Here is a 111,797-nt window from a genome sequence, read left to right as displayed (position 1 = left end):
TGCGAGCGAAGCGTTGCAGCGGCGCGAGGTCGCTCTCGCGAGCATGTCGCAGCCAGGTTCGCCAGCGTCGCCAACCCTCTCGTACGCTGGGGGCGTACCAAACATCCTTCAGCGCATCCTTGAGCACATAGACCGTAGCCAACGGCTGGTTGGCAGCAAGCAGCTCCTGTAACTGCACGGCCTGTCCGTCCTTCAGGTTGTCGCGGTTGCGCAGCAGCAGCCAACGACTCTGCTTGACCGCCTTTCGTGCCGGCTTGTCTTCGCGCAGAAGGTTGGCCTGGTCGACCCGGATTCGGTCGATCACATCCCGACCGTAGCGCGCGACGACGTGAAACAGGTCGTACACCACTTCGGCCTGCGGGCAATGCTTCTTCACCTCCAGGTCGAAAGCCGTGTTCATGTCCATGGCCACCGCCTCAATCTGCTGGCAGTGCTCGCCGAGCAATTCAAAGAACGGGCGGATCGCCTCACGGCTGTTGCCGTGGCCGACCCACAGCACCCGTGTTCGCTCGGCGTCCATGATGACCGTGGCATAGCGATGCCCCTTGTGCAGGGCGAACTCGTCCATCACCAGGCGGCGGACACCGCTTGAATAGAAGGTACCTACCTCGGCTTGCAGGCGGCGCTTGTCGAGCGTCTTGAGGGTGTGCCAGTGCAGGCCGGTGAGCTGGCTGACGTGGCTGATCGGCAGCAGCCGCAGCAAGCTTTCGAGCCAGACCTGTAACCGCCGGGTCAGGCGAGATGCAGGCTCCAGCCAGTCGATCCGCTCGGTCACCCGACCACAGTTCAGGCAATCGACTCGGCGCACGGGTAGTTGAAGCAAGACGCGCTGATCGAACAGATCACGATCGCGCACCAGACGAATTCGGCGCTCGTGAATCAACGGACTGAGCTGACCACAACGCCCGCACTTGGGCACTGAACCGGCTTGAGGCTCGAGCTCAATCAGAAGGGAGTTGTTGGCGGATGAACGGCAGGCAACGGCGTCATAGCCTGGCCAGAACGAGGCAAGATCAATAGGATGCACGGCGACAGCAGGGACAGGTGAAGGGTGTGTTTGGCGACTGCCAATTTACCTGCTTCCCTGACTGTCAACTCGCTCTTCCCCCAGAGTCCGCGAAGAACCCATTTTTGCCGCGTGGATCAGGGGCTAGCCTGTGCGGCTTTTTGGTCGAGAAACGCGCGTCGGAGATAGGCTAGAAGCCGCGATACAGCGGGCTGTGCGCCTTGGCATCTACTACCAAATGAGGAGTCCTCCGCTGCCATGGGTGCATACCGGAGCCTGGAGTGGGCTGCCTAAGATCGGTCCATGCCCTGCGCACTTCCCGGCGCAGGCTCTGACAAGCAGAAGAAGAGAGGCCCATCATGATCTACGCCCAGCCCGGTACCCCAGGCGCCGTCGTTTCCTTCAAGCCCCGTTACGGCAACTACATCGGTGGTGAGTTCGTCCCGCCGGTCAAAGGCGAGTACTTCGTCAACACCTCGCCCGTCAATGGTGAAGTGATCGCCGAATTCCCGCGTTCGGGCGCTGAAGACATCGAGAGGGCGCTGGATGCCGCGCATGCAGCCGCCGACGCCTGGGGTCGTACCTCGGTGCAGGACCGCGCCAACATCCTGCTGAAGATCGCCGATCGCATCGAAGCCAACCTGGAAAAACTCGCCGTCGCCGAAACCTGGGACAACGGCAAGGCCGTTCGTGAAACCCTGAACGCCGACGTACCGCTGGCCGCCGACCACTTCCGCTACTTCGCCGGTTGCATCCGTGCCCAGGAAGGCAGCGCCGCAGAGATCAACGAGCACACTGCGGCCTATCACTTCCATGAGCCGCTGGGCGTGGTCGGGCAGATCATCCCGTGGAACTTCCCGCTGCTGATGGCGGCCTGGAAACTGGCTCCGGCCCTGGCTGCCGGTAACTGCATCGTGCTCAAGCCGGCCGAACAGACTCCGCTGTCGATCATGGTTCTGATCGAGATCATCGGTGACCTGCTGCCAGCGGGCGTGCTGAACATCGTTCAGGGCTTCGGCCGCGAAGCTGGTCAGGCGTTGGCGACCAGCACCCGCATTGCCAAGATCGCCTTTACCGGCTCGACCCCGGTTGGCTCGCACATCATGCGTTGCGCGGCCGAGAACATCATCCCCAGCACCGTGGAACTGGGTGGCAAGAGCCCTAACATCTTCTTCGAAGACATCATGAATGCGGAGCCTGCGTTCATCGAGAAAGCCGCTGAAGGTCTGGTACTGGCCTTCTTCAACCAGGGCGAGGTCTGCACCTGCCCGTCGCGTGCGCTGATTCAGGAATCGATCTTCGAGCCCTTCATGGAAGTGGTGATGAAGAAGGTCAAGGCGATCAAGCGCGGCAACCCGCTGGATACCGACACCATGGTCGGCGCCCAGGCGTCCGAGCAGCAGTTCGACAAGATCCTTTCCTACATGGAAATCGCCCAGCAGGAAGGCGCGCAGATCCTCACCGGCGGTGCAGCCGAGAAGCTCGAAGGCGGCCTGGCCTCCGGTTACTACGTGCAGCCGACCCTGATCAAGGGTCACAACAAGATGCGTGTGTTCCAGGAAGAAATCTTCGGCCCGGTGGTCGGCGTCGCTACCTTCAAGGACGAAGCCGAAGCCCTGGCCATTGCCAACGACACCGAGTTCGGCCTGGGCGCTGGCGTCTGGACCCGCGACATCAACCGCGCCTACCGCATGGGTCGCGGCATCAAGGCCGGCCGTGTCTGGACCAACTGCTACCACCTGTATCCGGCACATGCCGCGTTCGGCGGCTACAAGAAGTCCGGTGTCGGTCGCGAAACGCACAAGATGATGCTCGACCACTATCAGCAGACCAAGAACCTGCTGGTCAGCTACGACATCAATCCGCTCGGCTTCTTCTGATGAGGGCCCCGGCGCGTGTGCTCCAGCGCGCCGGTTTATTTTGCTACGCACGTCAAGTGCAGGAACCTGCGCCGCTTCTGAAGTACCCCCTCGAACCGAGCGTATGGTTCCTATCGCAACGCGGCCCCGGCCGCGTTTTTTTTGCTCCGGACTCGACCAGCCATCGCGGCCATCGAACTCCCGCGAGCCGAAGCGCCTCACATCTGCATAGGCCAACATCGAAAGCAGAGGAGGTCACCCATGCCGCAATTGCTCGAGCCCTGCTCGCTGAAGCACCTGCGCTTGCGCAATAGAGCCGTCGTCGCACCCATGACGCGGGTCAGCGCCGAGCCCGAGGGCGCTGCCAACGAACTGATGCGCGACTACTACGCATCCTTTGCCAAAGGCGGCTTCGGGATGATCGTAAGCGAGGGTGTCTATACCGATACCGCTTATAGCCAGGGCTACTTCAACCAGCCCGGGCTCGCCACCGACGCGCACCGGGACAGCTGGAAGCCCATCGTGCAGGCGGTTCACGAAGCCGGTGCGGCGTTCATCGCCCAGCTCATGCATGGCGGTGCCCAGACCCAAGGCAACATCCATCACGCCCGCCATGTGGCTCCATCGGCAGTACAACCGAGCGGATCTCAGCTGAAGTTCTATGGCGGAGAGGGTCCTTACGCGACGCCGGCTGAAATGAGCGAAGAGGATATCCAGGAGGCCATCGCCGGTTTCGCGCTGGCGGCCCGGCACGCGCGGGAGGCCGGCTTCGATGGAGTCGAGCTGCATGGCGCCAACGGCTACCTGCTGCACGAATTCATGAGCGCCGAGTTCAACCAGCGCAGCGATCAATGGGGTGGGACGTTTCTCGAACGCCTGCGCATGCCACTGGCGGTGATCGCTGCCGTGCGGGCGGCGGTGGGCGAGGAATTCGTGGTGGGGATGCGACTGTCGCAGAGCATGGTCTGCGACGGCCGACTCAAATGGGAGGGCGGCGAGGAACAGGCCCGGCAGCGCTTCCGTGTACTGGCTGATGCAGGGCTCGACTATCTGCACATCACTGAGCCCGATGCCCGTGCACCGGCCTTCGGAGAAGGCCCGAGCCTTGCCGCCATCGCCAAGGGCAGCGTAGCGATCCCGGTGATCGGCAACGGTGCCATCGTCACCGGCGAGCAGGCCGAGGCCTTGCTTGGTCGAGGCGAGATGGATCTGGTGGCGGTTGGCAAGGCGGCGCTGGCCAACAACGATTGGCCGCAACGCATTCAGCAAGGCATCGAGCTGAGCGATTTCGACGGTTCGATGTTTGTTCCCATGGCGACCATCACCAACGAACTGGCGTGGCGCAATGCCAATGATCGGCCAGCGCTGCGTTCGAGTTGACATGCCCGGCAACGAGGCGTTAGCTGAATCGCGAAACCTGGTAACAGATGGCTGCCGTTCGTCGGGCACTACCAAGGCACGGCGCTGTCTCCTTCCAAAGTACCATTCTGCTTGAAGCAGAACAGGGGGCTTAATTGGGCTGTCGGAATCTTCCGGCACCATAAAAAGAGGACCGACCTATGTGGACTACACCCGCCTTCACCGACCTGCGTATTGGTTTCGAAGTCACCATGTACTTCGCAAACCGTTGATCGATCAGCCCCGGCTCCGGCCGGGGCTTTGCTTTTGGGGGCTGTCCATGTTCATCCAAATTCTCGGTTCCGCCGCGGGTGGGGGTTTTCCGCAGTGGAACTGCAACTGCGCCAACTGTGCGGGCCTGCGCGCCGGCACGCTCAACGCCAAGGCGCGTACCCAGTCGTCCATCGCCATCAGCGACAACGGTGTCGACTGGATCCTGTGCAATGCGTCGCCGGACATCCGCGCCCAGCTCGAGTCCTTTCCGACGCTGCAGCCGGCCCGTGCGCCCCGCGACACCGCCATCGGTGCGATCGTCCTGCTGGACAGTCAGATCGATCACACCACCGGCCTGCTGACGCTGCGCGAAGGCTGCCCGCATGAAGTCTGGTGCACCGAGATGGTTCATCAGGACCTCACCACCGGCTTCCCGCTGTTCAACATGCTGGAGCACTGGAACGGCGGCCTGAAATGGAACCCGATCACCCTGCGCGGCAACTTCAGCATTCCCTGCTGCCCGAACCTGCATATCACGCCGATCCCGCTGCGCAGCTCGGCGCCACCCTATTCGCCGCACCGCAACGACCCGCACCCCGGCGACAACATTGGTCTGCTCATCGAAGACCGCAACACCGGCGGCACACTGTTCTACGCGCCGGGGCTGGGCCAGGTCAGCGAAGAGCTGCTGGCCACCATGCGCCGGGCCGACTGCCTGCTGGTCGACGGCACGCTGTGGCGCGATGACGAGATGCTCGTGCGCGAGGTCGGCACCAAGCTCGGCAGCGAAATGGGCCATCTGCAGCAGAGCGGCCCGGGCGGCATGATCGAGGTGCTCGACGGCATGCCGGCGGTGCGCAAGATCCTCATTCATATCAACAACACCAACCCGATCCTCGACGAGGATTCCGTCGAGCGCGAGATCCTTGGCGAGCACGGGATCGAGGTCGCCTACGACGGCATGAACATCGAGCTCTGAAGCCAAGACATTGCCGCAGCCGGCCACAGGCCGAACGAGCGCAGAACGACAAGAAAGGAACTGAAACCGTTATGAACCTGCCAGCCATGAGTCCCGCCGAATTCGAACAGGCGCTGCGCGCCAAGGGCGAGTACTACCATATCCATCACCCGTTCCACCGGGCCATGTATGCCGGGCAGGCGACGCGCGAACAGATTCAGGGTTGGGTCGCCAACCGCTTCTACTATCAGGTCTGCATCCCGGTGAAGGATGCCGCGATCATGGCCAACTGTCCGGACCGCGACACCCGCCGCGAGTGGATTCAGCGCATCATCGACCACGATGGCGCGCCGGGTGAGGAGGGTGGCATCGAAGCCTGGCTGCGGCTGGCCGAGGCCGTGGGTCTGGACCGTGAGCAGGTGCTGTCGCAGGAGCTGGTGCTTCCCGGCGTGCGCTTCGCAGTGGATGCCTACGTGAACTTTGCCCGTCGGGCCTGCTGGCAGGAAGCAGCCAGCAGCTCGCTGACCGAACTGTTCGCACCGACCATCCACCAGTCGCGGCTGGATAGCTGGCCGCAGCACTATCCCTGGATCGACGCGTCGGGCTATGACTACTTCCGCAAGCGCCTGAAGGAAGCCCGCCGCGATGTCGAGCACGGCCTGCGCATCACCCTGGACCACTATCGCACCCGCGAGGCGCAGGAGCGCATGCTGGAGATCCTTCAGTTCAAGCTCGACGTGTTGTGGAGCATGCTGGACGCGATGAGCATGGCTTATGAGCTGGACCGACCGCCGTACCATACCGTCACCCGCGACCGGGTCTGGCACAAGGGCATCAGCTTCTGACGGGCGCACGTCGTGCAGGGGTGGGCTTCGGCCCGCCACTGCCACGGCTGATCGACGCCCGCCCGGCCATTGACGAGAAAAGAGATGAGCGAAATTCAACTGACTCAGGTTCCATCCTTTCGCCGCGGCTTCCGCTTCCAGTGGGAGCCGGCGCAGAACTGCCACGTGCTGCTCTATCCGGAAGGCATGATCAAACTCAACGAGAGCGCCGCAGCAGTGCTGACCGAGGTGGACGGGACAAGGACCGTGGGCGCCATCGTCGCCGACCTGCAGGCTCGCTACCCGGAGGCCGAAGGCATTCAAGAGGATATCGTCGCGTTCCTGGAGGTCGCCGTTGAACGGTTCTGGATCGAGCTTCGCTAAACCCGGCTACGAGCCGGGTCCGCCGCTCTGGTTGCTGGCGGAGCTGACCTATCGTTGTCCGCTGCAGTGCCCGTACTGCTCCAATCCGCTGGACTTCGCCCGTAGCCACGATGAGCTGAGTACGGCTGAGTGGATCGAGGTATTTCGCCAGGCGCGGGAGATGGGAGCGGCCCAGCTGGGCTTTTCCGGAGGCGAGCCGCTGGTCCGTCAGGACCTTGCCGAGCTGATCGCCGCCGCGCGCGGGCTCGGCTACTACACCAACCTGATCACCTCAGGCATCGGCCTTACCGAAGAGAAGATCGCCAGCTTCGCCGATGCCGGCCTCGACCATATCCAGATCAGCTTCCAGGCCGCGGACGAGGAGGTGAACAACCTGCTCGCCGGGTCGCAGAAGGCTTTCGCCCACAAGCTGGAAATGGCCCGTGCGGTGAAAAAACACGGCTATCCGATGGTGCTCAACTTCGTCACCCATCGGCACAACATCGACAACATCGACCAGATCATTCGTCTGTGCATCGAGCTCGAGGCCGATTTTGTCGAGCTCGCCACCTGCCAGTTCTACGGCTGGGCCGAACTTAACCGCGCCGGGCTGCTACCGAGCAAGGAGCAGCTGGTACGTGCCGAGCGGATCACCAACGAGTGGCGCGACAAGCTCGCCGCCGAGAACCATCCGTGCAAACTGATCTTCGTCACGCCCGATTATTACGAGGAACGGCCGAAGGCCTGCATGAACGGCTGGGGCAACCTGTTCCTGGACATCACCCCGGACGGCACGGCCTTGCCCTGTCATAGCGCGCGACAGTTACCGGTGACTTTCCCGAACGTGCGCGAGCACAGCATCGAATACATCTGGCGAGACTCGTTCGGCTTCAACAGGTTTCGCGGTTACGACTGGATGCCTGAACCCTGTCGCAGCTGCGACGAGAAGGAGCGCGACTTCGGCGGCTGCCGCTGCCAGGCCTTTATGCTCACCGGCGATGCCGCCAATGCCGACCCCGTGTGCAGCAAGTCGGCACACCACGGCAAGATCCTTGCGGCTCGCGATCAGGCCGACCACGGCGCGCTGGGCCTCGATCAGCTGCAGCATCGTAACGAGAAGGCTTCCAAGCTCATCCTCAAGGTATGAAATCGCCCCGCAACGATTCGTCCATGCTTCATCCATCCGCCGAGGTGCTGCCCTATGGCTTCTGGCCCAGCGACTGGAGTGCCGAAGCCGCTGCGGCCGCCAGCCGGGACTTCGCCGAGTTGCGGGCCGGGCAGGGTGGGTTGTTCTGGATCGAGTACGACCCCGCCGAGGGTCGCTGCAGCCTGTGGTTCTGGCAGGCCGGCCACGCGCGCTGCCTGACGCCAGCCGGCTACTCGGTACGCAGTCGCGTCTATGAATACGGCGGCGGCGCGTTCTGCCTTACCGGGCAGGGGCTCGCCTTCGTCAACGAGGCGGACCAGCAGATCTACCTGCAAACGCTGGCTGACCCGGAAGCCACATCCTTGCCTGCAGCGCTGACCGAGCGTCCCGGCTGCCGTTACGGTGATCTGCAGTACGACCCCAAGGGCGCGGCCGTCATCGCCCTGGAAGAGTCCAGCGAAGACAACGGTATCGTGCACCGGCTGGTGGCCTTCACGCTGTCCGACGGCGCTCGCCGTATCCTCGTCGAAGGGGCCGACTTCTACTCGTCGCCCATGTTGGCTCCGGATGGTCGACGGTTGGCCTGGATCGAGTGGGATCGCCCGGAGCAGCCCTGGACCTCGACCCGTCTGTGCGTCGCCGAGCGTCAGGCAGACGGGGGCTGGGGCGCGGTGAAGTGCGTGGCTGGCGGCGCGGGCGGGGAGTCGCTGCAGCAACCGCGCTTCACCGAACATGGTCAGCTGATCTGTCTCAGTGACCGGTTGGGCTACTGGCAGCCCTGGGCCGAGGTCGACGGTGCGTGGGCATTGCACCCACTGATCGCAGCGGAGTCGGAGGCGACACGTAATTTCGACTGCGCGCCTGCGCCCTGGCAGCTGGGGACCAGCAGCTATGTGCCGCTGGCGGACGGCGGCCTGCTGTTGACCCATATGGTCGACGGCTACGGTTGGCTGTTCGAACACGGCGCCGGAGGCGGGCAGCAGTTGGCCAGTGCGTTCAGCCGCTGCCGCCAGCTCACTGCGGACGCCACCCACCTGTTCTGCATCGCGGGTGCAACGCAGCGCGCGCCGGCGGTGCTGGCCATTGACCGGACCAACGGCTCGGTGCGGGTTCTGGCCGGCGGAGCGACTCCGCTTGCCGCGCCACAGGTTTCGTGCCCGCAGCCCATGCGATTCCCGACCGGCAATGGTGAAACCGCCCATGCGTTCTTCTATGCGCCGCGCAATACGAACTGCCGCGGCGAGCACAGTACATTGCCACCGCTGGTGGTGTTCATCCATGGCGGACCGACGTCGGCGTGCTACCCGGTGTTCGACCCGCGCATCCAGTTCTGGACGCAGCGCGGCTTCGCCGTGGTGGACGTCAACTACCGCGGCAGCAGCGGGTTCGGCCGGGCCTACCGACAACGCCTGCGCGAGCAATGGGGTGTGGTGGATGTGGAAGACGCCTGCCAGGCGGCCCGCGCACTGGCGCAGCAGGGCGCTATCGATCCGCAGCGGGTGTTCATCCGTGGCTCCAGCGCCGGCGGCTACACCGCCCTCAGCGCACTGGTGGCGACCGATCGGTTTCGCGGTGGCGCCAGTCTGTATGGCGTCAGCGACCCCCTGGCGCTGCGCCGGGTCACCCACAAGTTCGAAGGCGACTATCTGGATTGGCTGATCGGAGATCCGCAGCGGGTGCCGGAGCGCTTTCGCGAGCGCGCGCCGCTGCATAACGCCGAGCGCATCGCCGCACCGGTGCTCTTCCTGCAGGGCGGGCAGGACGCCGTGGTGCTACCCGAGCAGACCGAATCGATGGTGGCAGCACTGCAGAGGCGCGGCGTCGAGGTGCAGTACCGTCTCTACCCGGACGAACGCCACGGCTTTCGTCAGGCTGCCAACCTGGCGGATGCGCTCGAGCGCGAGCTGCGCTTCTACCAAGGGCTGCTGTAACTCTTTCCGCCGGACGGATGGCGCCGCCAGCCGTTAGGCGCATTGCTTTAACTGAGCAATGCAGTAGGCTTGCGCCCGTTGTTACAAAAAATAAAAAAGGCCGCAGTCATGAGCCCGAATATCAGCCTCCAGCGCAAGTTCGTCTCCCCTGAAATCATCTTTGGTGCCGGCTGCCGCCATAGCGTGGGCACCTGCGCGGGCAATTTCGGCGCGCGCAAGGTGCTGGTGGTTTCCGATCCGGGCGTGGTCAAGGCCGGCTGGGTGGCCGATGTGCAGGCCAGCCTCGCTCGACAGGGCATCGAGCACTGCTTGTTCACTGACGTTTCGCCCAATCCGCGCTGCGAAGAGGTGATGCTCGGTGCCGAGCTGTATCGCAGCGAGGGCTGCAACGTGATCGTTGCAGTCGGCGGCGGCAGCCCGATGGATTGCGCCAAGGGCATCGGCATCGTGGCCGCGCATGGGCGGCATATCTATGAATTCGAGGGCGTCGACACCCTGCGCGTGCCCAGCCCGCCGTTGATCCTGATTCCCACCACTGCCGGCACCTCGGCGGATGTGTCGCAGTTCGTGATCATTTCCAATCAGGAAGAGCGGATGAAGTTCTCGATCGTCAGCAAGGCCGCCGTGCCGGATGTTTCGCTGATCGATCCGGAAACCACGCTCAGCATGGACCCGTTTCTTTCCGCCTGCACCGGTATCGATGCGCTGGTGCATGCTATCGAGGCCTTCGTTTCCACCGGCCACGGCCCGCTGACCGACCCCCACGCGCTGGAAGCCATGCGGCTAATCAATGGCAATCTGGTGCAGATGATCGCCAATCCTGCCGACATCGCGCTGCGCGAGCAGATCATGCTCGGCAGCATGCAGGCCGGGCTGGCCTTCTCCAATGCCATCCTCGGCGCCGTGCATGCCATGTCCCACAGCCTCGGCGGCTATCTGGACCTGCCCCACGGCGTATGCAATGCCGTGCTGGTCGAGCATGTGGTGGCCTTCAACTACGACGCTGCACCTGATCGCTACCGGATAGTCGCCGAGACCCTTGGCATCGATTCACGCGGGCTGAGCCACCGACAGGTGCGCGAGCGCCTGGTGCAGCATCTGATCGATCTCAAGCAGCGCATCGGCTTCCGCGAAACCCTGAGCCTGCACGGCGTGAACCTCTCCGATATCCCATTCCTCTCGCAACACGCCATGCAGGACCCCTGCATCCTGACCAATCCACGCTCGTCGACGCAGCGGGACGTCGAGGTGGTCTATGCCGAAGCCCTCTGATGATCAGCATCAGGCACTGACGCAACTGCTCGGCTTCGGCAGTCATTCGGCGCGCAAGAGCCACTACCCCGAGCTGCTGGCACGCCTGGAAGAGCTGGAAGCCGAACGCAATCGCTACAAATGGCTGTTCGAGCATGCGGTGCATGGCATCTTCCAGGCCAGCCTGCAGGAAGGCATCCGCGCAGCCAATCCGGCGCTGGCGCGAATGCTTGGCTATGAAGGTCCGGAAGAGGCGCTCTGGGCGCTGACCGATCTGTCACACCATCTGTTCATCGGCGGCGAGGACGAGCTGCGGCAGATCCGCCACACCCTGAGCCAGCAGCACGGGCTGTTCGGTTACGAGACACGCCTGCGCCGCAAGGATGGCAGCGCCATCTACGTGGTGATGAACCTGCTGCTCAAACCGGACGAGGACGGCCTGGTGGAAGGCTTCGTCGCCGACGTCACCGAGCGCAAGCTCGCCCAGCTGCGCCTGTTGCAGCTCAATGAGGAACTGGAGCGTCGCGTCGCCGAGCGCACCTGCGAATTGCGCGAGGCACGAGATGCGGCGGAGGCCGCCAACCTCAGCAAGGACAAGTATCTCGCTGCTGCCAGCCACGACCTGCTGCAGCCGCTCAACGCTGCGCGGTTGCTCATCTCGACGCTGCGCGAGCGTGCCCTGCCGCAGGGTGAACGCCATCTGGTCGAGCGTGCGCACCAGGCGCTGGAGGGCGCCGAGGATCTGCTGACCGACCTGCTCGATATCTCCAAGCTCGACCAGGCGGCCATCAAACCGGACATCGACATCTACACGCTGGACGATGTCCTGTTGCCGCTGGTTTCCGGATTCCAACCGGTGGCGGCTGCCGCCGGGCTTCGCTTGAAGCACCACGTTTCGCGCTTCGCCGTCAGAACGGACTTCCGCCTGCTGACACGGATTCTGCGCAATTTCCTCAGCAACGCCTGCCGCTATACCGACAGCGGCGGCGTGCTGATCGGCGCGCGCAAACATGCCGGCGCGCTGCGCATCGAGGTCTGGGACACCGGAAGGGGAATCCCCCCCGAAGAGTTGCAGGCGATCTTCCTCGAGTTCAATCAGCTGGGCATCGGCAGATCGACCAAACGCAGCGGGGTGGGGCTGGGGCTGGCGATCGTCGATCGTATTGCCAACATGCTCGACTACCCCGTGCTGGTGCGTTCACGACCGGGCCGTGGCTCGGTGTTCAGCATCGACGTCCCGCTGGCCGACGCCTCGCCGCGCGAGCGCATCGCCACGCCAGTGAGCCTGCCGCAGTTGGGCGATCCGCTGCCAGGGCGACGGCTGCTGGTGATCGACAACGAGGAGAGCATTCTATTGAGCATGACCGCGCTGCTGGAGCAGTGGGGCTGCGAAGTGCTCACGGCTACCGACACGCAGAGCGCCCTGCTTGCGCTGGACGGACGGGCACCGGATGCGGTCCTCGCCGATTACCACCTGGACGGCGGCCTTACCGGCTGGGATGTGGTGTTGACGGTGCGCGAACGGTTCGGCCAGGCGCTGCCGGTGGTGATGATCACCGCTGATCGCAGCGACGAGTGCCGTCAGCAGTTGCAGGGCTGCGGTGTGCCGGTGCTGAACAAGCCGGTCAAGCCCGGCAAGATGCGCTCGGTGCTCAGCCATCTGCTCGCAGGCAATTCATCCGCGGTGGGGCTGGAAGCGAGCTGAACCCGATCTTGGTCAAGTTTTTCCCTCTGGGCTGCCGGCTAGACTGCGGTCCATGAAAGCCTACCTGCATCTGTTGCTCGTCCTGCTGCTCAGCCTCGCGCTTCCCCTGAACGGGATGGCGGCGTCGCAGCTGAGCGCAACGCCGTGTCAGATGCAGAAAGATGCCCAGGCGGCCGAGCACCCCGGCCATATGGCGGTCGCGCCGGATGAAGACGGCCACGCGCACCAGAGCAATCCGCTGTGCGACGGCGGGCATCAGTGCAAGACCGGCAGCCCGCTTGTGACGATGCTCGCCAGGCCGGCGTTGAACGTTGCGCCTCCGCTGCTCGGCGCCGCCTATCTCGAGTTCCTTCCCGCCCGTTCCGGCGCCGACGTCTGGCGTCCGCCGCGTCACTGATTCCTTCGCCACCCTGACTCGCTCTGCGCCCGCGCGCTGAGCGCCGGATGCATGCCTCCTGCGGCGTGCAGGACACCGAGGAATCTCGCCATGATGATCCGATTCTTTCGCATGGGCCGAGCGCTGCCGGCCGTGCTTCCCTTGTTCGTCTTCTGGCTGCCCGGCACGGCTGCCGGGCTGACCTTCGACGAGGCGCTACGTCTGGCCGGCCAGCACGCGCCGTCGCTGAGTGCCGAGGCGGCCCGCGTGCAGGCCGTGCGCAGCGAAGCCATTGCCGCCGGCGAACTGCCCGACCCGAAACTGCTGCTTGGCGTACAGAGCCTGCCCATCGAGGGCTCCGAGCGCTGGAGCCTCAACGACGATGGCATGACCATGCGCATGGTCGGCCTGATGCAGGAGATGCCCAACCGCGAAAAGCGTCGGGCACGCGCCGACGTCGCCCATGCCGCCATCGGCCGCGCCGAGGCCGCACGTGAGATCGAGGCGCTGAAGGTGCGCCTGGTCACGGCGCAGGCGTGGATCGCCAGCCACGCGGTGGAACGCAAGCTGCACCTGTTTGGCGAGCTGCGGGCTGAGAATCGCCTGCTCGCCGAGGCGGTTCGCGCGCGCCTCGCCGGAGGACGTGGTCAGCTGACCGACCAGGTCGCGGCGCGTCAGGAGGCGGCCCAGCTCGCCGAACGCGAGGACGAGCTGGAGCAGCAGCGCCGCCTGGCCCGCGCCGCACTGCTGCGCTGGGTTGGCGCCGAGGGCAATCAACCGCTGAGCGGCGAATTGCCAAGCTGGCCCATCGACCGCCAGACGCTGCTCCGTCAGTTGGAGCGGCATCCGCAACTCAGCGCCTTTGCCCCGATGGCCCGCGAAGCCCAGGCGCGCATCCGCGAGGCCACCGCTGAGAAGAGGGGTGACTGGAGCTGGGAGGTCGCCTACCTCAAGCGTGGTCGCGAATTCGGCGACATGCTCAACCTGGAATTCAGCTTCGACCTGCCGGTATCTCAGCGCACCCGGCAGAACCCGCGGATCGCCGCACGCCACGCCGAGCTCAACCGGTTGGAGGCCGAGCGCGAGGCCGTGGCGCGCGAGATCGCCGAGCAACTGGAGGCCGAGCTCGCCGAGCTGGCGCGGCTGCAGCGCGCGTTGGCGCGCAGTGGCCAGCTGCAACTGCCGCTGGCCCGCGAGAAGGTCGAGTTGGCGATGAGCAGCTACCGCGCCGGCCGCGGCGAGCTGGATGCGCTACTCGCCGCACGCAACGAGCTGATCGAAGCCCGTCTGAAGCACATCGACCTGCAAGGGCTGGAGGCCATCGCCCGGACCCGTCTGCACCTCGCCTACGGAGAAGCCAAATGAGCCGTACTGTTCTTGCAAGCATCACGCTGCTCGGCGTGGCGATCGCGGTCGGGGCGGGAGGGGGTTACTGGTTCGCCCGCCAATACGGCGACATGGCAGCGCACGGGTCGACATCCGAAGCCGGCAGCCATGCCCAGGTGCTCTATTGGTACGACCCGATGGTTCCTCAGCATCGCTTCGACAGGCCCGGCAAATCCCCCTTCATGGACATGGATCTGGTGGCGCGCTACGCCAACCAGGACGGCGACGCGGCGGCCATCAGCATCGACGCCGGCGTCACCCAGAATCTCGGCGTGCGCCTGGCCACGGTCAGGCGTGGTCCGCTCGCAAGCCGCATCGATGCAGTGGGCGTGCTCGAATACAACGCTCGCGATGTGGCACAGGTACAGACGCGCGCCGGCGGCTTCGTCGAGCGCGTCTACCGCCATGCACCGGGCGACCTGATCGAAAAGGGTGCGCCACTGGCGGATCTGTTGATCCCCGAGTGGGCCGCCGCGCAGGAGGAATACCTGGCGCTGCGCCGTGCCGGCGACGCTGCGCTGCTGGACGCCGCCCGCCAGCGCTTGCGCCTGGCCGGGATGCCGGCCTCGACGATCAGCCGGCTCGAGCGTAGCGGCAAGATCGACGCGACCATCAGCGTGATCGCACCGCTGGCCGGGGTGCTGCAGGAGCTCGAGGTGCGCGAGGGCATGACACTGGCAGCCGGAGCGCCCCTGGCGCGAATCAACGGGCTGGACAGCGTCTGGCTCGAGGTCGCGGTGCCGGAGGCGCAGAGTGCAGGCATCCACGTTGGACAGCAGGCCGCAGCACGCCTGCCGGCGCTGCCGGGCCAGGTCATCGAAGGCGAGGTGAGCGCGGTGCTGCCGGAGGCCAGCGCGGCCAGCCGCACCCTGCGCGTGCGGGTGCAATTGCACAATCCGGAGGGGCGCCTGCGCCCCGGGCTGACCGCACAGGTGGCGCTGGCCGGCAGCGAGACTGCCGCGGTGCTGCTGGTGCCCAGCGAGGCGGTGATCCGCACCGGCCGCCGCGCGCTGGTGATGCTCGCCGAAGCCGGCGGACGCTACCGCCCGGTGGAGGTCGAGACGGGCCGCGAGAGCGGCAGCCACACGGCGATCCTGCGCGGCCTGGAGGAAGGCCAGCAGGTGGTCGCCTCAGGGCAGTTCCTGCTCGATTCCGAAGCCAGCCTGCGCGGTATCGTTGCGGCGCCGGTCGTCGATGCTGCCGCGCACGGCCACGTGCACGGTGCTGTCCAGCCGGCGCCCGCGCTGCATGAGGCCGAGGGAAGAGTGCTGAGTTTGGACGGCGAGCAGCTGAGGATCGCCCACGGGCCGTTCAACACCCTGGGCATGCCCGGCATGACCATGCGCTTCTCGGTGGCCGACGTTGCGCTGCTGCGGGGGGTACAGCCGCAGGCCCGCATCCGTTTCGCGGTGCGCGAGACCGACCTGGGGCTGCTGATCGAGCACCTGCAGCTATTGGAGCAGCAGCCATGATCGCCGCGCTGATTCGCTGGTCCGTGCTCAATCGCTTCCTGGTGTTGCTGACCACGCTGTTGATGAGCGCGGTGGGCATCTGGGCGGTGCGTACCACGCCGATCGACGCCCTGCCGGACCTTTCCGACGTGCAGGTGATCATCCGCACGGCGTATCCGGGGCAGGCGCCGCAGATTGTCGAGAACCAGGTGACCTATCCGCTGACCACCACCATGCTCTCGGTACCGGGAGCGAAGACCGTGCGCGGCTATTCGTTCTTCGGTGACAGCTTCGTCTATGTGCTGTTCGAGGACGGTACCGATCTCTACTGGGCGCGCTCGCGGGTACTGGAATATCTCAGCCAGGTGCAGAGTCGTCTGCCGGCCGCGGCCAAGCCATCGCTGGGCCCGGACGCCACTGGCGTCGGCTGGATCTACCAGTACGCGCTGATCGACCGCAGTGGCGCACATGACCTGGCGCAACTGCGCAGCCTGCAGGACTGGTTCCTCAAGTACGAGCTGATCACCCTGCCCAACGTTGCCGAGGTGGCCACCATCGGTGGCATGGTCAAGCAGTACCAGGTGGTGCTCGACCCGCTGAAGATGGCCAGCCTGGGTGTGACCCAGGCGCAGGTGATCCAGGCGATCGAGATGGCCAATCAGGAGACAGGCGGCGCCGTGCTTGAGCTGGCCGAGACCGAGTACATGGTGCGTGCCTCGGGCTATCTGCAAACGCTCGAGGATTTTCGCAGCATCCCGCTGCAGCTCAGCGCTGCCGGCGTGCCGACGAGCCTGGGCGATGTCGCGCACGTCCAGCTCGGCCCGGAGATGCGCCGAGGCATCGCTGAGCTGGACGGGGAGGGCGAGACCGTCGGCGGCGTGGTGATCCTGCGCAGCGGCAAGAACGCGCGGGAAACGCTGGCCGCCGTGCACGCCAGGCTGGACGAGCTGAAGGGGAGCCTGCCTGCGGGCGTCGAAATCATCACCACCTACGACCGCAGCCAGCTGATCGACCGCGCCGTGAAGAACCTCAGCTTCAAGCTGCTGGAGGAGTTCATCGTCGTCGCGCTGGTCTGCGGGCTGTTCCTCTGGCACCTGCGCTCGTCGCTGGTGGCCATCGTCTCGCTGCCGATCGGCGTGCTGATCGCCTTTGCGGTCATGCGCTATCAGGGCATCAACGCGAACATCATGTCGCTGGGCGGCATCGCCATCGCCATCGGCGCAATGGTCGATGCCGCGGTGGTGATGATCGAGAACGCCCACAAGAAGGCCGAGGCCTGGCGGCATGCCAATCCCGGCCAGGTGCTGGAGGGCGACGAGCACTGGCAGGTGATGACCCGGGCCGCGCAGGAGGTCGGGCCGGCACTGTTCTTCTGCCTGCTGATTATCACCCTGTCGTTCATCCCGGTGTTTACCCTCGAAGCCCAGGAAGGCCGGTTGTTCGGCCCGCTGGCCTTCACCAAGACCTACGCGATGGCCGCCGCCGCGGGGCTATCGGTGACCCTGGTGCCCGTGCTGATGGGCTACTGGATCCGCGGCCGGCTGCCGGACGAGACGCGCAATCCGCTCAACCGCGGGCTGATCCAGCTGTATCGTCCGGCGCTGGAAGCGGTTCTGGCGCACCCGAAGTCGACCATCGTGGTGGCGCTGCTGGTGCTGGCCACCACGCTGTGGCCTGTCTCCCGGTTGGGCGGCGAGTTCCTGCCACCGATGGACGAGGGCGACCTGCTCTACATGCCTTCTGCGCTGCCGGGGCTGTCCGCGCAGAAGGCCGTGCAGCTGCTACAGCAGACCGACCGGATGATCCGCACGGTGCCGGAGGTCGAGACGGTGTTCGGCAAGGCCGGGCGCGCCGAGTCGGCCACCGATCCGGCGCCGCTGGAGATGTTCGAGACCACCATCCGTTTCAAACCGCGCGAGCAGTGGCGTGCCGGGATGACCCCGGAGAAACTGGTCGAGGAGCTGGACCGCGCCGTGCAAGTGCCGGGGCTGACCAACATCTGGATTCCGCCAATCCGCAACCGCATCGACATGCTCGCCACCGGCATCAAGAGTCCCATCGGGGTGAAGATCGCCGGTGCCAACCTGGAGGAGATCGACCGTGTCAGCCAGCAGGTGGAAGCCGTGGCCAAGCAGGTGCCGGGGGTAAGCTCGGCGCTGGCCGAACGGCTTGTCGGCGGGCGCTACATCGATATCGGCATTGACCGACGCGACGCGGCGCGCTACGGACTGAACATTGCCGACGTGCAGTCCATCGTGGCCAGCGCCATCGGCGGCGAGACCGTCGGCGAAGCCGTGGAAGGGCTGGCGCGCTACCCGATCAGCGTGCGCTACCCGCGTGAATGGCGCGATACCCCGCAGGCGCTCGAGCAACTGCCGATCCTCACCCCGTTGGGCAGCCAGGTTACCCTCGGCAGTGTGGCACGAGTGCGCGTCAGCGACGGCCCGCCGATGCTGCGCAGCGAGAACGCGCGGCTGGCCGGCTGGGTGTACGTCGATGTGCGTGGCCGCGACATCGCCTCGGTGGTTGCCGACCTGCGCCGGGCCGTCGCCGCCGAGGTCAGCCTGCTGCCGGGCATGAGCCTGAGTTACTCGGGGCAATTCGAATTCCTCGAACGCGCCAACGAGCGGCTCAAGCTGGTGGTGCCGGCCACGCTGCTCATCATCTTCGTGCTGCTCTACCTGACGTTCGGCCGTCTGGACGAGGCGCTGCTGATCATGCTCACGCTGCCGTTCGCGCTGACCGGAGGTGTCTGGTTTCTCTACCTGATGGGCTACAACCTGTCGGTGGCCACGGGCGTTGGCTTCATCGCGCTGGCTGGCGTCGCCGCGGAGTTCGGCGTGATCATGCTGCTCTATCTGAAGAACGCCTGGACCGAGCAGCAGCAAAAGGGGCTTCTCGACGAGGCGGCGCTGTGCGAGGCCATCCGTGAGGGCGCGGTGCAGCGTGTGCGGCCCAAGGCAATGACCGTGGCGGTGATCGTCGCCGGGCTGCTGCCGATCCTGCTCGGCGCCGGTACCGGCAGCGAGGTGATGAGCCGTATCGCCGCGCCGATGGTCGGCGGCATGCTCAGCGCGCCGTTGCTGTCGCTGTTCGTGATTCCGGCCATCTATCGGCTGATGCGCAGGCCCGGGAGGAGCCGCGCAGCCGGGCTACAGCAGCAATAGCAGCCCCGAATAGCCCAGCGACCCGAGGAGGAACGCACCGAAACGGCTGTTGCGCTCGGAAGGCAGTTCTTCCTTGAGCACATTGAGGATGATCGCCCCTGCAATAAAGGCGGTCACGGCCGATACGCCCAACTCGGACAGTTCTGTGGTTGCGCCGACCGCCCAGCCGACCAGCGTGGCGGCCGCCAGGATCCAGCGGCCGCTGCGGGCGAACAGCTGCTGATGGTCGTGCTGCAGGGCGACATCGTTGACCATGAAATGCAACGCCATGGCGACGCTGTACCAGATCAGCTCCAGTGTCTGCGCCGGATCGCGGTTGGCGAGGATGTAGCCAATCAGTGCGTTGTATCCGCCGAAGGCGGCGATATGCAGCCAGAACACGCCGGCATGAGTTGGCTCGTCGTCGGAACGCTCGCTACGGTGAGATTTGATCAGCCGCTCCAGCCCGTAGAAGCCGGCCAGGCCGATCAATGCCAGCAGGTAGGCATGATGTTCGAGGTAGCGCAGCGGGTGAAAACCGCTATCCTCCATGACCTGCTGGCCCTGTGCCAGCTCAGGTAACAGGTGAACGAATACGTAGGCCACTGCCACGCCACCGGCCATCGATAACCAGCGGCTGCGGGGCAGGCTGTGCAGCTTGCTCAGCCTGCCTGCCGCCAAGTGGGTCAGCGTCAGCACCAGAGCGGCGATGAATGTGAGCATGGGAATCCTGAGCGAAAGCCTCAGGGGTTGAGACTTTGACCGTCCATCGGCGTTCAGCATGCAGTTCGTCGGCTGCTGCGGCCGACTACTGATCTCGATCAGTTAGCGGCGTCTTGATCGGTCCGGTCGATGATTTTTTTGGTAGAGTTCGCTCCTGAAAAAGCGAGCAGCCAAGCCAGCTTTCAATACGGTCAATGAGGTGTCTGCTTGATTAGGGTGCTGGTGGTCGATGACCACGATCTGGTTCGTACGGGCATCAGTCGCATGCTGGCGGACATCTCCGGCCTTCAGGTGATAGGTCAGGCGGATTCCGGTGAAGACGCGATCCGCAAGGCTCGGGAACTCAAGCCTGATGTGGTGCTGATGGACGTCAAGATGCCGGGCATCGGTGGCCTGGAGGCGACCCGAAAGCTGCTGCGCAGCTACCCTGACCTCAAGGTCATTGCCGTCACCATCTGCGAAGAAGATCCGTTCCCTACGCGGCTGCTGCAGGCCGGGGCGGCGGGTTATCTGACCAAGGGCGCGGCCCTGGAAGAGATGGTGCAGGCCATTCGCATGGTGTTCGGCGGCCAACGCTACATCAGCCCGCAGATCGCCCAGCAGCTGGCGCTCAAGTCGTTCCAGCCCCAGCTCAGCGAATCGCCGTTCGATCTGCTTTCCGAACGGGAAATCCAGATCGCGCTGATGATCGCCAATTGTCAGAAGGTGCAGAGCATCTCCGACAAGCTCTGCCTGTCGCCGAAAACGGTGAACACCTACCGCTATCGCATCTTCGAAAAGCTATCGATCACCAGTGATGTCGAGCTGGCCCTGCTGGCGGTTCGCCACGGGATGGTCGACACCGTCAACTGATGACAGAAGCCTTCGATTCCTCGGCGTTCCTGGCCGCCTGCAGCGGCCGGCCGGGCGTCTATCGCATGTTCGATGCGCAGGCCAAGCTGCTCTATGTGGGCAAAGCGAAGAACCTGAAGAAGCGCCTGGCCAGCTACTTCCGCAAGACCGGGCAGGCGCCGAAGACCGCAGCGCTGGTGGCCAAGATCGCGCAGGTCGAAACCACCATCACCGCCAACGAAACCGAGGCGCTGCTGCTCGAGCAGACGCTGATCAAGCAGTGGCGGCCGCCGTACAACATCCTGCTACGGGACGATAAGTCCTATCCCTATGTGTTCCTCTCTGCCGGTGAATTTCCAAGACTGAGTATTCATCGTGGCGCCAAGAAGGAGCCCGGACGCTACTTCGGCCCCTATCCGAGCGCCGGCGCGATCCGCGAAAGCCTGAGCCTGCTGCAAAAGGCCTTCTTCGTGCGGCAATGCGAGGACAGCTATTTCCGCAACCGCACCCGACCCTGCCTGCAGTACCAGATCAAGCGCTGCAAGGCGCCATGCGTGAAGCTGGTCGATCCGCAGGAGTACGCCGAAGACGTGCGTCACTCGGTGATGTTCCTCGAGGGCCGCAGCAACGCCCTGGCCGAGGAACTGTCGCGCAACATGGAAAAGGCGGCGATGAACCTGGACTTCGAGCGCGCCGCCGAGATTCGCGACCAGATCGGCATCCTGCGCCGTGTGCAGGATCAGCAGAGCATGGAAGGTGGTTCGGGCAACGTGGATATCGTCGCCGCAGTGGTCAGCCCAGGCGGCGCTTGCGTGCACCTGATCACCGTACGTGGCGGCCGCGTGCTGGGCAGCAAGAACTTCTTTCCGCAGGTGGCCATCGAGGAAAGTGTCAGCGAGGTGCTGCAGGCCTTTCTGGAGCAGTACTACCTGGGTGCTACGGAACGCGACCTGCCGAGCGAGCTGATCGTCAATGCCGTGCACGAGGATTTCGCCACGCTGATCGACGCCATTTCCGAGCTGCGCGGCGTGGAGCTCACCATCACCCATCGCGTACGCGCGACGCGGGCGCGCTGGCAGCAACTGGCGCTGACCAACGCCGAGCAGGCCCTGGGCGCGCGGCTGGCCAATCGTCAGCATCTGTCGGCGCGCTTCGAGGCGCTGGCCGAAGCGCTGGAACTCGATGAGCCGCCGATGCGGCTGGAGTGTTTCGACATCAGTCATTCCAGCGGTGAAGCGACCGTCGCCTCCTGCGTGGTGTTCGGCCCCGAAGGCCCGCTGAAATCCGATTATCGGCGCTACAACATCGAGGGCGTGACCGCTGGCGACGACTATGCAGCGATGCATCAGGCGCTTTCCCGGCGTTTTCGCAAGGCGGCAGAGGGCGAGGGCAAGCTACCGGACATCCTGCTGGTCGACGGTGGCAAGGGTCAGCTCAATATGGCCCGCGAGGTGCTGGAGGAACTGGCCGTGCCGGAACTCATCCTGCTTGGCGTGGCCAAGGGGGTCACCCGCAAGCCGGGCCTGGAGACTCTCTATCTGAACGACGCCGCGCATGAGTTCACGCTGCCGGCCGACTCGCCTGCGCTGCACCTCATCCAGCAGGTGCGCGACGAAGCGCATCGTTTCGCCATCACCGGCCATCGCGCTCGCCGCGGAAAAGCCCGGCGCACTTCGACGCTGGAGGACGTTCCGGGCATCGGACCCAAACGCCGCCGCGAACTGCTCACGCATTTCGGCGGTCTTCAGGAACTGTGCAGGGCCAGCCTCGACGAGATCGCCAAGGCGCCCGGCATCAGTAAAAAGCTGGCCGAGTCGATTTATGCGGCTCTGCACAGTGAGTAAACTGTCCCCCGAATTCCGCCGATCAGTGGTACCGATGAATATCCCGAACCTGCTCACCGTTCTGCGCGTGCTGCTGATACCCATCTTCATCCTGCTTTTCTATCTCCCGTTCTACTGGAGCTACCTGGCCGCCAGTGCCGTGTTCACCATCGCGGCGCTTACCGATTGGCTCGATGGCTATCTGGCGCGCCGGCTGGAGCAGAGCACGCCGTTCGGCGCCTTTCTCGACCCTGTCGCCGACAAGCTGATGGTGGCGGTCGCCCTGGTGCTGTTGGTGGAAGAGCATTCCAACCTCTGGCTCACACTGCCAGCCGCCATCATCATCGGCCGCGAGATCGTCGTCTCGGCACTGCGCGAGTGGATGGCCGAGCTCGGTGCCCGCGCACAGGTCGCGGTGTCGAATCTCGGCAAATGGAAGACCGCGGCGCAGATGGTGGCGCTGGTGATCCTGCTGGCCAATCCGCCGCAGCCGACAATATGGGTCGGCATGGGGTACGCATTGCTCATCGTCGCGGCAGGGTTGACGCTGTGGTCGATGATCAATTACCTGATGGCTGCCTGGCCGCACCTGAGCACTACGGAAAAGAAATAAAAACTTTTTTAATCAAAGGGTTGACGGCAGCTTTCGATCGTATAGAATGGCGCCCGTCACCAAGACAACGCGGGAATAGCTCAGTTGGTAGAGCACGACCTTGCCAAGGTCGGGGTCGCGAGTTCGAGTCTCGTTTCCCGCTCCAGATAGTGATCTACAGACTTCTACTGACGTCTGTAAGTCGTTGAAAAGAGGGGCTTTGGCCCCTTTTTTCATTCCAGCGAGCGCCACGGAAATCCACCCACAGCTACCGTTTTTGAGTGACCAATTGAGGCACAAGAATACGGTTGGGACGGCTACCGGATAGTTGCTGGGGCTGAGCGGGAACCATGACGAGCATTAGGCCTAAGTCATAACTTAGGAGCCTCGAAATGGCACTCTCTGATCTGACAGTCCGGCAGGCAAGAACCACCGGCAAGCGCTACACCCTCTCCGATAACGACTGCCTGGGCCTGATGGTCTCTGCCGCAGGCGGCAAGTCGTGGATCTTCCGATACTACTGGCTGGGCAAGCAAAAGCGCATGTCCCTGGGTGGCTATCCCGCCCTCAGTCTGCGCGAGGCCCGCGCCGAGCGGGACAAGGCTCAGGTTCTGCTCGCCAAGGGCATTGATCCCCAAATCGAACGCGACCAGCGCCGGCACGCGGCCAAGCTGGCGGGCGAATACACCTTCAAGAACGTCTTCGATGCTTGGGTCGAGCATCGCCGCAAGGAACTCAAGGAAGGCCGTCAGAGCACGCTTTCGCAGATCCTGCGCATCTTCAACAAGGACGTGCTGCCTACCCTGGGGAAGATGTCGATCTACGACATTCGACGGCCCCAGCTCGTGGGCGTCGTGGCGGCGATCGAGAAACGCAAGGCGTTCACCACCGCCGAGAAGGTCCGCACCTGGTTCAACCAGATGTTCCGCTATGCCCTGGTCATCGCCGAAGGGCTGGAAGTCAATCCGGCCGCGGACCTGGACGTGGTGGCCGAGCCCAAGCCCCCGGTGGCCCACAACCCCTATCTGCACCTGCCCGAGCTGCCCGAGTTCCTTCAGAAGCTCCGGCGCTACAACCCCCGGGGCTGGCAGACCCAGCTTGGCGTCCGGCTGCTGTTCCTGACGGGGGTGCGCACGGGCGAGTTGCGCCTGGCCGAGCCTGAGCAATTCGACCTCGACCGCGGCTTGTGGATCATCCCGCCGCAGGTCGTCAAGCAACTCCAGGACGAAATGCGCAAGGCCGGCAAGCGGCCGCAGGACGTGCCGCCCTACATCGTGCCCCTGTCCCTGCAGGCCATCGAGATCGTGCGCTATCTCCTGGGCGTGATGCGTCCAGCGCAGAAGTACCTGCTGTCGCATCGCAGCGAACTCAAGAAGCGCATCAGCGAGAACACCCTCAACAAGGCCGTGCAGCTCATGGGCTACGAGGGGCGCCTGACCGGCCACGGCATCCGCGGCACCATCTCGACCGCGCTCAACGAGATCGGATACCCGAAGATTTGGGTGGACGCTCAGCTTTCGCACTCCGACCCCAACAAGGTGAGTTCGGCCTACAACCACGCCAAGTACGTGGAGCCTCGGCGTCGCATGATGCAGGACTGGGCAGACCGTCTTGACCTGCTCGAACAGGGTGAAGTCGAAGCCGCGAGCGCGCATCTGACCATCCGTATCGACGGGGTGCCGGCAATGGCGGAAGTGGAGGAAGTGGTGGGCGCGGTCTCCACGACTGCTGAGCCTGTTGTCCCCGGCGTGCCGCCCGTGGTGGCCACGCCTATCGTCGTGACCCCCAACAGCGGCGGAATCATGTTCCAGCGGCTGTCGCAGGTGCCGCCGCCTCCGGTGCATGCCCCGGAGCCGGAAGTCTCCGCGATCCAGCGCGAGCGCGAGGAAATGCTGGCCATCTACGAGTCGCCGAACAATCTGCCGGTCCCGCTGTTCGGCAAGCTGGCCGGGAAGTCCAAGGACCAGATCAACCGCGAGCTGAAGGCGGGCAAGCTGCTGTCGATCAGCCTGGGCAACCGGGGGCAGCGGGTTCCCGACTGGCAACTGGTGCCGCTCAAGCACAAGCTGGCCCAAGTGCTCATGAACCAATGCCCGCACGCCGATTCGTGGGACCTGTACCGCATGCTGACCCAGCCTCACCCCGACCTGGGTGATCGTGCGGCCATTGATGCGGTCACGCCAACGAACGTGCCCGCAATCATCCGGGTTCTCATGGGCGACTACCAGCACCATGCGGATGTGCCCGAGGCCGTTGCCCCGCGGCCCATCCCCGAGGACGTGCGGCAGAGCGTCCGCCGACTGGTGGACAGCGCAGCGGTGCTTGAAGGGGTCTAGTCCGGTCTAGTCCCATGCTGCAACCTATGGCCGGGATGAGACGGCTCCGGCCTATAGGAGTGCCTGCTACAGGGCGCCTGCCTCGGCGATCTGCAGCGCCCTGCGCTCGAAACGCTTGGCAGCAGAATCTGCTTGCGCGTGGGGCCGTTGGAGGTACGTCACGATCTCATAGGGGCCATCGGCGAGCGGTCGCATGCTTACCCCCCATTGATGGGCACGCTCGATGCGCGATTGCGCGCATACGCCGATGCCGTAGCCGGCTGAAACCCACAGCGCCATCATCTCGAATGAAGTTGCAGGCAGGATGTTCTCTTGGTCCACTGGCATCAGGGAGGCCAACCTCTCGTCCAGCAAGGGACAAGCCTCCGCCTGCCAGCGATAGATTGGATAGTCCTGAAGATCGGAGATGGTGAGCTTCGCCTGATCAACCAAACGGAACCGCGGTGGTATCGCGACGGCCATGCTTTCGCACCACAGCCTCCGGCTACTCGTCAGGTGATCCCCCGCACTGCTAAGAGATAGCCCCGCGTCGTAGCGGCCCTCATGCAGGCCCGTTACCAGCTCTTGATCCGAAACTTCACGCACGGCGATCGCGACACCCGGCTCGTGCGCTCGCTGCAGTGCAAGCAGCGCCGACAGCCGTGAAGACGGCACACCTGGCGCTATGGCGAGTGTGAAATTCGGGGACGGTCTGATGGCGTTGTGCATGGATGCCCCCAAGAGGCAACGGGATCGAAAAGAGCAGCCGACATCATACTCAAGAGATATCTTTAACGTGGTTAAAGATCAGTGATTCCATGACGCTTCTGCGAATGCAGAAGCGCACTATTCGGCCTGGACGGCCCGCCGGAGTAACCACCTATGAGTCCGCACCGGCGTTGGCGTTCGGGCAAGCGGTGCGAGCCGCTCGCCTGGCTCAGGGGATTGCTCAGGATGAGTTCGCGGGCTTGGCGGGGATCGCGCGCTCGCACATGGGCAAGATTGAGCGCGGCGAGCACATGCCGACACTCGCTCTCATTCTAAAAATTTCCCTGGCTCTCAAGATCAGCTCGGCCGAACTGATGACGGCCACGGAGCGCAACCTCTACCTTCAGGGCGATGCGTGACGCCGGATGTGGCGCAGGCGTCGTAGCTAATCGCTCTTTGGCGAACGCAAACGCTCGATGAAGCGCTCTACGGGTGCGGATAGTCCGCTACCGCCTTCGGGCCGAAGCAGGTAGGTGATGATGACGGCCGAATCGAGCGCCAACGGCCGGATCACCACGTCGGGACGTTGACACGCCGCGATTCGGGTCGCCGTTGCGAAGCCGATGCCGTAACCAGCTCCGACCAATGTGAGCATCATGTCCAGCGACGAGACATGCTCAACGATGGTGGACTCGCGCTCCAGGGGATGTAGCAGCCGGGTCAATTCGCGGCAGTAGCCCTCGCAAAGCTGCGGATCGCACATCACCAGCGGGTAACTCACGAGTTCACGTAGCGACACTTCCTTGTGGGCCAGCAACGGGTGCCGGATCGGCACGGTCACCACCAGCGGGTCCTGCCAGATGGGCTCCGTCACCAGTCCGTCGCCGACGTCCGCGGTGTGTGCGAAACCGATCGCGAAGTCGCCGGATCGCAGTCCCCGCAACTGTTCCGCCAGGGTGACCTCGGAGAGCCGTATTTCGATCTCCGGCTCCTCCTGGCGGCACAGGGCAAGAAGTGCAGACAGCCGCGGGTCGATGGCGCCATCGGAGATGGCGATGCGCACGCTGCCTCTTAGGCCTGCGGCGATCGCCCTGACGTTTTCTCGTGCCTGCTCCAGGTTGGTGAACAGCCTGCGAATGTCCTGAAGGAAGGTGGTGCCCGCTGGCGTCAACCGCGTTCCCCGCCGATCGCGGTCAAAGAGCAGCACCCCCAGTTCGTCTTCCAATTCCTTGATCGTGCGGGACAGCGGCGGCTGCTCGATGTGCAAGCGCTCCGCAGCACGGGTGAAATGCAGCTCTTCGGCGAGAGCCACGAAGCAGCGCAAATGACGAAGTTCCATGGGCACGTCCTTCAGCAATCCTGGTCATTGGGTTGGCCACGGCGCATTGCTGCCGAAGTGCGCTTAGAGGGGGCGACGTAGTGCTGGGTCCCTCTTCAGGGCGAGGAAAAAGGCCATCGGTGTATCTGAATAAGAATACATATGTTCATGTATTAACTCAAGTCAAGGGCGGTAGCAACTGTTTCGGAACGTGACGCCGAAGCCAACCCGCTCAATGCTTGAGCGGCTAAGGCAGTACTGACGCCAAAGTAGCGCGAGCCCACAGAGGGGCTCGCGAGATGTAGGACTGAAGGCGCTCTGCCTTCATGGAAAGGCCCAAATCAGGCCGGGTTGATTTCCAACGAGCCACGGTTGATCTGGTCGCGTTCCATCGACTCGAACAAGGCACCGAAGTTTCCTTCGCCGAAGCCCTCGCGGTAGTTGCCCTTGCGCTCGATGAACTCGAAGAACACCGGGCCAAGCAGCGGCTCGGAGAATATCTGCAGCAGCAGGCGGGGCTGGCCGCCTTCGGTCGTGCCGTCGAGCAGAATGCCGCGCGCCTGCAACTCGGGTACGGGCTGGCCATGGCCGGGCAGGCGCTTTTCCAAGTTTGCGTAATAGATGTCGTTGGGGGCGGTCAGCAGCGGGATACCGGCCATCTGCACGCGGTCGAGCGCATCGAGTAGGTTGTCGCACAGCAGGGCGATGTGCTGGATGCCCTCGCCGCTGAACTGCATCAAGAATTCCTCAATCTGGCCGCCGCCCTGGCGTGCTTCCTCGTTCAGCGGGATGCGGATCAGGCCGTCCGGCGCGCTCATCGCCTTGGAGGCTAGGCCGGTGTACTCGCCGTTGATGTCGAAGTAGCGGATCTCTTGGAAGTTGAAGAACTTCGTGTAGAAGTCGGCCCAGTACTCCGACTCGCACAAGCGCAATCCCATGGACGTGTTCCGCGCGTCTGTCCAGAACTGGCCAGAGGTTGTGGAGTGCCATGCGCTGACCGGCGACATGGACTATCTGCTGCGGGTGGTCGTCATGGACATGGCTCACTACTCCCGCTTCGTGCTCGACACGCTGCTCAAGCACCCCAGCGTGCAGGACTGCAAGACCAGCTTCGTGCTGGATCGCGTAAAGAGCACCACGGCCTTGCCCCTATGAGCATTCGGCCGGTTGGTGTGGCGGGGATGCAAATAGCGATTGACCTTCCAACGGTGGCAAGGAGCACACTTCAAACACCCCAACCCGAAAGGAGTTTTCCATGCAATTCCATCTCGAAGACATGACCTGCGGCGGCTGCGCCCGCACTGTGACGAAAACGATCCAAATGATCGACCCCAACGCCAAGATCGTCACGGACCCGCCGACCCGCCGTGTCGAGGTCCAGACCTCGGCCTCGCAAGAGCAGATCGCCGCGGCCCTGAGCGAAGCTGGCTTCCCGCCGCGCGCGCAGTAACACCGCATCGTGGCCGGCATGCACACAGGACGGCCGATGCGAGCACGTGCGCTGCGCCGTACCTGGCGCGGCGCTCAGTGCATCCCAAGGTAGGCCGACCTTGGCCACAGGGCCATCGCCACCATCATCAGGTTCTCGGTCAGGGACACGAAGCCCAGCGGCACGTTGCTGTCCCCGCCCACGCAGGCGCACTTGAGTTCCCGGCGATCGACATAGACCGCCTTGAAAACCGACACGGCCCCGACGGTCCCGATGAACAGCGCCAACGGAATCGACACCCACATCCCCACGCCCGCGACCATCTGGACGCCTGCGATGGCCTCCGCGAACGGGTAGAAATAGGCATACCGAACCCAGCGCTTGGCCAGCAGGTCGTCGCGAAGCCGTCCACGTCCTTGAGCTTCTGCAGCGCCAGGAGGCACATGGCAAAGGCCACGAACCACTCTGCCGCCTGAATGCTCTAGACTTGGCCGAAGGCCGCCCAGCTCGCCGCCAGCGCCATTGCGGCCGCCGTGGCGAACAGCGCGATCACAGGGGTCTAGGTCACGGCGTTCTTGTCCTTCACGGACATGCCGAAGAATTTGCGTAGGTCGTCGTAGCCGCCCACGCGCCGCCCGTTTATGAAGACCTGGGGCGTGGTCTCGATGCCATGCTCCTTCTTGAACGCATCCGTCTGCTCGCGGCTTGCCAAGTGTTTGTCCTCGACCTCGTAGCCCTTGCGGTTGAGCAGATCGAGCGACTTCAGCCCGTAGGGGCAGGTATGGCCGGGCATGACCATTCGGTAGAGCGTGGCTAGCTTGGGCGCAGACATGCAGGACTTCTCCTGTGGGACTTTCCATGGGCCGGCCGTCACGGATTTAAGGACGTTGATGACCTTTCCAGCCTAACCGACGACCGTGCAAAGGGAGTGTAGACACCTGGCTCGCGGGTTGGTCTGGCCCACGGGTTGGTTATCTGGCGGCAATGCCGTCAGTCCTCCATCTGCCAGAGCAACCCTGCCGCAGGCCGGTGCGCCTGAGGCAGCACGCAGGCTCCTAGTGGTTCTCCTTGGCATGGTTGATCGTGTACTTGGGGATCTCGACGGTCAGGTCTTCGGTCGCAACGATGGCCTGGCAGCTCAGCCGCGACTGCGCCTCCAGTCCCCAGGCCCGGTCGAGCAGATCGTCCTCGCATTCCTCGACTTCGTTTAGAGAATCGAACCCCTTGCGCACGATGCAGTGACAGGTCGTGCAGGCACAGCTCATGTCGCAGGCATGCTCGATCTCGATGCCGTTGTCCAGCAGGGCCTCGCAGATCGAAGTGCCTGCTGGCACGTTCAGTTCGGCTCCCTCAGGCGCCAGTTCAGGATGGGGCAAGACGGTGATTTTGGGCATATCTCTCCTGGCTGCTCAGTGCGCACACGGCTTTTTTCCTGCTGCGTTGGCTCGCGCGCGGCGCGGCACTGCGCCAGTGCGCGCTTCGGGCTTGTTGTCACTGATATCGGGCTGCTCCAGCGTGTGCAGGATCGGGCAGTCGGGCCGTTCGTCGCCGGCGCAACACCGGATCAGCGCCTTGAGCGTCGCGGCCATCTCCAGCATGCTCTCGATGCGCCGGTCCAACTCGTCGATGTGTTGCTGGGCCAGACGCTTTACATCAGCACTCTGGCGCGACTTGTCATTCCACAGTCCCAGCAAGTCCGTGATCTCGGCCACCGAGAAGCCGAGGTCGCGCGAACGCCGGATGAAATGCAACCGGTGAACGTCGTCCTGGGTATAGGCGCGGTAGCCCGAATCGGTGCGGTCAGCCGGAGGGATCAGACCGATTTGCTCGTAGTAGCGGATCATTTTGGCCGAGACCTTCGAGGCCTTGGATGCTTCACCGATGTTCATGGTGTTCCTCCTTTCTCAATGAGCGGTATCCGCCGCCAGCGGCGGCTGGAAGCGGCGCAGGCGCAGCGCGTTGCCGAGCACGAACACGCTGGACAGCGCCATCGCGCCAGCCGCGAAGATCGGCGACAACAGCACACCGTATGCGGGGTACAGGACGCCAGCGGCCACCGGGATCAGGGCCGTGTTGTAGCCAAACGCCCAGAACAGGTTCTGGCGGATGTTGCCGATGGTCGCCTTGGACAGCGCGATGGCGTTGGGCACGCCCTGCAGGTTGCCCGACATCAGCACTACGTCGGCCGACTCCACCGCCACGTCGGTGCCGGTGCCGATGGCCAGGCCCACGTCGGCCTCGGCCAGCGCCGGGGCGTCGTTGATGCCGTCGCCCACGTAGGCGATCTGGCCGTGGCTGGCTTTCAGCCGGCGCACGGCTTCGACCTTGCCCTCGGGCAGCACTTCGGCCACCACCTCGTCGATGCCCAGTTGCTTGGCGATGGCCTGCGCGGTACGCGCGTTGTCGCCGGTGATCATCGCCACCTTCAGGCCGAGCTGGTGCAACGCGGCAATGGCCGCGGGCGTGCTGGACTTGATCGGATCGGCCACCGCGATGATGGCGGCCAGCCGGCCGTCGATCGCGGCGTACAGCGGTGACTTGCCCTCGTTGCCCAGGCGCTCGGCCGTGCGAGCGAAGCTGCCCACGTCCAACCCCAGCTCACGCATGAAGCGATCGGCACCGACCTCGACACGCGCGCCGTCCACGGTGGCGCGCACGCCCATGCCCGTGACCGAATCGAAGTCTGTCATCGTCGGCAGCGCGATGCCACCTTCCACGGCCGACTCGACGATGGCGCGTGCGATCGGATGCTCCGAGCGCGATTCGACAGCGGCGACCTTCGCCAGCACCTGGTTGCGGTCAAAGCCGTCGGCAATCTCCAGGTCGGTCAGGACCGGGCGGCCCTCGGTCAGCGTGCCGGTCTTGTCCACGGCCACCACCTTGGCGTCCTTGAGCAGTTGCAGGGCTTCACCCTTGCGGAACAGCACGCCCATCTCGGCGCCCCGGCCCGTGCCGACCATGATGGAGGTCGGCGTCGCCAAACCCATGGCGCAAGGGCAGGCAATGATCAGCACCGCCACGGCATTGACCAGCGCGAAGGACAGCGCGGGCGACGGGCCGAACACCAGCCAGACCAGGAAGGTCAGCACCGCGGCCAGCATGACGGCGGGCACGAACCACAGCGTCACCTTGTCCACCACGGCCTGGATCGGCAGCTTGGAACCTTGCGCCTGCTCGACCATGCGGATGATCTGCGCCAGCATGGTCTGACCGCCCACGGCGGTGGCACGCAGCGTCAGCGCACCCTTCTGGTTGACGGTGCCGCCGACCACGGTGCTGCCTTCCGCCTTTTCGACGGGAATCGGCTCGCCGGTGATCATCGACTCGTCCACGAAGCTGCGGCCCTCGGTCACTTCACCATCGACCGGCACGCGCTCGCCGGGGCGCACTTCCACGATGTCGCCCTGCGCCACGTCGTTGATCGGGATGTCCACGATGCGGCCGTCGCGCAGCACGTGCGCCTCCTTGGCCTGCAGGCCGATCAGGCGCTTGATGGCCTCGGAGGTGCGGCCCTTGGCCCGTGCCTCAAGAAAGCGGCCCAGCAGGATCAGCGCCACGATGACGGCTGCCGCCTCGTAGTACACGTTCACCGTGCCGGCCGGCAGCAGACTGGGCGCGAACGTGGCGACCATCGAATAACCGAAGGCCGCGGCCGTGCCGACCGCGACCAGCGAGTTCATGTCGGGACCCAGGCGGAACAGCGCCGGGAAGCCCTTCTCATAGAAGCGCCAGCCCGGAATGGCGAGCACCAGCAGGGTCAGCACGAACTGCAGATACCAGCTCTGCTGGATGCCAATGGTGGAAGCCACCCACTCGTGCATGCCGGGAATCATGTGCGAGCCCATTTCGAGCACGAACACAGGCAGCGCCAGCACGGCGGCCAGGGTCAGGTCGCGCTTGAGTTCGGCGCGCTCGGCGTCCTTTTTCTCGGCAGCTTCCTCGTCGGCCTGCATGCCTGTATCGACCGGGCTGGCCTCGTAGCCGACCTTATCGACAGCAGCAATCAGATCCTGCACGGATGCTACGCCACGCACGGTAGCGCGCTCGGTCGCCAGATTGACCACAGCCTCAGTGACGCCCGGCACCGCCTTGAGCGCCTTCTCGACGCGGCCCACGCACGAAGCGCAGGTCATGCCTCCGATCGCCAGCTCGATGGTGCCCTGAGGCACGTCGTACCCTACCTTCTCGATCGCCTGGATCAGCGCCATGCGATCGACAGGACGGTTCAGGCGAATGTCCGCTCGCTCGGTGGCGAGATTGACAGACACGCTTGCCACGCCCTCGACCTTGGCAAGGGCGGCCTCGACTCGGCCGACACAGCTTGCGCAGGTCATGCCCTCGATGGGCAGGCTGATTGCCGCTGCTTGGGCGCCAGCACTACTCGTTGTTGCCATGCTCATGGTGTGCTTCCCATAGTTGAAATTCGACATGGAGGGAGCTTAGGGTTTACCATCGTGGGAAGGTCAAGCGCTTTTTCGGATGCTGTCAGGTTTCAGAAATGACCCGGTGCACGGGGAACGGAGGCCTTGCCTGCCAGGCTCGCACTGGTTCTTTGCTGCGCGCGCCTAAGCGGCCGCTGCCTTGTTAATTCTGAAGGGCGAAAACAGCCATTCGAGGTTAGGAAATATTTTAAAAATGAATACAAGTAAGCCATTCAGTACCCCACCGAAGGGTCCCAGCGCCGATTTGGAATCGCTGTCACAGAATGACGTGACCATCTTGGCTGAGACATTCCGCCTCCTGGGTGACCCGTCCCGGCTGAGAATCATGCTGTGCTGCATGAAAGGCTCTTCCTCGGTCGGGGACATCGCTGAAACCCTCGAACTCTCGCAGTCGCTGGTGAGCCACCACCTGCGGCTGCTGCGCGGTGCTCGCCTGGTCAAGGGCGTGCGCCAAGCCAAACAGATCTTCTATGAGGTGGCGGACAAGCACGTGAACCAGGTGCTGCTGGATATGGCCACCCACATCGCGGAAGACCACAACGACGAGTAACTGTTGGGCATAGCATGCCGTTGCGGCGTGGCCTACGTTCCATGGCGATATGCGCCCCACCGCCCGCAGCTGCGTTCGGTGAGGTGGTTTGGATGCCGCTTCCGATCAATCAGAAGTTGAGCGCGCGCTTGTCCACGGCCAGCGAGGCCTCTTTGAACGTCTCGGAGAGGGTCGGATGGGCAAAGCAGATGCGGGCGATGTCTTCGCTGCTGGCCTTGAACGCCATGGCGATCACGGCCTCGGCCACCAGTTCACTGGCCTGCGGGCCGACCACATGCACGCCGAGTATCTCATCAGTGGCAGGATCGGCGATCACCTTGACGAGGCCCGGCGTGTCGCCCAGCGCACGCGCGCGGCCATTGGCCATGAACGGGAAGGAACCGATTCGATAGGCGGTGCCCTGCTCTTTGAGCTGCTGCTCGGTGCGGCCTACCCAGGCAATCTCTGGGCTGGTGTAGATGACGTTGGGGATCGTATTGAAATCGACGTGACCGTGCTGGCCGGCAATGCGCTCGGCCACTGCGACACCTTCCTCTTCCGCCTTGTGCGCCAACATCGGGCCACGCACCACGTCACCGATGGCCCAGATGCCGGGCACACTGGTGCGGCATTCATCGTCCACCAGCACGGCGCCGCGCTCATCCAGTTGGAGTCCCACGGCGGCCGGATTCAGGCCTTCGGTGTTGGGCACACGGCCGATAGCCACGATCACTTTGTCTGCCTGCAAGGACTGCGTCTGGCCCTGGCTGTCGGTGTAGTGAATAGTCACGCCAGCCTCGGTTGCATTGACTTCGCGAACCTTCGCACCTAGTTCGATCTTCAGGCCTTGCTTGTCGAACGCCTTCTTCGCCTCCTTGGCGATGGCTTGGTCGACGATTGGCAGGAAGCTGGGCAAGCCTTCGAGGATCGTGACATCCGCCCCCAGGCGGCGCCAAACGGAGCCCAGCTCCAGGCCGATCACGCCGGCACCGATGACGGCCAACCGATCGGGCACGGCCGCGATGTCCAGCGCGCCGTCGTTGGAGAGCACGACCCGCTCATCGAACGGTAGGTTGGGGAGTGGCCGCACGTTGGAGCCTGTGGCAACGATGATCTGCTTGCCCACCAAGGTAACAGCCTCATCGGCGGCGACGCTCACCTCGAAGCCACCATCGACAGTCCTGGTGAAAGACGCCAGGCCGTTGAAAAACTGGACCTTGTTTTTGCGGAACAGATAAAGGATGCCTTCGTTGCTGGACTTCACGACCTGATTCTTACGTTCCAACATCGTGGTCACATCCATGCGCAGATCACCCGTGGAGATGCCGTGCGTGCCAAAGTGGTGCTTGGCTTGTTCAAAGTTCTCTGACGACTGCAGTAGCGCTTTCGAAGGGATACAACCGATGTTGTTGCAGGTGCCGCCAGGTGCTGGCTTTCCGTCCTTGTTCTTCCAGGCATCTACACAAGCGACCTTCATGCCTAATTGGGCAGCGCGAATGGCCGCGATGTATCCGCCTGGGCCGGCACCGATAACAATGACGTCGAAATGCATTTCCATGATTTACATCTCCAAAGTTTTTGAGGAAATAGTGAGCGCCTATGTCGCGCCTTTTGTCAGGTGGTCGCCAGATTACAGCTCGTTCCCTGACGATCACGTTGAACACTACGGCAGAACGAACCGGGCGCTCGCGGTATTGCCCCCACGTTCGACTTGGACGACGGCCTTCGTGCCCTTGGCTGCGGCGAAGGTCCCGCTGCCTTCGAGGCGGCTTCCGTCCGCGGCAGGCGTGAGTTGCACCTCCTGCTTTTGTGAGCCGGTCAACAGTGTGAGCTTGGCTTTGGTGTTGCTTACATTGACCTGCTTGCCGTGGTCGCGCAGGTAGAGTTGCGCTGCTGCGGGCTGAACGACCAACTCGTAGTCCACGTCCCGGACTTCGGTCACGACGCCACCATGCAGCGGCTTGTGGTCATGCGCGTGGTCATGGTCGCCTGCGGCGAAGGCGGTGACGGATGCCAGGGCGAGGGCGGTGCCGGCCGTGAGGGAACGAAATCGAACAGACATGAAAGCTCCTATAGGGTTACGGTGGTTGAAATCGGGTGACAGAAGGCGTTGCATCAGAATGCCTCCGCGTCGCGGTCGTCCAGCAGGCGTTCGGCAGGCTTGCGGCCGAACAGCCAGAACATGGCGGGTGTAAGGAAGGTGTCTAGCAGCGTGGAGCTGACCAGCCCCGAGAAGATCACCACCGCGACGGGGTGCAGGATCTCAGTACCGGGTCGGGACGCCTCGAACAGCAGCGGGGCCAGCGCGAAGGCCGTGACCAGCGCGGTCATCAGAACCGGGGAAAGCCGTTCGAGCGAGCCACGCACGATCATCTTCTGGTCGAAGTCCTCGCCCTCCATGCGCATGAGGTTGAGGTAGTGGCTCACCTTCAGGATGCCGTTGCGCACAGAAATACCCGCGAGCGTGATGAAGCCGACCAGGGCGGCCACGGACAACGGCTGGCCAGACAGCCACAGCCCCAACACGGCGCCGACCAGGGCCAATGGAATGTTCACCATGATGAGCGCTGATAGGACGACCGACTTGTAGCGCGTGTACAACACCACGAACATGAGCGTCAGGGAGACGATGGACAGCAGGCCCACCAGTCGCGAGGCTTCCTCTTGTGCCTGGAACTGGCCGCCCAGCGTGATGAAGTAGCCTTCGGGCAAGCGCACTTCTTGGACGACGCTGCGTATGTCGGCCACTACTTCGGACAGCGGCCGTCCCTGAGCGTTGGCCGACAAAACTATGCGTCGACGGCCATCGTCGCGGCTGACCTGGTTGGGGCCGTCGCTGTCTTCGATGGTGGCAAGGCGCGACAACGGGACCCGACCCATGGGCGTGTCGATGAGGATGCGGCTCAAGCCCTCAATCGACCGCGCCTGCTCGGGCAGGCGAACCACCAGCGCGAAGCGGCGGTTGCCCTCGATGACCTCGGTGATCTTTTCGCCTTCGACCAGGCTTTGCAGCGTGGACAGAATTTGCGGTGCGGCCACGCCGTAGCGTCCCGCCGCCGCATAATCCACGCGGATTTTGATCTGCGGCGCTAGGACCTGCTTTTCGATCTCCAGGTCAGCAAGCCCCGGAATTCCGGCCAGCTTGGCGCGCAGCAGATCCGCCTGCCCGCGCAGGACGTCCAGGTCCTCGCCGAACACCTTGATGGCGATCTGCGAGCGCACCCCCGACAACATGTGGTCGATGCGGTGCGAGATCGGCTGGCCAATGCCGATGGAGCCGGGCAAGTGAGCCAGACGCGAACGGATGTCGGCGGTGATCTCCTCCATGGAGCGCTTTAGCTCCGAGGCGGGCAGCAGGCCCACGTCCAGCTCGCTGACATGCACGCCTTCGGCATGCTCGTCCAGCTCGGCCCGTCCGCTGCGCCGGCCCACGTGCTGCACCTCTGGCACCTGCGCGACCAGCAGCTCGGCTTGCTGGGCAAGCGCCGAAGATTCGGCCAGCGTCACACCGGGATTCAGGCGCAGGCCCACCAGCAACGTTCCTTCATTGAACGGGGGCAGGAACGTGGTCGGGAAGAATGGCACCGCGGCGACAGCCAGTGTGACAGCCACAGCGGCCATGCCAAGGGCGGCACGCGGCCGCTGCAAGACCCGCTGCAGGCCGCCCTGATAGCGCGTCTTCAACCAGGCTAGAAGCCGAGTGTCGCCATGGTCCAGCGTCCTCATCTTGGGCAGCAGGTAGTACGAAAGCACCGGAGTGACCGTCACAGAGACCAGCAGCGAGGCCAGCGTGGAGACGATGAAGGCGATGCCCAGCGGCACGAACAAGCGCCCCTCCATCCCCGGCAGCGCGAACAGGGGCAGGAACACCAGCACAATGATCATCGTGGCGTAGAGAATCGCCGAGCGAACCTCCATCGAGGCCCTGGCAACGATGACCAGGGGCGTCAGCCGGTTCTCAGGGTGGCGGGTGCGGTCCTCCTTGAGCCGCCGCATGATGTTCTCCACATCGACCACAGCATCGTCCACGAGACCGCCGATGGCGATCGCCAGCCCACCGAGCGTCATGGTGTTGATTGATAGGCCGAAATAGTGGAACACCAGCCCGGTCACGAAGATCGAGGCAGGAATCGCGGTCAACGCGATCACCAGGGGGCGCAAAGTGCCCAGGAAGAAGAACAGGATCACCGCCACGAAGACCGATGCGCCGATGAGCTTGCCTTGCAGCGTGCTGATGGACGCCTCGATGAAGTTGGCTTGTCGGAAGGTCACCTGTGGCTCGGCCATGCCAGCCGGCAGTGAGCCCTTCATGTCCGCCAACGCTGACTCGATCGAGCGGGTCAGTGCAATCGTATCGGCCGTGGGCTGCTTTTGGATGCCCAGGATCACGGCTGGCAGGCCCTCGAAGCCCGCATCGCCGCGCTTGATGGCTGGCGCAAACTGAACATCGGCGACCTGGTGGAGCAGGATGGGTTGGCCCGCACGCACCGCGAGAGGCAGGTTACGCAGGTCGTCGAGTCGGGACGTGCGGCCCAGGTTGCGGATCAGGTACTCGCGGCCATTGATCTCCAGGAAGCCGCCGGAAGTGTTCGCGGAGAAGCCCTTGAGAGCCGCATCCAGATCGGACGCAGTCACGCCCAGCTCTGACATTCGCGTGGTGTTGGGCTGGACCTGGAACTGACGGACCTCGCCTCCGATCGGGATGACTTGGGCAACACCAGGTATGGCCATCAGCCGGGGGCGTAGCACCCAGTCCGCGTACTCGCGAGTGTCCATGGCCGACAGCGGCGGGGCTGCGTTCTTCTGCCCTGAGGGCTTGGCACCGATGGGGATTGCAATCTGCATGATCTCGCCCATCACTGAGCTGATTGGCCCCATAGTGGGCGTCACGCCCGGGGCTAGCCCTTCCTCCATGGACGTCAGGCGTTCGGAGACCATCTGGCGCGCCCGGAAGATGTCGGTCTTCCAGTCAAATGTCACGTAGATGAAGGAAAGCCCGGCGCTGGAGACCGAGCGCACGCTTTCGACGCTGGGCAGGCCGTTCATGGCCGTTTCGAGCGGGAACGTGATGAGTTGCTCGACTTCTTCGGCAGCCATGCCGCCAGCCTCCGTCATGAGAGTGACGGTCGGCTTGTTGAGATCGGGAAAGACATCTACCGGCGTGCGCGTCAGGGTGAACGCGCCATACGCCATCAGCACCAGCGCCCCGATGATGACCAGGAGCCGGTTTCGTAAGCTATTTTCGAGAAGCCACTTGAACATGGAATGGTGCCCCTCAACGAACTTGATTGATCAGGGACGCGCCCTCGACAACCACGCGGTCGCCGTCCGCCAGGCCCGAAGTGACAGCGATGGATGCACCATCCAAAGGAGTGATGTTCACGACACGCGGCTCGAAGCGCTCGGCCTGGTCTTTGACCCAGACGATGTTCTGGTTGGCAGGGTTCTTCATCAGCGCACCGGAAGGCACGCGGTAGCCAGGTACCGTCGTCGCCTCTTGCACGAAGACCACCACCGGCATACCGACCGCCAAGCGCGAGAGGCTTTCGCTGGTGCCCTTGAACAGCATGGGCAGGGCCTGCTCGCGCAGGCTGCTGGCGGCACCGACGAAGCTCAGCGGCACCTTCTGACCGCCTACTGCGAGTGCAGCACCGGCCAGGTTCTGTGCCATTGCCGGATCGTAGGCAAGCGCCTCGATGCGCAGTTGGGTCGGATCGACCACCTCAAACACCAGTTCGCGCGCATCCACGACCTGCCCGGCAACTGCGGGGCTGGATGCGATGACGCCGCTGACTGGGGCCTTCAGTACGTCCCTGCCGGCGAGGCCCCCGCTCAAGGCGCGGGCGCGTTCGGTCAGGCTGTTCACTTCGCTTTCGGCTGCTTCGATCTCCTTGCGGGGCACGGTCTCCGACAGCTCGCGCAGCCGGGCCAAGCGCTTCTGCGCGAGCGCTTGGCCCGCACGCAGCTCGGCAACCTGGGCCATCTGGCCTGAGCGCTCCAGCACACCGCTGGCCGGTTCGATGTAAGCCAGCACCTGGCCCTTGCGCACGGATTGGCCGATCTGCGGCAGACCATCCGGCCCGGGCACCAGCCGGCCCATTACCATTGCCTGGACCTTGCCGCCTGTCGTCGGGTCCATGATTACTTTGCCAGCCAGTTCATGGCTGCGGGCCAAGGGCTCCTGCTTGATCAGCTGGGTGCGTACACCGATCTGACGTTGCGACGGTTTCGGAAGAAACACGCTGCCATCAGGCTGGCGCTGGGGGCCATTGGAAGACGCAGCCGGCGCTTCGTCGCCGTGGTCATGGCCGTCGTGAGCGAACGCGGGAGCAGCCAGAGCCAATGCAGCCGCCATGGCCGTCGTCATTAGGAAACGGAAGTTGCGCTTCATGCTGCACCTCGCAGTGCACCGTTGGTGCGTGTACGTCTGCGCAGCGCCCACGCTAGGACACCGACGCCGAGGACTGCGGCACCGCCACCTAGTACGACCACACGGCCGGATGCGACGGCATGCTCGTGTTCGGCGTCTTCGCTATGAACATCGAGAACGCCCGTCAACAGGTCCGATTGGCCCTGCGCAGTAATAGTGGCCATGATTGAGGTCTCGCCATCGGATAGCGGCTCAGTCAGATCGGCCTCGAACTCTCCAACCCCGTGTGAGCTGACCTTTACCTGTTGACCACCCAGCTCGAGGGTCAGCTCGCCATCGGTCACCGGCCGGTTGTCGGCAGCATGGTCGAGGTAGAGTGTGAGACGCTGGCCGTTCAGCACACCCACCAGTTCGAAGTCATCGGAAACTGCGGCAAAGCGCGGAAGCGCGGCCGCTGCGGGGGCAGGAGCGGCTTCGCCATGGTCATGGCCGTCGCCGGCCCACGTTGCGCTACTGCCAAGCAGGAGGCTGGACAAGGCAGCTGCACGCCAGAAAGAGGATTGCGACATTTCTAAGGTTCCAGGATGGTTGAGCGCGCGCCGATCAGCGCGTGCCGGAGATGTCAGTGAAAGTCTCGGTCGGCTGCGGCAGCGTGCCTTGTGCCTGCAACAGGGACGAGATGGCCGCGGCATGCTCCACCTTGGCGAGCAGCGCCGCGCGCTCGGCCTCGGTGGCCTCCTGCTCGATGCGAAGGCGTGTCGGCATGTCCGTCTCGCCCATCGCGAACGACTTTTGGTAGAAGGTGCGCGTTTGTTGGGCTAGTCGCTGGCGCTCCGAAGCGGCCTGCATCTGGGTGCTGGTTGCCAGTTCGCGCGATTGGGCAGTTCGAATTTCCGAGAGTAGCCGGGTGCGCTGGGCCGCGAGTGCCGACTCAGCCTCCAGTGCCTGCGCATTGGCGCTGGACAATTGCTCGGTATGACGGCTACCCGTACCGAAGGGAATGCGCACACCCACCGTGATCGTCTGGTTGTAGCGTTCGCCGTAGCCGCCCCGATCCCGCGTGGTCGCCAGGGTCAGTTCGGGGTTGGCGTACTTCTGATGGGACACCAGTTCCGCAGAGCGGCGGGCCGCCAGCGCCTTGTGCTGCAGTTCCAGCAGCGCAGGGTGGTTACCCAACAACGCGCCGGACGGCTGTGCCGATGCCGGTTGAACTCGGACACCTGACTGCTCCGGCTGCGCGGAATCGGCCTGCGACGGGATACTCTCGATGCCGGTCAGTGCCAACAACGCCTCGCGCTGCGTGATTTCTTCGGCCTGAGCAATGGCCAGGGCACTACGAGCCGACGCCAAGGCGCCATCGGCCTGGTTTCTGTCGGCTTGCGCCAGGTCGCCCGCGCGAACCCGGCGAGCCACATCTTGCGCCAACTCGTCCGCGCTGCGGGTGCGATCCTGCGCCGCCACCAATTCGGCCTGGGCACGCTGCCATGCCCACCATGCCTGGCGAACCTGTCCGGCCGTGCGTAGCTTGGCGGCCAGCATCCGGCTGGATAGCGCGAGGCTTTCCGCGTCCGCCCAGCGTGCCGACGAGGCGCGCTCACCAGGCATCCAAAGGGGAATAGCCACCCCGACTTCATATTCGCGCTGTCCGTTGCGGTTGTTGAACCGATCAGTTTTGGTGGAGGCTTCCAGCGCCATCGGACCTGCCACCCAACTGCCGGCCGTCTCTTGGCGTGCTTGGGCGGCCTGCTGCCAGGCGCCTTCTCCAGCGGCTTCTGGCTGCCGCTGCCAAGCTGACTCCCACAATTGGGCGACCATGTGGCTGTCTGGTCTGGATGGGACGTGAGGGGCGGCTACTGGCTGGGCTAGCACGGTGCCGGCCCAAAGCGTGGATACCGCCCATATCCATCCCTTGCGTATGTCTTTGCGAAGCATTCAATTCTCCATCGGTGTTGCATCAGTACTTACCCCCGGCTGGGTGTTCTCTTTCCGAGCAAGTGCTTGTCGTTGAAAAGCCACTGTTCACTGGCTTAGATATGAACAATTGTATATCTATTCATATGAATGGGAAAGAAAACCTTACATCCTTTGAGCACCAATCGCCTTAGAGAGGGCGTCGGGCGCAAGACATCGAGAGGCGAGGTGGGGCTAATCCACTGCGCAAACAGCTATGCAGACTCCTTGAGCATATCCCCCGGGGGGGGATATGATTGCTGCATGAAAGAGATGCACAAGCACACCAGCCACCCAGATCTCGTGAAACGGCTCAAGCGCGCCGAGGGTCATCTGCGACACGTCATCGGGATGATCGAAGGAGAAGAAACCTGCCTGGACATCGCTCGCCAGCTCGCTGCGGTGGAGAGCGCCGTCACAGCGGCCAAGCGCGTCCTGATCCATGACCACATCGACCACTGCCTATCTCATGATGAGGACTCCGTTCTAGCCGAAATGAAGGCGCTAACCAGACTGCTCTGAGGTCTCTCGATGCTCTCCGTCCTAAAGAACCGCACCTACCGCCACCTGTTCACCGCGCAGGTGATCGCACTCGTCGGCACAGGCCTGATGACGGTAGCGCTCGGCCTACTTGCCTACGAGCTGGCCGGGGCCGATGCAGGTGCGGTGCTCGGGTCGGCGCTGGCTATCAAGATGCTGGCCTATGTGGGAGTCGCTCCAGTCGCACAGGCCTTCGCCGACCAGTTCCCGCGACGGTCATTGCTCGTAGCGCTGGACCTGGTACGAGCGGTTGTCGCGATCTGTTTGCCCTTTGTCACCGAGGTCTGGCAGATCTATCTGCTGATCTTTGTCCTGCAAGCGGCATCCGCCGGCTTCACGCCGACTTTCCAAGCCACTATCCCGGACATCCTTCCCGATGAAGAGGACTACACGAAGGCGCTGTCGCTGTCCCGGCTGGCCTATGACCTGGAAAGCCTGATTTCCCCGATGCTGGCTGCTGCGCTGCTGACCGTCATCAGCTTTCACAACCTGTTCGCGGGAACAGTGCTCGGTTTCCTCGTTTCAGCCGCGCTCGTGGTCAGCGTGCGGTTGCCCACAACTATTCCCGGACCGCGCCGCGGCATTTGGGATCGCACGACCCGCGGCACACGCATCTATCTCGCTACGCCACGCCTGCGGGGCCTGCTGGCGATCAGCTTGGCCGTCTCGGCGGCGGGCGCCATGGTGATCGTGAACACGGTGGTTCTCGTGAAGGCGCGCTTTGGCCTAGGCGAGGTCGAAGTGGCGTCGGCACTGGCGGCATTCGGAGGCGGTTCGATGGTGGCAGCCTTCGTTCTGCCATCCTTACTGGAAAAGGTGGCCGACCGAACCGCGATGCTCACCGGCGCTACCGTACTGGTCGTGGGCACGGGGATCGGCGCACTGCTGCCGAGCTATGCATTGTTGCTGCCGCTGTGGTTGATCATCGGCTTTGGCTACAGCGTGGCGCAAACGCCATCCGGCCGTCTTCTGCGCCGCTCGGCCCATGCCGAGGACCGTCCTGCGATCTTCGCGGCACACTTCGCGCTGTCGCACGCCTGTTGGCTCATCTGCTACCCACTTGCCGGCCGCTTCGGCGCGGTCATGGGCTTGCCATCGACCTTCATTGTCATGTCCCTGGTCGGCTTGGCCGGCGTGGCGCTGACGCTCTGGCTGTGGCCGGCCAGCGACCCTTCTGACGTGGCGCATGACCACCCCAGCTTGCCGCCGGATCACCCTCATTTACGCACACACGCAGACCAAGGCAGGCACCATCACCAGCTGATTCTGGATGACCTGCACCGTATCTGGCCGAAAGGATAGGCACATTTTCTCGTTGCGGCATCACAACGCATGGCTTCGGAGGCTGAGAAGGGTGAGCGAAAATATATCACATGAACACATATTCATGTGTTATATTTCGCCATAGTCAAACACTCAACCAGCAGAGGCGCCCATGTCCCAATCCAATGCACATGACCATGGTCACGACCATGATCACGACCACACCCCCACAGTGACGAGCGCCAACGAGCGCAAGGTTCTGGTTTCCTTCTTCCTGATCTTCGGCTTCATGCTCGTGGAAGCTGTCGGCGGCGTGCTGTCGGGCTCGCTAGCCCTACTTGCCGATGCTGGCCACATGCTGACCGACGCCGTGGCACTTGCCCTGGCTTACGCTGCCTTCCGATTCGGTCGCCGCGCAGCCGACAGCAAACGCACATTCGGTTACCTGCGCTTCGAGGTCATCGCCGGCTTCCTGAACGCCGTGACCCTGTTCGCGATCGTCGCATGGATCGCCTACGAGGCGTGGGAGCGGCTGCAGGCGCCGCCCGTCATCCTCGCCGGCCCGATGATGATCGTCGCCGTGCTCGGCTTACTGATCAACGTCCTCGTGCTGTGGATCATGACCCGCGGCGAAACCGATCACGTCAATGTGAAAGGTGCCATCCTCCACGTGATGGGTGACCTGCTCGGCTCTGTCGGCGCCATCGTTGCAGCGATCGTCATCTACTTCACCGGCTGGACTCCGATCGACCCCATCCTGTCGGTTCTAGTAGCGGCGTTGATTCTGCGCAGCGCCTGGAAGCTCCTGGCCAAGTCGATCCATATCCTGTTGGAGGGTGCGCCAGAGGACGCTTCGCCGGAAAAGGTGGAACAAGGCCTGATGAGCACTGTGCCCGGCCTGGCGGCTGTCAGCCATGTTCACGTGTGGCAACTCACTTCCGGTCGCACGATGGCCACGCTACACGTTCGACCCAACGTGGACGAGGAGGCGCGAGCTGTGGTCAAGCGCGTCGAGGCGGTGCTGCGAGAGCAGTTCAGCATCGAACACGCCACAGTCGGAATCGACTGGAACTCGGAGGCTGACGAGAACATCTGCAGCCTGCAACCCACGACAGGCCGTCAGGACCACAGCGGCCACGACCACAGTGAGCACAATCATGACCATGACCATGACCACTCCGCTCCCGGTCACAAGCATTGAGGCCGTGCTAGACGGTTCGCAGTTCACTTGAGGGTTTGAATCCATGACATCCCGCAAAACCACCAGCGCCGCTATTGTGCAATGTTCGACCTCTAACCACGGCACGACCACTGATGTCCTCGCACTATCGCAAAGTGACGTCGCTGTTCTGGCAGAGACCTTCCGCCTGCTGGGCGACCAATCGCGATTGAAAATCCTGTTGCTGTGCATGCGCGGATCGGTCGCAGTGGGCGACATTGCTGGCTCGCTAGACCTGTCGCAGTCCTTGGTCAGCCATCACCTGCGCCTGTTGCGCGGCGCGCGCCTCGTGCGCGGCGCGCGCCTCGTGCGCGGCGAGCGCCAAGCCAAGCACATCTTCTACGGCATTGCCGACCAGCACGTCAGCCAGGTACTCCAGGACATGGCGGTTCACATTTCGGAGGACAGACACGACGATTGACTGAACATGTGAGTGCGCGCCGGCCTACTCCTTCAAGGGGTAGGCTTTTTTTGGCTATCAATCTAGAGAGACACCGGCGCGCCTTGCTGAATGCCTAGAAGACCCCACAAGCAAAAAGCACTCTAAAAATAAACACTTGAACATATCTTCATGTGTGTTATTATTTGTCTACGGGGTATCCGAAAGGCGTAAGGACCACGCCATTATTTTTAACGTCAAGGAGTATTGACCATGTCCAAGAAAATTCGCTTTGCTGTTCTGCTTTCCGCACTTTTTGCTGCTGGAGCAAACGCTCAACCGTTCGCCGCAGATATGACACGGCAACAGGTCCAAGAAAATCTGACTGCTTGGAGGCAATCTGGGCTGGAAGCGTTGTCTCGCGGCGAAAGCGGCCCGGATACGTCCAGCCCTCAATACCAGGCTGCCTTTCAGCGCTACTTGCAATTGACCCAAGGTGATATGTATCAGGCGCCCTCAGCAGGAAAGACTCGTGCTGAAGTGATGGCTGATTTGGAACTGTGGAAAATCTCCGGCATGCACGCGCTCACCTCGCGCGGAATCACCACCGCTTCGCACACCCAAGCCTACCAACAAGCCTACGAGAGCTACCTCCAGCTCAAGCTGGGTGCGGCTTACAAGGCTCCGGTGGCATTGACTCGTGCTCAAGTAAAGAGTGATTTGGCAGATTGGCAGGTTGCGGGAATGGCTGGATTCTGGGCTGGTGAGCAGACGCCTGATACCTATAGTGATGCCTACCGCACCGCATTTGAAACCTACCAGATGCTGCGCAACAAAAAATGACTTAATGGCAGCAGCATAAAGCAGCGGTCGGATGGTTCAGCCAGAAAGAGATTCTTTCTTTTTTTTGAATAAACATACAAACAAGTGTTCATTTGTTTGTATAACATTCCGATCGCTGATTTGTGCGTCCTGCCACGGCGATTACTCAGAGAACCAGGAGATTGATATGTCTTTGGAAACAAAGGACGGCACAGGAGCGCAGGACGAACAACTGGGCTTTCGGGTCGAAGGTATGGATTGCGCCAGTTGCGTCGGCAAGATTGAAACAGCGCTTGGTCGAATTGATGGCGTATCAAATGTACAGGTTAATTTTACAAATGAGACGCTGACGTTGACGCGCAGCACAAGTAGCCGAAATACTGCACGCGACATTGCCAAGAAAATCCGGTCCCTGGGCTTCGACGTGCAGGCACTGCCCGCGTCCGAAATGTCCGCAGCACCTGCACCGCGCCATGCGGCCCACGCGCATGACCACGCCGGCTGCGGCGGCCACCATGACCATGGGCATGCCCACGACCACGGGCACGATCATTCGCACGGCAAAGCGTGCGGTGATGACCATGGGCATGCCCATGGTCACGGCCATGCCCATGACCACGGTCACGATCACGGGGCCTGCAGTGGGCATGACCATGCGCCGGCCTCTGCCTCCCGTGGAGCACCCAGCACGCCCCCCAACGTGTCCATGCGCGTCGAGGGCATGGACTGCGCCAGTTGCGTCGGCAAGATCGAAACGGCCCTCGCTCGCATGGATGGCGTGTCCGATGCCCGCATCAACTTCACCGCAGAAACGCTGGAATTGACGCTCGCGTCTGGCGGCCCCACGCAGCTCGGCCACATCGAGAAGACCATCAAGAGCCTGGGCTTCGGCGTCTCCGACGTGCGCCGCCATGATGGCTCAGCACCCGCGGCCCCAGCAGCAGCATCGACGGCGCGCCATCAGCGCTGGTGGCAGACGAAGAAAGGCAGGCACGTGCTGGGCCTGGGCGGCCTGATGGGCTCGGCCTACGCGATCGCGCAGTTCGTTCCTGGCTACGCTGAATGGATCTTCGCCGCTGCGGTGATCGCGGGCGTGCTGCCGTTCGCTCGCAAAGCCTTCGCGCTGGCTGTGTCAGGCTCGCCGTTCTCTATCGAAACGCTGATGGTCGTCGCCTCGCTGGGCGCGCTCGTGATAGGCGAGGCCGAGGAAGCTGCTGCCGTGGTGTTCCTGTTCGCGATCGGCGAGCTGCTGGAAAGCGTGGCCGCCGGCCGCGCGCGCGCCGGCATCAAGGCGCTGGCCTCCCTGGTGCCTAAGACGGCGGTACTGCTCGATGCCGCGGGCGGGCAGCGCGAAGTGCCCGCCGCTTCCCTGCGCGTGAGCGACCGCGTGCTGGTGCGCCCTGGTGACCGGGTGCCTGCGGACGGCAAGATCCTCCGCGGTGAAAGCAGCCTGGACGAGTCGCCTATCACCGGCGAGTCCGTACCGCGTCAAAAGGCTATCGGTGCCGACGTGTTCGCCGGCTCCATCAACGTCGATGGCGTGCTCGAAGTACAAGTCGAGAAGACGGCATCGGACAACACCATTTCTCGCATCATCCAACTGGTGGAGCAGGCGCAGTCCTCCAAGGCGCCCACGGCTCGCTTCATCGAAAAGTTCAGCCGCTACTACACCCCTGCCGTCATGGCCATCGCGGCGTTGATCGTGGTGGTTCCGCCACTTGCCATGGGTGGCGACTGGGGTACCTGGCTGTACCGCGGCCTCGCACTGCTGTTGATTGCCTGCCCATGTGCGCTGGTGCTCTCCACACCGGCGGCCATCGCCTCGGGCCTTGCGGTGGCCACACGACGGGGCCTGCTGATCAAGGGTGGCAACGCGTTGGAAACCATCGGCCGCGTGCGCGCAATTGCCTTCGACAAGACTGGCACGCTGACCGAGGGCAAGCCGCGCATCACCGAGGTCCTGCCCTTCGGGCTGTTCAAGCATCAACAGGTCCTTGCGCTTGCCGCCGCTGTCGAGTCCGGCTCAAACCATCCCTTGGCGAAGGCCATTGTCGCCCATGCCAAGAGCCTGGACGTGGCGATTCCCCAGGCCACGGGCGCATCGGCCATTGCCGGCAAGGCGGTGCGCGCCACCGTGAACGGCAGTGCGCTCGCTGTCGGATCGCCCGCCCATGCGGAACAGACGGCCACGCTGACAGCCGCGCACCGCAGGGAAATCGACAAGCTGGAGGATGGCGGCAAGACCGTGGTGGTCCTGTTCGACGAAGCCAGCAAGAACGTTCTGGGCCTGCTGGCCCTGCGCGACGAGCCCCGCCGCGACGCGCGCGAAGGCGTGGCCCAGCTCAACGCCATGGGCGTGCGCTCGGTCATGCTGACCGGCGACAACCGCCGCACCGCGCAGGCGATCGCCGGCAAGCTGGGCATCGAGTGGGAGGCCGAGCTGCTGCCGCAGGACAAGCTGCGCTTGGTCAACGAGATGAAGCGTGATGCCAAGGTGGCGATGGTCGGCGACGGCATCAACGACGCGCCGGCCTTGGCGACCGCCGACGTGGGTATCGCCATGGGCGGCGGCACGGACGTGGCGCTGGAAACCGCCGATGCCGCGCTGCTCAAGAGCCGCGTCACGGACGTGGCCCACCTGGTGGCCCTGTCGCGGGCGACGATGGCCAACATCCACCAAAACGTCGTATTCGCCATTGGCCTCAAGGGCTTGTTCCTGGTCACCACCGTGTTGGGTATCACCGGCTTGTGGGTTGCCGTGCTGGCCGACACCGGCGCCACGGCCCTGGTCACGCTGAACGCACTGCGCCTGCTGCGCTTCAAGGGCGCGCCGGAGGCCAACCACGGCGACGACGCCGGGCGTCCCACCACCTTGCCCGTGCCGTCTGCCCGCTGAGGCAACAAGAGGGCTTGACCTTGCCGTCGTTGTAACGCCTAGCCTCCACACAAATGTCTGCAGAGCGCTTCGGAAGGGCCGGAGTCCTGCATCCAAGAAAGGGTCACTTCCATGCGTAAAAAAATCAGAATCATTGTGGTGGCAGGCGTCATCGCAGCCGTCGGGGGGGATAGCGATCGCTGCCCGCGACGCCAAGGACGAGGGCAAGGCCGCGGCGCCCCCGGCGGGCGCGCCGATGGCGCCGCAGGTGCCCGTGGCCGAGGTCATTACCCGCACGGTCGCGCCATCGGCCGAGTACACCGGCTTCCTGGCCGCGCCCAAGACCGTCGAGCTGCGCTCGCGGGTCGGCGGCGCCGTCGATGCGGTGAGCGTTCCCGAAGGTAGCCTCGTGCGCAAGGGCCAACTGCTGTTCCAGATCGACCCGAGGCCGTTCCAGGTTGCGCTCGACACGGCCGTGGCGCAACTGCGTCAGGCCGAGGTGCTGGCCAGCCAGGCCCAGGCCGACTTTGACCGCGCCGAGCGCCTGGTGGCGACCGGCGCCGTCGCGCGCAAGACCTATGACGATGCCGCCTCCGCACGCAACGCGCGCCAGGCTCAGGTGCAGGCGGCTAAGGCCGCCGTTGCTGCGGCTCAGCTGGACCTGTCCTACGCCCGCGTCACTGCGCCCATCGCCGGGCGCGTCGACCGCGTGCTCGTGACCGAGGGCAACTTGGTCAGCGGTGGCGGCGCCGGCGCGGCCACGCTGCTGACCACGATCGTATCCATCGACCCGTTGCACGTGTACTTCGACATTGATGAGGCCACCTATCTCAACGTCGTCAGCCGCTCGCGGCCCGCTGCGGGCGCCGGTAGCAAGGCTTCGCTGCCCGTGCAGGTCGGGCTGACCACGGACAAGGGTTTCCCGCACAAGGGCGCGCTTGACTTCGTCGGCAACACCATTGACCGAAGCACCGGCACGATCCGCGCGCGCGCCGTTGTGCCCAACCCGGATGGGCGCATGGCACCCGGCATGTTCGCCCGGGCCAAGCTGTCCACCGGCGCGGCGCGCGAGGCCGTCCTGATCGACGATCAGGCCGTGGGCACCGACCAAGGGCGCAACTACGTGCTGGTTGTGGGCGAGAACAACCAGGCCCAGTACCGGCCCATCGAACTGGGGCCGGTGGTGGACGGGCTGCGCGTCATCAACGGCGGCCTGCAGGCCGGTGAGAAGATCATCATCAAGGGCCTCGTGCGCCCCGGCATGGCGGTCACGCCGCGCATGGTGCCCATGCAGGCGCCCGCGGCACCGGCCGCCGGCGCGGCCGGCGCGACCAAGGCTGCGGCAAACGCTCCGGCTCCCGCTGCGGCGCCTGCCAAGGCCGGTGGCGCGGACCCCGCCAAGGCTGACGGCGCGGCCGGCTCGGCGGAGGCCCGCAAATGAATTTCCCCCGCTTCTTCATCAACCGGCCGATCTTCGCCATCGTCCTGTCGGTGCTGATGCTGATCGCAGGCGCGATCAGCTACTTCCAGCTGCCGCTGAGCGAATACCCGCAGGTCACGCCTCCCACGGTGCAGGTCACCGCTAGCTATCCCGGTGCCAACCCGCAAGTGATCGCCGATACCGTGGCATCACCGCTGGAGCAGGCGATCAACGGCGTAGAAGGCATGATGTACATGCAGTCTCAGATGTCCACCGACGGGAAAATGGTGCTCACCGTCTCCTTCGAGCAGCATATCAACGCCGACATTGCGCAGATCCAGGTGCAAAACCGGGTCTCGCGGGCGTTGCCGCGCCTACCGCCTGAAGTTCAGCGCATCGGTGTTGTCACCGAGAAAACGTCGCCGGACGTTCTCATGGTGGTGCATTTGCTTTCGCCTGGAGGTCGATATGATCCGCTGTACGTCTCCAACTACGCCACACTTCATGTGAAGGATGAGCTGGCTCGTACGCCAGGCGTCGGCGATGTCCTAGTCTGGGGCGCCGGGGAGTATTCGATGCGGGTCTGGCTCGAACCCGCCAAGGTCGCTGCTCGTGGGCTGATCGCGAGCGACGTGGTTGCCGCCATCCGCGAGCAGAACATACAGGTTGCCGCTGGTTCGGTTGGTCAGCAGCCGGATGCCTCGGCGGCGTTCCAGGTCACGGTCAACACTCTGGGCCGACTGTCGAGCGAGGAGCAATTCGGCGAGATCGTCGTGAAGACGGGCGCCGACGGCCAGGTAACTCGCCTGCGGGATGTCGCCCGCATCTCGATGGGGGCCGATTCCTACTCTTTGCGCAGCCTGCTCAATGGCGAGCCGGCGGTGGGGATACAGATCATCCAGAGCCCGGGCGCGAACGCGCTGGATGTGTCTAGCGCGGTGCGCGCGGCAATGGACCGACTTCAAGCCAAGTTCCCCGACGGCATTGAGTATAGCGTCGCCTACGACCCCACGGTCTTCGTGCGCGCCTCGCTCCAGTCCGTCGCCGTCACGCTGCTGGAGGCCATCTTCCTGGTGGTGATCGTGGTGGTGCTGTTCCTGCAATCCTGGCGCGCGTCGATCATCCCGCTGATCGCCGTGCCGGTCTCGCTGGTCGGCACGTTCGCGGTGATGCACATGTTCGGTTTCTCGCTGAACACACTGTCGCTGTTCGGACTGGTGCTGTCCATCGGCATCGTGGTGGATGACGCCATCGTGGTGGTGGAGAACGTGGAGCGCCACATAGCGCTGGGCGAATCACCCAAGGACGCGGCGCGCAAGGCGATGGATGAAGTGACTGGCCCGATCCTGGCCATCACCTCGGTGCTGGCAGCGGTCTTCATCCCCTCGGCGTTCCTGTCGGGGCTGCAGGGCGAGTTCTATCGCCAATTCGCGCTAACCATCGCGTTCTCGACCATCCTGTCGGCGATCAACTCGCTTACGCTGTCGCCAGCGCTGGCCGCCATCCTGCTCAAGCCGCACCACGGCGCGGCCAAGCCCGATCGCGTCACGCGCATCATCGATGGCGTGTTCGGCGGCTTCTTCCGCCGCTTCAACAGCTTCTTCGACCGCGCCTCGAATTCCTACGTCGGGGGCGTGCGCCGCGCGGTGCGCGGCAGCGCCATCGTGCTGCTGCTCTACGTCGGCTTCCTGGGCCTGACCTGGCTGGGCTTCCACAAGGTGCCTGCGGGCTTCGTGCCGGCCCAGGACAAGTACTATCTCGTGGGCATCGCCCAGCTTCCGACCGGCGCCTCGCTGGATCGCACCGAGGCGGTCGTCAAGGAGATGACCAAGATCGCACTGGCTGAGCCGGGCGTCGAGAGCGTGGTGGCCTTCCCGGGCCTGTCGGTCAATGGACCGGTGAACCAGCCGAACACCGCGCTGATGTTCGCCATGCTCAAGCCCTTCGATGAGCGCAAGGACCCGTCGCTGTCGGCCTTCGCCATCCAGGGCAAGCTCATGGGCAAGTTCAGCCAGATCCCGGACGGCTTCGTCGGCATCTTCCCGCCGCCGCCGGTGCCGGGCCTGGGTTCTATGGGCGGCTTTAAGCTGCAGATCGAGGACCGGGCGGGCCTGGGTCCCGAGGCGCTTGCACAAGCACAGGGCCAGATCATGGGCAAGGCCATGCAGGCGCCCGAGCTGGCGAACATGCTCGCCAGCTTCCAGACCAATGCGCCGCAGTTGCAGGTGGACATCGACCGGGTGAAGGCCAAGTCGCAGGGCGTGTCGCTGACCGAGGTGTTCGACACCCTGCAGGTCAACCTTGGCTCTCTCTACGTCAACGACTTCAACCGCTTCGGTCGCACCTACCGGGTAATGGCCCAAGCCGATGCGCAGTTCCGCATGCAGGCTGAGGACATAGGCATGCTCAAGGTGCGCAATGCAGCGGGCGACATGATCCCGCTGAGCGCGATCGCGACCATCGAGCGCAGTTCCGGCCCCGACCGGGTGATGCATTACAACGGCTTCCCCTCGGCCGACATCAGCGGCGGGCCAGCGCCGGGCTACTCATCCGGCCAGGCCACCGCCGCGATTGAGAAGATCGTGAGCGAATCGCTGCCGGACGGTATGACCTACGAATGGACGGACCTGACTTTCCAGGAAAAGCGAGTTGGCAATACTGCTATCTATATCTTCGCGCTGGCGGTGCTGCTCGCCTTCCTGTTCCTGGCGGCCCAGTACAACAGTTGGTCGCTGCCGTTCGCTGTGCTGCTGATTGCACCCATGGCGCTGCTCTCGGCGATCGCCGGCGTCTGGCTCTCTGGGGGGGACAACAACATCTTCACGCAGATCGGTTTCGTGGTGCTGGTCGGCCTGGCCGCCAAGAACGCGATCCTGATCGTGGAGTTCGCCCGCGCGAAGGAAAGCGAAGGGGCCGATCCGCTGGCAGCCGTGCTCGAAGCCGCGCGCTTGCGGCTGCGCCCGATCCTGATGACGTCGTTCGCCTTCATCGCTGGCGTGGTGCCGCTGGTGCTGGCCAGCAGTGCGGGCGCCGAGATGCGCCACGCCATGGGCATCGCGGTGTTCGCCGGCATGCTGGGCGTGACGGTATTCGGCCTGGTGCTGACGCCGGTGTTCTACGTCGTGGTGCGCAAGCTGGCGCTGCGCCGCGAAGCGCGCCATGCCCGTGTCGGCATGACCGACCAGCACGCATGACGGCCAGGAGGACATACGACATGAAAACATCTTTCGCATTCACACGACCCGCCAGGACGCTGGCGCCGCTCGCCCTCGCGGCGGCGTTGACTGGCTGCTCCATGGCACCGAAGTATGACCGGCCCGCAGCGCCGATCGACACGGCTTATCCCTTGGGCGCGGCCTATGTGGAACCGGCGGCCGCGACGCCCGACGACGCGATCACGGCCGAGATCGGCTGGCGGGACTTCTTCCGCGACCCGCTGCTGCAGCAGTTGATCGGCATTTCACTGGAGAACAACCGCGACATGCACAAAGCCGCGCTCAACGTGGAGGCGGCTCAGGCGCTGTACCGTATCCAGCGTGCCGAGATGCTGCCGAACCTGGGCGTTTCCGCCCGCGGCGCGTCAGAGCGCGTACCGGCCGACCTCAGTACCACGGGGCAAAGCGACGTGCTCCGGCGCTACGACGTGGCCGGGGTGACGGCCGCCTGGGAGCTGGACCTGTGGGGCCGCATCCGCAGCCTCAACGACCGGGCGCTGGCGTCCTACCTGGCCCTCGACGAGACCCGCATCGCCACGCAGATGAGCCTGGTGTCCGAGGTGGCCAGCGCCTACCTCACGCTGCGCGCCGACCAGGAACTGCTGCGCCTGACGAGCGACACCCTCGCCACACAGAAGCGCTCCTATGACCTGACCACCCAACTGGTGGAAGCGGGAAATTCCACGCAGCTCGACCTGCGCCGCGCGGAGATCGCGCTGCGCACCGCCGAGGCCAACCGCGCCGCCTACACGCGGCAGGCGGCCAAGGACCGCAACGCGCTGGTGCTGCTGCTGGGCCAGCCGCTGACGCCGGAGCTGTCCCGGCAGCTTGACGAGGCCGTGGCGCTGCCGGACGACATCGTGCCGACCGACCTGCCGAGCGGCCTGCCGTCCGAACTGCTCGCGCGTCGGCCGGACATCCGCGCCGCCGAGCAGATGCTGATCGGCGCCAACGCCAACATCGGCGCGGCGCGGGCCGCGTTCTTCCCGACGATTAGCCTCACGGGCTCGGCGGGCACGGCCAGCGCTTCGCTGGACGGCCTGTTCGATTCGGGCTCGCGGGCCTGGAGCTTCCTGCCGCAGATCACGCTGCCCATCTTCCGCGGCGGCGCGTTGCGAGCCAATCTGGACGTGGCACAGGTACAAAAGAGGATCGAAATCGCCAACTACGAGAAGTCTATCCAGGCGGCCTTTGCTGAGGTGGCTGACGGCTTGGCGGGCAAGCGCACGCTTGATGAGCAGATCCGCTCGGAGCAGCTCCTGGTAGCGGCTAGCCAGAAAGCCTACCAACTAGCCGAGCAACGCTTCCAGGAAGGCGTGGACGACAACCTCACCTTGCTCGATGCGCAACGCACACAGTACGGTGCGCAGCAGACCCTGGTGCGCACGCGCCTGACGCGGCTGAACAACCTCATCCACCTCTACAAGGCGCTGGGTGGCGGCTGGACTGAGCACACGGTGCAATCGGGCGCCACCGGGCAACCATCCGCCCGGTCGCCGGGATAAGGGCTATGCGCAACGGCGGCGTTCCCCATCGTTGCGCACGGAGAACCGGATGAGGATCGGTGAACTTGCGCGCTTGACGGGCACCCCCCCGGAGAACATTCGGTTCTACGAGCGGGAGGGCCTGTTGCAAGCCCCGGAGCGGTCACGCAACAACTATCGGCGCTATGGCCCGGCCCATGTCGAACGGCTTCACCTGATTCGCAACTACCGTGCCTCGGGAATCGGCCTGGATGACGTGCGCCGCCTACTGGGTTGGGCACATGAGGGGTTCCTGGAACCTGAGCTGCTAAGGCAGGCTGTCCAAGGCCATCTCGCCTGTGTTGAGGAACGCATGGAGCAACTGATCCAGGTGAAAGAGCACCTGCTCGCATTGGCCCTGCACGGTGCTGCTTCCGCCGGGGCTTCCGAGGATGGACCGGCTCGCGATGGTTCGTGAGCATCGCATGTCCATATAACTGAATATATATTCATGCGTGTAATATTTCCGGCCAGACAAACGAATAAGAAAGACGCCCATGACCGACCAGAGCATCACGCGCCGAAACATCGGCGTTCTCACCGCCGCGCAGGCGCTCGGCGGCGCCAGCGCGCCCATCGTGATGTCGCTGGGTGGGCTGGTCGGCCAGCAGCTTGCCAAGAATTCGGCCTGGATCACCTTGCCCGTGAGCCTGTTCGGCCTGGGTCTTGCCATCGGCACCTTGCCTGCGGCGTTCATCATGCGGCGCCATGGCCGCCGCAACGGATACGTGGTCGGGGTCGGCTTCGGCGTGGCCTCGGGCCTGATCGCCGCGCTGGGCATCATGCTGGCCTCGTTCTGGATCTTCTGCGCCGGCACCTTCCTGGCGGGCTTCTACGGCGCGTATGTGCAGAGCTACCGCTTCGCAGCCGCCGACACCGCCGAGGACGCGCTCAAGGCCAAGGCGATTTCCTGGGTGATGGTGGGGGGTCTCGCGGGTGCCATCATCGGGCCGCAGTTGGTGATCTTCACGCGCGACGCGGTAGCGGGCACGCCCTACGTCGGCAGCTTCCTCAGCCAGGCGCTGCTGCCGCTGATCGCCCTGCCGATCTTGCTGATGCTGCGCACGCCGCGCCAGACCCCGGCCGAAGCCGCCGCCGACAGCGGCCGCACGGTGCTGCAGCTCCTGGCGATGCCGCGCTACGCGCTGGCCGTGGCCGCGGGCGTGGTGTCCTATGGGGTGATGGCGTTCGTGATGACCGCCGCGCCGGTGGCGATGGTCAACCACGGGCATTCGGTGGACAACGCCGCCCTGGGCATCCAGTGGCACCTGCTGGCGATGTTCGGGCCGAGCTTCTTCACTGGGCGGCTGATGGTGCGCTACGGCAAGGAGCGCGTGACCGCCGTGGGCATGGTGCTGCTCGCCGCCTCCGGGGTGGTGGCCCTGGGCGGGCTCGGCCTGTCCCACTTCTGGGGCTCGCTGGCGCTGCTGGGCATCGGCTGGAACTTCAGCTTCATCGGCGCGACGGCGGTGGTCACCGATTGCCACACCCCGGCCGAGCGCAGCAAGGCGCAGGGCATGAACGACTTCTTCGTCTTCGCCGCCACGGCGGCCGTGTCGTTCCTCGCGGGCTCGATCCTGCATAGCTCGGGCTGGCAAGCGGTCAACTGGATGATCTTCCCGGCCTTGGCGCTGATCCTGGTGCCGCTGCTGTGGCAGGGGCGGTACGGTTGCAACTGACTTGACTTGGGGCATTGATCGAGGACTGGAAGCCGATAAGTGGCCCGTTCCGGCACTACACGACTTGTCTCCACTGCTGAAACTTCGGAAAGCTACTTTGCCGTTCCACCTTTATTGATGGTCAAAGAGTTGTATGGACAGATGAATTTAGTTAGTTAGTTAGTTAGTTAGATTTATCAAGAAGCAGTTTAACCACGGCTTTGGCTTTGCGAGCAGCGTGCAGATCTCCAAGAACGTGAGCCTGAATAATCGCCCCTTCAAGCAACATAGCAATTGTTTCAGAGATTTGAACTATCGATTCTCTGGACGTTATGACAAGTGAAGTGTGGTGTGTGATCCATCGCAGCATAGCCTCTTTGTTTCGGGCGCAAAGCTTATGTATATCATGATCCGGATTGCTGAATTCGGCGCTGACATTAATGAAATAACAACCCAAGAAAAGTGGCTTGGATTGATCGAGACCCTGAAACAGATCGTCAAAAGCATCAAGCATGGCATACAAGGCGTCCCTACCTGGCGTCGCTTCGTGCAAACGCAAATCGAGCCAAGAGAAATACTGCTGATCACAATATTCGACGGTCGCAGCAATTAGATCTTCCTTGCTGGAGAAATGGTTATATAGCGTTTTCTTGGCAATGCCGGACTCTTCAAGTACCCGATTGATGCCAACAGCATGAATGCCGTACTTATAAAAAAGGTTAAAGGCAGTTGCGACTAACTGTTCTTTTTTGTCCATGATGTTATTCATCGTTGTGAGGATTCATACGCGACATGTTGACACAAGGAGACAGGGTTGTCTACAATCCCTCAAGGAGACCGATCTGTCTCTTTCTTTGCAATTTCCTTGAGGCTTCTTTTATGAACACGACAACAGCGGCTTCCGCACAACAGCCCTCCGTCATCTATGATCTAGTCACGATAGGTTCCGGTTCGGCGGCTAGAGCCGCAGCGAACGAAGCACGTAGGCTCGACAAAACAGTCGCCATGATCGAACAGGGGTTGGCAGGAGGGACCTGTCTCAATGTAGGATGCGTTCCTTCAAAGACGTTGCTTGCGGCGGCTTCTGCTCGCATGTCTGCTGCGCATGGGAAGTTCCCAGGTATAGCGACCTCGGCCGGGCCTGTCGACTTGTCTTTGCTTGTCAGAGATAAAGATCAAATGATCGGGCACTTCCGGCAGTCTTTCCATGTACAAGCACCCAAGGATGCAGGTATTGCGGTATTTCGCGGCAAGGCGACCTTTGTAGCGTCAGATGAGCCAGATATCGTAGCGCTCGTCGTCGCGGACTCAGACGGAAACACAAACCTGGTGTACGCCAAGCAGGTACTGATCGCCAGTGGGGCAGCGCCATTCATTCCTTCCATTCCTGGCCTCAGTGAGGTGGACTTTCTCACTTCCGGCTCGGCCATGTCCCTTGAGCAGGTGCCTGAGTCCATGCTGGTCGTCGGCGGCAATGCGATCGGTCTGGAGCAAGGTCAATTGTTCGCTCGACTGGGCAGCAAGGTTGAAGTGGTCGAGATAGCTCCTCGAATTGCACCGTTCGAGGATCCCGCGATTTCTGCGGCACTGGAGCAGGCGCTGTCAGCGGAGGGCATCATGTTCCATACTGGCGCCAATCTGACAAACGTCGTACCACACGAGAGCGGGGTGCTTGCAACTGTCGTCGCCGAAGGACGTACTCAGCAAATTTTCGCCCATAAGATTCTCATAGCGACGGGGCGCCGTCCGGCAACTGAAGGACTCAACTTGGATGCTGTCAATGTGTCCAGGGGCGATCGAGGCGAAATAATTGTGGACGAACATCTGCGAACCTCAAATCCTCGCATCTGGGCAGCGGGCGATGTCACTGGTATGGCTCAATTAGTGTATGTCGCTAGTGCGCAGGGGACCGTGGCCGCGAGCAATGCTCTGGGCAACGAGCCTCGGTCCCTAGACTACACCGCCTTGCCCCGCGTCATTTTCACGTCGCCCGAGATGGCTGCTGTCGGCATGACTCCTATGCAGGCTGAGGCGGCCCAAATTGCCTATGATGTTCGTGAAATTCCGGTTTCCTTTGTTCTACGTGCTATTGTAAGTCGTCACGACAAAGGGATAATCAAGATGATATCCGAGCGTGAGACAGGAAGGATTCTGGGTATTCATATGGTAGGCGAATCTGCTGGAGAGGTTATTGCAGCTGCAACCTATATTATCTCCGCAGGACTTACGGTTGACCAACTTGCAAAACAGTGGTCTCCGTACTTCACTATGGCGGAGTCGCTTAAAAACGTAGCAAGCAGTGCGCCAACTTTGGAAGATTCGGCTAATGGCTAAATCTTATTATTACTATGCGCTTAAATTTCAAGGGATCGTTTCAGGGTAAAGTTTCCTGATGTGAGCATGTTTGAGTTTTTTGCTATGGCGGGATCGCTCAATGGGCTTCCCGCCTTTTTTGTGGTGAATCATTAAAGAATTTGCCGATCTTGAATATATGCATAAAAACTCAGGGGGTGCCGTTCAGTCTGTTGACGAGAAAGATAGGATTCTTTTACTGAGAAATTCCCGTCAGAACTTCAATTTATCTTCTCTAAATTTGAAAGGTTGTCAGGCAATTCATGCGCGATGAGTAGACACGCTGGCCTGCTTCAGTGCCCCCGAGTACTGCGACCAGAAGGAAAGGGGTTATTCGTTTCATAGTTCGATTTCCTGCTGTGGGCTACTGCTTCGCAGCCGCCGTCACCGCCGAGGACGCGCTTAAGGCCAAGGCCATTTCCTGGGTCATGGTGGGCGGTCTCGCGGGCGCCATCATCGGGCCGCAGTTGGTGATCTTCACGCGCGATGCGGTAGCGGGCACGCCCTACGTTGGCAGCTTCCTCAGCCAGGCGCTGCTGCCGCTGATCGCCTTGCCGATCCTGCTGATGCTGCGCACGCCGAGCCAGACCCAGGCCGAAGCAGTCGCCGATAGCGGTCGGACGGTGCTGCAGCTCTTGGCGATGCCGCGCTATCTGCTGGCCGTGGCTGCGGGCGTGGTGTCCTATGGGGTGATGGCGTTCGTGATGACGGCCGCGCCGGTGGCGATGGTCAACCACGGGCATTCGGTGGACAACGCCGCCCTAGGAATACAGTGGCACCTGCTGGCGATGTTCGGGCCGAGCTTTTTCACAGGACGACTGATGGTGCGCTACGGCAAGGAGCGCGTGACCGCCGTCGGCATGGTGCTGCTCGCCGCCTCCGGGGTGGTGGCCCTGGGCGGGCTCGGCCTGTCCCACTTCTGGGGCTCGCTGGCGCTGCTGGGCATCGGCTGGAACTTCAGCTTCATCGGCGCGACGGCGATGGTCACCGATTGCCACACCCCGGCCGAGCGCAGCAAGGCGCAGGGCATGAACGATTTCTTCGTCTTCGCCGCCACGGCGGCCGTGTCGTTCCTCGCGGGATCGATCCTGCACAGCTCGGGCTGGCAGGCGGTCAACTGGATGATCTTCCCGGCCCTGGCGCTGATCCTGGTGCCGCTGCTGTGGCAGGCCGCGCGAAAGCCGGCGCTGCCAGCTCCGGTCTGATCGGAGCGGTGCAAGAGGCGCTCCGCGCAGTGGGTCGCCTCGGCCGCTACAGCACCTGCTTCCACTGGCGCAGCCTCGACAGCGCGTCGTCGTAGGCGGTGGAGGTGAAGAACTGGATCTTGCGCCCGAGGGTCTTCATCGGGCTCAACGCGGGATCGAAAAGCGAGGCGTTCGAATGGTGCGCCACGCAGTCGAGCACCCGGTCCTGTCCCTCCGTGAGCATGGCTTCCAGCTCGCGAAGGTCTCTGCCCGCGAAACGGCGCTGGAAGCCGGCAGAAAGACGCTCGGCCCGCTGCGCCATCGCACTCGGCGAGTAAAAGGACGCCGAAGGTCCAGGCGTCCGATCATGCGCGAACTGCAGGATCATCGTGTTCCAGACGATGACGTCCACCAGGACCATCGCAGCGTTGGTATGCAGGCGCGGCTCCTGCCAGATCATGGCCGTGTGCCGGTAGTGGCTGGCGGGAATGGTGGCAGCTTCTACCCCGAGCTTTCGGTGGCTGGCGCGAACCTTGTCAAGGAGTTCCTGCTTCGTGGTTGGTAGTTTCATTCGGGATTTCTATTTCATCGAGACAAGGCTCGATAACCGGCGTGTCAGATATTCATCAAGTCACCAGCGCAATTACCTTGGATTGAGGAAAAGCGCTTGCCTCACCGCTGCGCTGGCGGCGCCGAGGGCTTGTGCATGATGAAGCGGGACATGTCGGTGATTTCCTGTTTGCGGATTTACGTTACTGCTGAAGCTGCTTCTGCATGGTGTTGTGGTTGTAGTAGTCGCTGGCATAGACAATCTTTCCGTTCGAAACACGGAAGAAGCTCGCGCCGAAATAACTGATGGTCGAACTGGAGGGCGACGTCCCGCCATTGCTGTTCTTGGTGGCGGTGAATTCCCACTCGATCGCCACACCATCGCCGGAGGCAACCGGCTGCGAACGGATTTTCATTTTTCGGTCGGGCAGGATTTTCATCAGAAACTGCGAGACTTCGGTAATGGCTTGAGGCCCAGTGCGGGACGCTTCATTGCTGGTATTGAAATAGACGACGTTGGAATCGAGCACTTTTTCCATCGCGTCGGTTCGCCCGCCATTCCAGGCGTCAAGGTATTGCCGGACCACCTTCACGTTCTCTGGCTCATCTGCCGCCTGCGACGTGACGCTATAGGCGAGTGAAGCCAGCCCGAGGAATATCGCTCCCAAAGCCTGCACCGGACGGCAGCGCAAGCCGTCTGAAGAACGAAGGGGCCTGAATGACAGGGCGTGCTGCATGTTGTTCATGGTCGAAATACTCCAAAAGGTGTTGAAAAAAATCCCGCTCGCACGGGCGTGGTGGAAAATCGCATGTCGCGCGCAACGAAGCACAGGCCGTCGGCAATTGCTCTTTTGTCAAATACATAGAATCATCCTATGTATAAGGCCTGAGTTGCTACAATCGAGGTCCGATGGGCTCCCGTCTCTACGTCATTTGAGAACCGCGATGAATAACCGCTTCACACTCCCACAGGCGCCGCGGCGTTCGCTCGTCGATTCGACGATTGAGCTGATCCGCGGCCAGATCGAGGGAGGCGCCTGGAAGGTCGGCGAGCGCATCCCCAGGGAGCAGGAACTGGCCGAGATGCTGGAGGTTGGCCGCAACACGGTGCGGGAAGCCATTCGCGTGCTCTCGCACGGCCAGGTCCTGGAAGTCCGCCAGGGTGATGGCACCTACGTGCGAACCAATATCGATCCGGCCGAGGTCATGCGCCGTGTCGGGCGTTCCGGCTTGCGAGAGCACTTCGCGTTGCGCTGCATGCTGGAAACCGAGGCGGCCAGGTTGGCCGCGGTGCATCGGTCCAAGGCGGACGTTGGGCTGCTGCGCCGACTGTTGAAGGCCCGCGGCGAGCAGGAGCAACACGCATCGAGCGCGGCCTTTGCCGAGGCCGATACGGCTTTCCACTGCGCGATCGCCGGGATGTGCGGCAACGGCGCGCTGGCTGAGCTGTACCGCTACTTCGCGAACTCGGTCCGCATGAACACGCTGACTGCGCTGAAGGACAAGGAACTGCCCGAGCCGGGTCTCGCGACCCATGAGGCGATCGTGGATGCTATCGAGCGCCAGGATGGAGAAGCAGCTGCGGCGGCTGTGCGGAACGTGGTCGCTCCGCTGATTGCGGCACTTGAGAAATCGGGTTGATCCGAGCGCGACTCCCGCGCTGGCAATGCCGCTTTCCATCGAGCAGCCGGTCGCCGGCCCCGTTGATCGGAACGCGGGTTGTTTCCCGGAGAGCACGCGGTAGCCGGTCCTCATGGATAGGCCCTTGGTGCGCTACAGCGACCGGACGGTGCTGTTCATATCGAATCTTCGACGCGACCACCCGCCAGGACATACCGGGCCAGCGCCTCGGCATCGGCGTGGGTGGCCCGGGTGGACTGCGGTGTACCGAAAGCCTGGACGAGCTTTGGCAGCATGGCCTCCAACTGGGCTCGCTTATCCGAATCCGGTTCGACGTGGATGAGCGCGAGCAATGTGCCGCCAAGCGTCTCCTTGTGAGTCTTCAGCCAGACGCCGCGCTGAGCGCGATCGTCGAGAGTCTCTTCTGGCCCTCCCGCGACGTAGATAAGCACGAAGGGCTTTCCGCAGGCGACGAGTTCATCCATTTCCGCGCACCAGGCGCTGCTGTATCCGTTGTAGATGCTTGCGCCGTCGAAGCGGACGATGGGGAAATCGCTGGTGTCGTGAACTTTCGGTTGCTGGGACATGATCCTGGACTCTCGCTATTAACGTCCTAACATCCTACCTTTGTTGAGAATTACTTGCAACTGAAATGGGCATGGGCACACCGCCGTGCAGCGCCAAGTGACGGGCGAAATAAGGGCTTGACCTTCCAACAATGGGAGGCCCTACAGTGAACCCATCAACCTCATTCAAGGAGTTTTTTCATGAAGGTCAACAAGTTCAGCCTCTTGTTCATTGCGGGCGCCGTCGTGGTCGCCGCCGGCCTGATGGCCGTCCAGAAGAAGGTGGTCGTCCCGTCGGGTGAAGCGATGCAGGCCAGTGCGGGCGGAGGTCACCAAGGGCACGCGATGCCCTCCAGCGCCTCGGCCAATGACAGTCCTTCCACGACCGCGTATCGCGCCGTGAACGACCAGATGCACGCCGGGATGGGAGCGCAGTTCACTGGCAACGCCGACGTCGATTTCATGCGTGGCATGATCCCGCACCACCAGGGCGCGATCGACATGGCCAAGGTGGCGCTGCAGTACGGCAAGGACCCGGAGGTTCACAAGCTGGCCCAGGAGGTCATCACCGTGCAGGAAGGCGAGATCGCCATGATGAACAAGTGGCTGGGCGACAACGGCCAGCAGGCGGCGGCCGGCAGCTCGGGCGATGCCTCGACGGCCGCCTACCGTGCCGGCAACGACCGCATGCATGCGGACATGATGATCGACTTCAGCGGCGACGCCGATGTGGACTTCATGCGCGGCATGATCCCGCACCACCAGGGTGCGATCGACATGGCCAAGGTGGCGCTGCAGTACGGCAAGAACCCGGAGGTCCGCAAGTTGGCTCAGGAGGTCATCTCCGCGCAGGAAGGCGAGATCGCCATGATGAAGAGTTGGCTTGTCGCTCGGGGCAAGTGAAGGCACGACCATGAACCAAGCCAACACCCCGCGCATCCTCATCTATAGCACTCCAACTTGCCCGGACTGCCGGGCACTAAAGGAGTGGTTGTCCCAGCAGGGCATCGCGTTTGAAGAGCGCGACCTGACCGACCCGAAGATTTCCGCGGAGGCCAAGTCACGAACCGGCGTGCGCGTGGCCCCGATCACGATCGTCGGCGACGAGGTCTTCTATGGCACCTTCGCGAGCCAGAAGCCGAGGCTGATGAAGGCGCTCGGTCTTCAGTGAGCCGCTGAAGGAAGACCGTGGTCACGGGCGGAGTCGCCGGTGCGGACCCCGGTCGGACCCTGTAAGCGCTGTTGTGGACGCGTCTGCACGCAAAGCTCAAGACCGTGAGGCATTCTTCGCCGACGACGCTCGGCGCTTTCGCCTGCGGTCGTTGACATCACGAGAGGAATTTTTATGCGATCGACATCATCAGCCACCTCCCTGCACGTCGCCATTTCCGAGGGCATCACAGTCGCCAACGACCTGCCGTTCGTGCTGTTCGGCGGCATCAACGTCATCGAGGATCTCGATACGACCCTGGCTGCGGCTGAGCACTTCGCGGAGGTGACGCGCAAGCTGGGGATACCCTTCGTTTTCAAGGCGTCGTTCGACAAGGCCAATCGCTCGTCGATCCATTCTTTCCGAGGTGTCGGCCTGGAGGAAGGGCTGCGGGTCCTCGATGCGGTCAAGTCGCGGTTCGGATGCCCAGTCTTGACCGACGTGCATGAGGTTGAGCAGGCCATGCAGGTCGCTGCCGTTGCCGACGTACTGCAAGTTCCGGCCTTCCTGGCCCGGCAGACCGATCTGGTGGCCGCCATTGCCCGCACCGGTCGGGTAGTGAATGTCAAGAAGCCGCAGTTCCTCAGCCCGGGCCAGATCAGGCATGTCGTCCACAAACTGCACGAGGCTGGCAACCCGCGCGTCCTGCTGTGCGAGCGTGGCACGCAGTTCGGCTACGACAATCTCGTCGTGGACATGTTGGGCTTCCGCGAAATGAGCGTTGCCAGCAGTGGCCTGCCACTGGTGTTCGACGTAACCCATAGCCTGCAGCGGCGAGAAGCGGATGCGTTGGCTTCGGGTGGGCGTCGCCAACAGTTGCCCGAACTCGCGCGGGCCGGCATGGCGGTCGGCATTGGCGGTTTGTTCCTCGAAGCACACGCCGACCCGGCGCATGCACGTTGTGACGGACCCAGCGCTCTGCCACTGGACACGCTCGAACCGCTGCTGCGGCAGGTCAAGGCGGTGGACCAACTCGTCAAGTCGTTCGAGCCTCTTCGGATCGACTGAAGCTTGCCACCCGTTCAAACAGAACGTGTGGCACTTCCCCTCTTAGTCGGCTATTTGAGCGACAGATAAGGATTGTTCGGTGGAACGGCATCGAATATGTGCGATGGGTCTTCGAGCAAATAGCCATGCACCTGGCGCGTTTTGCGCGGTCCCATGACCTCGCACGTCCTGATGTTCAGACCCGATGGCTGTTTCCTGTGGAGTCCGAGTTTTTCAAAGCGCTTCTGCACCCACTGCCAGTCCTGCAGGGCCGCGTCCTTCGCAAGCGGCCCAATGGTTGGATGCTCTTGTGCGTAGCGCTGGAAAACACCAGGGCTGATCAGGTAAACCGTGTCGGACACGGTATGTACCAGGGCCTTGGCGTCATTGATGATGAGCTTGCGGGTCTGGACGGCCTGTTTCAGCCAGGCCATGAAATGCTCGCCCGATGGCCGCCCGGTAAATGAGGCGAAATCGTGCGGCGCAGGCGCGGCGGTCGGCGCCGAAGGACCTGGGGCCGATGCGGGAGGGTCGAGCGGCACCGCTGCATCGTCGGCACCCTCTGGCGGGGCTTCGACGGACTGCTCCGGCTCAGGCGTTGTCTCGAACATCGCCAGCATGCTTTCCAGTGGGTCGGCCGGATTGCGCTGCGTGCTGGGAGGTATGGCGTGACTTCCGCCCGACTGATCTGGACGGCTGCTTGCTGCGGGCTCCTTCTCCGTTGCCACCGCTGCTCCAGGTAGCAATGCAGCGTCGGGTGCGGACGGGCGCGGCCCGTCCTCGGCCTCGCCGGCGTTGTCCACGGTCACGGTTCCCGCAAATGGGCTGGGTCGCTCCGAGGGCTCCCAGATCAGCGCCGGGGCCAGGCGCAGGAGCGTGAAGGCATGGGACCAGCCACTCTCACTGGTAATAGTTGCGCGCCAGATGGCCTTGCCGGAGGCGGTGGGCTGCAACATGGCATGATCCTGTAGCACGTTGAACACGGCCGTGTTGTTCGCGGGGATGCCATCGACCCCCTGGGACAGCAGGTGCGCGCGCAGCTTGTCCGAGACTGTCTTGCTCACCAGCCACAGCGCGTCCTCGGTGAGCCAGCCATCGGAGGCCTCCGGCTGGTTCAGTTTCAGCTCTTCCTTGAGCAGGTAGCGCAGCCCGTTGACCAGCTTGCGTTGGAGCGAGTGCTTGGGCGCGGCCATGGCGCGCGCGGGATCGCCGCCCAGCTCCTGGGCGACGGAGGCGCGGTCGGCCTGCACGACAAGCTCGCCCAGAACCCCGGCGTGCTCGTACTGCCCAGCCAAGACGTAGAGCAGCGGCGCCCACAAGGATGGATAGCCACTGAGCCAGTCCAGCAGATCGCGATTGAGCAATTGCTGGTACAGCAAGCCTGTCGCGGCGCTGTGGAGCCGGTACTCGCGATCGTCACGGTAGCGGAAGCGGTACGGTTGGCGCAGCGGGCCGTGCCATGGGTGCCAGGTGCTGCCGTCGGCCAGCTCGACGTGCAGATCGACGGCCACCTTGCCGATGTCATGGAGCAGTGCGGCATAGGCGACGGCCGCAGTCCAGGCTTCGGCCTGCGCCGCCTGGTCTTCGGGGCTGGCCCCGATGGGCAGCAGATGGGACTGCCGCAGCTTTAGGCTGTAGGCGACGATTTCGAGGCCATGGTCGAGCATGCCGCCCGGGTAGGCATGGTGATGCGCTTCGGAAGCCGGGAAGGCCTGGACCAGCTCGGCGTAGCGCTCCAGCGGCGCGCGGTACAGGGAGGCGAACTGCTTGCGCGAAAGCGAGGTGCGCTGCCAGATGTGTTCCAGCAGCTTCTGCCGGCGCGGGGTGGCGAGCAACGATGCGGCCGACTCCGGCCGCATCAACCCTTTCGGGAGGTCGGTGGCGGGTGCTGGCGACGGCGCGGCAGCGACCGGGGGCCGTTTTCGCTGGAACAGGGAGAGCATGTCGATGTCCTGATGACGGGCCGACCGGGAGGCCTTTTCGCCTTTTCGAGGTAGGGCCTTTCCCCTTGCACCCCATTCCCTTGCCGTTTCGGCCCTTTGGCCTTTAACCGTTTCGGTATAGCGGGGCCTGGGTTGCGGCTCCAGCGCCAATGTGGAATCTGCTCGAATGGATTGGACGGCGACCAGGTGATGGCCTCGGCCTATGCTGCGGAGATGCTGCTTCCGCCAGGTAGGTTGCCCCTAGGCGTCCAAGTTGACAAACGCGACAAACGCGACTAGAGTGAATCTTGTCTCAAACCTGCTTGGGAGATGACCATGCCCACCGCCATTGAATTCATTGCCGATCGTCTTCCGCGCGTCACCGTGGAGGACGTGCGCCGTTTCGCGGATACCGTTGAAATCCGGGACGCCACGGCATTCGCGGCCGAGTTGCAGGCGTTCGTTCACGAGCGCGTGGAAGCGGTGAAACTGCCCGCTAACCTCGCAGGCGAAACGGTGGAGCATGCCCTGGAGCGCAAAGCGGCCGCGCTGCGTGCCGACACGAGTTGGGCACCGACTGAAACCGACGTCCAGCGTGGCCGCGCCGTGCTGCTGGAGGCCTTCAACCAGCCGCACAACCTGCCGCCCGCGGAGTTCGCCAAGCTGGCGGACAAGTCGCGCCAGCAGATCTACAAGGACATCCTCGCCCGTCGGCTGTTGGCGCTGAACGTGGGGCCGCGCGGTCAGAAGCTGCCCGACTGGCAGCTCGACCCGGTAAAGCAGCAGTTGACCCAAACCGTGCTTCAGGAGGTCGAGGGCATCGACCCCTGGACGATCTACCGCGCGCTGTCCGAACCGCTCGAAGGCTTGGGCGGCCGCTCGCCGGTGGATGCGGTGACGCACAGCACGATCGATGACGTGGCCGATGCCGTGTTCAACGTACTGGGCGTTCAGGTGCATTGAAGCGAGATCGCCATGAGCCACGAGCTGCCTTCGTTCCTGATCGATGCCGGTGAACTGCTCCAGCATGTGAGCCGCGTCGTCTATCGGGGCAGCCCGCTGTACTATGGCCGCAGCAGCACCAATCGCTACGATGACCCGGCGCGGGCCTACGGCGTGCTCTACCTGGGGCGCGACCTGCCCACGGCGCTGATGGAGTCGGTGTTTCATAAGCACCAGTGGCTTGCGGACACGAAGCGCTCGATCGCGCTGAAAGAAGTCCAGGCCCGGATGGTGCGCGCAGTAGGCGTGATGGACGATGTGCTCTTGGCCGACCTCACGGCGCCGGGCGTCATGGCGGGCTACTTCGGCCTGAACCTGGAGCAGTTGGCCAGCCGCGACTACACGCACACGCAGCAAGTGTCCGCCCAGGTGCATGCAATTCTCGGAGACGACGGCCAAGCGCTGTTCGACGGGGTGCTCTATCCGTCGCGCAACAACTATCCCGCCAAGAGCATCGCCCTGTTCGAGCGTGCGGCAGCAAAGGTAGGCGTTGTCGATGACATCGACCTGGTGGACCATGTGGACTGGCCGCACTTCGTTGCCACGTATCGCGTCGACGTGGAGCCTGACCCCGGCCCGGTGGAACCGGATGACGAAGCGTCATGAAGCACTTTGAAGCCCGCAGCAGAATGAAATGGACCAAATTGGAATAGGCATCCCTCAGTAGCAGGAGACGACCATGAGCACCACGACCCGCATCAGCACTGCGGAACGCCTCGGCCGCGCCCTTGGCCGCGGGTGGCGCGCCTATGCGCGCAGCGAACGTCGGGCGTCGAACTGGTTGGTGTCCAAGGGTGTGCCGTTGGCTGCCGCCGCCGCGCTGCTGTGGGCCGGCAAACTGGCTGTCCTGGGGCTGCTGCTCTACGTTGCTTTCTGGCTGGCGTTGCTGCTGGTCGCGCTGGTGTTTGTGGCCCGGGGGCACGATACCGTCGAATGGGAGCCGCCCGAACCAGAGTGGCGGCACGGGCACGCCGGTTTTGGCCTCTATACCCACGATGAGTATCGGATAGATTCACATGATCCATCTGATGAGACCTAGCGAAGAAGCAAGGCACTACTTCCTCTTGCTGGGTGTCGATGCCCACTTCATAGCGCCGCCAAAGGCCATGTCGGCGGCTTTGCCGCCGGCCGCTTTGGCGCCTGCCGTACCAGCAGCAAGCCCTTGCAACATGCCCCCCACGGCGTAGCCCGCCCATCCCAAGGCGGTTACCCAGAACAAGGGCAGCACGATGAACATCGTCGCCATGACGAAATTCAACAGCATGTCTCCGAAGGCATTGTTGAGGCCCATGACCGGATCGAAATTCGTATGCGGCCGGTTCCATCCCCAGCCCCATCCGTAGAGCGCGTCCAGAATGGTGCTGTCGATCCAGCGCGCGAGTTGGAACCAGAAATCCACGAAGAACAGCGCAAACTGCACCACGCTGACCGTCACGAGTGTTTTCAGGTTGTAGGTGCTAACCATGAGCACCACCGGAATGCAGACAACCAGCGCCATCTTCAAGAGCGCCAGCACCATCGGAAGAGCCTGGCGCATTGCATCCATGGAGGGGAAGTAGCCCAGCGAGCCTACCGCCAGTCCTACGTCGGCCGCCGCCCGGGTGATGATGTTTGGGTCGGTCATTTCGATCTGGCCACCGTAGTCCGTATAGACGCTGCCTTGGTTCAGCTTCTGCTGTCGCGGTGACGCGATCGCGCGGATCACCGAATCGTCCACCTCGGCACGGCTCAGGAAGCCAGCCCAGCCCGCCAGGCGATTGAGCAGGCTCGGGTCCACCTGACCCAGCAAGCGTGCCCGCAGTCCATTGCTGCCATCGGCCCACCATTGCCTGCAGGTCGGATAGCCGCCGCCGCTGGCCACCTGCGCAAGCCCTGCGTCGCGCGTGCTGTCATAGGGCCAGTCCTCGCGCGGGGTGCTGGAACGGTATGTGTCGTAGTAGCCGTTCGTGTCCGTGAAGAAGCGTGAGCCGATCCAGGTTACGTCGTGCAGCTGCTGCTCATCGAGTTGAGGCCGCTGCATGAACAATTTCGCCCGCGCAGCCCCATAGCAATCCCGCGAGAAATCCGCTACTTCCTGAGCCAACACTGGGTCGTCAATGCGAGTCGCGTCGATCTCCATGCGCATCTGCCGCAGGTCCGTGCCGCACGGGATCGCTGCCACTGAAGCGCCCGTGACGGCGCGCGAGAGCGCGTGCATGAACGCCCACCACACCGGCACCTTCGCCGACTGGTTGTTGATGGTGCTGAAAGATTGCGACCAGCCGGTATTCGAGGGCTGCGGCACACTGACCTGGCATTGCGCCGAGCGCGAGCTGTCGTACTGGATGGTGTTGAGGTCCACGTCGATGAACGGGATGCCCGCGAACATCACCACCACGATGGCGACGAAGACCCGGTTCTCGATGCGGGCGGCGCTCAGCACGCCTTTATTGCCCTCGTCGGCGCCTTCTGCACGGGCCTTCAACCACTCCTGCACGATGATCGCCACGAAAGGCAGCGCGAAGACGCCGCTGGATACCAGCACGGCCCAGATGCCGTTGTTGACGATCCAGGACACCAGCGTAAGGTAATACTCCAGGTAGTCGGTCGTGAACAGAGTCATGGCCCGAATCTCCTCTCAGCCCTGCATCAACAGGCTGGCTTCCAGCGCCACGATGGCGACGACGCCTGCGATCTCGGTGCGCACCAGGCGGTGCCGCGCCTGGGCGTCGTCCTCACGTACCAGCAGCCGGCGGCGCATCCAGATCCACCCGTACACCGTCGCCCCGTATAGACACAGCCGCCACACGAATAAGTAACCCGCAGCGGCGGCGAGCCACCGCTCCCAGCCGGCAACGCTGCCGACCAGGTAGATGCCGGCGATGTTGGCCGCGACCGCGGCGGCAACGATCAGCACCGTCCACAGCAGCGCCTTCGCCGCGCGCCGGCTGAACAGCCAGCGCAAGGGGCGCCAAGTCATGCGCGCCGCGCTCATGGCCTGGCTCCTGGATTGCCCTTCTGCAACTGGTCGAGGCGGTCGGGTACCGGATCACCCTCGTAGATGCCGCGCGAGCCTGCCGCGCGCGTACCGTGCCGCTGGATGATGGCCATCGGTGAGTTGTTTGCCAGCTCGCGCCGAAGCTCCAGCTCCGTCTTCAGGTTGCGGATCTCCCGGTCGAGCGTGTCGCTCTCGTGGTTCACGGCCTTGACCGCGAGTTCGTTGGCTGCGACGTTGGGCTCCTTCTTGCCCGTGAGCAGCGTGCGCTGGAGCAGCAGCGCTTTTTCCAGCACCGACGACAGCGCCACCTCCGACGCGAGGCGCCGCGCCAGAAGGTCCTGGTCCGGCTCGTCGCGCAGCGCCTCGATCACGCCACGCGTGATTGGCAGCGACGTGCTGCCAGCCTCGCGCAGGTTCTCAAAGGTGGTAGTGCGCGTGCCGGAAACCAGCTCCTGAAGGACCTCCAGCTTCGCCTCGTACTCTTCCTGGATCAGCGGCGTCAGCCCGACGCCGGGCACCGTCTCGGTCTTGGTGCAGGAGTCGCAGGTGCGCTGCACCTGCTCTCCGAGGACCCGCGTGGCCCATTCGGTCGCCTGCTGCGGCGACGTCCAGGTCTGGCAGGACAGGCTCGCACAACTGGCGGACGCGATGGAGGATGTGTCCGTCACGCCACGACCGTTGACCAGGTTGTAGCCCGCGCGGGTGACGTCGCCGACCACCCGGATGGCGGACTGGCCTGCGCCACCAGCATTGCTGCCACCCACCCAGGGCACGCCGTCGTTGCCGCGGCGCGTCTCGGCCTGCTCGACGGCCGACACGGCATCGTTGCTGCCAACCGCGTCACGCAAGGCCATGCCTTCGGCCATCTGGCTCCAGCCAAGCTGGCCACCCGCTGTCTCGGCCATCTTCTCCGCCATGGCGCGGCACGTCAGCTTGGAGCGGTCGAAGTCCAGCCGCGCCTGCAGCACGCCGTTGGTCAGCAGGTTGTACAGGCCCGGATCGGCGCGCTGAATGATCAGCGCCGGCAGGGACGCTACCGCGCTGGTGGCGCTCTGGATTACGTTGCTCATGATCTGCTGAAAGCCGTTCGTGATGCCGTTGAGCTGATTGCGCAGCGTGGTCTGGATGCTCATGTCGCCGCAGATCAGGTTGCTGTTCCACCCCACACCGACCCCGATGGAGCGCATGCCGGCCGCGCGGCCCATGGACACCGCGCTGCCGCCGCCGATCGAGTACATGACGTCATCGCCAATGACGGGGCCGCTGTTCTGGTATCCGACCTGTGCCCACGCCAGGCCGCAGACCAGGGCGAGCGTGCCGGCCAGTGCCGTCGGGCGCAGCAGGCGGCACGCCTTGGTGGACAGGTTCTTCGGTTCAGGACGCTTCATCGTGGCACCTCAGAGGAAATCGACGCTGCCGAGGAACACCTGGCCCCGGCGTTCGCAGCACGCATACGGACGCCACAGCGCCCACGCGTAGTCGCCTTGCTGGGCTTGGGTCAGCGTGCCGCTGTGGGGGAACACCACGCAGGTGTTCGACAGGCGCGGCGTCAGTTCCTGCCACTTGCCGGTCGAGGCATCACCTTCCATCAGCGCGCCGGCCGGCCAGTAGCCATCACGCGCGTTGGCGAGCAGCGGCTGGTACACGTGCAACTGCCCGCGCCGCGTGACGACGTCACCGGCGCGCTGAGCCACGACCGCCCCGGATTTGTGGTCGTCGGTCTGGTGCAGGAAGCCGCCGCGCGGATAGACATTGCCCCAGAGGTTCATCGTGGTGCGCGCACCGACCTCGCGCCGGCCCGGGATCAGCGCCTCCGGGTAGGCCATCTCGGGCACGTTGTAGCGCCAGGCCAGCGTGTCCAAGGTGCTGAGCAGATACGGCATGAAGGCCGTTCCCGCGCCTTGGCAAAAATAGCCCGAGGACGAGGCGAACTGGTTGAACACCTCGCCGCCGGGATGGCCGATGACATCGGCGTTCTTGAATTTGGCGAGGTTGTTTTCGTGGTCTTCGTTGGTGGTGCCGTCGCCGCCTGCCTGGGCCGAGGCGTTCGGCATGCTCATCGCTCGCACTTCGACCCAGGGGTTCTCTCCGGTGTTGCTGTAGCTGGAGACGACCGCATCGGGGACGTAGTGCCGGACCTTGGTGGACGTGCGCACCGAGCAGCCGCCATAGGTGCAATACAGCCAGTAGCAGATGCCCACCACCCGGTACTCCAGGCAGTCCGGCGACATGACGGAGGACACGATGGTGACGGTGTTCAGGGCGTAGCTGCCCGTGGCGCTGACCAGCAGCAGCGAGGCCACGGCGACGCGCAGGCGGCGCAGCAGGTCGAATGGGCGATAGGTCACGGTTGCCTCCTCCGGTGCTGCTCGATGCAGGACACGGCCCGGGCCACGTCAGGCTCGCCATAGACCACATAGCGTTGGTCCACCACGACGGCCGGGATGGTCGTGACACCCAAACTCCATGCGTCGGTGATGCCCTGGTAGGCGGTGCCAATGCGGCGCTGAAGGTCGGTGCCGCCTTGGTTCAGGCGTTGCCGGACGATGGCTGCTGCGCGCTCGGGGTCGGCTGGCAGATCTGCGGAAAGCTCTGCTTCGAGCCCGGATGCCCGGTCCAGCTCGATCAGCCGCTCGCCGCCCATGGTCTTGACCGGGTGGCGGCTGTCGGTGACGACCACCACGTCGGCGGCGAACGCGGCCGGGCTGAATGCCGCGAACGACGCCGGCAGCACGATGGCCAGGCCAAGGGTTCGCCAGCCTGGTGCGAACCGGGTAAAAGCTCCTGGCATGTCTTGCACCCCGGAAGTTGATCAGGGCCATAGTCAAACGCCGAACCCCATGCGGCCCCAACAAACAATGCGCATCGCGGCCACCCCGCATACCTGCTTGTGTCGCCGCGCAGAAAAATGCGGAGGCCGAAGCCTCCGCGCTGATCAACGAAGCAGTACAACCCTTACAGCAGGCCGGACTCCGCAAAGGAGAACGGGGCACCCTGGCCGACGATGATGTGGTCCAGTACCCGCACATCGATGAGCGCCAGCGCGGCCTGCAGTTGCTGGGTCAGCATGCGATCCGCGCTCGACGGCTCGGAAATGCCCGAGGGGTGCTGGTGCGCGAAGACCACCGCGGCCGCATTCAACTGCAGAACACGCTGCACAACGACACGCGGATAGACCGAAGTCGCGTTGATCGTGCCCCTGAACAGCGGCTCGTAGGCCAGTACCTGGTGCATGCTGTCCAGGAACACAGCGACGAATATTTCGTTGGGCTCGGCCACCAGCTTCACGCGCAGGTAGTCGCGCACGGCCGTGGGGTCGAGGAGTTTCGGACCCGCTTTGAAAACCCGCTTCTCCAGCAGCGCAATGGCTTGCTGGATGATCCAGTCCTCGTGCTGGGCAGCGATGGCGGAAAGCGACTCCAGGCAGGAGTCATTGACGACGAAAGACATGGCGAACCTCCAAATGGTGAGATCGGAGGGCGCGCGCCCGGGGAGGGCAAGCCCTCCTGGGGAACGAACAAGGTGCATCCATCACCGCGGTGGCGGTGATCGTTCGCGGCCAGGATGCGAGGCGAACGGGTTGCGGTCAGCGCAGCGGACTGCGCCGTAGCCTTGAAGACCGGGGCTACCTGGGCATGTCGCCGACGACGTCGGCAGGCATTTCCGATGTGGGTATGGCGGCGGGATCGCCGGCCGCGAGCATGTCCATGGCCGACAGCAAGGCATCGCCCTCGATCGGGCCCTGCAGCAGGATCGCCTTGCCGGTTTCGCGATCGTGCAGCCGCAGCGATGGCGTGGCGATCACGCCGCTGTTCGTGGCTTCCGCCGTCTGGGCGCGGATCGGTGCATCGGGCCGCTCGCTCGCCAGACACTGCTCGATCGCTGGAGTGAGGTCGGGGTAGCGCAGCCCTTCAGGCAAGCCCTGGCCGTCGCTCCGCGTGTGGGCATAGACCCATTCGACGGCCTGCCAAAAGGCGGCATGGCTGCCGGCTTCGCCCGCGCATTCCGCCAGGCGCGCTTCGGCGGACGCGGCTGGCTCATGCGCGGCCAACGGCAGGTGGTGCCATTGCAAGGTCACGTCCGCATTGCCGGCCACCCAACGCTTGAGCACTGGAAAATAGGACCGGCAGAACGGGCATTCGAGGTCCGCGTAGAGCGTCAGCGTGAAACGCCCTTCCGGATTGCCCATCTGCCACGGAGGCCCAGCCACCTGCGTGTCGCTGACTGGCGCCGAAGTCTGAGGTGTGGACCCGCCTGGCGAACGTGACACGAGCCAGATCAGCAGCAGCGCAACCAGCACCGCGGCCAATGCCCAGGGCCAGCGGAACTGCCAGCGCCGACGACGGAACGCCTGGACCTGCATCGGAATGGATGGGCGTTTCTGTTCCATGGCGTTCTCCGGTGTACGGCAGATTCAGGGCAGGTCCAGGGCCGGCGACTCGATGCCGCGTGCCCGGTCGATCTTCTCGGCCACCTTGAAGGCGGCATCCAACTCGCTGACGCCGTGCTGCTGCATGAGCTGGTAGCGCTCGGCCTTCTCTTCGGGTTCGGTCTGCGCGAGCGCGAGATACAGGCTCGGCGGCACGGCGCGGAAGAGCACCTCCATGCTCTTGGAGAGGATGACGCCCTCGGTGAACTTGCCCGCTTCCTTGCGTGCCGAGAGCATCAGCGCTTTCTGCGCTTGGCTCAGTTCGCGGAACCGCGCGATCTTCTCCACTTCATCGGGGGGCATCGACAGGCAGATCCACCACTCGATCATGTTGAGCATCGGCTCCGCGGCGCGCGGTAGGTCGTCAATATTTTGTGTAGCTAGCCAGTACCAGGCCCCCAGCTTGCGCCACATTTTTGTAATTTTCACGGTATACGGCGCGAGCAGCGGGTTCTTGGTGATCACGTGGCCTTCGTCGGTCACGTTGATGATCGGGCGGCCGAGATACTGGTCACGCTCCGCGATGTTGTTCACCGTGCTGATGAGGCTGATGTACGCGATCGAGAGCTGCGCGTTGTAGCCCTCGCGGGCGTAGGTCGCCAGATCGACCAGCGTGATGTCGGCCTCGGGCCACGGCGTGCCGTCGCGGTCGAACATCTCGCCGTCCGTGCCTTGGCAGAACATGTCCATCGCGTCCGCCATCTCCAGCAGCCGCACGCGCCGCATCTCGGGCAACGTCGGGTCCTGGCCGCGGGTGCGCAGCGCATTGCGCACATCGCGCGTGAGCACAGTGCGCTTCTCTGCCACGCAATGTTCGGCCGCGTCGAGGATGCACTGGCGGATCAGCGAGCGGTCGGCCCGCGTCATCCGCGCTTCTTCCTTGTCTTCGCCGCCCGTGATCATCAGCCGTGCCGTGATCTCCAGCTCGCCCAGCACGTCGCGCTGCTCGTCCGCCTCCATGGCCGAGGCATCCGGTGGCAGGTCTTCGTCCAGTGCATCGGCATCGAGCGTCTGCACGTCGCTGGGCGTTTCGATCAGCCGGCGTGCGTCGGCGAACGGCGCCAGGCTGATGCCCGAGCCGGGTGCCAGCTTGACCCGGTTCACGGTCAGCCCCAGGCGCCTGGCGAAGTCGCTGAACAAGCCGAAGCTGTTGCCGGCTTCCACGATGAAGAGGCGCGGCCGATAGATCGCGGTGACCTGGTTCAGCAGGTTGTTGAGCGTGGCGCTCTTGCCCGAGCCCGTGGGACCGAACAGGAACAGATGGGCATTCATCTGCCGATCCAACCTGTTCAAGGGGTCAAACGTAATCGGGCCGCCTCCGCGATTGAACATCGTGATGCCGGGGTGCCCCGTGCCCTGGGCGCGGCCCCACACCGGCGACAGGTTCGCCGCGTGCTGGGCGAACATCAGTTGCGTGTACCACCGGCGCCGGTCCTTGCCGGGGTTGTAGCAGCACGGCAGCCAGCGCAGGTAGCTGTTGAGCGGCGCCACCTCGTCGTCCTCGCGCACCGGCTGCAGGCCGGCGTTGAGCATCACGTTCGCGAGGTCCAGGCCGCGCCGATCCAGTTCCGCCTCGTCGCGCCCGCGTAGGTAGAACGCCAGAGTGCCCCGGTAGAGCTTGTGCGCGCTGCCGATCAGGGAGCGGGCTTCATGCACGTCCTTGAGCGTCTGCTCCGACGCCAGCGTCTCGCCCACAGCTTTCTTCGCCAGATGGTTGAGGTCCGATTCGAGGACGTCCTGCGGCGTGGCCACCATGGTGAGACACATCAAGGTGTCCTCGGGCATCTGATCGAATAGCGTGTTGATCGCGTCTCCCTTGCGGGTCTCGCCGGTCAGGTGCCCGGTGCCGGGCGGCATGCGCAGCCGGTCGGTGATCAGCACGCGGTGCGGCATGCCGTCGAAGTACCAGGCCCCTTGCGCCACGTCCGAGCGCGGCTGCCCAAAGAACAGCCGCTGGCTGAAATCCCGCCCGCTCGCCAACTCGATCTCGCCGGCCTCGCTTTCCTCGGTACTGTCCGGATAGCGCGCCAACGCGTAGAAGCGCTCCCGGTCCTCCACCCCAGGGCCGAGCAGCGTGGGGCGCGGGTTGAACCATCGCAGCAGCCAGTCGTGAACGTCCGCTGCAACCATGCGCCGGGCCTGGATGCCGGCGTTCGCCAGGCCGCCGCATAGGCGGTCGCAGACGATGCCCAGCATCTGCTCGGGTGTCTGGCCGCGGCGGTTTGCCTGTCCCTGTCCGCTCGCGCGGCGGTACACCACCATGCGCACACGCCGCGTCTGCCCGCGCCAGCGCAGCCGCGTAACCACCGTGTCCTCGAACAGGCCGCCGGGCTTGGCCACAGCGCGCAGGTGGTGGCCGAAGAAGCGCAAGTAGAACTCGGTGAACGCCGAGCCGCGCGCACGTGGCTGCACGTAATCGCGCAAGGTCTGCATGTACTGGTCGAAGCTCGGTTCGTCCTGGGCATAGAGCTGGAGCACCCACGGGTTCTCGTCCAGTTCATCGAAACTGTCCTGAAGCGCGTTTTCCAGGGCGTCGCGGGCATGCGCGAGCCAGCCGGGTTCCCGGCCTTCGGTGCCCAGCGGCACCAGTTCGTAGAACGCCGCCACCGATTGGCCATCCTCCAGGAGCATCGATTTCGACCCGGGCAAGAACTCCACCCAGGGCAGCAGTTCCACGAAGGACGGCGCAACGTCGTACAGCGCCTGCTCGTCGGCCACGGTCGCTGGCTTGCGGCCGTGGACTGCCGAACCGGGTTCGGGGATGCCGGCCTGGCGCAAGGCCTCGACGTGGCGCTGCCAGCTGTCCGGCTGCTCATCGCTAGCCGGGCTACTGGAGCCGGCGCCGGCCAGCTTCGGCCATGGGAGTTTCCACCGCATCAGTAGTCCTCCACGCGCTCGCCCGGCATCGCGTACTGGATGCGCTGGTAGAGCGGGAAGACGGTCGTGTAGCCGGGCACCGGCACGGGATCGGTGCCGGCCAGATGCGGGTACACGTACATCACGAGATCGGGATTGGGCAGGCGCTGGAACTGGCGGTGGACCTCATTGCGCGCGGTGCGCGTGTAGCGCATCTGCTCGACAGGTGCGGCCTGCACGTCGGCGTCGGTCAGGGGCCGACGCAGGCTCTGGCGCGCATCGAGCAGCTGGCGGCCGGCGTTCCGTCCGGCTGCGCCACCGCCGTCGCCGGCCTCCTGCTGCCAGATGTCCATCATCGTGCGGTCACCGTGGGTCAGCAGCTTTTCCTTGCTGGTGGCGCAGCCGCCGAGCACCGCGACGGCGAGGGCCAGCACCAGGCCCTTAATCGAGTTCGAGAGCATGGCTTTCTCCTGCGCGGTGATCGACCTTGCGGCCTTCGGGATCGAAGTCGATGGCGAGCGGTTTTTCGAGGTGGACGGCGACCTTGGCGCCGGGCTGCACATAGACGGCGGCGAACGCCTGGCCGTAGAGCTTGTTGACCCAGGCCGACATGTCCCGGACACCGCCCGCGAGAATCTGGCCGACCGCTTCCTGGCCGGTGATGCCCACGGTGCCGATGGAGCCGTCCGAGCCGACATAGGACATGCGGCCGCTGTCGCTCTCGATGAGCGAGGCCACGCCGGCACCGGCCGCGGTGATCAGGGCCTGCGAGCCGAGGTACTGCTGGGCGTTGCTGCGCCGCTCGCCGCTGACGCAGGGGATGCCGTGCGGGTCGCTGATCCAGCCCAAGCCGTCGCGTTGCTGGTTGTTCTGCTGGTTGCCCTCGCGGTCTTCGGGGATCGTGCGGATCGTGCCGTCGTTGAAGACGAACGTGATGCTGCGCACCTGGCCGCGCACGCACGAAAGCGTCCAGTCGCCCGATGCGGTGCCGCTGAACACGGCGCCGGCCACGTCGGGAATGTCGATGCCATTGGCGGTCAGGTTGTCCGGCCCGACCAGGACTTTGAACGGATAGGGATCGTTGACCGTGCCGTCGATCGGCACGCGGCCGATCAGCGCGGTCATGGCGACCGAACCCATGAGCGTGGAGTTGGTCGGCACGGTATAGACCGGCTTGGCACTCTTGACCCCAGAGGCGCGGGCGCCCGCGTTGGCCACGGTTTCCGCGGTGGTTTCGAGCGTGCTCTGCGCCGGGCCGAAGCTCGTGGGGAAGCTCATTCCGCCGCTCGCGCCACGACCGCCGTTGCGCCCCTCGGCGGGCTTTGCGTCGTCCGGCTCGACCCACCGCACGCCGCCCTCCATGCCGGCCTCGTCGCCGCCCTGCAGCCCCAGGCCCACGGGCAGGTCCGCATGGCCGCCGCCGCGCCCGCCGATGCTGTCCAGGCGCCGCTGCAGGTCGGCGAGCAGCCCTTCGGTCTGCTGGCGCGCGCTGGCCGCCTGCTCCTGGTCGCGGCGCAGGTTGGACCGCTCGGATTCGAGCGCCGAGTTGATGCGCTGGTCGATGGAGTTCTCGCGCTGGCGCAGTCGCTGGTTCTCTTCACGCTGCGACTTGTTGTCCGAGAGCGCGGTCTGAAGCTCGGTGCGCAACTGCTTCACTTGGGCAACGAGCGTCGCCACGGTGTCGCGCGGGGTGTCGCCTTCGATGCCCAGCGCCTTCATTTCCTCGGGCGTGAGCTGGGCGCCGTTGTCCGCCGCGGGTGGCGCCGTGCTGCCTCCACCCGAGAACAGCCGGATACCGACGAACAGCACCAGGATGGCGACAGGGATCATCAGCCACTTGAGCAGGCCGTTACTGCGCATGGCGGGCCTCCTTGGCGTTCTCGTCGCCGTCCGGCTGCGGCAGATGCACGGCAGGGTCGAAGCGGTGAATCGCCGGCAGCAGCGACTGCGCGAGGCCGCGGCCGCCCGTGACCAGGTAGAGGACGGTCGTGTCCTCGGGCGTGCCGCGCGGGCCCAGCGCCTCGTGCTGGAAGGTGGCGGTGAGGAAATCGCCTTGCAGCACGCGCGGGTCGAGCGCGACCCAGTCGGCGCCGGTGTTGGTAAGGCGCACGGCAGTCACCCATTGGTCTTCCAGGCGCCACGACGCGAGCGCGACCGCGCGCACCGGCAGCGTTGGCATCAGTGTGTCCAGGTCGAGGTCGCGGGGCAGGTTGACCCGCATGACGCCCGGAAGCGGCTCGACGGTGCGCAGCGGTGCGTAGAGGTTCTGCGCGGCGAAGCGCGTCAGCACGACAGGGACCGGAGTTTCGCGCCGCGCGGTCCGCGCACCTGCCTGGCCCTGGGCGCGTGCCGGGGCCTCGGCACTGTCGGCCTGCTCGCCATAGCGTCCCGGTGCGCTGTCACCCTCGACGATGCGCACCGGCTCCAGCTCGGCTTCCCCGTCCTTGGGCGGTTCGGCTGCGATGTCCAGCAGGATCAGCGCGCCCGTGTCGGCGTCCTGCAGTTGCAACCGCGTGGGCTCGATCGGCTCGCTGGCGCGCAGGTACACCGCGCCACCCGCACTCTGCACGCGCAGGCGTTCGCCCACGCCCGCGGGCACGCCCACGCGCACGTTCCGGTCGATGAACACGATGCGTTCCTGACCGACCTTCAGCGGCACTGCCAGTGGCATGCGTTCCCAGCGCAGGATTTCCACTGCATGGGCGACGGGTGCCGCGGCCACGGCCAGTAGCCCCAGCAGCGCGAGTACAGGGTGCTTCATGGGGTGTTTCCTCCTTGAGGCGCTTGCGGAGACAGGCCACTCGGCGCCGGGCGCGTCGGCTCCGGTGCACTGATGCGCTGGGGCGCGCCGTCGTAGCAGTCCAGCGCCAGGCCGAACGGGTTACGGGCGGGATCGACGTCCACCCGCGTGACCTTGATCGGATAGCGCACCAGGGCGCGCTTGACCTGCTCGGCGCCGTAGTACTCGTCCGCCGTGATGTCCAGCGTCACCACCCAGTCGCGATCGGACACGGTGCGCACGCGCGCCGTGGGGTCGTCGCCATAGCCGCGGCCGGGAATCTCGTAGATGCCGCGCACGCGCTGACGCAGCTCGCCCGTGGAGCGGCGGTAGTCATAGTCCGCCCGCAGGAAGGCCTGGCAGGACGGGGTGAGGTACGGCGAGAGCGTGTGGAGGTTGCGCGAGTAGTCTTCCTCGCCATTGGTTGGCCAGCGGTTCAGCGTCTGGAACACGTAGAACGTGAACGCATAGACCGATTCGGGCGGCACTTCCCACCACTTGCGGGTACTGCCAGAGCGCAGGTCGGGCGGGACGTGGATGGTCAGGTCGCGCGGCGCGCTCCACCAGCCGCCGCCCATGACCAGGGCGACGACGACCAGCGCGCCCGCGGCCAGCCGCAAGGTCTTGATGTGCGCCTGCAGGTGGGTGATCTCGTTTTTGAAGCGGCTCATCGCATGCTCCTGCGGGTGGACCAGAAGCCCGAGCGCGAGATCAGCACATGGCCACCCACCCAGCCGGCCATCAGCGGATGGCGCGTGGCGATGCGCCATTGCAGTTGCCGATACAGCCAGGTGTCGGGACGCCCACGCTTGAGGCGGCGCAGGATGCCGCCGCCGATGAAGACGCCGAGCGCCACGCCCAGGACGACGAAGGTCGGCGCCAGCGCGATCGTGCGGAACACCCACGAAAGCGGCGCGCCGACCAGCAGGCCGGCGGCGCCGGACAGGCCGCAGCAGATCCACAGCTCGTCGGCGGTGAGGCCGCGCACGACAACGGGATGGCGGTTGAGCCGGTGCGGAAGGAACGTGACCGTCCCGTCCGCACGGACGTGCTGCTGCTCGGACATACCGGCCTCGCCTTACAGGATGCCCGTGGCTTCGGTGAGCAGCCAGATGCCGATCACGAGCAACACGGCGCCGATGGCGACCGTGAGGCCGAATTGGCCCCACGTCTTGCGGCCGGTGTGGATCTCCGCGTAGGTTCCGTAGGCGTGGTAGCAGACGCCGATGAACATCGACGCCACCACCAGCAGGGCCACGAGCATGATGATGTCGTAGCCGTAGTTGCGGATCGTCTCCATGATGCCGTTGCCGGTGCCGCGCGTCGGGTTCTCCAACTGCGGCAGGCCTTGCGCGAACGACAGCGCGGGCAGCGCGGCGGCGCCCAGGGCCATGGCGGCGCGCTGGGCGAGACGGGAAGTGAGGATGCGGTTGTGCATGGTCGGGCCTTTCAGGTCAGGACAGAAGGAAGAAACTCAGGACGAGGTACATCGCGACGAAGCGGATGCAGACGCCGAGGAACTGGCGCTGGTTGAGGCGGCTCTCGGACCACCCCACGTAGGCCGTTCGGATGGCCCAGACGCCCCACACGAGCAGGACCGCGAACACGACGCCGACCAGGACGGTCGCCATTGCGGAAGGCGCGATGCCGCTGTTGGCTTGAAATGCCGAGACCTGGGCGCCGTTCATTGCTTGCCCCCCGCAGTCGTCGCCGGCAGCGGCTCGGCCGCCCGCTCGGTGCGGTAGTCGCCGGCCAGTTCGGAGGGGTCGCGCGGCTGAGCGCGCGATGGCGTCAGGTGAAACTGGATGCCGGCGCGAACGCGCGCCAGGTCAGCCAGCAGCCGCGGGTAGTCGAAGTGGTAGCGCTCGCCCGGCTGGATGGGGGCATGCGCGGCGCTGTCCGCGACGGTGCGCTCCAGCGCGTCGAGCTGGCGCAGTGCGGCGACCAGCTCCTGGCGCTGTGCCGGAGACTCGGCCAAGGCCATCTGGGACTGACCCAGCAGGAGGGCCGTCACGAGAAAAGTGGGCACGCCGCGATGCGCGGCGCGCAGCCAGATCGAAGCCACCATCGCGCCATTCCTGTGTGATCAGCAATGGGGTGATCGTGGAGATCAGGGCTGTTTTAGGCCGCAAACAATAGGAACTGGCGGACGACCGGATTGGGCATACCGCGAGCGAACCTACAAAAGCCCGGGTGGAGTTTCGATTATTGCGTTTTTCGAGTGTTTCGAATATGATCGGCTCTGCAACCGTTTTCGCTTAGGAGCTACCCATGACCACCGCCACTGCCCAATCCAAGATGACCCTTCCCGCCGCGGGAGAGGTTAAGGCAGCCGTCCAGGGTCAACGTGCCTTGGCGGCTTACCTCGCAACCCAGTTCGAGACGCAGCACATCCAGATCTTTGATGACCACAAACAGGCTCATCAGGTGGAACTGCCTACCTCGGCTTTACGCCTGCTGGTCGACATCCTGGCCGAGTTGGCCGATGGCAATGCAGTAAAGGTGGTGCCCGTCCATGCAGAGCTGACGACCCAAGAGGCGGCGGACTTGCTCAACGTGTCCCGTCCCCATTTCGTCAAGCTGCTAGAAGATGGGGTGTTGGCATTTCATCGCACCGGCAAGCACCGCAGGGTGAGGTTCGCCGATCTGATGCAGTACAAGGAAGCGCGCGAGCGCGCCAGTGAGCAGGCGATGGCCGAACTCGCTCAGCAGTCGCAAGAGTTGGGAATGGGATACGAATGAGGCATTCCCCATTCACCGCCGTCTACGACGCGTGCGTTCTATATCCCGCGCCACTGCGGGATTTCCTGATGTGGCTCGGCCTGTCTGGCCGCTTCCGGGCGCGGTGGAGCCAAGCCATTCATGAGGAGTGGAAACGCAATCTGTTGATCAACCGCCCCGATCTCACCCGGGTTCAGGTCGACAGGACGTCGGATCTCATGGACAGGGCCATTCCGGACGGCTTGGTGGAGGGCTACGAAGCGCTCGTGGCAGGCCTGACATTACCCGATCCGAACGATCGGCACGTCCTGGCTGCGGCGATTCGCTGCGGTGCGAGCGTGATTGTGACGTTCAACGAACGTGATTTCCCGAACGATCTGCTGGCTCCGTACGGCATCGAATCGCAGCACCCCGATGAGTTTGTGGACAACCTGCTGGATCTGGATGCGGCCGCCGTAGTGTCGGCTGCGCAGCGCCAGCGTGCCCAACTCAAGCATCCGCCGATCGATGTGGACCGCTATCTCGAAATCCTGCTGCGCCAAGGCCTTGTGCAAACGACCAAGGTGCTGGCGACCTATCGCACCATTCTCTGACCCGCCGAGAGCCACGGATGACCAAGAATCCTTCATCAGACGCCACTTTGCCGAAAGGCATCCATCGAAGCTGGAAGCTGCCGGATAAGTCGCTGGGTGACTTGTGGGATTCGATCGTGATGGACGAAGCCATCAAAAAACAGTTGCTGTCACAAGCGATCGTCAACTTCACGGTGCGCCCCAAGGTGGAGCGCACGGTACTCCCCCTGCACGGCGTGATCTTGTTGGTCGGCCCGCCGGGGACTGGGAAGACCTCCTTGGCACGGGGCTTGGCGCATCGTGTGGCCGAATCTTTTTCTTCTGCGAAGTTTCGATTGCTGGAAGTGGAGCCTCACACGCTGACGAGCTCTGCAATGGGAAAGACTCAACGCGCCGTGGCAGACCTGTTCTCGCAATCGATCGCAGAATCCGCAGCGGCGGGCCCGACGATCGTCCTTCTGGACGAGGTCGAAACGCTTGCGGCTGATCGAGCGAAGCTCAGCCTGGAAGCCAACCCGGTTGATGTGCACCGGGCCACCGACGCGGTGTTGGTGCAGTTGGACATGTTGGCCGAACGCAACCCGCATCTGCTGTTCGTGGCCACCAGCAACTTCCCACAGGCCGTCGACAGTGCCTTCCTATCTCGTTGCGACATGGTGATGGAGGTGCCACTGCCCGGCAAGGATGCCTGCAAGCAGATCCTAGTGGACTGCCTGAATGGCCTGGCAAAGACATTTCCGGGGATTGGCAAGCTTTCCTCGGCTCACCAGTTCGACGCGTGCGCTGGCGAGTGCGTCGGATTGGATGGTCGGGCCATTCGCAAGGTCGTAGCCAACGCCCTCGCGGCCGACCCGCAAGTGGCTATCGATCCGAACAAGCTTTCCGTAGAGCACTTGCGCAGTGCGATACGACAGGCAAAGCAAATGCGCCTTCAAGGAGGGAAGCAAAAATGACCACCGTTGTCAGCCGGACGTTTCGCAGCTCGCCGCACCGCGATGCGTTGCAGACATGGGATGCCATTGTCGAACTGCTCACTCAGGGCAAGGACGGCACGGCTCGCTCTGAACTCAGGGCCGTGACGGGCGTGGCCGCCAGCTTGATCGCCGACCAGGCACCCAAGAGCGCGCCCATCGTTGCGACATGCGATGGACCACGGACCAGGATCTACTGCCTCTTCGACGAAGACGCGATCTATGGTGATGATGCCAACGAAGAAGTCTTGGGGTTCGAGCCGTTGAAGGGAGACTGGGGAGTCTCGCTGCCGTGTCCGAAGGAGCAGCTCGGCTGGGTGCAAAGCGCGCTCAAAAAGCACAGTTCTCGCATCATTGCACGGGACTTGAGCCAAGGAATTGCCACGCAGGCGCAGGCCGATGCTGGGCAAGCGCTGTCGCTCGACCTCGGAGGTTTCCTCAAGTCATGAGCACCGTCGCCACCTACTCGTACACGCACTCGGTTACCTATGTGACCGACAACATCCTCAAGAGCTTGAAAGACATCATCCTGCTCAGTGGGCTGGACCCTGAGCACTTTGCGGATCGCTGGGAGAGCAATACCCGAGCCATCAAGACGTGGCTCGGGACCGGTGATCTGCGCAAGGTGATTCTGGAGATCTACAACCCGGCAACCGACAAGCTCGTGACCCGATGGGATATCGACATCGTGTATGGGTGGTCCGATGGCGACGGCAGCTTCTGGACAGATACCGAGCAGTTGAAGTACGCGATCAAGAAAGCTGGGCTGCTGCCATCGCAGGCCAAGTACAAGTTAATGCTCGATACAAAGCCAGGGCGACCTGATGTGGAGGGATGGAGCAAAGGAAGTTATCGCTCGACGGATGGAATGGTCAAGCAGAGCCTAGGCTCGACTGTCGAACACAGCGGCCTGGCGGGTCAGGCCGGATATTGGAGGCAACGCTGATGCTGTCGATCGATGAAGCTTTTCGCAAGTTCAAGTCGCGTCTGGAACTCAACGAACGCGAACAGAAGAATGCCTCGCAACGCCAGAACGAAGTGCGGGACTACCTGCAGACCAAGTTCGGCATTGCGCGCAGCTTCCTGACCGGTTCCTATGCTCGATACACGAAGACGAAGCCGCTCAAGGATATCGACATCTTCTTCGTGCTGAAGGACTCGGAGAAGCATTACCACGGCAAGGCCGCATCGGTAGTGCTGGATGATTTCCACTCTGCATTGGTGGAGAAATACGGTTCGGCGGCCGTGCGCAAACAGGCGCGCTCGATCAACGTGGATTTCGGTGTTCACATCGACGCGGAGGACAACACGGACTACCGGGTGGTCAGCGTGGATGCGGTGCCCGCATTCGATACCGGCGACCAGTATGAGATCCCCGATACGGCGTCCGGAAAGTGGATCAAGACGGACCCGGAGATCCATAAGGACAAGGCGACCGCAGCGCACCAAGCCTATGGCAATGAGTGGAAAGGTCTCGTGCGCATGGTGAAGTACTGGAACAACAATCCCAAGCACGGCGATCTGAAGCCGGTGAAGCCCTCGTTCCTGATCGAGGTAATGGCCCTTGAGTGTCTTTACGGCGGCTGGGGAGGATCGTTCGATCGCGAGATCCAGTCGTTCTTTGCCACGCTTGCCGATCGAGTTCATGACGAGTGGCCGGATCCCGCCGGACTTGGCCCGGCGATCAGCAACGATATGGATGCCGCGCGCAAGCAGCGCGCGCAGCAGCTGCTGTTCCAGGCGAGCCAAGACGCAAGCATCGCCATCGACCACGCGCGTCGTGGTCGCAATATCGAAGCGCTTCGCGCCTGGCGCGCACTGTTTGGCCCCAAGTTCCCACTGTCCTGATTCCATCGGCTTCCATACACGTCCCATCGAGGTACAGCATGTCCCAGTGGTCGCTTTCCCAGCTCCTGTCGTCCCTGCATGAGGACATCCAGCAGCGCTTGTCCGTAGTACGCAAGACCTTCGGTCACCCGGGTACGAAGGGGGATGCGAGCGAGAACGTCTGGATCGACATGCTGGATACCTATCTGCCCAAACGGTACCAGGCGGCCAAGGCGCATGTGGTGGACAGCCTGGGGAACTTCAGCCAGCAGATCGATGTGGTGGTGTTTGATCGGCAATATTCGCCTTTTATCTTCACCTACGAGAACGAGACGATCATTCCAGCCGAAAGCGTGTACGCCGTTTTCGAGGCCAAGCAGACGGCTGACGCGGGGCTTGTGGCCTATGCCCAGGAGAAGGTCGCCAGTGTGCGCAGGCTGCACCGCACGAGCCTGCCGATCCCGCACGCTGGCGGGACCTACCCAGCGAAGCCGTTGATTCCGATTCTGGGTGGCTTGCTCACCTTCGAGAGCGAATGGAGTCCTGCATTGGGTCCATCCATGGACAAGGCGCTGAACGCAAACCTCACCGAGGGGCGTCTGGACATCGGATGCGTTGCCGCCCACGGGCACTTTTTCTATGACCAAGCCAGCGGCGCGTACAGCTACACCAACGAAAACAAGCCGGCGACCGCGTTTCTTTTCAAGCTGATCGCGCAGCTTCAGTTCAGTGGAACGGTCCCCATGATCGATGTGGAGGCTTACGGTCAGTGGTTGACCAAGTGAGGGGGCGCTGTGGCAAGCATACGTTCGGAGTACCACCGGTTCCTGGCGCACTTGGCGCAGCGGCACGTGCACGACGACGTGCGCCGGCTGGCGCACCTGGTGCTCGATCACCTGCAGCCACTGGCCGAGGTCGGTGCTGCACGCCGGGGGCGCTCCACGCGCTTGGCGCCGCTGGCCATCGCGCATCTGGCGCAGATGCCTGTCGCCTACGACGGGGACGCGCGCGGCCCCGAAAACGGGCCGGCGCTCGGGCGACTGCACCAGCTCGAAGTCGGGCCGTTTCGAGGATTCATGCGGCAGGAGACGTTCGACCTCAGCCATGACATCACCTTGGTCTACGGTGCCAACGGCACCGGCAAGAGCAGCTTCTGCGAAGCCTTGGAAGTGGCGATGCTCGGTTCGATCAGCGAAGCGCAGGCCAAGCGGGTCGACCAGCGGACGTACTGCAACAACGCTCGCCTGCGCCGCCACGTCGCGCCAGTCCTGTCGTCTACGGCGGCGGGCGAAGCGCAGGCCGTCCAGCCCGACGAAGCTGAGTATCGCTTCTGCTTCATCGAGAAGAACCGCCTCGACGATTTCGCCCGAATCGCCGCGCGGACCCCGAGCGATCAGCGCCAGCTCATCGCCACCTTGTTCGGCGTGGACCAGTTCAGCGAGTTCGTGCGCGGCTTCAACCCCTCGCTCGATCAGGACCTGATGCTTGCCGGCGTGCAGGCGGCGCAGCTGGCGCAGCGTCGCCTGCGGTTGGCGAACTCCGAACAGACCATCGCCGCCTACCCGCAGAAGATCGCAGCGGTCGAGGGCCTGGAACAAGCTTTGGCGCAGCGCATGTCACCTGGCGCGACCTATCAAGCCTGCGTGGACTGGCTGCTGGGTACGCCGCAGCAGCAAGGACGGCTACCGTATGTCCAGGCTCAGCTGGACGCCAACCCGCCTGCCATTCACGAGGTGACCCAGGCCCGCCTGCAAGCGTTGCTGGCAGAGGCCTACCGCGTCCAGGGACTGTGGCAAGCGTCTTCCGCGCAACTCGCGGCCCGCGCGGGCGAGGTGTCGTACGCGAAGCTCTACGAGGCCGTGCAAGCGTTGGCGGACGGGGCGACCGCGTGTCCGGCATGTGGAACCGGACTGGCCGCTGTGGCACAGGACCCGTTCGCCAGGGCGCGAATGGGCCTGGAGCAGCTCGCGCAACTGGCCGTCCTGCAGCAGCAAGAGGCCGGGCATCGGACGCAGTTGAGCGAGGCGGTCCGAGCGCTGTGGGACGAAATGCGCCGCGTGGTGGCGGCGGCTGGGGTCGCTTGTCCTGCCGAATCGCAGGCCGCGGGCCTGCCACTGCTGCCTCCCACGTCGGCGGGCAATTGGCTCGGCGGCTGGGTGAATGGGGACCAGCGCGCCTGGCAAGCCCTCTTACGGATCGCACAGATCATCGAAGGCTTCGACGCGCAGGCGCGCGACGTGCATGCCCAGCGCGGCGCGATGGCCCAGGAGCGGGACCGCCTGCAACAGCATCAGCTGGAGATCGAACGGCTGCGGACCATGCGCACGACTGCGGATCAGGAGCTGGCGGCCGCCCGCCAAACCGTGGCCCAATTCGACGACGCGAACCGCGGCCTGATCCAGGCGGCCACGGACGAAATGCCGGTGGTGGTGCACCATCAGCGGGTCAAGGCCGCCTACGACGGCTTCCTACCCGAGATTCAGGCATACCTGACCGCTCTGCCGGGGGTTCTGCTACAGGGGCTGGGAGACCAAGCCCGCCATCTCTACAACGCATTCAACCGGGCCGATCCGCCCGGCGATCTGCTGCACGCGCTGTGGTTGCCCGTGGCCGAGAACGGCAAGATCGAGGTGGAGTTCGCCGGCGAGCCGGGCGTGCGCTACGACGCGTTGATCGTCTTCAGCGAAGGGCACATCAAATGCTTGGGTCTGGCGATTCTGCTTGCCAAGAACCTCGCGCAGGGCTGCCCCGTGGTCATCTTCGATGACGTCGTCAATGCGATAGACGACGACCATCGCGATGGCATCTGGCGTACCTTCTTCGAGGACGGTTTGCTCCACGGCAAGCAGGTTATCCTCACCTCGCACGCAGAGGAGTTCCTGCACCGCATCCAGCAGGAGTTGGGCGTGCGCCGCGCCGCGGCCATCAAGCGCTACAAGTTTCTCCCGCATCAGGGAGAGCACGAACTGCGGGTCGACAGCGACCCGCCAGCGAAGAACTATGTTCTTCTGGCCCAGCAGGCGTTGGCGGCTGACGAGAAACGCGAGGCACTGCGCCAGGCCCGGCCGGCGCTGGAGAGTCTGACGGACCGCCTGTGGACGTGGCTGGGTCGGCGGGCGGACGGCCGGATCGACATCAAGCTGAGCGGGCCCCGCGCGCCTTGGGAGCTGAACAATAAATGCACCAAGTTGCGGTCGGCCGTCGAGCGTATCGCGGCGCAACATGCGGGTGCGCCGGATGCCGTAGGGGCGTTGGTCAGGCTGCTCAATGTCAGCGGTACGAGTATTGAATGGGGTTACCTCAATAGCGGTGTGCACGACGCTCAGCGCGATCATGAGTTCGATCGGGCGACGGTAAGAACGGTCGTCGAGGCGGTTACGGCGTTGGATGCTGCTCTTGATACCCTGCAGAACCGATGAACGGCACACGGCTTTGCAGAGCAGTGCCGCCCGTGTCACCTCATAAGTACTTCTTGAAGCTGCCTGCGGTCAGGCTGACTGCCATCCCCAGCAACGCCGCGCTGGGCAGCAGGATGACCAGAGGATGCACCGCTATGGGCAGTGCGAGATAGGTGACCCAAGGCAGCACGGCCAACGGCATCAGGCTGGCCTTCGCGCGGTGGTAGATGAAGCCGGATTCGCGGCCCGCGCCGAACCGGCGCACATCCCGTCGCACCAGGCCGTCGATCAGGCCGACGAATGCTGCAGTGAGGATCAGCGGCAGCGTGAGTACCAGGACCAGCAGGCGCACCAGGAAGGTGAGCGTCGTGAAGGCCGCAGCGATCAGGTAGCTTTCGGCCCAGACATAGACTTGGCTGATGTAGTAGCGGAAGTTGCGGCTCTGCCCGTGGCTGGCCGCGCGGGCGCGCTCGGCGGTCTGGCTCATGCGCTCCAGCAACCCCGAGCGCACGAACACCCACTCGTACCCGGTATCCACCAGCTCGTGCGCCGTGCGCCCGGGCTCCTGCACCACCACGCTGCGCGTGAAGTGGTTGGACAGGTGCCCGAGTTCGTACTGCAGCATCTGCTGGGAGTGGCGCCAGCCCTGGTCCTTCCAGAACAGGTGCATGCCGACGCACTCCACCACGATCGAGAACAGCAGCGAACCGATCAGCACCCCGAGCAGCCTGAACGGCAAGGTGATGGTGCCGACGATCAGCCCCTGGCGCTGGTTCTGCTCCCGCTGCGCGGTCGAGGCGGCATCCTTCATGGTGCGGCCTCGCCGGTGCTGTCGTCGGCGCCGGTGGCCACCGCGTCAGGCTCGGCCGGAGCGGCGTCATCCAGCAGGTCGTCGGGCAAGGCAGCCTCCTGCAAGGCTGGGGAACTGGTGAACTCCCACCATTGCGTGGCCTCGCTGTAGCTCTGACGCATGTACCCAGCCAGTTGCTGCAAGTCCGCCGGCATCACTTCATCGGGGTCAGGCGCTGGCAGTGGCATCCGGACCTTCCAGAGCTGACCACCCTGCAGCAGCGCGAAGCATTGGCCTTTGGGCAGGCCGACGACGTGGGATGGCTCGATCATCGGCACGCTCGACATGCTGATGCGGTCTTGCGTGTTGCTGGTGAAGTCCGTCGTCCCGCGGATGTCCGAGGCATCGGTCGCGCCGGAGACGATGGTGGTGGTATAGACCTCCACCTTGGGCAATTGACGGGTCAACAATTCCGCGGTGGCGGTTTCCCGAACCCGCAGCATGAACAGGTTGTTGAAGTTGCCGATCACCTGGCCGGCCTTCGCGCGGTTGCCGATGCGGGCCTCGATGTCCGAGAGCGTCTGCGTATACGCGGTCACCTGCAGCCCGGCACCGCCGCCCTTGTTGATAAGGGGGATGAACTCGTCGCCCATCAGTTCGTTGAACTCGTCGGCATGGACGTTGATGGGAATGCGCGTGCCAGCCGAGGCACCCGGCAGGCCGTCGTCGATCCCGTGCTTGTAGATGTGCCCGGCTACCGACACCAGGTCGGAGAACATGGAGTTGCCGACCGCCGCGGCGACTTCAGCATCCGACAGCGCATCCAGGCCGACATAGACCACGGCGCGCTTCCTGATGACTTGCATCCAGTCGAAGATCGGGCGCGCGTCAGACAGGTCGGAGTAATTCGGCGCCAGGAGTTGGGCGATCTTGCCGCTGGTGAGCTTTTCCAGCAGCGGCAGCAGCGATGCAACGATCTTGTCGAAGTAGGTCTTGTCGTAGCGCACCGCCGAGCGCAGGCCATCGAGCACAGGGTCGTAGTTGCGCGCCTGGGAGAGGTATTGCTCCAGCGCCACCACACGCTTCTCGCGCCCGATCATGTTCCTTGGGATGTTCTTCTCGTTGAGCTTGGCCTCGATCTGGACGATCACCTCCCAGGTCTTGGGCTCGGTCTTGGCGAAGTAGTGTTGGGCGTACTCCATGAACAGCGCGTCGATGTTGATTACGTGCCGCTGGATCAGCATGTAGTCCGGGCGCTGCCCCAGTTCCACCAATGCGCGCGCAATGATGTTGACGAAGCGCCATGCGAACTCGCGGAACGCTGCACTGTTGCCCTCGCCGGAGAGTTGCCCGGCAATGCGCGTGGCGACTTCACTGATGCGTCCGAAGCGCCCCACCGCGTTGTAGCGTGCAGAGAACTCGGGCCAGCCGAGGTGAAAGACGTAGAACTCGCCCTCGCGACCCGCTCGCTTGGCTTCGACGTACATGCGTTTCAAGAGATCCGCGTCGCCCTTGGGGTCGATGACGATCACGACCTCATGCTCACCGTCTGCATTCGTGCGACGGATGTCCTGGGTGACGAACAACTCGGCCAGCCGCGTCTTCCCCACGCGCGTGGTGCCCAGCACCAGCGAATGGCCGACGCGCTCACCCAGTGGCAGGCTGACGTCGACCTCGTCGGGTTCGATGCCGTGCAATCGCGGCAGGCCGCCTACCGGTGGCAGTGGCCGCACGGGGTTGAATGACACATCCCAGCCCGTGAGCCGTACGAGGCGAGACAGTGGAAACGGTGCGAACTCCAGCCGCTCCTCCAGGCGTCGCGCCAGCCGGTATGCCGGTGTTGGCTCGACGTAGCGGCGAAATTCCGGCCGGTACGTCTGCATCAGCCTGTGGGTGTGCTTCTGTTCCCACAGGAAACCGCGCCCCACGAACAGGCGCTGCTGGCTGACCGGCACGTCCCTGCTCGTCATCACGTAGCGCGGCAGGCGCCGGATGTTGCGGCGGTAGCGCAGGATCACCCGCGCATCGCGGTAGCGGATCGCGCCATAGGCGCCGAACGCCAGTGCGGCACCGACGCCCATGGCTGGGCTCAGCGCGAGCGACCACGGGGCCACCAGGGACAGAAACGCGGCGCCCGCACATGCCGCGACGGTGTATAGCTCCACCGCTGGGCGCAACAGGACTTCGACGGGCTGTTTCCCCGACATGGCCTCATTGCTCGATGCCGGTCGCCGTGATCAGCGCCGGGTAGTGCCGCAGGCCCAGGCGTTCGGCCAGATCATCGCCGGCCACGGGGGCCATCGGCACGCCAGGCGCCAGTGCGCGCAACCGCGCCAAAGCCTGCGCGGTCTCGACATTGACCACCAGGCCGACCGCGCCGCGGTCGTGCAGCGACGCCGCGTGACGGCGCAGCCAGGCTTGCGAGGTCTCATCGTCGCCGATGACCACGAAAGGCCGCAGGCCCGGTGCCTCGATCACGCGCCGCGCGACGAAGCCGGGCATCAGCTTCGCGCTGCGTACCGGCAGCATCGCTGCCTCGTCAGCGGGGGTGGCGGGAATCTGCGGCGTCGGAATGGGAGGCCGCAACGCGCTGTTGGCGCGTGGCTGCAGGTTAAGCGCTTCGTAGTACGGCAGCGCCGACGCGCCGCCGCGGTCCTCGACCACGATCAGCGGTTCGGCGGCATGCGCGACCAACGGCAGCGCCGCCAGCAGCGCGAGCAGGCCCCGCAGGGTCCAGAGCGGTTTCGTCATGGGGTCGACTCCTGACGCACGGCTCGCGCCGTGGCGATTGAGTGCGTGCCCTGCACGCGGGCGAGGTGTCGGGATACGCTGCGTCGATAGCGGGCGGCAGGCTCACCGCCCGCGGGCCGGTGGTAGCGGCCCATGGCCAGCAGCCAGTCTTCACCGGGGGTGTACTGCTCCTTGAGGATCTCGGCGGCGCTGGCGAGATTGCGGTACGGGTCCAACAAGTCGCAGGCATGGGTGTAGCGGTGCGGGTGGTAGCCCAGGTTGATCTGGCCCAGGCCCGCGTCGATGCGCGTGGGTGGCGTAGATCGCATCGCCTGCTGCAAACCGGCGCAGGCATCGGCACGGGTGGCGAAGCGCCGCGACTGGCCGGCGACATTCAGGGTCCACGGCCATGGGACGATGCGTCCATTGCGTCGCATGCCGCTCTCCTGCAAGGCCACGGCGTAGAGCACCGTCGAGGGAATGCCCGCGCGCTGTGCGGCAAGCTGGTAGGCCGGTGGCGGAACCTCCTGGGCATGGGCGGCGCAGGCGAACAGGCCCGCAGTGAGCGCCAGTGCGCGCAGCAGCGCCGTTACGGCTGGCGTTGCCATTGGCCGTTCACTTCGCGCACAACCGCAGGCAAATCGCCGGGCAGGCTCAGCGACAGCCAGCGGCCGCCGTCGTGGTTGAGCGTGATGCCGCCGCTGCGCACCCGGGCCGGGTCGATCTGGGCGCGCTTGGCCCAGTCGCGGATGCGCGCATCGTCCTGGCGGCTGCCGACCATGTAAAGGTCGAACTCGGCACCCGAGGATTGCAGGCGTTGGACGAGTTGCCCGCAAGCCGCGCAGCCGTCCTTGATGAACACTGCCGTGCGACCGCTGCCCCGCGCAGCGGCGGCGCCTGGCCTCTCGTCAGACAGGTTCACCCGCTGCATGCCGGGGTTCAGGCGCTGCCAGGCCTCGTCGTAGGCGCGCTGGTACGCGAGCAGCTTCTCCACGCGGCGCGCTTCGACTTGCACCTGCAGCTCTGCGTAGCGCCGCCGTTCTTCGTCGGTGCGCGCCTCGATGCCCAGGGCGGACAGCGGGTCCAGATTTGGCGAGTAGATGCCCAGCGGCCCATCCATCAAGTCGCGATAGCGCGCCCATTCCTGCGGTTGCAGGCCCCATTCGCCTGCCACCCGGTCGTCCAGGATGCGGGCGGCCAGCGGGCGCTCCTGGCTCTGCGCATTGCGGGCGGGGGTCGTGGCGGGCTGCTGCGCCCAGGCGGGCAACTGCATGGAGCCCAGCAGGAACGCGTACAGGATGATCGACGGCTTCATGTGGTGGGCTCCGGTCAAGGAATCGCCACGCGACGGGTCTGGTCGCCGGCCTGGAACACCGCGGCATTGCCCTCGATCGCCTGCAGGCGCCACGGACCCAGCGCATCACCCGGCAGCAGCACCTGGAGCTGATCGGGCGTGAAATCTCCGGCACTCGGGGCGACGGACACGCTGCGCTGACCCGCGCGCAGCTCAGCGCCGACGACACGAAATGGCAGCGGCGGCGGTTCGGACTTGGCGGTGGCCGGTTGGCTCGGGGTGCGCCGCTGGGTAGGCGCCGCTGCACGCGCAGTCGCTTGGCGCACCTTGATCTGCTCGACTTCGGTACGCAGCGCCTGAACGTCCTCGGCGGTGGCATAGCCACCCAGCGCCTGTTCGGCTTGAACGATGCGCGCCTCCATTGCCTGCCGAGCGTCTTGCAGGCCTGCGGCGGTGGCGGCTGCGGGCTGCTGCTGCAAGGCCCGCGTGGTCTCGGCCAGCCCGGTCACCTGGGCTTCGAGGCGCTGCAACCGGACATCGAGCTGCTGCTGGTCGGCCTGATCGGTCATCGTCTGGTGGCCCAGGATCGCGAAGACACTGAGACCCAGCAGCCAAAGCCAGAGCAGGCTTTGCAACACCACGGCGGCGGTCGGGCGCCGGAGCGGCTGTGCCGCGTTCATGGCTGGCCTCCCGCAAAGGGGAACGTCTGCACGGCCTCGGCAGCAGGCGGCTCGGACACCGGCTCGGCACCGGTGTCGCGACCAGGCCGCTCGAAGCAGACCTGCCGCGTCCGGTCATCGGCGTGCAGTTCCCAAGCCGGACCGGCCAGGGTGAGCAGTGCATCGCGCAAGGTCATGGGGCCGAGATGCAAGTGCGCCGCCGGCAGCGGCAGCGCGTACAGCTCGATCACCGCATGCGGGGTCTCGCAAAGCTGGTAGCCGCTGCGTTTGAGCACATGCCGCAGCCCGTCGCCGACCGTGGCGCGGACCTCCTCGGGCATGGACACGTCGATGGTCTGCACCAGCAGATCGCGCTGCGCCGCCATCGGCGCCAGCTCCACCAGGGTGTAGCGGCCATAGCGCACGACGGGAATGAACTCGGGCGGTGCAGCCTCGGGCGCGGGTGGGACGTCCTCGACGGTGCTGGCGGCCAGCGGCGGTGGCGTGGTCGCGCAGCCGCTGGCCAAGGCTGCGGCCAGGAGGCTGGTACCGACCAGACACCGGGATACATGGATTGCAGGCATGGCATCGGCTCTTCTGTTGCGATGCCGATACCTTGGCTGCGCGCGGCTGCGCGGTCAGTCAGAAATGCGAACTGGGGGGTGCCCGCTTTTGCAGTCCAACACATAGCGCAACCCGCAAATCCAACTGTGGTTTGCACATTAATTCTATAAATGTTGTATTATCGAATCATGAAAGAGGATCAAGCCATTTCCGCCTTAAACGCCCTGGCTCACACCCAGCGCCTGCGCGTGTTCCGCGCCTTGGTCGTTGCTGGCCCGGGCGGACTGACGCCGAGCACGCTAGCTGACCAGCTCGACGTGGCCCGCAACACCTTGTCCTTCCACTTGAAGGAACTGGCCCATGCTGGCCTCGTCAGCATCGAGCAGCAGGGCCGCAACCTGATTTATCGCGCCGAGTACGGCCGCATGGACGGTCTGATCGGTTACCTGACCGAGCATTGCTGCCAAGGTGGCGTATGCGAGGTTTCTCCATCCAAGACCTGCTGCTGACCATGACCGATACCACTTACAACGCCTTGTTCATCTGTACGGGCAATTCGGCCCGCTCCATCCTCGCCGAAGGCATCCTCAACGACATGGGCCAAGGGCGGTTTCACGCCTGGTCGGCAGGTAGCCATCCGAAAGGCGAAGTTCACCCGCTGGCACTCGCCACGCTGGAGCGGCTGCACCTTCCGACAACGGGCTACCGCAGCAAGAGCTGGGACGAGTTCGTGAAGCCCGATGCGCCGGTGTTCGATTTCATCTTCACCGTCTGCGACAACGCAGCCGGCGAGGCGTGTCCGCTGTGGCCGGGCAAGCCGGTGTCGGCGCATTGGGGCGTGCCTGACCCGGCAGCCGTGGAAGGCACCCTGGAACGACAAAGCAAGGCGTTCTTCGATACCGCCATGACGCTGCGCCGACGTATCGAGTTGTTCCTGTCGCTTCCGATCAAGAGTCTCGATGCCATGTCGTTGCAGCGTGAACTGCGCGACATCGGCCGCCAGTGAGGCCCGCCCGATGAGCGCAACCGATACTGCCGGCCCCGCGCCAGCAAACTCCGCCATGAGCGGCTTTGAGCGTTACCTGACGCTATGGGTGGCGGTGTGCATCATCGCGGGGATCGCTCTGGGCCAGTTCGCGCCCGCCGCATTCCAGGCCATCGGCCGCATGGAGATTGCCAAGGTCAACCTGCCGGTCGGCCTGCTGATCTGGGTAATGATCATCCCCATGCTGCTGAAGGTGGACTTCGCCGCGCTTGGCCAGGTGCGCCAGCATTGGCGGGGCATGGGGGTCACGCTGTTCATCAATTGGGCCGTCAAGCCGTTCTCAATGGCGTTGCTGGCGTGGATCTTCATCCGCCACGTCTTTGCCGACTGGCTGCCCGCCGATCAGCTCGACAGCTATATCGCCGGCCTGATCCTGCTGGCTGCTGCACCGTGTACCGCAATGGTTTTCGTTTGGAGTCGGCTGACTGGCGGTGATCCGGTATTTACGCTGTCGCAAGTGGCCTTGAACGACACCATCATGGTGTTCGCCTTCGCACCCATCGTCGGCCTGCTGCTGGGCCTGTCGTCGATCACGGTGCCGTGGGACACCTTGCTGGTGTCGGTGGGTTTGTACATCGTCATTCCGGTCATCCTGGCCCAGCTCTGGCGCCGGGCGCTGCTGCGCAAGGGGCAGGCCGTTTTCGACAGGGCACTGGAACGCATCGGCCCATTGTCCATCGCCGCGCTGTTGCTGACGCTGGTGCTGCTGTTCGCCTTCCAGGGCGAGGCCATCATCCGGCAGCCGCTGGTGATCGCCATGCTGGCGGTGCCGATCCTGATCCAGGTGTTCTTCAATTCCGGTCTGGCGTACTGGCTCAACCGCCAGGTGGGCGAAAAGCACTGCGTCGCTGGGCCATCCGCGTTGATTGGTGCCAGCAACTTCTTCGAGCTGGCCGTGGCCGCCGCCATCAGCCTGTTCGGCTTCCATTCCGGCGCAGCACTCGCAACAGTGGTCGGCGTGCTCATCGAGGTGCCGGTCATGCTGCTGGTGGTGCGCGTGGTCAATCGCTCACGCGGCTGGTACGAACGCCGCGCGACCACTTCGTAACCTCCAAGAGGCATCCATGAGCACCATCACGATCTACCACAACCCAGCCTGCGGCACCTCGCGCAACGTGCTGGGCCTGATCCGCAACAGCGGCGAGGAACCGACCATCATCGAGTACCTGAAAACGCCGCCCGACCGCGACACGCTCCAGGCGCTGATCGCGGCGATGGGCGTGCCGGTGCGAGACGTGCTGCGCGAGAAAGGCACGCCCTATGCCGACCTCGACCTGGGCAACCCGAAGTGGAGCGACGACGACCTGATCGGCTTCATGCTCCAGCATCCCATCCTCATCAACCGGCCTATCGTGGTCACGCCGCTAGGCACGCGCCTGTGCCGGCCTTCGGAAGCCGTGCTCGACCTGCTGCCGCAGCCGCAGCGCGGCGCGTTCAACAAGGAAGACGGCGAGCCGGTGGTCGATCAGGACGGCCGCCGTGTCTGAATCTCGTCTCGACCTGCCGAACATCGACACGGCGCTGTTCCAGCAACCGGACACCGAACATCTGTTCGCGCCGGCACGGGCCACGCACGCGCCGCGCTTCCTGCTGCTCTATGGTTCGCTGCGCGAACGCTCGTTCAGCCGCCTCGCAGCCGAAGAAGCCGCACGCATCTTGCGGGCGCTGGGCGGCGAGACCCGATTGTTCAATCCGTCCGGGCTGCCTCTGGTGGACGATGCGCCGGCCGATCACCCGAAGGTCAAGGAACTGCACGAACTGGTGCAATGGGCCGAGGGCATGGTGTGGAGTTCGCCGGAGCGCCACGGCGCGATGACCGGCCTGATGAAGACCCAAATCGACTGGATTCCGCTGTCGGTCGGCGCGGTGCGCCCGACCCAGGGCAAGACGCTGGCGGTGATGCAGGTATCGGGCGGCTCGCAGTCGTTCAACGCCGTCAACCAGATGCGCGTGCTGGGCCGCTGGATGCGGATGCTGACCATCCCGAACCAGTCCTCGGTCGCCAAGGCGTACCAGGAGTTCGACGAGGCCGGACGCATGAAGCCCTCGGCCTACTACGACCGCGTGGTGGACGTGATGGAAGAACTGATGAAGTTCACGCTGCTCACGCGCGACGTGGCGCCGTATCTGGTGGATCGTTACAGCGAGCGCAAGGAAAGCGCTGAATCACTGTCCAGGCGTGTACGGCAAGGTGCAATTTGACGCTGCGAGGCGCTGAAAAAAGAGCCGACGACCTCTCGGTCGTCGGCATTGCGTGAAGTTCAGGCGGCGACCAGTTGCCGGGCCAGTGCGACCTCGACGGAATCACCATCCTGGTTCAGGACATCCAGCCCCGATTCGGGCACGTCGCCCGAGGTGGACTGCGAGACCATGATCTTCTTGGCCATCAGTTCCAGGCAGGTCATCTGCGAAGAACCGGCGTAGCCGAGGTAGATCACGCGCACCGGCAACTTCTGCCCGATGCGCCAGGAGCGGCGTGCCGCCTGCTGGAGCGAGTACACGTTGTAGCCCGACTGCATGAACACGATCGTCGGAAACTCCAGCAAGTCCAATCCCGTCTTGACCAGCTCGGGATTGGTGATGAGCACGTCGATGCCACGATCCAGTTGCTCAGCGATCCAGTCTTCGCGGCGGCTGGCATCCACGCTTGCGCGCAGCACCGCCACCTTGAAGCCTTCTTGCTCCAGCAGCACCTTCAGGCGCGACGTGGTGTCCCGCGTGCCGGTATAGACCGTGTAGGCCAGAACCTTGCGGCCCTGCGCCTTCTCCGCTTTGCAGATGTCGATCAGCTCACGCTCCTTGGGGCTGATCTCGAACTCGTTGAACTGAGCCGGGACAAACGCCAAGGTGTTGCGCGTGCGCGGATGCACCACGGTCTCCGACCGGAAGCAGCAATCCGGCCAGGCCAGCAGCACGTTGAGGACCACACCCAGCAAGGTCGTATCGCGTCGCGCCAGAGCCTGTTTCAGCTCCGCGGTCAGCCGACCCGCCAGATCGCGGTAGGCCGCGGCTTGCGCCGTGTCCATCGCGACTTCACGGAACTCCTCGTCATACGGCGGCAGGACGTTGCCACCGATGTCCTTGAGCTTGAGAAAGATCGTGAACGGCAGGATGCAGCGCAGCACGCCCTTGGGGCCAAACCCCGGGGCCTTGACCGTGCGCACCGATACCTTGGTGCCCTTGGCCGTCTTGTGCGCCGTGCCGGTGCTCTCGGAGTAGATGTCCTTCAACACCCCGTGATCGCGCATGAACGCCATCGCAGCCGAGGTCATGCTGCCGCTCGTGGTCGGGCGGTAGCCGTCTTCGATCATCCGCCCCGGAAGGGCTCGGAACAGCAGGTGGAACAGGTCGTCCCCGTAGCCGCCCATCAACGTGCCGGTCAGCAGCAAGGTCTTGCGAGCCTTCGCCGCCAGCACGCCCATGGCCTGGCCCTGGGCACTGCCCCCGTTCTTGTACTCATGTGCCTCATCGGCGATGAGCAGGTCGAACGTGCCTTGCGGCAGGTAGCGTTTGATGAACTCGGACGGCTGATAGCCGCCCTCGCCAAAGCCGAACTCCATGTTGGCCATCGCACGTTCCATGCGCGTGGCCTGACGGTCGGAAAACACCAGCTCGCCGTTGCCATCCATGAGGTTGATGAACTCATGGATGTTGTCGCCGAGCATCGACGCCAGGAACCCGTCACCGAACTTTTGCATCAGCTTCTGCGCGGTGACCTCTCCGATGGTCGGTATGCGCTTTAAGGCTTTGAGCACGGCCGAGGACTGGTCGCTGCCGGACAGACTGCGCGGGCGGATCAGTGTCCACAGGGGCGCGGCGCAGTGGCCGCACTTCCTGCGGCACTCCTCGGCTTGGAGCGCGATCGGGTTGACCGGCTCGCCGTCGAGGTCGGTGATGACCGTGCCGCAGTCCGGGCAGGCCGCCACGTCGCCGTGGCGGGTGCGCCGCGTGGTGAAGACAGGCTTCCAGTGAAAGCCCATCCGCATCCTGACGCGCCCCAGGACGAAGAACTCCTGGCCCGTGGGCTGCACGCCCAACTGCTCGCGCAGCTTGATGAGCTTGACGAGCGTATCCGGCCCGTTGAGTACCCACACCTTGGCACCGGCCACCGTCTCCTGGATCTCGCGCCGCCACTTGTAAACCAGGTGGGGCGGCGACAGCACCAGAGTGCGGCGATAGCCTTCGGCGTTGAGCACGGCGGCCGTGGCAATGCCGACGGTCGTCTTGCCGCAGCCCATCTCGCCATTGACGATCGCAGCACGTTCGCCACGGTCGATCAGCAGCTCGGCGGCGGCGTGGACGACTTCGGCCTGGGCTGGGAACAGCTTGCGCTTGAGGCTGGCGACCACCAGTTGCCGGTGCGCCTGCGGTTGGCCGGTATAGACCGGCGGATTAGCGCTGTTGAGGGCGTCGAGTAGTTCGTCGCCGAACTCGCCGACAAAATCCTGAAGGCTCAGGGTCAGAGGGGAAGATTCCGCGTCGAGCAGTTCGCCCTGTACGGGCGCGGATTCAGCGGCAGTGGTTTCGAGATCGAGGGACATGGTGATGCTCCAAAGAAAAATGGGGCATGCACCACCCCCAGCGGGGCAATGGCATGCCCCGTGGTGGGAAGAGAATCGACGCGTGGCTGAGGGTGGTTGAAGGTGCTGGCCTGGGCGGCCCGCAGGTGAACCGTGCTCAGTCTTCGGACGGAAGCACGATGACGGTTGCGCAGCGCTGCGAATCGGTGACGATGCGAATGGCGAGCCCCGGATGGATCACGTAGTGCGATTCCAGCGACGCGCCCGATTGAAGCGCGCTGCTGTTCGTCTGCCATTGCTGGATGTTGACGTCGCCCCAGTCGCCACGGGTGTGGCGCCTGAAGTACGGGATCGGGTCCAGGCGACCCGCGCGGACCAGGCGGTCTACACCTCTGCTGAAGATGAGCGCCCCGATGGGGAACGCCAGCCGCTGGCAGTAGGTTTCGATGCGATGCGATGCCATGGGCTCCTCCTTGATGAGTCATTGAGCCACGACACCCCTGCCGGAGTGAAGTGGCTCCGTCAGGTGGATGAGGATGACGATGTGGGGCCTCAGATCAGGTCCCGCTCTTCGGGAAGCTGGACCACCGTGGTCTGGTGGTCCTCGCTGGTCTTGACGATCAGCGCCAGGTCCGGCGTGATCCTGAACTGCGAGATCATTAGGTTGTCCTGTTGGATCGCCACGTCGTTGGCTTGGCGTGTGGCCTCATCGATCTCGCCCCAGTCCCCGCGCACATGGCGCTGGACATAGGCCAAGGGGTCGATCAGGCCTCGCCGGGCCAGCCAATGCACCTTCTCGCTCAACTTCAACGTACTCGGTGCGAACAACGGTTGCTTGTGCGGCGCAGGCCGCTTGAACGGATTGGGGATCATGGTGTTTCTCCTTCGAGTTGGTACAGCAGGACGGCAGCGCGTCCGGTGGATCAGCGAATGGTCAACACCTCGCCCCGTGTCGCGGAGCCAGGTGTCATGTCCCACGCGCGGATGACGGGAACGAACTTGTCGGTGAGGATGCGGGTCTCGGCGATGGAGCCGTCTTCGCGTTCGGTGAACTCCCGCTGGAGCGTCTTGTCCTTGTGGGTGTCACCTTTGACGACGAGCACGCGCCCGGTCTTGGAGCGCACAACCCCCGAGATCGCACCCGCGGCCAGAGCCAGGGCGAGATGCCAGCGGGACAAGGCCCGCGCCGGTGGACGCAGCGATTGCTGCGCAGCCCCCAGGTGCGTGTCCTGCGATGGCCACAAGCCTTGCAGCCTGCCAACCTCATCGGCGAACTGCTCGGGCTCCATCGTCACGCGGAAGAAATGCTCTGGCTCGGCCGGGCTGGCGGGGACGATGTACGGCAGGAACGGCCACTCGCTCGGCAGTTCCTCGGCTTCGACTTCGCCTTGCCCTACCTGCAACAGCAGATTGCGCACGGCCTTGACGCCATCGGGCACCTGCTCGCGCTGGCGCACCCGGCGTCCGAAGATCACCACCTGCTTGAACTGCGTCTCCACCGCTCGGTAGATGCGCAGGTCCGTGTAGTGGCGCGTCAGCCAGCCGACCAACTCCGCGTCGAGCACGTAGCCGGGGACGATGAAAACCAGCACGCCGCCGTATTGCAGCAGCGAGAGCGTGCGCTGGTAGAACAGCTTTTCAAGGCGGGCACGGCCCTGGCCCTGATAGCCGATGTTGCCGTTGACGTCCTTGGACAGGTCCCCATACGGCGGGTTGAGCCAGAGCAGCCCGAAGGACTGCTTGGAGACCATCGTGTCCATCAGGTCCGCGTGCAGGCAGTGATCGACCAGGCCGCGGGCATGGCGCGCCCGCTCCGCGTCGAACTCGACGGCGAACGCCTTTGCCTGCTCGCGCCCGAGGGCATGGGCGGCTTCGGCGATCGCCACGCCTTCGCCGGCGCAGGGATCGAGGATGCACATCGGCCCGTCGCTGGGCATCAGTGCGTTGAGCGCTCTTTCGAGCGTGGGTTCGTCGGTCGGGAAATATCCGTTCTTGACGAAATTGCGGGCGAGCCGCGGGAACATGAGGGCCATGGAAGTCTCCTGGTTGGCGGGGATGAAACACGGAAGTACGCCAAGGCGTGCCTCCGAGGGTGGGTCAAGCCGCTACCGCTTCCGGCGTCCAAATCTTGGCCGGATACGGATAGGCGGTGAGCGCGTCGCTGCGGATCAGGGAGCCGAGCGCCAGGGTCAGCGCCGGCACGTCGATGGCGAGCCGATGGCCTTCCAGCGGCCCGAGGGCGAACGGAAGGCGGGCCAGCATCTCGCGGGTTTGCAGCAGTTCCAGCACGGTCTCGCGCCAGTGATCGAGCAGCGGCAACGGGCAGGTGTCCCGCACCAGCATCCACAGGCGGTCAAGCCTGTGGGCGCTGTCGCGTGGCAGCAGTGCCAATGCGCTGGCGTTGGCCTTGTCGGGCTTGACGCAGCGCCGGTCGAACAGCCACACGTTGGACAGCGAGCCGAACAGCGTCCGCCGGTACGCGCGCGTGATGCGCTTTTCCAGGCGATCGACGTTGCCGATGAATACCGGGACGCTGCCGCCCTGGTCGGTGATGACGTGGAACTGGTCCAGTCCCTGCTCGTCGCGCCCGAGGGTCAGGCGAGCGAGGAACTGCTGGACGGCGGTGTCCCGCGCCCAGATGGACAGGAAGATCAGGTTGCCCTGGTCATCGCCGACGCAGGCGTCGGCCATCACGTCCGGGCATTCGTCGATGCGGTACAGCGTGGAAGAAGTGTTTGCGGGCATGGTGGTGTCCTCGGATGAACGGGAACAGCACCGCCCGCTGGGGCAAGTACTGCCCCAGGGGGTGGAAGAAAACCGCTCAGTCCGGCTCGAACTGCCGGGTGTGCGGGTTGAAGTGAAGCGGCTCGTCCGCCGAAGTGATCGGCGTGAAGCCTTCCAGGTAGATGTTGTTGAGGTACTGGTCGCGGTAGGTCAGTGCCTGCCGTGCCTGGTCCTCGGTGAGGCCGTTGTCGATGAAGTACGCCAGCATTTCCTCGTCGGAGGACACTTCGTCGTTGGACAAACTCCCTTCAACGAGTGCCAGCAACGAGGGCGGAAGCGTTGCCAGGATCGGGTCCATGTCGGTTCCTCCTGGCTCAGGCCATCGACGCCGCGGCGGATGCCGCGGATGCCGTGGGTGTGCGCCGCCGGGCGTGGTAGGCGCGAACGCCTGCACGCCAGTCGGCGGACTGCTCCGGTGCGAGGTCCAGATAGGACAGCGGGCACGTGTAGTAGTACGGGTGCATGGACTCGTCCAAGGACTTGTAGCCCCACTGGCCGCCGCTTCGTTCAAGCAGATCGCAGCGGATGTAGCGCAGGGACTGGCCCGGTGCGAGATCACGATGCACGCCTTCGACCTTGGCGGTCACTTCGGCGACGGACCACAGCACGTTGCCGCGCAGGGTGTGAGCGATGACCTTGACGCTGGCGCGCTCGGTCTCTTGCGGTGCGATCAGTTCCGCGATCAGTTCGGACCGCGATTGGTTTGAGAAATACCAGCCCATGAGAGGCCTCCTCGAAAAGTTGAGCTGAAGGCCTCCCCGTGGGGAAGAACCCCCAGCGGGTGATGGAATGCCGCATCTGCGGCGAAGGAACCTATGCGTCGCCCTCAATCCCAGTCGTCATCGTCTCGATCACAACCGGCCGGGCAGTAGCCGAACTCGATCCCGTGCGAGCAATAGCCATGCTCCGCATTCCAGTCCTGGGTTTCCTGCCGTTCGGCAGGTGTTGCGTAGTCCCATTCCTGGGCCGCGATTTCGAGAGCCTGAGCACGTTGCTCATCCGGCAAACGATTGGCCTGTGCGTCGATCGCCGAACTGAAGAGCGTCACGTAGTGGTCGTAGGACAAGCCGCAACCGCGCTGGGCGTGTGCGGCGGCCGCTTTGCAAAGGTCCCGCCACGCGGGTTCATCCAGCGTTGAACGCGGGGTATCGCAAGCGATGGTGGACATGATGGAGACCTCCAGAAAATGGCCAGGGCCTCCCCCGCATGGGAAAGGAACCCCGGCGGGTGGATGAAGAACACCGCGCATGCGGCGTCTGCGATCACGCAGGTTTTGGTTCGGCCTGGCGGCTCCACTCCTGCGTCTTGAAGTCCAGCGCGTAGCCCAGCTCGCCCAGGCGGGCGATCTGCGCGCGCAGGGTGCGGCGGTCGATGGTCGAATCCAGTTTCACGGACTCGCCCAGCGGCCACAGCAGGCCGAAGAGCGCGGCGTCACCGTCTTCGGTGCTGCCGGGGGCAGCGGCCGTAGCAGGCGGTGGCGCATCCACGCCGAAGGGCGTGGTATCGACCAGCGGGTCCGCGGACGCCTGCACGGGTGCGGGCTTGGCGGGCCTGGACGCTTTGGTGGGCTTGGCCGGCGTTGCCGCAGGCTGCGCCCCTTGCTCTTCATCGAGCGGATCGACGTCCTGGGTGGCGAAGCTGCGGGCTTCGTCGCGGCTGAGTTTGTCGATGCCGTTGAGCGTCATGCCGTCGAGGCTGGCACGGATCTCGAACCGCATGCCGCCGCCGACCGGATAGGACTTCGGGAAGATGTACCTGATGATGAATTCCCCGTCGTACTTGCCTTCGGGGTACTGCTCCAGCTCCGGGTCTTTGACCTCGAAAGTACCGAGGTGCGTCGCGAGGCGGCCAACCGTGAACGGGCCGTTCTTGCCGCGGATGGTACGCAGCGTGAGCTGGCCGGGGACGACGATGGGCGCAACAGATTTCTCGGAAGCCGATGGGGTTGCCATGATGGTTCTCCTGATGATGAATGACGGGCCGCCGACGGCACCCGGTGGATGAGAGGAAATGGCCTCGCCCGAGGTGGGCGAGGTCCGCGTGGCATCACGCCTTGAGCTGGCGCATGCCTTCGGCCAGCAGCCACAACGCCCGGTTCAGGCGCAGGTTCTGGTCGATGCCTTGCACCGGACGGGTGCGCTGATTGCGGCCGTTGGCCGTGCGTCCGTTCAGGCCCCCTTTGACTAGGTTCTCCTGGACGCGGTTGAAGACGGCCCACAGGTCGTTCTTGCGGTCGTCCCATCGCCGAGGGGCCAGCAGTTGGCTCTCGGTGACAGGCGTGGACTTGGCCGGATCGTCGTACTTGAGTGCGAGCGCAGAGTTCGCAAAGACCTCCGCTTCGCCCTCATCGAGGGTGATGGTGCGCATCGCATCGCGCGCGTTCTGCACGCGCTCGAAACCTTCGAGGACTCCGTAGGCACCTTCGATCACCTGGCTGGCCACGTCGCCCTTGTGGGGAACGCGGATGTCTGCGGTGGTGTCACCGCAAACCAGGCCGTTGTGGCAGACGAACCGGAACATGCCGGCGAGCATCTGATAGCTGCTCGTGCCGTCATGGCTGTTGAGCAGGATGATCTCGTTCGCCTCGTCGCCGTTGATCTGGCTTGCATGGCGAAGTCGGATGAGGTGCTTCGTGTACTCGCGCCGGTCTTCGTTGCGCACGCGCGTCTGACACACCATGAAGGGCTCGAAGCCCTCCTGGCGCAGCTTGGTCAGCACGGTCGAGGTCGGTATGTAGGCATACCGATCGGACCGGCTCCCATGTGGAGCGTCGGCGAAGATCGACGGAACGACGGCACGAATGCGGTCGTCCGAGAGTGGGCGATCAGAGCGCAGGATCGGGGATTGCGGAGCAAAGCGGGATACCAGAGACATGGCTGATCTCCTTTGAGAAATTCGACAACCGCGTGGCCGTGAGACCACGCGGAACTCGGGGGATGAAATGCGCAAGCACGCGTCCTGGGGACGCGGCGTACGTGGGGAGGAAAAGCGACAAGGCCCCGTGAGAGGCCGTGCCGGATCAGAACGAAGCAGCCAATGCCGGCTCCTGCTCCTGGACTTGCGCCTCGGGCTCGCGCTCGGCGGGCTCGGTGGCCGTGTCGATGGCATCGTCGGCTTCGGACGCGGATGCGTCTTCGGCCGGCGGCGCCTCGGCTTGCGCCTGGCTCGTCGGATAGACCTGGGTGCCGTCGATCTTGATGAGACCGATGTGGACCAGCGTCGATTCCAGGCTGGCGGCCGGTTCCCCGGCGTGCTCACCCTTGGTGCGGATGTACGGATCGATCTTCATGTCGTTCAGACGGAAGGCGATCAGCACCTTGCGGTCACCCTCGACGGCCTGAACGCACCGGCGAACCAGGTGCTCGGCTTCCGGGGTGGCGACGATGGTGTCGAAGTACCGATACTCCGGTTCATCGACAGGCCCGGCCAGTGCCGCGACGGTGCAAGAGAGGAACGAGTCGCCAGCTTTTGGGGTGACGTCCTTCACACGATTGAGATAGCCGATGCCGCGGGTGATCAACTCGTGCTGCTCGATCGAAGCCAGTTCGGCCCGGTCGATCAGTTCGGCCTTGAGCAGTCGCGCCTTGAGGGACGCGGCGGCCTGACCCTTCTGCTCACCCTTGTCGCGGATGTACACATCGCCCCACAGGTCACCGAGGCGAAAGCGCACCAGCGGGCGCTGCTTGGGATCGTCAACGCCGATGTAGCGCTGAACGAGCTTCTTGGCCTCGGCACCCGAGACCTTGACGTCGAAGTAGCGGTAGCTGGGGTCCCGGGCGGGGCCGACCAGCGCGGCGATGGTGCATGCCAGGAAAGGCTGCGCACGGCGGCCGCCCCGGACGGGCACTTCACGGACACGCTGGATGTAGCCGATGCCCGAGGTGTGGAGGTCGAAATACGATTTCTCGTTGGACGTGGTGTTCATGGTGAATCTCCATTGGGATGAAGCGGAGACACACCGGCCCACGCATGCGGGGAAGGTGCGTGACCCCGCGGTGGGTTGATAAGGCGAAAGCATCCGCCACCAGAGGCTGGTGGCCGCTCGCGGAAGGATGCGGTGCGAGCTGGCTCGGTCACGCAGTGGGAACTGCGCCGCAACCTCGAAGACCGATGGTTGCCTGGCATGTCGCTGACGACGTCAGCAGGCATGGGGCCAGCATGGCGGGGCCTCGCGCGCGCGGCAGCAATCAATCGGCACCCGGGCGCTTCCCTTTGTCCGCGCCACCCGGCGCCTGTCACAGGCACTTGGCGCCGCGCAGGTGCTCGGGGGTATCGGCGCGCGGACGGCCGGGACGGCTCCAGGCGCCGCCACCGCGCGCGCCGATCAGCCGCCAGCCGGCGGCGCGCAGGCTGGCGCCACCTTCGTCGGGCATGGTGTAGGTGAGCAGGCGTATGTAGCCCAGCGCCCTTGCCGCCTGCCAGGCCGCGCCGTAGAGCTTGCTGCAGGCGCTGGGTGTGCCGTCGGTGCACAGCCGCGTGACTTCCAGCGTCCAGGTGCCGCGCGACCGGGCGGCCGACAATGGCCACGCCGTGGATCAGGTCGCTGTCGCTCAGCGTGACGGCCAGGGCGAACTTCGCGCCCTGGACCGGGCGGTGGTGGCGATGGTGCGACAGAACGAATGCATTGGCCGTGCGCAGCGACACCGGTAGGAGGTGCAGCCTCGGCGAGGTCGATGGCGTGTTCATGCGGTTGTCTCCGGTGGCATGCCGGCGTTGTGGCCGGCGGGGCGTGCCTCGGCGGCTGGAGACAAACGCGCACGCGCGGCGATGGCGGCGGTGCGAACAAAAGAAGGCCCCCGATGCGGGGGCTGCGAGGCGGTTGCCGCGTCAGGCGGGAGGCACCACTGCTAAGGACAGGTGCGTGGCGGTGGCGGAAAGCACGAGATCGTCCGCCGAGTGCTGGAGGCGCGTGAACAGGCCGTCCTTCGGGTCGAAATACTCCGCGAAGTCATCGCCGCCCAGCTCGCGGCCGGCGAGGTGCCACCAGTCATCGAACGGGTCGGTGTCCGGGTTGCATCCGACGGCGTAGGCGAGCAGTGCCTGGCGCCCATCCGGGCGACGCTCCCCACGCTCGGCGAGGAAGTACACGCCCTGATCCTTGACCAGGACAATGCGGCACTGATTGGGGACGTCTCAGAAAACGGAAAAAATCGTACGCTAAGCCGGTTGCAGCGGTCGTAGCGGCCTGAACTTGCCCGCGCCGATCTTGGCGCTGCTGCGCCAGAGGTAATCGCCGGTCAGGTTGATGTGCTCCCAGCCCAGCGGCGACAGGTACTGCAACAGGGCGTCATCGACAGTCTGGCCGTGACCGCGTAAGGCGTTTGAGGCCCGTTCCAGATAGACCGTGTTCCACAACACTATGGCCGCCGTCACCAGGTTGAGGCCGCTGGCCCGGTAGCGCTGCTGCTCGAAACTGCGGTCGCGGATTTCGCCCAGCCGGTTGAAGAACACGGCGCGGGCTAGCGCGTTGCGGGCTTCGCCCTTGTTCAGTCCGGCATGCACGCGGCGGCGCAGCTCGACGCTTTGCAGCCAGTCCAGGATGAACAGCGTTCGCTCGATGCGGCCCAGCTCGCGCAGCGCCACGGCCAGGCCGTTCTGGCGCGGGTAGCTGCCGAGTTTCCTGAGCATCAGCGAGGCCGTCACCGTGCCCTGCTTGATCGAGGTGGCCAGCCGCACCTTGGCGTTGATCGCCTTGCCGGACGCCTGGAACTGCTGCTGATGCTTGTGCTTGGCAGCGTTGAACAGCTTGCCCAGGATGCGGTCGTGCAGGTCGATGATTTCGTCGGTGACGGTGGCCATGCCCTCGATGGCGAGCGCACCAGGGTCGCGTAGCGGCGCTGTGCCTCGAACTTGGCCAGATCGGCGGGCGTCATCTGGCCGCCTTCGCGGGCGATCTTGAGCAGGCGGTTCTGGTGCACCGACCGCTCGATGCCGGAAGGCAGGTCGAGCGCCTGCCAGGCTTTGAGGCGCTCGATGTGTTCGAGTATGTGGCGCGAGTTCGGCTTGACGGGCGACTGGCGCAGCCAGGCCAGCCAGGTCGTCTTGCCGTTGTCGTGGCGCTTGAGCAGATCGTCGAGGCGGTGCCGGTGGGTGGCCGACAGGGGATCGGACAAGGCCGCGTAGATGCGGCGGTTGGCGCGGCTGTAGGCGTTCATCGAACACCTCCCTTTTCCTCATCCGGCGCAACAGGACAGTTGCTTCACGTCCTTGTTGAAGGTCTGCGCCGCGAGCTTCAGTCCCTCGACCATGGTCAGGTAGGGGAACAACTGGTCGGCCAGCTCCTGCACGGTCATCCGGTGGCGGATCGCCAGCGCGGCCGTCTGGATCAGTTCGCCCGCTTCCGGCGCGACCGCCTGTACGCCGATCAGCCGCCCTGAGCCAGCTTCCGCCACCAGCTTGATGAAGCCGCGCGTGTCGAAGTTGGCGAGCGCCCTCGGCACGTTGTCGAGCGTCAGCAGCCGGCTGTCGGTCTCGATGCCGTCGTGGTGCGCTTCCGCCTCGCTGTAGCCCACGGTCGCCACCTGCGGATCG

112 protein-coding genes, 1 tRNA gene and 3 pseudogenes (2 of these 116 running past the window's edge) are annotated in these 111,797 nt (G+C 64.3%); 56 read left to right on the top strand and 60 right to left on the bottom strand.

The genetic code is table 11. The features are described 5' to 3' along the window. Nucleotides 1-1,027, bottom strand: the 5' portion of a protein-coding gene (locus P5703_RS10665) for an ISL3 family transposase (RefSeq protein WP_003282047.1). Its footprint begins 176 nt before the window's first position; 1,027 of the gene's 1,203 nt are visible here — the first part of the coding sequence; it begins with the start codon at nt 1,025-1,027; its stop codon lies beyond the left edge, outside the window. Nucleotides 1,028-1,365: 338 nt separating this feature from the next. On the opposite strand from P5703_RS10665, the gene exaC reads away from it, so the two are divergent. The 14 genes from exaC (at nt 1,366) to P5703_RS10595 (ending at nt 19,035) form a co-directional block, all read left to right on the top strand. Beyond that, nucleotides 1,366-2,886 carry an acetaldehyde dehydrogenase ExaC gene (gene exaC / locus P5703_RS10660; RefSeq protein ID WP_017245080.1) on the top strand — a complete coding sequence of 507 codons (1,521 nt, stop codon included), beginning with the start codon at nt 1,366-1,368 and terminating at the stop codon, nt 2,884-2,886. A 240-nt stretch (nt 2,887-3,126) separates the two neighbouring features. After that, nucleotides 3,127-4,245 carry an oxidoreductase gene (locus P5703_RS10655; RefSeq protein ID WP_014596672.1) on the top strand — a complete coding sequence of 373 codons (1,119 nt, stop codon included), beginning with the start codon at nt 3,127-3,129 and terminating at the stop codon, nt 4,243-4,245. A 179-nt stretch (nt 4,246-4,424) separates the two neighbouring features. Beyond that, on the top strand, nt 4,425-4,496 hold the full coding sequence (gene pqqA, locus P5703_RS10650; protein WP_080977618.1) for a pyrroloquinoline quinone precursor peptide PqqA: 72 nt from the start codon (nt 4,425-4,427) through the stop codon (nt 4,494-4,496). Between the two features lie 47 nt (nt 4,497-4,543). Continuing rightward, entirely contained in the window at nt 4,544-5,455 is a 912-nt protein-coding gene (pqqB, locus tag P5703_RS10645; RefSeq protein ID WP_049339063.1) for a pyrroloquinoline quinone biosynthesis protein PqqB, read from the top strand. A 71-nt stretch (nt 5,456-5,526) separates the two neighbouring features. Beyond that, on the top strand, nt 5,527-6,279 hold the full coding sequence (gene pqqC / locus P5703_RS10640; RefSeq protein ID WP_013982760.1) for a pyrroloquinoline-quinone synthase PqqC: 753 nt from the start codon (nt 5,527-5,529) through the stop codon (nt 6,277-6,279). 84 nt (nt 6,280-6,363) lie between these two features. Next, nucleotides 6,364-6,642 (top strand): pyrroloquinoline quinone biosynthesis peptide chaperone PqqD, encoded by a 279-nt coding sequence (gene pqqD / locus P5703_RS10635; protein WP_011913210.1) that lies wholly within the window; start codon nt 6,364-6,366, stop codon nt 6,640-6,642. Beyond that, nucleotides 6,614-7,768 carry a pyrroloquinoline quinone biosynthesis protein PqqE gene (pqqE, locus tag P5703_RS10630; protein ID WP_053527508.1) on the top strand — a complete coding sequence of 385 codons (1,155 nt, stop codon included), beginning with the start codon at nt 6,614-6,616 and terminating at the stop codon, nt 7,766-7,768. Before pqqD ends, pqqE begins: the two co-directional genes overlap by 29 nt. Continuing rightward, the gene (locus P5703_RS10625) at nt 7,765-9,699 is read left to right on the top strand and encodes an alpha/beta hydrolase family protein (protein ID WP_279641713.1); all 1,935 of its coding nucleotides are present in this window, start codon (nt 7,765-7,767) and stop codon (nt 9,697-9,699) included. The genes pqqE and P5703_RS10625 overlap by 4 nt, the downstream gene beginning before the upstream one ends. A 108-nt stretch (nt 9,700-9,807) precedes the next feature. Continuing rightward, nucleotides 9,808-10,971 (top strand): alcohol dehydrogenase-like regulatory protein ErcA, encoded by a 1,164-nt coding sequence (gene ercA / locus P5703_RS10620; protein ID WP_017245086.1) that lies wholly within the window; start codon nt 9,808-9,810, stop codon nt 10,969-10,971. After that, entirely contained in the window at nt 10,955-12,655 is a 1,701-nt protein-coding gene (locus tag P5703_RS10615) for a hybrid sensor histidine kinase/response regulator (protein WP_279641714.1), read from the top strand. The genes ercA and P5703_RS10615 overlap by 17 nt, the downstream gene beginning before the upstream one ends. 52 nt (nt 12,656-12,707) lie before the next feature. Continuing rightward, nucleotides 12,708-13,052: a hypothetical protein gene (locus tag P5703_RS10610; RefSeq protein ID WP_279641715.1), complete on the top strand. Its 345-nt coding sequence runs from the start codon at nt 12,708-12,710 to the stop codon at nt 13,050-13,052. Nucleotides 13,053-13,142: 90 nt separating this feature from the next. Continuing rightward, on the top strand, nt 13,143-14,396 hold the full coding sequence (locus P5703_RS10605; protein ID WP_049340009.1) for a TolC family protein: 1,254 nt from the start codon (nt 13,143-13,145) through the stop codon (nt 14,394-14,396). Then, complete coding sequence (locus tag P5703_RS10600; RefSeq protein WP_285586679.1) at nt 14,393-15,889, top strand: efflux RND transporter periplasmic adaptor subunit; 1,497 nt, start codon at nt 14,393-14,395, stop codon at nt 15,887-15,889. The genes P5703_RS10605 and P5703_RS10600 overlap by 4 nt, the downstream gene beginning before the upstream one ends. Beyond that, nucleotides 15,886-19,035 (top strand): efflux RND transporter permease subunit, encoded by a 3,150-nt coding sequence (locus P5703_RS10595; RefSeq protein WP_285586676.1) that lies wholly within the window; start codon nt 15,886-15,888, stop codon nt 19,033-19,035. Before P5703_RS10600 ends, P5703_RS10595 begins: the two co-directional genes overlap by 4 nt. Here P5703_RS10595 and P5703_RS10590 read toward each other — a convergent pair. Further along, nucleotides 19,021-19,737 carry a hypothetical protein gene (locus P5703_RS10590; protein WP_013982769.1) on the bottom strand — a complete coding sequence of 239 codons (717 nt, stop codon included), beginning with the start codon at nt 19,735-19,737 and terminating at the stop codon, nt 19,021-19,023. The genes P5703_RS10595 and P5703_RS10590 overlap by 15 nt on opposite strands. A 207-nt stretch (nt 19,738-19,944) precedes the next feature. Here P5703_RS10590 and gacA point away from each other — a divergent pair, with 207 nt between their 5' ends. The 5 genes from gacA (at nt 19,945) to P5703_RS10565 (ending at nt 25,319) form a co-directional block, all read left to right on the top strand. After that, nucleotides 19,945-20,589 carry a response regulator transcription factor GacA gene (gene gacA, locus P5703_RS10585; RefSeq protein ID WP_003284948.1) on the top strand — a complete coding sequence of 215 codons (645 nt, stop codon included), beginning with the start codon at nt 19,945-19,947 and terminating at the stop codon, nt 20,587-20,589. Beyond that, on the top strand, nt 20,589-22,412 hold the full coding sequence (gene uvrC, locus P5703_RS10580; protein ID WP_013982771.1) for an excinuclease ABC subunit UvrC: 1,824 nt from the start codon (nt 20,589-20,591) through the stop codon (nt 22,410-22,412). Before gacA ends, uvrC begins: the two co-directional genes overlap by 1 nt. A gap of 34 nt (nt 22,413-22,446) precedes the next feature. Further along, the gene (gene pgsA, locus P5703_RS10575) at nt 22,447-23,004 is read left to right on the top strand and encodes a CDP-diacylglycerol--glycerol-3-phosphate 3-phosphatidyltransferase (RefSeq protein WP_013982772.1); all 558 of its coding nucleotides are present in this window, start codon (nt 22,447-22,449) and stop codon (nt 23,002-23,004) included. Between the two features lie 69 nt (nt 23,005-23,073). Next, nucleotides 23,074-23,149: transfer RNA gene (locus P5703_RS10570), tRNA-Gly, on the top strand. A 226-nt stretch (nt 23,150-23,375) separates the two neighbouring features. Next, on the top strand, nt 23,376-25,319 hold the full coding sequence (locus tag P5703_RS10565) for a tyrosine-type recombinase/integrase (RefSeq protein WP_012614046.1): 1,944 nt from the start codon (nt 23,376-23,378) through the stop codon (nt 25,317-25,319). Nucleotides 25,320-25,385: 66 nt separating this feature from the next. On the opposite strand, the gene P5703_RS10560 is transcribed toward P5703_RS10565, so the two are convergent. Beyond that, a complete protein-coding gene (locus P5703_RS10560; protein WP_012614047.1) occupies nt 25,386-26,027 on the bottom strand; it encodes a substrate-binding domain-containing protein in 642 nt (213 codons plus the stop codon). A gap of 89 nt (nt 26,028-26,116) precedes the next feature. On the opposite strand from P5703_RS10560, the gene P5703_RS10555 reads away from it, so the two are divergent. Further along, the gene (locus tag P5703_RS10555) at nt 26,117-26,425 is read left to right on the top strand and encodes a helix-turn-helix domain-containing protein (protein WP_021205759.1); all 309 of its coding nucleotides are present in this window, start codon (nt 26,117-26,119) and stop codon (nt 26,423-26,425) included. Between the two features lie 26 nt (nt 26,426-26,451). Here P5703_RS10555 and P5703_RS10550 read toward each other — a convergent pair whose 3' ends face one another. After that, complete coding sequence (locus P5703_RS10550) at nt 26,452-27,345, bottom strand: LysR family transcriptional regulator (protein ID WP_012614048.1); 894 nt, start codon at nt 27,343-27,345, stop codon at nt 26,452-26,454. Nucleotides 27,346-27,665: 320 nt separating this feature from the next. Continuing rightward, a pseudogene (locus P5703_RS10545) lies at nt 27,666-28,235 on the bottom strand (4-hydroxyphenylpyruvate dioxygenase family protein); the annotation flags it as partial. Between the two features lie 25 nt (nt 28,236-28,260). Between P5703_RS10545 and P5703_RS10540 the strand changes: the two are divergent. Next, entirely contained in the window at nt 28,261-28,479 is a 219-nt protein-coding gene (locus P5703_RS10540) for an Lrp/AsnC ligand binding domain-containing protein (protein ID WP_017511446.1), read from the top strand. A 100-nt stretch (nt 28,480-28,579) separates the two neighbouring features. Beyond that, nucleotides 28,580-28,774: a heavy-metal-associated domain-containing protein gene (locus P5703_RS10535; protein WP_012614049.1), complete on the top strand. Its 195-nt coding sequence runs from the start codon at nt 28,580-28,582 to the stop codon at nt 28,772-28,774. A gap of 74 nt (nt 28,775-28,848) precedes the next feature. Here the strand turns inward: P5703_RS10535 and P5703_RS24035 are convergent, their stop codons facing one another. The 5 genes from P5703_RS24035 to P5703_RS10510 all read right to left on the bottom strand — a co-directional run bounded on the left by P5703_RS24035 (nt 28,849) and on the right by P5703_RS10510 (nt 33,153). After that, nucleotides 28,849-29,217, bottom strand: coding sequence for a MauE/DoxX family redox-associated membrane protein (locus P5703_RS24035; protein ID WP_223656233.1), 369 nt, complete (start codon nt 29,215-29,217; stop codon nt 28,849-28,851). Between the two features lie 95 nt (nt 29,218-29,312). Further along, on the bottom strand, nt 29,313-29,585 hold the full coding sequence (locus tag P5703_RS24030) for a glutaredoxin domain-containing protein (protein ID WP_012614050.1): 273 nt from the start codon (nt 29,583-29,585) through the stop codon (nt 29,313-29,315). Between the two features lie 223 nt (nt 29,586-29,808). Then, nucleotides 29,809-30,147 (bottom strand): ISC system 2Fe-2S type ferredoxin, encoded by a 339-nt coding sequence (gene fdx, locus P5703_RS10520; protein WP_012614051.1) that lies wholly within the window; start codon nt 30,145-30,147, stop codon nt 29,809-29,811. A 15-nt stretch (nt 30,148-30,162) separates the two neighbouring features. After that, nucleotides 30,163-30,642: a Cu(I)-responsive transcriptional regulator gene (cueR, locus tag P5703_RS10515; protein WP_012614052.1), complete on the bottom strand. Its 480-nt coding sequence runs from the start codon at nt 30,640-30,642 to the stop codon at nt 30,163-30,165. Between the two features lie 15 nt (nt 30,643-30,657). Beyond that, entirely contained in the window at nt 30,658-33,153 is a 2,496-nt protein-coding gene (locus P5703_RS10510; RefSeq protein WP_017511447.1) for a heavy metal translocating P-type ATPase, read from the bottom strand. 235 nt (nt 33,154-33,388) lie between these two features. Here P5703_RS10510 and P5703_RS10505 point away from each other — a divergent pair, with 235 nt between their 5' ends. Then, on the top strand, nt 33,389-33,745 hold the full coding sequence (locus P5703_RS10505; RefSeq protein ID WP_015912826.1) for an ArsR/SmtB family transcription factor: 357 nt from the start codon (nt 33,389-33,391) through the stop codon (nt 33,743-33,745). A 109-nt stretch (nt 33,746-33,854) separates the two neighbouring features. Here P5703_RS10505 and lpdA read toward each other — a convergent pair whose 3' ends face one another. The 6 genes from lpdA to P5703_RS10475 form a co-directional block, all read right to left on the bottom strand. Further along, a complete protein-coding gene (gene lpdA / locus P5703_RS10500) occupies nt 33,855-35,282 on the bottom strand; it encodes a dihydrolipoyl dehydrogenase (RefSeq protein WP_015912827.1) in 1,428 nt (475 codons plus the stop codon). A gap of 105 nt (nt 35,283-35,387) precedes the next feature. Further along, complete coding sequence (locus P5703_RS10495; RefSeq protein ID WP_015912828.1) at nt 35,388-35,786, bottom strand: hypothetical protein; 399 nt, start codon at nt 35,784-35,786, stop codon at nt 35,388-35,390. A 53-nt stretch (nt 35,787-35,839) separates the two neighbouring features. Beyond that, nucleotides 35,840-38,986, bottom strand: a complete 3,147-nt coding sequence (locus tag P5703_RS10490) for an efflux RND transporter permease subunit (RefSeq protein ID WP_012614056.1) — start codon at nt 38,984-38,986, stop codon at nt 35,840-35,842. Nucleotides 38,987-38,999: 13 nt separating this feature from the next. Continuing rightward, on the bottom strand, nt 39,000-40,115 hold the full coding sequence (locus P5703_RS10485; RefSeq protein WP_003821159.1) for an efflux RND transporter periplasmic adaptor subunit: 1,116 nt from the start codon (nt 40,113-40,115) through the stop codon (nt 39,000-39,002). Then, nucleotides 40,112-40,663, bottom strand: coding sequence for a hypothetical protein (locus tag P5703_RS10480; RefSeq protein ID WP_015912829.1), 552 nt, complete (start codon nt 40,661-40,663; stop codon nt 40,112-40,114). The genes P5703_RS10485 and P5703_RS10480 overlap by 4 nt, the downstream gene beginning before the upstream one ends. A gap of 34 nt (nt 40,664-40,697) precedes the next feature. Continuing rightward, nucleotides 40,698-41,789 carry a TolC family protein gene (locus P5703_RS10475; protein ID WP_017642566.1) on the bottom strand — a complete coding sequence of 364 codons (1,092 nt, stop codon included), beginning with the start codon at nt 41,787-41,789 and terminating at the stop codon, nt 40,698-40,700. A 519-nt stretch (nt 41,790-42,308) separates the two neighbouring features. On the opposite strand from P5703_RS10475, the gene P5703_RS10470 reads away from it, so the two are divergent. The 11 genes from P5703_RS10470 (at nt 42,309) to P5703_RS10420 (ending at nt 56,979) form a co-directional block, all read left to right on the top strand. Beyond that, nucleotides 42,309-42,566, top strand: a complete 258-nt coding sequence (locus P5703_RS10470) for a metal-sensing transcriptional repressor (RefSeq protein ID WP_003821156.1) — start codon at nt 42,309-42,311, stop codon at nt 42,564-42,566. A 9-nt stretch (nt 42,567-42,575) separates the two neighbouring features. Further along, nucleotides 42,576-43,886 (top strand): MFS transporter, encoded by a 1,311-nt coding sequence (locus P5703_RS10465; protein WP_003821155.1) that lies wholly within the window; start codon nt 42,576-42,578, stop codon nt 43,884-43,886. A 133-nt stretch (nt 43,887-44,019) separates the two neighbouring features. Beyond that, nucleotides 44,020-45,048, top strand: coding sequence for a cation diffusion facilitator family transporter (locus tag P5703_RS10460; RefSeq protein WP_021205762.1), 1,029 nt, complete (start codon nt 44,020-44,022; stop codon nt 45,046-45,048). A 43-nt stretch (nt 45,049-45,091) separates the two neighbouring features. Next, nucleotides 45,092-45,487 (top strand): ArsR/SmtB family transcription factor, encoded by a 396-nt coding sequence (locus P5703_RS10455; protein ID WP_034086547.1) that lies wholly within the window; start codon nt 45,092-45,094, stop codon nt 45,485-45,487. Nucleotides 45,488-45,718: 231 nt separating this feature from the next. After that, entirely contained in the window at nt 45,719-46,288 is a 570-nt protein-coding gene (locus tag P5703_RS10450) for a DUF4148 domain-containing protein (protein ID WP_021204993.1), read from the top strand. A 166-nt stretch (nt 46,289-46,454) separates the two neighbouring features. Further along, nucleotides 46,455-49,163, top strand: a complete 2,709-nt coding sequence (locus tag P5703_RS10445) for a heavy metal translocating P-type ATPase (RefSeq protein ID WP_071556409.1) — start codon at nt 46,455-46,457, stop codon at nt 49,161-49,163. A gap of 235 nt (nt 49,164-49,398) precedes the next feature. Then, nucleotides 49,399-50,583, top strand: coding sequence for an efflux RND transporter periplasmic adaptor subunit (locus P5703_RS10440; RefSeq protein WP_275941751.1), 1,185 nt, complete (start codon nt 49,399-49,401; stop codon nt 50,581-50,583). Further along, nucleotides 50,580-53,756: an efflux RND transporter permease subunit gene (locus tag P5703_RS10435; protein WP_024069209.1), complete on the top strand. Its 3,177-nt coding sequence runs from the start codon at nt 50,580-50,582 to the stop codon at nt 53,754-53,756. The genes P5703_RS10440 and P5703_RS10435 overlap by 4 nt, the downstream gene beginning before the upstream one ends. Before the next feature lie 20 nt (nt 53,757-53,776). Continuing rightward, nucleotides 53,777-55,282, top strand: coding sequence for an efflux transporter outer membrane subunit (locus P5703_RS10430; RefSeq protein WP_128654796.1), 1,506 nt, complete (start codon nt 53,777-53,779; stop codon nt 55,280-55,282). Nucleotides 55,283-55,331: 49 nt separating this feature from the next. After that, nucleotides 55,332-55,718: a MerR family transcriptional regulator gene (locus P5703_RS10425; RefSeq protein ID WP_015912830.1), complete on the top strand. Its 387-nt coding sequence runs from the start codon at nt 55,332-55,334 to the stop codon at nt 55,716-55,718. Between the two features lie 79 nt (nt 55,719-55,797). Next, a complete protein-coding gene (locus P5703_RS10420) occupies nt 55,798-56,979 on the top strand; it encodes an MFS transporter (protein ID WP_285586594.1) in 1,182 nt (393 codons plus the stop codon). A 163-nt stretch (nt 56,980-57,142) separates the two neighbouring features. On the opposite strand, the gene P5703_RS10415 is transcribed toward P5703_RS10420, so the two are convergent. Beyond that, nucleotides 57,143-57,715 carry a TetR/AcrR family transcriptional regulator gene (locus P5703_RS10415; RefSeq protein WP_017638772.1) on the bottom strand — a complete coding sequence of 191 codons (573 nt, stop codon included), beginning with the start codon at nt 57,713-57,715 and terminating at the stop codon, nt 57,143-57,145. A 35-nt stretch (nt 57,716-57,750) separates the two neighbouring features. Between P5703_RS10415 and merA (P5703_RS10410) the strand changes: the two genes are divergently transcribed. Together merA (P5703_RS10410) and P5703_RS10405 are read left to right on the top strand one after the other, a co-directional pair. Then, nucleotides 57,751-59,292, top strand: a complete 1,542-nt coding sequence (gene merA / locus P5703_RS10410) for a mercury(II) reductase (protein ID WP_223656231.1) — start codon at nt 57,751-57,753, stop codon at nt 59,290-59,292. A 377-nt stretch (nt 59,293-59,669) separates the two neighbouring features. Beyond that, the gene (locus tag P5703_RS10405; RefSeq protein ID WP_024082530.1) at nt 59,670-60,515 is read left to right on the top strand and encodes an MFS transporter; all 846 of its coding nucleotides are present in this window, start codon (nt 59,670-59,672) and stop codon (nt 60,513-60,515) included. A gap of 46 nt (nt 60,516-60,561) precedes the next feature. Here P5703_RS10405 and P5703_RS10400 read toward each other — a convergent pair whose 3' ends face one another. Both P5703_RS10400 and P5703_RS10395 read right to left on the bottom strand, forming a co-directional pair. Further along, nucleotides 60,562-61,065 carry a ClbS/DfsB family four-helix bundle protein gene (locus P5703_RS10400; protein ID WP_003821138.1) on the bottom strand — a complete coding sequence of 168 codons (504 nt, stop codon included), beginning with the start codon at nt 61,063-61,065 and terminating at the stop codon, nt 60,562-60,564. A gap of 181 nt (nt 61,066-61,246) precedes the next feature. Next, entirely contained in the window at nt 61,247-61,789 is a 543-nt protein-coding gene (locus P5703_RS10395; protein ID WP_015912832.1) for a nuclear transport factor 2 family protein, read from the bottom strand. A gap of 199 nt (nt 61,790-61,988) precedes the next feature. Here P5703_RS10395 and P5703_RS10390 point away from each other — a divergent pair, with 199 nt between their 5' ends. Then, nucleotides 61,989-62,684 carry a FadR/GntR family transcriptional regulator gene (locus tag P5703_RS10390; RefSeq protein WP_003821135.1) on the top strand — a complete coding sequence of 232 codons (696 nt, stop codon included), beginning with the start codon at nt 61,989-61,991 and terminating at the stop codon, nt 62,682-62,684. 155 nt (nt 62,685-62,839) lie between these two features. Here P5703_RS10390 and P5703_RS10385 read toward each other — a convergent pair whose 3' ends face one another. After that, nucleotides 62,840-63,250, bottom strand: a complete 411-nt coding sequence (locus P5703_RS10385; RefSeq protein ID WP_012614065.1) for a hypothetical protein — start codon at nt 63,248-63,250, stop codon at nt 62,840-62,842. 180 nt (nt 63,251-63,430) lie between these two features. Between P5703_RS10385 and copM the strand changes: the two genes are divergently transcribed. From copM to kdsA, 3 genes are all read left to right on the top strand, one after another. Continuing rightward, complete coding sequence (copM, locus tag P5703_RS10380; protein WP_003821133.1) at nt 63,431-64,132, top strand: CopM family metallochaperone; 702 nt, start codon at nt 63,431-63,433, stop codon at nt 64,130-64,132. A 10-nt stretch (nt 64,133-64,142) separates the two neighbouring features. Next, complete coding sequence (locus P5703_RS10375) at nt 64,143-64,400, top strand: glutaredoxin family protein (RefSeq protein WP_003821132.1); 258 nt, start codon at nt 64,143-64,145, stop codon at nt 64,398-64,400. Between the two features lie 174 nt (nt 64,401-64,574). Further along, a complete protein-coding gene (kdsA, locus tag P5703_RS10370) occupies nt 64,575-65,447 on the top strand; it encodes a 3-deoxy-8-phosphooctulonate synthase (protein WP_003821131.1) in 873 nt (290 codons plus the stop codon). Nucleotides 65,448-65,497: 50 nt separating this feature from the next. Here kdsA and mobH read toward each other — a convergent pair whose 3' ends face one another. Then, entirely contained in the window at nt 65,498-67,369 is a 1,872-nt protein-coding gene (mobH, locus tag P5703_RS10365; protein ID WP_003821130.1) for a MobH family relaxase, read from the bottom strand. Nucleotides 67,370-67,684: 315 nt separating this feature from the next. Between mobH and P5703_RS10360 the strand changes: the two genes are divergently transcribed. From P5703_RS10360 to P5703_RS10350, 3 genes are all read left to right on the top strand, one after another. Continuing rightward, nucleotides 67,685-68,311, top strand: a complete 627-nt coding sequence (locus P5703_RS10360) for an integrase (RefSeq protein ID WP_285586554.1) — start codon at nt 67,685-67,687, stop codon at nt 68,309-68,311. Between the two features lie 12 nt (nt 68,312-68,323). Continuing rightward, a complete protein-coding gene (locus P5703_RS10355) occupies nt 68,324-68,956 on the top strand; it encodes an RES family NAD+ phosphorylase (protein WP_003149772.1) in 633 nt (210 codons plus the stop codon). Between the two features lie 73 nt (nt 68,957-69,029). Further along, nucleotides 69,030-69,389 carry a DUF3742 family protein gene (locus P5703_RS10350; RefSeq protein WP_003149770.1) on the top strand — a complete coding sequence of 120 codons (360 nt, stop codon included), beginning with the start codon at nt 69,030-69,032 and terminating at the stop codon, nt 69,387-69,389. 15 nt (nt 69,390-69,404) lie between these two features. Here P5703_RS10350 and P5703_RS10345 read toward each other — a convergent pair whose 3' ends face one another. The 16 genes from P5703_RS10345 to P5703_RS10270 all read right to left on the bottom strand — a co-directional run bounded on the left by P5703_RS10345 (nt 69,405) and on the right by P5703_RS10270 (nt 83,459). Further along, the gene (locus tag P5703_RS10345) at nt 69,405-70,952 is read right to left on the bottom strand and encodes a conjugal transfer protein TraG N-terminal domain-containing protein (protein WP_004350620.1); all 1,548 of its coding nucleotides are present in this window, start codon (nt 70,950-70,952) and stop codon (nt 69,405-69,407) included. A 15-nt stretch (nt 70,953-70,967) separates the two neighbouring features. Continuing rightward, nucleotides 70,968-71,324 carry a hypothetical protein gene (locus P5703_RS10340; protein ID WP_003149767.1) on the bottom strand — a complete coding sequence of 119 codons (357 nt, stop codon included), beginning with the start codon at nt 71,322-71,324 and terminating at the stop codon, nt 70,968-70,970. After that, nucleotides 71,321-72,715: an integrating conjugative element protein gene (locus P5703_RS10335; RefSeq protein WP_003149765.1), complete on the bottom strand. Its 1,395-nt coding sequence runs from the start codon at nt 72,713-72,715 to the stop codon at nt 71,321-71,323. Before P5703_RS10335 ends, P5703_RS10340 begins: the two co-directional genes overlap by 4 nt. A 9-nt stretch (nt 72,716-72,724) precedes the next feature. Beyond that, nucleotides 72,725-73,675, bottom strand: coding sequence for a TIGR03756 family integrating conjugative element protein (locus tag P5703_RS10330; RefSeq protein WP_004350617.1), 951 nt, complete (start codon nt 73,673-73,675; stop codon nt 72,725-72,727). Then, nucleotides 73,672-74,118 carry a TIGR03757 family integrating conjugative element protein gene (locus P5703_RS10325; RefSeq protein ID WP_004350615.1) on the bottom strand — a complete coding sequence of 149 codons (447 nt, stop codon included), beginning with the start codon at nt 74,116-74,118 and terminating at the stop codon, nt 73,672-73,674. Before P5703_RS10325 ends, P5703_RS10330 begins: the two co-directional genes overlap by 4 nt. 164 nt (nt 74,119-74,282) lie before the next feature. Beyond that, entirely contained in the window at nt 74,283-74,777 is a 495-nt protein-coding gene (radC, locus tag P5703_RS10320; protein WP_003149760.1) for a RadC family protein, read from the bottom strand. A gap of 175 nt (nt 74,778-74,952) precedes the next feature. Beyond that, nucleotides 74,953-75,717, bottom strand: a complete 765-nt coding sequence (locus P5703_RS10315; protein ID WP_003149757.1) for a DsbA family protein — start codon at nt 75,715-75,717, stop codon at nt 74,953-74,955. A gap of 24 nt (nt 75,718-75,741) precedes the next feature. Then, nucleotides 75,742-78,633, bottom strand: a complete 2,892-nt coding sequence (locus P5703_RS10310) for a conjugative transfer ATPase (RefSeq protein ID WP_011516996.1) — start codon at nt 78,631-78,633, stop codon at nt 75,742-75,744. Next, nucleotides 78,633-79,073 (bottom strand): TIGR03751 family conjugal transfer lipoprotein, encoded by a 441-nt coding sequence (locus P5703_RS10305; RefSeq protein WP_003149753.1) that lies wholly within the window; start codon nt 79,071-79,073, stop codon nt 78,633-78,635. The genes P5703_RS10310 and P5703_RS10305 overlap by 1 nt, the downstream gene beginning before the upstream one ends. Beyond that, complete coding sequence (locus P5703_RS10300) at nt 79,054-80,472, bottom strand: TIGR03752 family integrating conjugative element protein (RefSeq protein ID WP_004350605.1); 1,419 nt, start codon at nt 80,470-80,472, stop codon at nt 79,054-79,056. Before P5703_RS10300 ends, P5703_RS10305 begins: the two co-directional genes overlap by 20 nt. Next, on the bottom strand, nt 80,462-81,373 hold the full coding sequence (locus P5703_RS10295; protein ID WP_285586544.1) for a TIGR03749 family integrating conjugative element protein: 912 nt from the start codon (nt 81,371-81,373) through the stop codon (nt 80,462-80,464). Before P5703_RS10295 ends, P5703_RS10300 begins: the two co-directional genes overlap by 11 nt. After that, the gene (locus tag P5703_RS10290; protein WP_003116810.1) at nt 81,370-82,062 is read right to left on the bottom strand and encodes a PFL_4703 family integrating conjugative element protein; all 693 of its coding nucleotides are present in this window, start codon (nt 82,060-82,062) and stop codon (nt 81,370-81,372) included. The genes P5703_RS10295 and P5703_RS10290 overlap by 4 nt, the downstream gene beginning before the upstream one ends. Beyond that, on the bottom strand, nt 82,059-82,457 hold the full coding sequence (locus P5703_RS10285) for a TIGR03750 family conjugal transfer protein (protein WP_003050133.1): 399 nt from the start codon (nt 82,455-82,457) through the stop codon (nt 82,059-82,061). Before P5703_RS10285 ends, P5703_RS10290 begins: the two co-directional genes overlap by 4 nt. A gap of 12 nt (nt 82,458-82,469) precedes the next feature. After that, nucleotides 82,470-82,829: a TIGR03745 family integrating conjugative element membrane protein gene (locus P5703_RS10280; RefSeq protein ID WP_003153634.1), complete on the bottom strand. Its 360-nt coding sequence runs from the start codon at nt 82,827-82,829 to the stop codon at nt 82,470-82,472. A gap of 16 nt (nt 82,830-82,845) precedes the next feature. After that, entirely contained in the window at nt 82,846-83,079 is a 234-nt protein-coding gene (locus tag P5703_RS10275) for a TIGR03758 family integrating conjugative element protein (RefSeq protein ID WP_003050225.1), read from the bottom strand. Beyond that, entirely contained in the window at nt 83,076-83,459 is a 384-nt protein-coding gene (locus P5703_RS10270) for an integrative conjugative element protein, RAQPRD family (RefSeq protein ID WP_003090167.1), read from the bottom strand. The genes P5703_RS10275 and P5703_RS10270 overlap by 4 nt, the downstream gene beginning before the upstream one ends. Before the next feature lie 203 nt (nt 83,460-83,662). Here P5703_RS10270 and P5703_RS10265 point away from each other — a divergent pair, with 203 nt between their 5' ends. Genes P5703_RS10265 through P5703_RS10230 form a run of 8 tightly spaced genes read left to right on the top strand, consistent with a single transcriptional unit; the run spans nt 83,663 to nt 90,901 of the window. Next, nucleotides 83,663-84,133 carry a helix-turn-helix domain-containing protein gene (locus P5703_RS10265; RefSeq protein WP_003050245.1) on the top strand — a complete coding sequence of 157 codons (471 nt, stop codon included), beginning with the start codon at nt 83,663-83,665 and terminating at the stop codon, nt 84,131-84,133. Continuing rightward, complete coding sequence (locus tag P5703_RS10260; RefSeq protein WP_003153636.1) at nt 84,130-84,705, top strand: PIN domain-containing protein; 576 nt, start codon at nt 84,130-84,132, stop codon at nt 84,703-84,705. The genes P5703_RS10265 and P5703_RS10260 overlap by 4 nt, the downstream gene beginning before the upstream one ends. Before the next feature lie 17 nt (nt 84,706-84,722). Beyond that, nucleotides 84,723-85,637: a CBASS system CD-NTase-associated protein Cap6 gene (gene cap6 / locus P5703_RS10255; protein ID WP_003050256.1), complete on the top strand. Its 915-nt coding sequence runs from the start codon at nt 84,723-84,725 to the stop codon at nt 85,635-85,637. Further along, entirely contained in the window at nt 85,634-86,104 is a 471-nt protein-coding gene (cap8, locus tag P5703_RS10250; RefSeq protein WP_003153638.1) for a type III CBASS phage resistance system CD-NTase-associated protein Cap8, read from the top strand. Before cap6 ends, cap8 begins: the two co-directional genes overlap by 4 nt. Then, entirely contained in the window at nt 86,101-86,601 is a 501-nt protein-coding gene (cap7, locus tag P5703_RS10245) for a type III CBASS phage resistance system CD-NTase-associated protein Cap7 (protein WP_003090159.1), read from the top strand. Before cap8 ends, cap7 begins: the two co-directional genes overlap by 4 nt. Next, the gene (locus P5703_RS10240) at nt 86,601-87,503 is read left to right on the top strand and encodes a CBASS oligonucleotide cyclase (protein ID WP_003153640.1); all 903 of its coding nucleotides are present in this window, start codon (nt 86,601-86,603) and stop codon (nt 87,501-87,503) included. Before cap7 ends, P5703_RS10240 begins: the two co-directional genes overlap by 1 nt. A 38-nt stretch (nt 87,504-87,541) precedes the next feature. Beyond that, on the top strand, nt 87,542-88,267 hold the full coding sequence (gene nucC, locus P5703_RS10235; RefSeq protein WP_003050273.1) for a CBASS effector endonuclease NucC: 726 nt from the start codon (nt 87,542-87,544) through the stop codon (nt 88,265-88,267). Between the two features lie 9 nt (nt 88,268-88,276). Continuing rightward, on the top strand, nt 88,277-90,901 hold the full coding sequence (locus P5703_RS10230; RefSeq protein ID WP_003153642.1) for an AAA family ATPase: 2,625 nt from the start codon (nt 88,277-88,279) through the stop codon (nt 90,899-90,901). A 40-nt stretch (nt 90,902-90,941) separates the two neighbouring features. Here P5703_RS10230 and P5703_RS10225 read toward each other — a convergent pair whose 3' ends face one another. From P5703_RS10225 to pilL2, 7 genes are read right to left on the bottom strand one after another with little or no spacing between them, the layout of a single operon-like run. After that, complete coding sequence (locus P5703_RS10225; RefSeq protein ID WP_003153644.1) at nt 90,942-91,691, bottom strand: TIGR03747 family integrating conjugative element membrane protein; 750 nt, start codon at nt 91,689-91,691, stop codon at nt 90,942-90,944. Beyond that, a complete protein-coding gene (gene traD, locus P5703_RS10220) occupies nt 91,688-93,877 on the bottom strand; it encodes a type IV conjugative transfer system coupling protein TraD (protein WP_013391804.1) in 2,190 nt (729 codons plus the stop codon). Before traD ends, P5703_RS10225 begins: the two co-directional genes overlap by 4 nt. A 4-nt stretch (nt 93,878-93,881) precedes the next feature. Further along, on the bottom strand, nt 93,882-94,421 hold the full coding sequence (locus P5703_RS10215) for an integrating conjugative element protein (protein WP_013391803.1): 540 nt from the start codon (nt 94,419-94,421) through the stop codon (nt 93,882-93,884). Beyond that, a complete protein-coding gene (locus P5703_RS10210; protein WP_013391802.1) occupies nt 94,418-95,008 on the bottom strand; it encodes a transglycosylase SLT domain-containing protein in 591 nt (196 codons plus the stop codon). The genes P5703_RS10215 and P5703_RS10210 overlap by 4 nt, the downstream gene beginning before the upstream one ends. Beyond that, nucleotides 94,990-95,715, bottom strand: a complete 726-nt coding sequence (locus P5703_RS10205) for a TIGR03759 family integrating conjugative element protein (RefSeq protein WP_013391801.1) — start codon at nt 95,713-95,715, stop codon at nt 94,990-94,992. Before P5703_RS10205 ends, P5703_RS10210 begins: the two co-directional genes overlap by 19 nt. 14 nt (nt 95,716-95,729) lie before the next feature. Continuing rightward, a complete protein-coding gene (locus tag P5703_RS10200; RefSeq protein WP_013391800.1) occupies nt 95,730-96,374 on the bottom strand; it encodes a hypothetical protein in 645 nt (214 codons plus the stop codon). Beyond that, nucleotides 96,371-96,937 (bottom strand): PFGI-1 class ICE element type IV pilus protein PilL2, encoded by a 567-nt coding sequence (gene pilL2, locus P5703_RS10195; RefSeq protein ID WP_013391799.1) that lies wholly within the window; start codon nt 96,935-96,937, stop codon nt 96,371-96,373. Before pilL2 ends, P5703_RS10200 begins: the two co-directional genes overlap by 4 nt. Before the next feature lie 168 nt (nt 96,938-97,105). Between pilL2 and P5703_RS10190 the strand changes: the two genes are divergently transcribed. Genes P5703_RS10190 through arsH form a run of 5 tightly spaced genes read left to right on the top strand, consistent with a single transcriptional unit; the run spans nt 97,106 to nt 100,164 of the window. Further along, complete coding sequence (locus P5703_RS10190; RefSeq protein WP_016445103.1) at nt 97,106-97,426, top strand: ArsR/SmtB family transcription factor; 321 nt, start codon at nt 97,106-97,108, stop codon at nt 97,424-97,426. Beyond that, nucleotides 97,393-97,923, top strand: coding sequence for an arsenate reductase ArsC (locus P5703_RS10185; RefSeq protein ID WP_016445104.1), 531 nt, complete (start codon nt 97,393-97,395; stop codon nt 97,921-97,923). Before P5703_RS10190 ends, P5703_RS10185 begins: the two co-directional genes overlap by 34 nt. 55 nt (nt 97,924-97,978) lie before the next feature. Next, the gene (gene arsB / locus P5703_RS10180) at nt 97,979-99,010 is read left to right on the top strand and encodes an ACR3 family arsenite efflux transporter (RefSeq protein WP_425483440.1); all 1,032 of its coding nucleotides are present in this window, start codon (nt 97,979-97,981) and stop codon (nt 99,008-99,010) included. 16 nt (nt 99,011-99,026) lie between these two features. Further along, nucleotides 99,027-99,449 (top strand): arsenate reductase (glutaredoxin), encoded by a 423-nt coding sequence (gene arsC, locus P5703_RS10175; RefSeq protein WP_013391795.1) that lies wholly within the window; start codon nt 99,027-99,029, stop codon nt 99,447-99,449. Beyond that, nucleotides 99,442-100,164, top strand: a complete 723-nt coding sequence (arsH, locus tag P5703_RS10170; protein WP_013391794.1) for an arsenical resistance protein ArsH — start codon at nt 99,442-99,444, stop codon at nt 100,162-100,164. The genes arsC and arsH overlap by 8 nt, the downstream gene beginning before the upstream one ends. Before the next feature lie 59 nt (nt 100,165-100,223). On the opposite strand, the gene P5703_RS10165 is transcribed toward arsH, so the two are convergent. From P5703_RS10165 to merA (P5703_RS10095), 16 genes and pseudogenes are all read right to left on the bottom strand, one after another. Next, nucleotides 100,224-102,503 carry a helicase-related protein gene (locus P5703_RS10165; RefSeq protein WP_013391793.1) on the bottom strand — a complete coding sequence of 760 codons (2,280 nt, stop codon included), beginning with the start codon at nt 102,501-102,503 and terminating at the stop codon, nt 100,224-100,226. Nucleotides 102,504-102,639: 136 nt separating this feature from the next. After that, nucleotides 102,640-102,945 carry a hypothetical protein gene (locus P5703_RS10160; RefSeq protein WP_003116817.1) on the bottom strand — a complete coding sequence of 102 codons (306 nt, stop codon included), beginning with the start codon at nt 102,943-102,945 and terminating at the stop codon, nt 102,640-102,642. Between the two features lie 89 nt (nt 102,946-103,034). Beyond that, nucleotides 103,035-103,355, bottom strand: coding sequence for a hypothetical protein (locus tag P5703_RS10155; RefSeq protein WP_003116818.1), 321 nt, complete (start codon nt 103,353-103,355; stop codon nt 103,035-103,037). A 50-nt stretch (nt 103,356-103,405) separates the two neighbouring features. Continuing rightward, nucleotides 103,406-104,515 carry a DUF6094 domain-containing protein gene (locus tag P5703_RS10150; protein WP_003116819.1) on the bottom strand — a complete coding sequence of 370 codons (1,110 nt, stop codon included), beginning with the start codon at nt 104,513-104,515 and terminating at the stop codon, nt 103,406-103,408. Nucleotides 104,516-104,579: 64 nt separating this feature from the next. Continuing rightward, on the bottom strand, nt 104,580-105,227 hold the full coding sequence (locus P5703_RS10145) for a hypothetical protein (RefSeq protein WP_003116820.1): 648 nt from the start codon (nt 105,225-105,227) through the stop codon (nt 104,580-104,582). Between the two features lie 76 nt (nt 105,228-105,303). Then, nucleotides 105,304-105,564 carry a hypothetical protein gene (locus P5703_RS10140; protein ID WP_003090124.1) on the bottom strand — a complete coding sequence of 87 codons (261 nt, stop codon included), beginning with the start codon at nt 105,562-105,564 and terminating at the stop codon, nt 105,304-105,306. 16 nt (nt 105,565-105,580) lie between these two features. Further along, nucleotides 105,581-105,988: a hypothetical protein gene (locus P5703_RS10135; protein WP_003116821.1), complete on the bottom strand. Its 408-nt coding sequence runs from the start codon at nt 105,986-105,988 to the stop codon at nt 105,581-105,583. A gap of 104 nt (nt 105,989-106,092) precedes the next feature. Beyond that, nucleotides 106,093-106,434, bottom strand: coding sequence for a hypothetical protein (locus P5703_RS10130; protein WP_003116822.1), 342 nt, complete (start codon nt 106,432-106,434; stop codon nt 106,093-106,095). 94 nt (nt 106,435-106,528) lie between these two features. Beyond that, the gene (locus tag P5703_RS10125) at nt 106,529-107,218 is read right to left on the bottom strand and encodes a DUF3275 family protein (RefSeq protein ID WP_003116823.1); all 690 of its coding nucleotides are present in this window, start codon (nt 107,216-107,218) and stop codon (nt 106,529-106,531) included. A gap of 94 nt (nt 107,219-107,312) precedes the next feature. Then, nucleotides 107,313-108,140: a DUF932 domain-containing protein gene (locus P5703_RS10120; RefSeq protein WP_013391792.1), complete on the bottom strand. Its 828-nt coding sequence runs from the start codon at nt 108,138-108,140 to the stop codon at nt 107,313-107,315. A gap of 145 nt (nt 108,141-108,285) precedes the next feature. Further along, a complete protein-coding gene (locus tag P5703_RS10115) occupies nt 108,286-109,191 on the bottom strand; it encodes a DUF3577 domain-containing protein (protein WP_003116825.1) in 906 nt (301 codons plus the stop codon). 310 nt (nt 109,192-109,501) lie between these two features. Beyond that, nucleotides 109,502-109,952: pseudogene (locus P5703_RS23930) on the bottom strand (XF1762 family protein). A gap of 141 nt (nt 109,953-110,093) precedes the next feature. Continuing rightward, nucleotides 110,094-110,378, bottom strand: coding sequence for a DUF3085 domain-containing protein (locus P5703_RS10105; RefSeq protein ID WP_031629745.1), 285 nt, complete (start codon nt 110,376-110,378; stop codon nt 110,094-110,096). A gap of 45 nt (nt 110,379-110,423) precedes the next feature. Continuing rightward, a pseudogene (locus P5703_RS24025) lies at nt 110,424-110,942 on the bottom strand (Tn3 family transposase); the annotation flags it as partial. After that, nucleotides 110,906-111,421: a Tn3 family transposase gene (locus P5703_RS24020; protein WP_003098931.1), complete on the bottom strand. Its 516-nt coding sequence runs from the start codon at nt 111,419-111,421 to the stop codon at nt 110,906-110,908. The pseudogene P5703_RS24025 and the gene P5703_RS24020, both read right to left, overlap by 37 nt. An 18-nt stretch (nt 111,422-111,439) precedes the next feature. Continuing rightward, nucleotides 111,440-111,797: the 3' end of a mercury(II) reductase gene (gene merA, locus P5703_RS10095; RefSeq protein WP_003098932.1), read on the bottom strand. 1,331 nt of this gene lie beyond the right edge of the window; only the last 358 of its 1,689 coding nucleotides appear in the window; its start codon lies off the right edge, out of view; its stop codon occupies nt 111,440-111,442.

Source organism: Stutzerimonas sp. FeSN7 (genome assembly GCF_030263795.1).
GTDB lineage: Bacteria > Pseudomonadota > Gammaproteobacteria > Pseudomonadales > Pseudomonadaceae > Stutzerimonas > Stutzerimonas stutzeri.
This window is presented reverse-complemented; position numbering and strand designations above follow the sequence as displayed.

Bases quoted from the DNA above. Each gene is read 5' to 3' on its own strand.
- exaC (WP_017245080.1), top strand. From the start codon at position 1,366: ATGATCTACGCCCAGCCCGGTACCCCAGGCGCCGTCGTTTCCTTCAAG.
- P5703_RS10655 (WP_014596672.1), top strand. From the start codon at position 3,127: ATGCCGCAATTGCTCGAGCCCTGCTCGCTGAAGCACCTGCGCTTGCGC.
- pqqB (WP_049339063.1), top strand. From the start codon at position 4,544: ATGTTCATCCAAATTCTCGGTTCCGCCGCGGGTGGGGGTTTTCCGCAG.
- pqqC (WP_013982760.1), top strand. From the start codon at position 5,527: ATGAACCTGCCAGCCATGAGTCCCGCCGAATTCGAACAGGCGCTGCGC.
- pqqD (WP_011913210.1), top strand. From the start codon at position 6,364: ATGAGCGAAATTCAACTGACTCAGGTTCCATCCTTTCGCCGCGGCTTC.
- P5703_RS10625 (WP_279641713.1), top strand. From the start codon at position 7,765: ATGAAATCGCCCCGCAACGATTCGTCCATGCTTCATCCATCCGCCGAG.
- ercA (WP_017245086.1), top strand. From the start codon at position 9,808: ATGAGCCCGAATATCAGCCTCCAGCGCAAGTTCGTCTCCCCTGAAATC.
- P5703_RS10615 (WP_279641714.1), top strand. From the start codon at position 10,955: ATGCCGAAGCCCTCTGATGATCAGCATCAGGCACTGACGCAACTGCTC.
- P5703_RS10610 (WP_279641715.1), top strand. From the start codon at position 12,708: ATGAAAGCCTACCTGCATCTGTTGCTCGTCCTGCTGCTCAGCCTCGCG.
- P5703_RS10605 (WP_049340009.1), top strand. From the start codon at position 13,143: ATGATGATCCGATTCTTTCGCATGGGCCGAGCGCTGCCGGCCGTGCTT.
- P5703_RS10600 (WP_285586679.1), top strand. From the start codon at position 14,393: ATGAGCCGTACTGTTCTTGCAAGCATCACGCTGCTCGGCGTGGCGATC.
- P5703_RS10595 (WP_285586676.1), top strand. From the start codon at position 15,886: ATGATCGCCGCGCTGATTCGCTGGTCCGTGCTCAATCGCTTCCTGGTG.
- P5703_RS10590 (WP_013982769.1), bottom strand. From the start codon at position 19,737: ATGCTCACATTCATCGCCGCTCTGGTGCTGACGCTGACCCACTTGGCG.
- uvrC (WP_013982771.1), top strand. From the start codon at position 20,589: ATGACAGAAGCCTTCGATTCCTCGGCGTTCCTGGCCGCCTGCAGCGGC.
- pgsA (WP_013982772.1), top strand. From the start codon at position 22,447: ATGAATATCCCGAACCTGCTCACCGTTCTGCGCGTGCTGCTGATACCC.
- P5703_RS10565 (WP_012614046.1), top strand. From the start codon at position 23,376: ATGGCACTCTCTGATCTGACAGTCCGGCAGGCAAGAACCACCGGCAAG.
- P5703_RS10560 (WP_012614047.1), bottom strand. From the start codon at position 26,027: ATGCACAACGCCATCAGACCGTCCCCGAATTTCACACTCGCCATAGCG.
- P5703_RS10555 (WP_021205759.1), top strand. From the start codon at position 26,117: ATGACGCTTCTGCGAATGCAGAAGCGCACTATTCGGCCTGGACGGCCC.
- P5703_RS10550 (WP_012614048.1), bottom strand. From the start codon at position 27,345: ATGGAACTTCGTCATTTGCGCTGCTTCGTGGCTCTCGCCGAAGAGCTG.
- P5703_RS10540 (WP_017511446.1), top strand. From the start codon at position 28,261: ATGGACGTGTTCCGCGCGTCTGTCCAGAACTGGCCAGAGGTTGTGGAG.
- P5703_RS10535 (WP_012614049.1), top strand. From the start codon at position 28,580: ATGCAATTCCATCTCGAAGACATGACCTGCGGCGGCTGCGCCCGCACT.
- P5703_RS24030 (WP_012614050.1), bottom strand. From the start codon at position 29,585: ATGTCTGCGCCCAAGCTAGCCACGCTCTACCGAATGGTCATGCCCGGC.
- fdx (WP_012614051.1), bottom strand. From the start codon at position 30,147: ATGCCCAAAATCACCGTCTTGCCCCATCCTGAACTGGCGCCTGAGGGA.
- cueR (WP_012614052.1), bottom strand. From the start codon at position 30,642: ATGAACATCGGTGAAGCATCCAAGGCCTCGAAGGTCTCGGCCAAAATG.
- P5703_RS10510 (WP_017511447.1), bottom strand. From the start codon at position 33,153: ATGAGCATGGCAACAACGAGTAGTGCTGGCGCCCAAGCAGCGGCAATC.
- P5703_RS10505 (WP_015912826.1), top strand. From the start codon at position 33,389: ATGAATACAAGTAAGCCATTCAGTACCCCACCGAAGGGTCCCAGCGCC.
- lpdA (WP_015912827.1), bottom strand. From the start codon at position 35,282: ATGGAAATGCATTTCGACGTCATTGTTATCGGTGCCGGCCCAGGCGGA.
- P5703_RS10495 (WP_015912828.1), bottom strand. From the start codon at position 35,786: ATGTCTGTTCGATTTCGTTCCCTCACGGCCGGCACCGCCCTCGCCCTG.
- P5703_RS10490 (WP_012614056.1), bottom strand. From the start codon at position 38,986: ATGTTCAAGTGGCTTCTCGAAAATAGCTTACGAAACCGGCTCCTGGTC.
- P5703_RS10485 (WP_003821159.1), bottom strand. From the start codon at position 40,115: ATGAAGCGCAACTTCCGTTTCCTAATGACGACGGCCATGGCGGCTGCA.
- P5703_RS10480 (WP_015912829.1), bottom strand. From the start codon at position 40,663: ATGTCGCAATCCTCTTTCTGGCGTGCAGCTGCCTTGTCCAGCCTCCTG.
- P5703_RS10475 (WP_017642566.1), bottom strand. From the start codon at position 41,789: ATGGCGCTGGAAGCCTCCACCAAAACTGATCGGTTCAACAACCGCAAC.
- P5703_RS10470 (WP_003821156.1), top strand. From the start codon at position 42,309: ATGAAAGAGATGCACAAGCACACCAGCCACCCAGATCTCGTGAAACGG.
- P5703_RS10465 (WP_003821155.1), top strand. From the start codon at position 42,576: ATGCTCTCCGTCCTAAAGAACCGCACCTACCGCCACCTGTTCACCGCG.
- P5703_RS10460 (WP_021205762.1), top strand. From the start codon at position 44,020: ATGTCCCAATCCAATGCACATGACCATGGTCACGACCATGATCACGAC.
- P5703_RS10455 (WP_034086547.1), top strand. From the start codon at position 45,092: ATGACATCCCGCAAAACCACCAGCGCCGCTATTGTGCAATGTTCGACC.
- P5703_RS10450 (WP_021204993.1), top strand. From the start codon at position 45,719: ATGTCCAAGAAAATTCGCTTTGCTGTTCTGCTTTCCGCACTTTTTGCT.
- P5703_RS10445 (WP_071556409.1), top strand. From the start codon at position 46,455: ATGTCTTTGGAAACAAAGGACGGCACAGGAGCGCAGGACGAACAACTG.
- P5703_RS10440 (WP_275941751.1), top strand. From the start codon at position 49,399: ATGGCGCCGCAGGTGCCCGTGGCCGAGGTCATTACCCGCACGGTCGCG.
- P5703_RS10435 (WP_024069209.1), top strand. From the start codon at position 50,580: ATGAATTTCCCCCGCTTCTTCATCAACCGGCCGATCTTCGCCATCGTC.
- P5703_RS10430 (WP_128654796.1), top strand. From the start codon at position 53,777: ATGAAAACATCTTTCGCATTCACACGACCCGCCAGGACGCTGGCGCCG.
- P5703_RS10425 (WP_015912830.1), top strand. From the start codon at position 55,332: ATGAGGATCGGTGAACTTGCGCGCTTGACGGGCACCCCCCCGGAGAAC.
- P5703_RS10420 (WP_285586594.1), top strand. From the start codon at position 55,798: ATGACCGACCAGAGCATCACGCGCCGAAACATCGGCGTTCTCACCGCC.
- P5703_RS10415 (WP_017638772.1), bottom strand. From the start codon at position 57,715: ATGGACAAAAAAGAACAGTTAGTCGCAACTGCCTTTAACCTTTTTTAT.
- merA (WP_223656231.1), top strand. From the start codon at position 57,751: ATGTTGACACAAGGAGACAGGGTTGTCTACAATCCCTCAAGGAGACCG.
- P5703_RS10400 (WP_003821138.1), bottom strand. From the start codon at position 61,065: ATGAAACTACCAACCACGAAGCAGGAACTCCTTGACAAGGTTCGCGCC.
- P5703_RS10395 (WP_015912832.1), bottom strand. From the start codon at position 61,789: ATGAACAACATGCAGCACGCCCTGTCATTCAGGCCCCTTCGTTCTTCA.
- P5703_RS10390 (WP_003821135.1), top strand. From the start codon at position 61,989: ATGAATAACCGCTTCACACTCCCACAGGCGCCGCGGCGTTCGCTCGTC.
- P5703_RS10385 (WP_012614065.1), bottom strand. From the start codon at position 63,250: ATGTCCCAGCAACCGAAAGTTCACGACACCAGCGATTTCCCCATCGTC.
- copM (WP_003821133.1), top strand. From the start codon at position 63,431: ATGAAGGTCAACAAGTTCAGCCTCTTGTTCATTGCGGGCGCCGTCGTG.
- P5703_RS10375 (WP_003821132.1), top strand. From the start codon at position 64,143: ATGAACCAAGCCAACACCCCGCGCATCCTCATCTATAGCACTCCAACT.
- kdsA (WP_003821131.1), top strand. From the start codon at position 64,575: ATGCGATCGACATCATCAGCCACCTCCCTGCACGTCGCCATTTCCGAG.
- mobH (WP_003821130.1), bottom strand. From the start codon at position 67,369: ATGCTCTCCCTGTTCCAGCGAAAACGGCCCCCGGTCGCTGCCGCGCCG.
- P5703_RS10360 (WP_285586554.1), top strand. From the start codon at position 67,685: ATGCCCACCGCCATTGAATTCATTGCCGATCGTCTTCCGCGCGTCACC.
- P5703_RS10355 (WP_003149772.1), top strand. From the start codon at position 68,324: ATGAGCCACGAGCTGCCTTCGTTCCTGATCGATGCCGGTGAACTGCTC.
- P5703_RS10350 (WP_003149770.1), top strand. From the start codon at position 69,030: ATGAGCACCACGACCCGCATCAGCACTGCGGAACGCCTCGGCCGCGCC.
- P5703_RS10345 (WP_004350620.1), bottom strand. From the start codon at position 70,952: ATGACTCTGTTCACGACCGACTACCTGGAGTATTACCTTACGCTGGTG.
- P5703_RS10340 (WP_003149767.1), bottom strand. From the start codon at position 71,324: ATGAGCGCGGCGCGCATGACTTGGCGCCCCTTGCGCTGGCTGTTCAGC.
- P5703_RS10335 (WP_003149765.1), bottom strand. From the start codon at position 72,715: ATGAAGCGTCCTGAACCGAAGAACCTGTCCACCAAGGCGTGCCGCCTG.
- P5703_RS10325 (WP_004350615.1), bottom strand. From the start codon at position 74,118: ATGCCAGGAGCTTTTACCCGGTTCGCACCAGGCTGGCGAACCCTTGGC.
- radC (WP_003149760.1), bottom strand. From the start codon at position 74,777: ATGTCTTTCGTCGTCAATGACTCCTGCCTGGAGTCGCTTTCCGCCATC.
- P5703_RS10315 (WP_003149757.1), bottom strand. From the start codon at position 75,717: ATGGAACAGAAACGCCCATCCATTCCGATGCAGGTCCAGGCGTTCCGT.
- P5703_RS10310 (WP_011516996.1), bottom strand. From the start codon at position 78,633: ATGCGGTGGAAACTCCCATGGCCGAAGCTGGCCGGCGCCGGCTCCAGT.
- P5703_RS10305 (WP_003149753.1), bottom strand. From the start codon at position 79,073: ATGCTCTCGAACTCGATTAAGGGCCTGGTGCTGGCCCTCGCCGTCGCG.
- P5703_RS10300 (WP_004350605.1), bottom strand. From the start codon at position 80,472: ATGCGCAGTAACGGCCTGCTCAAGTGGCTGATGATCCCTGTCGCCATC.
- P5703_RS10295 (WP_285586544.1), bottom strand. From the start codon at position 81,373: ATGAAGCACCCTGTACTCGCGCTGCTGGGGCTACTGGCCGTGGCCGCG.
- P5703_RS10290 (WP_003116810.1), bottom strand. From the start codon at position 82,062: ATGAGCCGCTTCAAAAACGAGATCACCCACCTGCAGGCGCACATCAAG.
- P5703_RS10285 (WP_003050133.1), bottom strand. From the start codon at position 82,457: ATGTCCGAGCAGCAGCACGTCCGTGCGGACGGGACGGTCACGTTCCTT.
- P5703_RS10280 (WP_003153634.1), bottom strand. From the start codon at position 82,829: ATGCACAACCGCATCCTCACTTCCCGTCTCGCCCAGCGCGCCGCCATG.
- P5703_RS10275 (WP_003050225.1), bottom strand. From the start codon at position 83,079: ATGAACGGCGCCCAGGTCTCGGCATTTCAAGCCAACAGCGGCATCGCG.
- P5703_RS10270 (WP_003090167.1), bottom strand. From the start codon at position 83,459: ATGGTGGCTTCGATCTGGCTGCGCGCCGCGCATCGCGGCGTGCCCACT.
- P5703_RS10265 (WP_003050245.1), top strand. From the start codon at position 83,663: ATGACCACCGCCACTGCCCAATCCAAGATGACCCTTCCCGCCGCGGGA.
- P5703_RS10260 (WP_003153636.1), top strand. From the start codon at position 84,130: ATGAGGCATTCCCCATTCACCGCCGTCTACGACGCGTGCGTTCTATAT.
- cap6 (WP_003050256.1), top strand. From the start codon at position 84,723: ATGACCAAGAATCCTTCATCAGACGCCACTTTGCCGAAAGGCATCCAT.
- cap8 (WP_003153638.1), top strand. From the start codon at position 85,634: ATGACCACCGTTGTCAGCCGGACGTTTCGCAGCTCGCCGCACCGCGAT.
- cap7 (WP_003090159.1), top strand. From the start codon at position 86,101: ATGAGCACCGTCGCCACCTACTCGTACACGCACTCGGTTACCTATGTG.
- P5703_RS10240 (WP_003153640.1), top strand. From the start codon at position 86,601: ATGCTGTCGATCGATGAAGCTTTTCGCAAGTTCAAGTCGCGTCTGGAA.
- nucC (WP_003050273.1), top strand. From the start codon at position 87,542: ATGTCCCAGTGGTCGCTTTCCCAGCTCCTGTCGTCCCTGCATGAGGAC.
- P5703_RS10225 (WP_003153644.1), bottom strand. From the start codon at position 91,691: ATGAAGGATGCCGCCTCGACCGCGCAGCGGGAGCAGAACCAGCGCCAG.
- traD (WP_013391804.1), bottom strand. From the start codon at position 93,877: ATGTCGGGGAAACAGCCCGTCGAAGTCCTGTTGCGCCCAGCGGTGGAG.
- P5703_RS10215 (WP_013391803.1), bottom strand. From the start codon at position 94,421: ATGACGAAACCGCTCTGGACCCTGCGGGGCCTGCTCGCGCTGCTGGCG.
- P5703_RS10210 (WP_013391802.1), bottom strand. From the start codon at position 95,008: ATGGCAACGCCAGCCGTAACGGCGCTGCTGCGCGCACTGGCGCTCACT.
- P5703_RS10205 (WP_013391801.1), bottom strand. From the start codon at position 95,715: ATGAAGCCGTCGATCATCCTGTACGCGTTCCTGCTGGGCTCCATGCAG.
- P5703_RS10200 (WP_013391800.1), bottom strand. From the start codon at position 96,374: ATGAACGCGGCACAGCCGCTCCGGCGCCCGACCGCCGCCGTGGTGTTG.
- pilL2 (WP_013391799.1), bottom strand. From the start codon at position 96,937: ATGCCTGCAATCCATGTATCCCGGTGTCTGGTCGGTACCAGCCTCCTG.
- P5703_RS10190 (WP_016445103.1), top strand. From the start codon at position 97,106: ATGAAAGAGGATCAAGCCATTTCCGCCTTAAACGCCCTGGCTCACACC.
- P5703_RS10185 (WP_016445104.1), top strand. From the start codon at position 97,393: ATGCGAGGTTTCTCCATCCAAGACCTGCTGCTGACCATGACCGATACC.
- arsB (WP_425483440.1), top strand. From the start codon at position 97,979: ATGAGCGGCTTTGAGCGTTACCTGACGCTATGGGTGGCGGTGTGCATC.
- arsC (WP_013391795.1), top strand. From the start codon at position 99,027: ATGAGCACCATCACGATCTACCACAACCCAGCCTGCGGCACCTCGCGC.
- P5703_RS10165 (WP_013391793.1), bottom strand. From the start codon at position 102,503: ATGTCCCTCGATCTCGAAACCACTGCCGCTGAATCCGCGCCCGTACAG.
- P5703_RS10160 (WP_003116817.1), bottom strand. From the start codon at position 102,945: ATGGCATCGCATCGCATCGAAACCTACTGCCAGCGGCTGGCGTTCCCC.
- P5703_RS10155 (WP_003116818.1), bottom strand. From the start codon at position 103,355: ATGATCCCCAATCCGTTCAAGCGGCCTGCGCCGCACAAGCAACCGTTG.
- P5703_RS10150 (WP_003116819.1), bottom strand. From the start codon at position 104,515: ATGGCCCTCATGTTCCCGCGGCTCGCCCGCAATTTCGTCAAGAACGGA.
- P5703_RS10145 (WP_003116820.1), bottom strand. From the start codon at position 105,227: ATGCCCGCAAACACTTCTTCCACGCTGTACCGCATCGACGAATGCCCG.
- P5703_RS10140 (WP_003090124.1), bottom strand. From the start codon at position 105,564: ATGGACCCGATCCTGGCAACGCTTCCGCCCTCGTTGCTGGCACTCGTT.
- P5703_RS10135 (WP_003116821.1), bottom strand. From the start codon at position 105,988: ATGGGCTGGTATTTCTCAAACCAATCGCGGTCCGAACTGATCGCGGAA.
- P5703_RS10130 (WP_003116822.1), bottom strand. From the start codon at position 106,434: ATGTCCACCATCGCTTGCGATACCCCGCGTTCAACGCTGGATGAACCC.
- P5703_RS10125 (WP_003116823.1), bottom strand. From the start codon at position 107,218: ATGGCAACCCCATCGGCTTCCGAGAAATCTGTTGCGCCCATCGTCGTC.
- P5703_RS10120 (WP_013391792.1), bottom strand. From the start codon at position 108,140: ATGTCTCTGGTATCCCGCTTTGCTCCGCAATCCCCGATCCTGCGCTCT.
- P5703_RS10115 (WP_003116825.1), bottom strand. From the start codon at position 109,191: ATGAACACCACGTCCAACGAGAAATCGTATTTCGACCTCCACACCTCG.
- P5703_RS24020 (WP_003098931.1), bottom strand. From the start codon at position 111,421: ATGAACGCCTACAGCCGCGCCAACCGCCGCATCTACGCGGCCTTGTCC.